General features: G+C 65.2%; 102 protein-coding genes and 2 pseudogenes (1 of these 104 cut by a window edge). 55 read left to right on the forward strand and 49 right to left on the reverse strand.

Annotated features, from left to right (window positions below):
- The first annotated feature begins 263 nt into the window (after nt 1–263).
- The 4 genes from GPL20_RS07000 (at nt 264) to GPL20_RS07015 (ending at nt 6,353) form a co-directional block, all read left to right on the forward strand.
- Nucleotides 264–1,259: an NAD(P)H-dependent flavin oxidoreductase gene (locus GPL20_RS07000; protein WP_157328881.1), complete on the forward strand. Its 996-nt coding sequence runs from the start codon at nt 264–266 to the stop codon at nt 1,257–1,259.
- Nucleotides 1,260–1,284: 25 nt separating this feature from the next.
- Nucleotides 1,285–2,253, forward strand: a complete 969-nt coding sequence (locus tag GPL20_RS07005) for a zinc-binding dehydrogenase (protein WP_157328882.1) — start codon at nt 1,285–1,287, stop codon at nt 2,251–2,253.
- 179 nt (nt 2,254–2,432) lie between these two features.
- On the forward strand, nt 2,433–3,806 hold the full coding sequence (locus GPL20_RS07010; protein WP_157328883.1) for a cation-efflux pump: 1,374 nt from the start codon (nt 2,433–2,435) through the stop codon (nt 3,804–3,806).
- Between the two features lie 216 nt (nt 3,807–4,022).
- Entirely contained in the window at nt 4,023–6,353 is a 2,331-nt protein-coding gene (locus GPL20_RS07015; RefSeq protein WP_157328884.1) for a PAS domain-containing sensor histidine kinase, read from the forward strand.
- A gap of 184 nt (nt 6,354–6,537) precedes the next feature.
- Here GPL20_RS07015 and GPL20_RS07020 read toward each other — a convergent pair whose 3' ends face one another.
- Nucleotides 6,538–7,431, reverse strand: coding sequence for a LysR family transcriptional regulator (locus GPL20_RS07020; RefSeq protein WP_157328885.1), 894 nt, complete (start codon nt 7,429–7,431; stop codon nt 6,538–6,540).
- Nucleotides 7,432–7,655: 224 nt separating this feature from the next.
- Between GPL20_RS07020 and GPL20_RS07025 the strand changes: the two genes are divergently transcribed.
- From GPL20_RS07025 to GPL20_RS07045, 5 genes are read left to right on the forward strand one after another with little or no spacing between them, the layout of a single operon-like run.
- Nucleotides 7,656–8,144: a formate dehydrogenase subunit gamma gene (locus tag GPL20_RS07025; RefSeq protein WP_157328886.1), complete on the forward strand. Its 489-nt coding sequence runs from the start codon at nt 7,656–7,658 to the stop codon at nt 8,142–8,144.
- The gene (locus GPL20_RS07030) at nt 8,141–9,697 is read left to right on the forward strand and encodes a formate dehydrogenase beta subunit (RefSeq protein ID WP_157328887.1); all 1,557 of its coding nucleotides are present in this window, start codon (nt 8,141–8,143) and stop codon (nt 9,695–9,697) included. Before GPL20_RS07025 ends, GPL20_RS07030 begins: the two co-directional genes overlap by 4 nt.
- 10 nt (nt 9,698–9,707) lie before the next feature.
- Nucleotides 9,708–12,581 carry a formate dehydrogenase subunit alpha gene (fdhF, locus tag GPL20_RS07035; protein ID WP_157328888.1) on the forward strand — a complete coding sequence of 958 codons (2,874 nt, stop codon included), beginning with the start codon at nt 9,708–9,710 and terminating at the stop codon, nt 12,579–12,581.
- Nucleotides 12,582–12,585: 4 nt separating this feature from the next.
- Entirely contained in the window at nt 12,586–13,413 is an 828-nt protein-coding gene (fdhD, locus tag GPL20_RS07040; protein ID WP_157328889.1) for a formate dehydrogenase accessory sulfurtransferase FdhD, read from the forward strand.
- Entirely contained in the window at nt 13,403–13,636 is a 234-nt protein-coding gene (locus tag GPL20_RS07045; protein WP_167532930.1) for a formate dehydrogenase subunit delta, read from the forward strand. Before fdhD ends, GPL20_RS07045 begins: the two co-directional genes overlap by 11 nt.
- On the opposite strand, the gene GPL20_RS07050 is transcribed toward GPL20_RS07045, so the two are convergent.
- The 14 genes from GPL20_RS07050 to GPL20_RS38730 all read right to left on the reverse strand — a co-directional run bounded on the left by GPL20_RS07050 (nt 13,611) and on the right by GPL20_RS38730 (nt 30,963).
- Nucleotides 13,611–16,580, reverse strand: coding sequence for a bifunctional [glutamine synthetase] adenylyltransferase/[glutamine synthetase]-adenylyl-L-tyrosine phosphorylase (locus tag GPL20_RS07050; protein ID WP_157328891.1), 2,970 nt, complete (start codon nt 16,578–16,580; stop codon nt 13,611–13,613). The genes GPL20_RS07045 and GPL20_RS07050 overlap by 26 nt on opposite strands.
- Entirely contained in the window at nt 16,577–18,037 is a 1,461-nt protein-coding gene (locus GPL20_RS07055) for a sensor histidine kinase (RefSeq protein WP_254125518.1), read from the reverse strand. Before GPL20_RS07055 ends, GPL20_RS07050 begins: the two co-directional genes overlap by 4 nt.
- Nucleotides 18,021–18,701 carry a response regulator transcription factor gene (locus GPL20_RS07060; protein ID WP_157328892.1) on the reverse strand — a complete coding sequence of 227 codons (681 nt, stop codon included), beginning with the start codon at nt 18,699–18,701 and terminating at the stop codon, nt 18,021–18,023. The genes GPL20_RS07055 and GPL20_RS07060 overlap by 17 nt, the downstream gene beginning before the upstream one ends.
- 296 nt (nt 18,702–18,997) lie before the next feature.
- A complete protein-coding gene (locus tag GPL20_RS07065) occupies nt 18,998–20,578 on the reverse strand; it encodes a Do family serine endopeptidase (protein WP_157328893.1) in 1,581 nt (526 codons plus the stop codon).
- A 221-nt stretch (nt 20,579–20,799) separates the two neighbouring features.
- Nucleotides 20,800–22,143, reverse strand: coding sequence for a methyl-accepting chemotaxis protein (locus GPL20_RS07070; protein WP_157328894.1), 1,344 nt, complete (start codon nt 22,141–22,143; stop codon nt 20,800–20,802).
- 123 nt (nt 22,144–22,266) lie between these two features.
- On the reverse strand, nt 22,267–22,749 hold the full coding sequence (locus GPL20_RS07075; protein WP_157328895.1) for a cytochrome c-type biogenesis protein: 483 nt from the start codon (nt 22,747–22,749) through the stop codon (nt 22,267–22,269).
- A 4-nt stretch (nt 22,750–22,753) separates the two neighbouring features.
- On the reverse strand, nt 22,754–24,736 hold the full coding sequence (locus GPL20_RS07080) for a heme lyase CcmF/NrfE family subunit (protein ID WP_254125516.1): 1,983 nt from the start codon (nt 24,734–24,736) through the stop codon (nt 22,754–22,756).
- Nucleotides 24,733–25,224 carry a cytochrome c maturation protein CcmE gene (gene ccmE / locus GPL20_RS07085; protein ID WP_157328896.1) on the reverse strand — a complete coding sequence of 164 codons (492 nt, stop codon included), beginning with the start codon at nt 25,222–25,224 and terminating at the stop codon, nt 24,733–24,735. The genes GPL20_RS07080 and ccmE overlap by 4 nt, the downstream gene beginning before the upstream one ends.
- A gap of 37 nt (nt 25,225–25,261) precedes the next feature.
- The gene (gene ccmI / locus GPL20_RS07090) at nt 25,262–26,371 is read right to left on the reverse strand and encodes a c-type cytochrome biogenesis protein CcmI (RefSeq protein ID WP_157328897.1); all 1,110 of its coding nucleotides are present in this window, start codon (nt 26,369–26,371) and stop codon (nt 25,262–25,264) included.
- Nucleotides 26,372–26,502: 131 nt separating this feature from the next.
- Nucleotides 26,503–26,772, reverse strand: a complete 270-nt coding sequence (locus tag GPL20_RS07095) for a hypothetical protein (RefSeq protein ID WP_157328898.1) — start codon at nt 26,770–26,772, stop codon at nt 26,503–26,505.
- A 100-nt stretch (nt 26,773–26,872) separates the two neighbouring features.
- Nucleotides 26,873–28,276, reverse strand: coding sequence for a hypothetical protein (locus GPL20_RS07100; protein ID WP_167532931.1), 1,404 nt, complete (start codon nt 28,274–28,276; stop codon nt 26,873–26,875).
- 161 nt (nt 28,277–28,437) lie between these two features.
- Nucleotides 28,438–29,814, reverse strand: coding sequence for a sensor histidine kinase (locus tag GPL20_RS07105; RefSeq protein WP_157328900.1), 1,377 nt, complete (start codon nt 29,812–29,814; stop codon nt 28,438–28,440).
- A 78-nt stretch (nt 29,815–29,892) separates the two neighbouring features.
- Nucleotides 29,893–30,564: a response regulator transcription factor gene (locus GPL20_RS07110; RefSeq protein ID WP_212429787.1), complete on the reverse strand. Its 672-nt coding sequence runs from the start codon at nt 30,562–30,564 to the stop codon at nt 29,893–29,895.
- 243 nt (nt 30,565–30,807) lie between these two features.
- The gene (locus tag GPL20_RS38730; protein ID WP_162832009.1) at nt 30,808–30,963 is read right to left on the reverse strand and encodes a hypothetical protein; all 156 of its coding nucleotides are present in this window, start codon (nt 30,961–30,963) and stop codon (nt 30,808–30,810) included.
- 250 nt (nt 30,964–31,213) lie between these two features.
- On the opposite strand from GPL20_RS38730, the gene ku reads away from it, so the two are divergent.
- From ku to GPL20_RS07145, 7 genes are all read left to right on the forward strand, one after another.
- On the forward strand, nt 31,214–32,212 hold the full coding sequence (gene ku, locus GPL20_RS07115; protein ID WP_157328901.1) for a non-homologous end joining protein Ku: 999 nt from the start codon (nt 31,214–31,216) through the stop codon (nt 32,210–32,212).
- 58 nt (nt 32,213–32,270) lie between these two features.
- Complete coding sequence (locus tag GPL20_RS07120) at nt 32,271–32,507, forward strand: hypothetical protein (RefSeq protein WP_157328902.1); 237 nt, start codon at nt 32,271–32,273, stop codon at nt 32,505–32,507.
- 202 nt (nt 32,508–32,709) lie between these two features.
- Nucleotides 32,710–32,925, forward strand: a complete 216-nt coding sequence (locus tag GPL20_RS07125; RefSeq protein WP_246250145.1) for a hypothetical protein — start codon at nt 32,710–32,712, stop codon at nt 32,923–32,925.
- A gap of 153 nt (nt 32,926–33,078) precedes the next feature.
- Complete coding sequence (locus GPL20_RS07130) at nt 33,079–33,243, forward strand: Flp family type IVb pilin (RefSeq protein ID WP_157328903.1); 165 nt, start codon at nt 33,079–33,081, stop codon at nt 33,241–33,243.
- 217 nt (nt 33,244–33,460) lie between these two features.
- A complete protein-coding gene (locus tag GPL20_RS07135) occupies nt 33,461–35,023 on the forward strand; it encodes a hypothetical protein (protein ID WP_157328904.1) in 1,563 nt (520 codons plus the stop codon).
- 181 nt (nt 35,024–35,204) lie between these two features.
- Nucleotides 35,205–36,200 carry a glycosyltransferase family 2 protein gene (locus GPL20_RS07140; protein WP_157328905.1) on the forward strand — a complete coding sequence of 332 codons (996 nt, stop codon included), beginning with the start codon at nt 35,205–35,207 and terminating at the stop codon, nt 36,198–36,200.
- An 8-nt stretch (nt 36,201–36,208) separates the two neighbouring features.
- On the forward strand, nt 36,209–36,892 hold the full coding sequence (locus GPL20_RS07145; protein ID WP_157328906.1) for a class I SAM-dependent methyltransferase: 684 nt from the start codon (nt 36,209–36,211) through the stop codon (nt 36,890–36,892).
- 1 nt (nt 36,893) lies between these two features.
- Here the strand turns inward: GPL20_RS07145 and GPL20_RS07150 are convergent, their stop codons facing one another.
- The gene (locus GPL20_RS07150; RefSeq protein ID WP_157328907.1) at nt 36,894–38,339 is read right to left on the reverse strand and encodes a hypothetical protein; all 1,446 of its coding nucleotides are present in this window, start codon (nt 38,337–38,339) and stop codon (nt 36,894–36,896) included.
- An 805-nt stretch (nt 38,340–39,144) separates the two neighbouring features.
- Nucleotides 39,145–40,731: a hypothetical protein gene (locus tag GPL20_RS07155; RefSeq protein ID WP_157328908.1), complete on the reverse strand. Its 1,587-nt coding sequence runs from the start codon at nt 40,729–40,731 to the stop codon at nt 39,145–39,147.
- 590 nt (nt 40,732–41,321) lie between these two features.
- Between GPL20_RS07155 and GPL20_RS39315 the strand changes: the two genes are divergently transcribed.
- Nucleotides 41,322–41,738, forward strand: a complete 417-nt coding sequence (locus GPL20_RS39315) for a hypothetical protein (protein ID WP_246250147.1) — start codon at nt 41,322–41,324, stop codon at nt 41,736–41,738.
- 20 nt (nt 41,739–41,758) lie between these two features.
- On the opposite strand, the gene GPL20_RS07160 is transcribed toward GPL20_RS39315, so the two are convergent.
- Genes GPL20_RS07160 through GPL20_RS07170 form a run of 3 tightly spaced genes read right to left on the reverse strand, consistent with a single transcriptional unit; the run spans nt 41,759 to nt 45,118 of the window.
- Nucleotides 41,759–42,391: a hypothetical protein gene (locus GPL20_RS07160; RefSeq protein ID WP_157328909.1), complete on the reverse strand. Its 633-nt coding sequence runs from the start codon at nt 42,389–42,391 to the stop codon at nt 41,759–41,761.
- An 8-nt stretch (nt 42,392–42,399) separates the two neighbouring features.
- Nucleotides 42,400–44,652 carry a xanthine dehydrogenase family protein molybdopterin-binding subunit gene (locus GPL20_RS07165; protein WP_157328910.1) on the reverse strand — a complete coding sequence of 751 codons (2,253 nt, stop codon included), beginning with the start codon at nt 44,650–44,652 and terminating at the stop codon, nt 42,400–42,402.
- Nucleotide 44,653: 1 nt separating this feature from the next.
- A complete protein-coding gene (locus GPL20_RS07170; RefSeq protein WP_157328911.1) occupies nt 44,654–45,118 on the reverse strand; it encodes a (2Fe-2S)-binding protein in 465 nt (154 codons plus the stop codon).
- Between the two features lie 118 nt (nt 45,119–45,236).
- Between GPL20_RS07170 and GPL20_RS07175 the strand changes: the two genes are divergently transcribed.
- The 3 genes from GPL20_RS07175 to GPL20_RS07185 all read left to right on the forward strand — a co-directional run bounded on the left by GPL20_RS07175 (nt 45,237) and on the right by GPL20_RS07185 (nt 51,425).
- The gene (locus tag GPL20_RS07175) at nt 45,237–47,081 is read left to right on the forward strand and encodes a thiamine pyrophosphate-requiring protein (protein ID WP_256557422.1); all 1,845 of its coding nucleotides are present in this window, start codon (nt 45,237–45,239) and stop codon (nt 47,079–47,081) included.
- 105 nt (nt 47,082–47,186) lie between these two features.
- Entirely contained in the window at nt 47,187–49,697 is a 2,511-nt protein-coding gene (locus GPL20_RS07180; protein ID WP_157328913.1) for a GAF domain-containing sensor histidine kinase, read from the forward strand.
- A 21-nt stretch (nt 49,698–49,718) separates the two neighbouring features.
- The gene (locus GPL20_RS07185; RefSeq protein WP_167532932.1) at nt 49,719–51,425 is read left to right on the forward strand and encodes an alpha/beta hydrolase; all 1,707 of its coding nucleotides are present in this window, start codon (nt 49,719–49,721) and stop codon (nt 51,423–51,425) included.
- A 3-nt stretch (nt 51,426–51,428) separates the two neighbouring features.
- On the opposite strand, the gene GPL20_RS07190 is transcribed toward GPL20_RS07185, so the two are convergent.
- Both GPL20_RS07190 and GPL20_RS07195 read right to left on the reverse strand, forming a co-directional pair.
- A complete protein-coding gene (locus tag GPL20_RS07190) occupies nt 51,429–53,006 on the reverse strand; it encodes an MDR family MFS transporter (RefSeq protein ID WP_157328914.1) in 1,578 nt (525 codons plus the stop codon).
- A gap of 162 nt (nt 53,007–53,168) precedes the next feature.
- Nucleotides 53,169–53,684 (reverse strand): YcgN family cysteine cluster protein, encoded by a 516-nt coding sequence (locus tag GPL20_RS07195; RefSeq protein ID WP_157328915.1) that lies wholly within the window; start codon nt 53,682–53,684, stop codon nt 53,169–53,171.
- Between the two features lie 290 nt (nt 53,685–53,974).
- On the opposite strand from GPL20_RS07195, the gene GPL20_RS07200 reads away from it, so the two are divergent.
- The 3 genes from GPL20_RS07200 to GPL20_RS07210 are packed head-to-tail and all read left to right on the forward strand — an operon-like array spanning nt 53,975 to nt 57,429.
- Complete coding sequence (locus tag GPL20_RS07200) at nt 53,975–56,260, forward strand: transglycosylase domain-containing protein (RefSeq protein ID WP_347340022.1); 2,286 nt, start codon at nt 53,975–53,977, stop codon at nt 56,258–56,260.
- Nucleotides 56,261–56,269: 9 nt separating this feature from the next.
- Nucleotides 56,270–56,848 (forward strand): DUF1214 domain-containing protein, encoded by a 579-nt coding sequence (locus GPL20_RS07205; protein WP_212429761.1) that lies wholly within the window; start codon nt 56,270–56,272, stop codon nt 56,846–56,848.
- Entirely contained in the window at nt 56,845–57,429 is a 585-nt protein-coding gene (locus tag GPL20_RS07210) for a DUF1254 domain-containing protein (RefSeq protein WP_157328916.1), read from the forward strand. Before GPL20_RS07205 ends, GPL20_RS07210 begins: the two co-directional genes overlap by 4 nt.
- Before the next feature lie 414 nt (nt 57,430–57,843).
- On the opposite strand, the gene GPL20_RS07215 is transcribed toward GPL20_RS07210, so the two are convergent.
- Complete coding sequence (locus tag GPL20_RS07215; protein ID WP_157328917.1) at nt 57,844–58,506, reverse strand: response regulator; 663 nt, start codon at nt 58,504–58,506, stop codon at nt 57,844–57,846.
- On the reverse strand, nt 58,503–59,945 hold the full coding sequence (locus GPL20_RS07220; RefSeq protein ID WP_157328918.1) for a histidine kinase: 1,443 nt from the start codon (nt 59,943–59,945) through the stop codon (nt 58,503–58,505). Before GPL20_RS07220 ends, GPL20_RS07215 begins: the two co-directional genes overlap by 4 nt.
- Before the next feature lie 225 nt (nt 59,946–60,170).
- Between GPL20_RS07220 and GPL20_RS07225 the strand changes: the two genes are divergently transcribed.
- Nucleotides 60,171–60,452, forward strand: a complete 282-nt coding sequence (locus GPL20_RS07225; RefSeq protein WP_157328919.1) for a hypothetical protein — start codon at nt 60,171–60,173, stop codon at nt 60,450–60,452.
- A gap of 1,691 nt (nt 60,453–62,143) precedes the next feature.
- Here GPL20_RS07225 and GPL20_RS07230 read toward each other — a convergent pair.
- Both GPL20_RS07230 and GPL20_RS07235 read right to left on the reverse strand, forming a co-directional pair.
- Entirely contained in the window at nt 62,144–63,319 is a 1,176-nt protein-coding gene (locus GPL20_RS07230; RefSeq protein WP_246250149.1) for a hypothetical protein, read from the reverse strand.
- A gap of 286 nt (nt 63,320–63,605) precedes the next feature.
- On the reverse strand, nt 63,606–65,789 hold the full coding sequence (locus tag GPL20_RS07235) for a TonB-dependent receptor (RefSeq protein ID WP_254125507.1): 2,184 nt from the start codon (nt 65,787–65,789) through the stop codon (nt 63,606–63,608).
- Nucleotides 65,790–66,070: 281 nt separating this feature from the next.
- On the opposite strand from GPL20_RS07235, the gene GPL20_RS07240 reads away from it, so the two are divergent.
- Complete coding sequence (locus GPL20_RS07240) at nt 66,071–66,475, forward strand: GFA family protein (protein WP_157328920.1); 405 nt, start codon at nt 66,071–66,073, stop codon at nt 66,473–66,475.
- Nucleotides 66,476–66,523: 48 nt separating this feature from the next.
- Here the strand turns inward: GPL20_RS07240 and GPL20_RS07245 are convergent, their stop codons facing one another.
- Genes GPL20_RS07245 through GPL20_RS07260 form a run of 4 tightly spaced genes read right to left on the reverse strand, consistent with a single transcriptional unit; the run spans nt 66,524 to nt 68,635 of the window.
- Nucleotides 66,524–67,213 (reverse strand): hypothetical protein, encoded by a 690-nt coding sequence (locus tag GPL20_RS07245; RefSeq protein WP_157328921.1) that lies wholly within the window; start codon nt 67,211–67,213, stop codon nt 66,524–66,526.
- Nucleotides 67,214–67,237: 24 nt separating this feature from the next.
- Nucleotides 67,238–67,462, reverse strand: coding sequence for a hypothetical protein (locus GPL20_RS07250; RefSeq protein WP_157328922.1), 225 nt, complete (start codon nt 67,460–67,462; stop codon nt 67,238–67,240).
- A 14-nt stretch (nt 67,463–67,476) separates the two neighbouring features.
- Nucleotides 67,477–68,364, reverse strand: coding sequence for a DUF1259 domain-containing protein (locus GPL20_RS07255; RefSeq protein ID WP_157328923.1), 888 nt, complete (start codon nt 68,362–68,364; stop codon nt 67,477–67,479).
- A 37-nt stretch (nt 68,365–68,401) separates the two neighbouring features.
- A complete protein-coding gene (locus tag GPL20_RS07260; protein WP_157328924.1) occupies nt 68,402–68,635 on the reverse strand; it encodes a hypothetical protein in 234 nt (77 codons plus the stop codon).
- Between the two features lie 445 nt (nt 68,636–69,080).
- Between GPL20_RS07260 and GPL20_RS07265 the strand changes: the two genes are divergently transcribed.
- Together GPL20_RS07265 and GPL20_RS07270 are read left to right on the forward strand one after the other, a co-directional pair.
- Nucleotides 69,081–70,157 carry a Cj0069 family protein gene (locus tag GPL20_RS07265; RefSeq protein WP_157328925.1) on the forward strand — a complete coding sequence of 359 codons (1,077 nt, stop codon included), beginning with the start codon at nt 69,081–69,083 and terminating at the stop codon, nt 70,155–70,157.
- A 5-nt stretch (nt 70,158–70,162) separates the two neighbouring features.
- Complete coding sequence (locus GPL20_RS07270; protein WP_157328926.1) at nt 70,163–70,471, forward strand: aromatic-ring hydroxylase C-terminal domain-containing protein; 309 nt, start codon at nt 70,163–70,165, stop codon at nt 70,469–70,471.
- Here the strand turns inward: GPL20_RS07270 and GPL20_RS07275 are convergent.
- Entirely contained in the window at nt 70,441–71,214 is a 774-nt protein-coding gene (locus tag GPL20_RS07275) for a hypothetical protein (protein WP_157328927.1), read from the reverse strand. The genes GPL20_RS07270 and GPL20_RS07275 overlap by 31 nt on opposite strands.
- 16 nt (nt 71,215–71,230) lie before the next feature.
- Complete coding sequence (locus tag GPL20_RS07280; RefSeq protein WP_157328928.1) at nt 71,231–71,419, reverse strand: hypothetical protein; 189 nt, start codon at nt 71,417–71,419, stop codon at nt 71,231–71,233.
- 254 nt (nt 71,420–71,673) lie between these two features.
- Between GPL20_RS07280 and GPL20_RS07285 the strand changes: the two genes are divergently transcribed.
- Nucleotides 71,674–72,648 carry a DUF2336 domain-containing protein gene (locus tag GPL20_RS07285; RefSeq protein ID WP_157328929.1) on the forward strand — a complete coding sequence of 325 codons (975 nt, stop codon included), beginning with the start codon at nt 71,674–71,676 and terminating at the stop codon, nt 72,646–72,648.
- 134 nt (nt 72,649–72,782) lie between these two features.
- Here GPL20_RS07285 and GPL20_RS07290 read toward each other — a convergent pair whose 3' ends face one another.
- From GPL20_RS07290 to GPL20_RS07310, 5 genes and pseudogenes are all read right to left on the reverse strand, one after another.
- On the reverse strand, nt 72,783–73,127 hold the full coding sequence (locus tag GPL20_RS07290) for a DUF1491 family protein (protein ID WP_157328930.1): 345 nt from the start codon (nt 73,125–73,127) through the stop codon (nt 72,783–72,785).
- 3 nt (nt 73,128–73,130) lie between these two features.
- Complete coding sequence (locus GPL20_RS07295) at nt 73,131–73,424, reverse strand: BrnA antitoxin family protein (protein WP_157328931.1); 294 nt, start codon at nt 73,422–73,424, stop codon at nt 73,131–73,133.
- Nucleotides 73,405–73,664: pseudogene (locus GPL20_RS07300) on the reverse strand (BrnT family toxin). The gene GPL20_RS07295 and the pseudogene GPL20_RS07300 overlap by 20 nt, the downstream one beginning before the upstream one ends.
- 106 nt (nt 73,665–73,770) lie before the next feature.
- Entirely contained in the window at nt 73,771–74,475 is a 705-nt protein-coding gene (locus GPL20_RS07305) for a peptidoglycan-binding domain-containing protein (RefSeq protein WP_254125503.1), read from the reverse strand.
- Entirely contained in the window at nt 74,468–76,357 is a 1,890-nt protein-coding gene (locus GPL20_RS07310; protein WP_254125501.1) for a PAS domain-containing sensor histidine kinase, read from the reverse strand. Before GPL20_RS07310 ends, GPL20_RS07305 begins: the two co-directional genes overlap by 8 nt.
- Nucleotides 76,358–76,766: 409 nt before the next feature.
- On the opposite strand from GPL20_RS07310, the gene GPL20_RS07315 reads away from it, so the two are divergent.
- The gene (locus GPL20_RS07315; protein ID WP_157328933.1) at nt 76,767–77,207 is read left to right on the forward strand and encodes a DUF5330 domain-containing protein; all 441 of its coding nucleotides are present in this window, start codon (nt 76,767–76,769) and stop codon (nt 77,205–77,207) included.
- A gap of 69 nt (nt 77,208–77,276) precedes the next feature.
- A complete protein-coding gene (locus GPL20_RS07320) occupies nt 77,277–77,702 on the forward strand; it encodes a SufE family protein (protein WP_157328934.1) in 426 nt (141 codons plus the stop codon).
- A gap of 112 nt (nt 77,703–77,814) precedes the next feature.
- On the opposite strand, the gene GPL20_RS07325 is transcribed toward GPL20_RS07320, so the two are convergent.
- Both GPL20_RS07325 and GPL20_RS07330 read right to left on the reverse strand, forming a co-directional pair.
- Nucleotides 77,815–78,231, reverse strand: a complete 417-nt coding sequence (locus GPL20_RS07325) for a Ros/MucR family transcriptional regulator (protein WP_157328935.1) — start codon at nt 78,229–78,231, stop codon at nt 77,815–77,817.
- 159 nt (nt 78,232–78,390) lie between these two features.
- Nucleotides 78,391–79,242: a DUF308 domain-containing protein gene (locus tag GPL20_RS07330; protein ID WP_167532933.1), complete on the reverse strand. Its 852-nt coding sequence runs from the start codon at nt 79,240–79,242 to the stop codon at nt 78,391–78,393.
- Nucleotides 79,243–79,555: 313 nt separating this feature from the next.
- On the opposite strand from GPL20_RS07330, the gene GPL20_RS07335 reads away from it, so the two are divergent.
- Together GPL20_RS07335 and GPL20_RS07340 are read left to right on the forward strand one after the other, a co-directional pair.
- A complete protein-coding gene (locus GPL20_RS07335) occupies nt 79,556–81,205 on the forward strand; it encodes a glycosyltransferase family 39 protein (protein ID WP_157328937.1) in 1,650 nt (549 codons plus the stop codon).
- A gap of 185 nt (nt 81,206–81,390) precedes the next feature.
- Complete coding sequence (locus tag GPL20_RS07340; RefSeq protein WP_157328938.1) at nt 81,391–82,170, forward strand: class II aldolase/adducin family protein; 780 nt, start codon at nt 81,391–81,393, stop codon at nt 82,168–82,170.
- A gap of 213 nt (nt 82,171–82,383) precedes the next feature.
- Here the strand turns inward: GPL20_RS07340 and GPL20_RS07345 are convergent, their stop codons facing one another.
- The 3 genes from GPL20_RS07345 to GPL20_RS07355 form a co-directional block, all read right to left on the reverse strand.
- Nucleotides 82,384–83,778 (reverse strand): M20/M25/M40 family metallo-hydrolase, encoded by a 1,395-nt coding sequence (locus GPL20_RS07345; protein WP_157328939.1) that lies wholly within the window; start codon nt 83,776–83,778, stop codon nt 82,384–82,386.
- A gap of 24 nt (nt 83,779–83,802) precedes the next feature.
- Nucleotides 83,803–85,131, reverse strand: a complete 1,329-nt coding sequence (locus tag GPL20_RS07350) for a glycosyltransferase family 87 protein (RefSeq protein ID WP_254125499.1) — start codon at nt 85,129–85,131, stop codon at nt 83,803–83,805.
- 158 nt (nt 85,132–85,289) lie between these two features.
- Complete coding sequence (locus GPL20_RS07355; protein WP_157328940.1) at nt 85,290–86,912, reverse strand: helicase HerA-like domain-containing protein; 1,623 nt, start codon at nt 86,910–86,912, stop codon at nt 85,290–85,292.
- Between the two features lie 347 nt (nt 86,913–87,259).
- On the opposite strand from GPL20_RS07355, the gene GPL20_RS07360 reads away from it, so the two are divergent.
- The 11 genes from GPL20_RS07360 to GPL20_RS07410 all read left to right on the forward strand — a co-directional run bounded on the left by GPL20_RS07360 (nt 87,260) and on the right by GPL20_RS07410 (nt 95,386).
- Nucleotides 87,260–87,625, forward strand: coding sequence for a DUF2267 domain-containing protein (locus GPL20_RS07360; protein ID WP_157328941.1), 366 nt, complete (start codon nt 87,260–87,262; stop codon nt 87,623–87,625).
- A gap of 26 nt (nt 87,626–87,651) precedes the next feature.
- Nucleotides 87,652–88,059, forward strand: a complete 408-nt coding sequence (locus GPL20_RS07365; protein ID WP_157328942.1) for a DUF4332 domain-containing protein — start codon at nt 87,652–87,654, stop codon at nt 88,057–88,059.
- Nucleotides 88,060–88,292: 233 nt separating this feature from the next.
- On the forward strand, nt 88,293–89,153 hold the full coding sequence (gene folP / locus GPL20_RS07370; protein WP_157328943.1) for a dihydropteroate synthase: 861 nt from the start codon (nt 88,293–88,295) through the stop codon (nt 89,151–89,153).
- Nucleotides 89,150–89,518, forward strand: coding sequence for a dihydroneopterin aldolase (gene folB / locus GPL20_RS07375; protein ID WP_008553485.1), 369 nt, complete (start codon nt 89,150–89,152; stop codon nt 89,516–89,518). Before folP ends, folB begins: the two co-directional genes overlap by 4 nt.
- A 1-nt stretch (nt 89,519) precedes the next feature.
- Nucleotides 89,520–90,011 carry a 2-amino-4-hydroxy-6-hydroxymethyldihydropteridine diphosphokinase gene (gene folK / locus GPL20_RS07380; protein WP_157328944.1) on the forward strand — a complete coding sequence of 164 codons (492 nt, stop codon included), beginning with the start codon at nt 89,520–89,522 and terminating at the stop codon, nt 90,009–90,011.
- Nucleotides 90,012–90,092: 81 nt separating this feature from the next.
- The gene (locus GPL20_RS07385; protein WP_157328945.1) at nt 90,093–91,964 is read left to right on the forward strand and encodes a methylmalonyl-CoA mutase family protein; all 1,872 of its coding nucleotides are present in this window, start codon (nt 90,093–90,095) and stop codon (nt 91,962–91,964) included.
- The gene (locus tag GPL20_RS07390) at nt 91,961–92,425 is read left to right on the forward strand and encodes a GFA family protein (RefSeq protein WP_157328946.1); all 465 of its coding nucleotides are present in this window, start codon (nt 91,961–91,963) and stop codon (nt 92,423–92,425) included. The genes GPL20_RS07385 and GPL20_RS07390 overlap by 4 nt, the downstream gene beginning before the upstream one ends.
- Nucleotides 92,426–92,451: 26 nt before the next feature.
- Entirely contained in the window at nt 92,452–92,646 is a 195-nt protein-coding gene (locus tag GPL20_RS39145) for a hypothetical protein (RefSeq protein WP_157328947.1), read from the forward strand.
- Nucleotides 92,643–94,799, forward strand: a complete 2,157-nt coding sequence (scpA, locus tag GPL20_RS07400) for a methylmalonyl-CoA mutase (RefSeq protein ID WP_157328948.1) — start codon at nt 92,643–92,645, stop codon at nt 94,797–94,799. Before GPL20_RS39145 ends, scpA begins: the two co-directional genes overlap by 4 nt.
- Nucleotides 94,800–94,836: 37 nt before the next feature.
- A complete protein-coding gene (locus GPL20_RS07405; RefSeq protein WP_157328949.1) occupies nt 94,837–95,133 on the forward strand; it encodes a nucleotidyltransferase family protein in 297 nt (98 codons plus the stop codon).
- A 22-nt stretch (nt 95,134–95,155) separates the two neighbouring features.
- Entirely contained in the window at nt 95,156–95,386 is a 231-nt protein-coding gene (locus tag GPL20_RS07410; protein ID WP_157328950.1) for a hypothetical protein, read from the forward strand.
- A gap of 7 nt (nt 95,387–95,393) precedes the next feature.
- On the opposite strand, the gene GPL20_RS07415 is transcribed toward GPL20_RS07410, so the two are convergent.
- On the reverse strand, nt 95,394–95,885 hold the full coding sequence (locus GPL20_RS07415) for an SRPBCC family protein (RefSeq protein ID WP_157328951.1): 492 nt from the start codon (nt 95,883–95,885) through the stop codon (nt 95,394–95,396).
- A gap of 216 nt (nt 95,886–96,101) precedes the next feature.
- Between GPL20_RS07415 and GPL20_RS07420 the strand changes: the two genes are divergently transcribed.
- The 6 genes from GPL20_RS07420 to GPL20_RS07445 all read left to right on the forward strand — a co-directional run bounded on the left by GPL20_RS07420 (nt 96,102) and on the right by GPL20_RS07445 (nt 102,616).
- Nucleotides 96,102–97,094 carry a tripartite tricarboxylate transporter substrate binding protein gene (locus GPL20_RS07420; RefSeq protein WP_157328952.1) on the forward strand — a complete coding sequence of 331 codons (993 nt, stop codon included), beginning with the start codon at nt 96,102–96,104 and terminating at the stop codon, nt 97,092–97,094.
- A 216-nt stretch (nt 97,095–97,310) separates the two neighbouring features.
- Entirely contained in the window at nt 97,311–97,802 is a 492-nt protein-coding gene (locus GPL20_RS07425) for a tripartite tricarboxylate transporter TctB family protein (RefSeq protein ID WP_157328953.1), read from the forward strand.
- Between the two features lie 4 nt (nt 97,803–97,806).
- Nucleotides 97,807–99,318: a tripartite tricarboxylate transporter permease gene (locus tag GPL20_RS07430; RefSeq protein WP_157328954.1), complete on the forward strand. Its 1,512-nt coding sequence runs from the start codon at nt 97,807–97,809 to the stop codon at nt 99,316–99,318.
- Between the two features lie 51 nt (nt 99,319–99,369).
- Complete coding sequence (gene meaB, locus GPL20_RS07435) at nt 99,370–100,359, forward strand: methylmalonyl Co-A mutase-associated GTPase MeaB (protein WP_157328955.1); 990 nt, start codon at nt 99,370–99,372, stop codon at nt 100,357–100,359.
- Nucleotides 100,356–101,012, forward strand: coding sequence for a pyroglutamyl-peptidase I (locus GPL20_RS07440; protein ID WP_157328956.1), 657 nt, complete (start codon nt 100,356–100,358; stop codon nt 101,010–101,012). Before meaB ends, GPL20_RS07440 begins: the two co-directional genes overlap by 4 nt.
- Before the next feature lie 233 nt (nt 101,013–101,245).
- Entirely contained in the window at nt 101,246–102,616 is a 1,371-nt protein-coding gene (locus tag GPL20_RS07445) for a TIGR03808 family TAT-translocated repetitive protein (RefSeq protein WP_157328957.1), read from the forward strand.
- 121 nt (nt 102,617–102,737) lie between these two features.
- Here GPL20_RS07445 and GPL20_RS07450 read toward each other — a convergent pair whose 3' ends face one another.
- The 4 genes from GPL20_RS07450 to GPL20_RS07465 form a co-directional block, all read right to left on the reverse strand.
- Nucleotides 102,738–103,436: a TIGR03809 family protein gene (locus tag GPL20_RS07450; RefSeq protein ID WP_167532934.1), complete on the reverse strand. Its 699-nt coding sequence runs from the start codon at nt 103,434–103,436 to the stop codon at nt 102,738–102,740.
- A gap of 481 nt (nt 103,437–103,917) precedes the next feature.
- Nucleotides 103,918–105,615 (reverse strand): S8 family serine peptidase, encoded by a 1,698-nt coding sequence (locus GPL20_RS07455; protein ID WP_157328959.1) that lies wholly within the window; start codon nt 105,613–105,615, stop codon nt 103,918–103,920.
- A gap of 15 nt (nt 105,616–105,630) precedes the next feature.
- Nucleotides 105,631–106,326, reverse strand: coding sequence for a hypothetical protein (locus GPL20_RS07460; RefSeq protein WP_157328960.1), 696 nt, complete (start codon nt 106,324–106,326; stop codon nt 105,631–105,633).
- Nucleotides 106,323–106,892, reverse strand: a complete 570-nt coding sequence (locus GPL20_RS07465) for a sigma-70 family RNA polymerase sigma factor (RefSeq protein WP_157328961.1) — start codon at nt 106,890–106,892, stop codon at nt 106,323–106,325. Before GPL20_RS07465 ends, GPL20_RS07460 begins: the two co-directional genes overlap by 4 nt.
- A gap of 438 nt (nt 106,893–107,330) precedes the next feature.
- Between GPL20_RS07465 and GPL20_RS07470 the strand changes: the two genes are divergently transcribed.
- On the forward strand, nt 107,331–108,488 hold the full coding sequence (locus GPL20_RS07470) for a GGDEF domain-containing protein (RefSeq protein ID WP_157328962.1): 1,158 nt from the start codon (nt 107,331–107,333) through the stop codon (nt 108,486–108,488).
- A 62-nt stretch (nt 108,489–108,550) separates the two neighbouring features.
- Entirely contained in the window at nt 108,551–109,651 is a 1,101-nt protein-coding gene (locus GPL20_RS07475; RefSeq protein WP_157328963.1) for a DUF2336 domain-containing protein, read from the forward strand.
- Nucleotides 109,652–109,662: 11 nt separating this feature from the next.
- Here the strand turns inward: GPL20_RS07475 and GPL20_RS07480 are convergent, their stop codons facing one another.
- Nucleotides 109,663–110,301 (reverse strand): NrsF family protein, encoded by a 639-nt coding sequence (locus GPL20_RS07480; protein WP_157328964.1) that lies wholly within the window; start codon nt 110,299–110,301, stop codon nt 109,663–109,665.
- 2 nt (nt 110,302–110,303) lie between these two features.
- Nucleotides 110,304–110,849, reverse strand: coding sequence for a sigma-70 family RNA polymerase sigma factor (locus GPL20_RS07485; RefSeq protein ID WP_254126087.1), 546 nt, complete (start codon nt 110,847–110,849; stop codon nt 110,304–110,306).
- A gap of 289 nt (nt 110,850–111,138) precedes the next feature.
- Here GPL20_RS07485 and GPL20_RS07490 point away from each other — a divergent pair, with 289 nt between their 5' ends.
- The 4 genes and pseudogenes from GPL20_RS07490 to GPL20_RS07505 form a co-directional block, all read left to right on the forward strand.
- Nucleotides 111,139–111,786, forward strand: coding sequence for a hypothetical protein (locus tag GPL20_RS07490; RefSeq protein WP_157328965.1), 648 nt, complete (start codon nt 111,139–111,141; stop codon nt 111,784–111,786).
- Between the two features lie 144 nt (nt 111,787–111,930).
- Nucleotides 111,931–112,710: an enoyl-CoA hydratase gene (locus GPL20_RS07495; protein WP_157328966.1), complete on the forward strand. Its 780-nt coding sequence runs from the start codon at nt 111,931–111,933 to the stop codon at nt 112,708–112,710.
- Nucleotides 112,711–112,897: 187 nt separating this feature from the next.
- Nucleotides 112,898–114,328 (forward strand): TolC family outer membrane protein, encoded by a 1,431-nt coding sequence (locus GPL20_RS07500; RefSeq protein WP_157328967.1) that lies wholly within the window; start codon nt 112,898–112,900, stop codon nt 114,326–114,328.
- Nucleotides 114,329–114,352: 24 nt separating this feature from the next.
- Nucleotides 114,353–114,796, forward strand: a pseudogene (locus GPL20_RS07505) (P-loop NTPase family protein); it runs 113 nt beyond the window's last position.

Consider the following 114,796-nt stretch of genomic DNA (forward strand, 5'->3'; position numbering starts at 1 on the left):
GCGGACCCGAACTGGATTGCTTCGCTACGCGCGCAATGACGATGTGGAGGCAGTGGGGCTCGAAGACGGCTGAGCGTCGTCCCGGCGGTCGCTCCGATGAAGGCCCAGCGCCCGATTATCCGCCCCGCGGAATCCTCCCCCATCTCCCGCATGATCGCCCCGCCGCCACCGCACGGCGGCGCAATAGACTTTTCCCCACCCGGGCGGCATCCTCCCGCCATCAACCGATAACAGAGCGCCACGCGAGGCGGGGGAAACTGATCATGTTGCAGACACGGTTCACCAAGCTCGTCGGCGTCGAGCACCCGATCGTCCAGGGCGGCATGCAATGGGTCGGGCGCGCCGAGCTGGTCGCGGCCGTGGCCAATGCCGGCGCGCTCGGCTTCATCACGGCGCTGACCCAGCCGACGCCGGAGGACCTCACCAGGGAGATCGCGCGCTGCCGCGACCTCACCGACAAGCCCTTCGGCGTCAATCTCACCATCCTGCCCGCGATCAAGCCGCCGCCTTACGCCGAATACCGCGCCGCCATCATCGAGAGCGGCATCAAGGTGGTCGAGACCGCCGGCAACAAGCCGCAGGAGCATGTCGACGAGTTCAAAAGGCACGGCGTCAAGGTCGTGCACAAATGCACCAGCGTCCGCCACGCGCTCTCGGCCGAGCGCATGGGCGTCGACGCGATCTCGATCGACGGGTTCGAATGTGCCGGCCATCCCGGCGAGGACGACACGCCCGGCCTGATCCTGATCCCGGCCGCGGCCAACAAGGTCAATATCCCGATGATCGCCTCCGGCGGCTTTGCCGATGCCCGCGGCCTCGTCGCCGCGCTGGCGCTCGGCGCCGACGGCATCAACATGGGCACGCGCTTCATGGCGACCAGGGAAAGCCCGATCCATCAGCTCATCAAGGAGAGGATCGTCGCCAATGACGAGCGCGAGACCGAGCTGATCTTCCGCACCATGCGTAACACCTCCCGCGTTGCGAAGAATGCGATCTCGACCAAGGTGGTCGCGATGGAGAAGGAAGGCGCCAGGTTCGAGGACATCCGCGAGCTCGTCGCCGGTACCCGCGGCAAGATGGTCTATGCCACCGGCAATTCCGACGAAGGCATCTGGTCGGCCGGCCAGGTGCAGGGCCTGATCCAGGACATCCCGAGCTGCGCCGAGCTGGTCTCGCGCATCGTGCGCGAGGCGGAGGCGATCATCAGAAGCCGGCTCGAAGGCATGATCGTTCATCCGAACGCGCAAGCTGCGGAATAGTCACTTCAAGAAGTGAGAGCAATTGATGAAGGCTTATGTCTACGGCCCTGACGGCGCTAGGATTTCCGACGTCGCTCAACCAAAGCCTAAAGGCACGCAGGTGCTGGTACGCGTCCGCGCCTGCGGGCTGAACCGCGCCGATACCGGCATGCGCAAGGGCCACGCCCATGGCGCGGCCGGCGGTGTCGGCACCGTGCTCGGCATGGAATGGGCCGGCGAGGTCGCCGAGCTCGGACCGGATGCGAAGGGCGTGAAGGTCGGCGACCGCATCATGGGCTCGGGCGGCGCGGCGTTTGCCGAATACACGCTGGCTGACCATGGCCGGCTGTTCCGCACGCCCTCGAACATGAATTTCGAGGAAGCCGCCACCCTGCCCGTCGCGCTCGCGACCATGCACAACGCCGTCGTCACCGTCGGGGGTGTGCAAGCCGGCCAGAGCGTGCTGATCCAGGGCGCGAGCTCCGGGGTCGGCCTGATGGCGATGCAGATCGCCAAGCTCAAGGGCGCAAAGCTCGTGATCGGCTCGTCGACCGACGCCTACCGCCGCGGCCGGCTGACCGAGTATGGCGCCGACCTCGCCGTCGATTCCTCGGATCCCAAATGGGTCGATGAGGTGCTGAAGGCGACGAACGGCGAAGGCGTCGACCTCATCGTCGACCAGGTCTCGGGCAAGGTCGCGAGCCAGAACCTTGCCGCAACGAAGATCAAGGGCCGTATCGTCAATGTCGGCCGGCTCGGCGGCACCCATGCCGACTTCAACTTCGACCTGCATGCCGCGCGCCGCATCGACTATGTCGGCGTCACCTTTCGCACCCGCACCATCGAGGAGATCCGCGAGATTTTTGAAGAGGTTCGCAAGGATATCTGGAGTGCGGTGGAAGCGCGCAGGCTGCAACTGCCGATCGACAAGGTGTTCGCATTCGCCGACATCGACAAGGCGTTCGAGCACATGGAGGCCAACAAGCATCTGGGAAAGATCGTCGTGACGGTGTGAGGCCTCGCTGTCATTCCGGGGCGATGCGAAGCATCGAACCCGGAATCTCGAGATTCCGGGTTCGCCTTCTGCGCCCCGGAATGACTGGTGGTGCGAGGCCCCCGCTCCTGCAAATCACTAGCGACTACAGCTGTGGATCACGGCTTGATGTTCACCCGCGGGCTGCTAAATCCCCGGCCATGACCTCCCAGCACAACAAGACTTCGGTCGCCGCGATCTCGATCTTCGCCAGCGGCGGCATGGCGGCGGCCAAGTTCGTGGTCGGGATCGCGATCGGCTCGCTGGCGCTGATCTCGGAGGCGCTGCATTCCTCGATCGACCTGATCGCGACCATCATCACCTGGGCGGTGGTGCGGGTGTCCGACAAGCCGGCCGACGACGAGCATCATTACGGCCACGGCAAGCTCGAAAGCGTCTCCGCGCTCGGCGTCACCGCCCTGCTCTACGTGCTCGCCGGCGGCATCCTGGTCGAGGCCTATAGCCGCCTGCGCGAGGGAACCCCGCCGCCGACGATTTCGGCCGTGCCGTTCGTGGTGCTGGTGATCGACATCGCCGTCAATCTGTGGCGCGCCCGCGCCCTGCACCGTGCCGCACGGGAGACCAGGAGCCAGGCGCTGGCGGCGGACGCGCTGCATTTCGCCTCCGACGTCATGGGCTCCTGCGCCGTCATCGTGGGCCTGATCCTCGCCGCCCTCGGCTTCTGGTGGGGCGACGCGGCCGCGGCCGCCGCGGTCGCCGTGATGATCGCAGCCCTCGGCCTGCGCATGGCGGGCTCGACGGTGCAGACGCTGGTCGACCGCGCTCCGGAAGGCGCGCTGGAGAAGGCGACCGCGGCGATCCGCAGCGTGCCCGGCGTGATCGACGTCGAGCGACTGCGGGTGCGCATGGTCGGCGCAACCACTTTCATCGACAGCATCGCAAAGGTGCCGCGCACCTATCCGATCGACCGCGTCGAAGACATCAAGCGCAATGCGCAAGCCGCCGTCACGAGAACATTCGGCGATGCCGACCTCACCTTCACGGCCGTCCCCGTGGCGCGCAACAACGAGACCGTGCGCGACCGCATCATGGTGATCGCGCGCAACACCGGCCTCGCCATCCACCACGTCACGGTGCATGACCTCGGCGCCAAGCTGATCGTCGGCATCGACCTCGAGGTCGACGGCGAGATGCAGCTCGAGGCCGCCCATGACATCGCCAACACGCTGGAGCGGAACATCCAGGAGGAGTTCGGCGAGGATGTCGAGGTCGACGTCCATATCGAGCCGCTGGAACCGGAACTGCCGTTCGGGGTCGATGCTCCCCCCGAACGGGTGCAGGCCATCGCCGTTGCACTGGCCGAGTTCGCCGGTGAGGGTGAGATCCACGACATCCATAATGTCCGCGTCCGCAACACCGATGCCGGCGAGATCGTCAACTTCCATTGCCGCGCTGCGCCGTCGATGAGCGTGATCAAGGTGCATGAGCATGTCGACGCGATCGAGCGCGCATTGCGGCGCGCGTTCCCGAGCGTGAAGCGCGTCATCAGCCACGCCGAGCCGCCGCGCGCATGAGACGGAATGTACGAGGAGTCACACGTTCTCGTTTCGGACTCATCGCGGACGTGAGTTTGCGGACGCGCGATGCGCAAACTGCGCGTTGGATAAGAATAATTTCGCGTTAACGATTCGTTGACTCTCGACAGCCCGCGAAAACTGGATTCAAATCGGTGTGATTCGAAAGCGACGTGGGGCTGCTTTCGAAACTCAGGTTTTCAGGGGGCCGAAGGCATGTCGCGTGCAGACGCCGCGAACGCATGCGTCCAATCCGATTCGATCAAGGGATTGGCGCAATCGATCGCGAAACCTGCCTATCATCGGCTTTTGATCGCGGAGCCGGCGCTGCGCCGCGCCGTGCCGACGCTCATCATCGCGTTCCTGATCACGATCTGCCTCGGCGCGTTCGTGCAGGTGGTCGATCAGATGCGCCAGAAGCGGCTGGTGATCCGTCACGACATCTCGGCGCTGGCCGACCTGCTCGCCGAGCGCATCGACCGCCTCACCTCCGTGCGACAGGAGCGGCTCAAGAACATCGAGACCCTGCCGACGCTGCTGCCGGACCTGATCCCGTCCTGGGGCACGGCCACGGGCCGCCACGTCATCGTCACCTCGGCCGGCGTCGACCGCCGCATCCTCGCCCGCATCCCGGTCGACAGCGATCCTTCTGGCAACGACCGCCTGCTCGATGCGATCACCACGGCGCAGCTGGTGGCGTCGCCGCCGCGCGACGGCAACATCTCCGACATGACGCTGCCGAGCGGCAACGCCGCGATGGCGACCTCGCGCCAGATCAAGTCGCTGCCGGGCTTCGTCACCGTGATCCAGGAGCGCAACGAGCCGATCTGGGGCTCGGACGCCGCGCTCTCGGTGACGCTGTCGGCGACTACGGGCTTCGTCGTCCTGATCCTGGGCTTTGCCTTTCACTGGCAGTCGACCCGCGCCCGCGAAGGCGACCTCATCAACGACGCCGTGCGCGGCCGCATCGACACCGCGCTCAACCGCGGCCGCTGCGGGCTGTGGGACTGGGATCTGTCGCGCGGCCGGATCTTCTGGTCCCAATCGATGTTCTCGATGCTCGGCCTCGACGGCCGCAACGAGCTCCTCACCTTCGGCGAGGTCAATGCGCTGGTGAAGTCCGACGACATCGACCTGTTCGCGATCGCCGACCAGCTCATCTCCGAGAAGATCGACCACATCGACCAGACCTTCCGGATGCAGCATGTCGACGGCCACTGGATCTGGCTCCGCGTCCGCTGCGAAAAAACCCGCGGGGCGACCGATTCCAGCGTGCACCTGATCGGCATCGCCGTCGACATCACCGAGCAGAAGAGCCTCGCCGAGAGGACGGTGGAAGCCGACTTGCGCCTGCGCGACGCGATCGAGACGATTCCGGAGGCCTTCGTGCTGTGGGACGCGAGCGACCGCCTCGTGCTCTGCAACTCGCACTTCCAGCGCCTGCACAAGCTGCCCGACACGGCCGTCATCCCCGGCACCTCCTACGAGACCGTGCTGGAAGTCGGCCGCATGCCGGAGGTGCGCACCCGCCACAACGAGACCGCCGCCCAAGGCCCGGGCGCCCGCACCTTCGAGGCACAGCTCGATGACGGCAGCTGGCTGCACATCAGCGAGCGCCGCACCAAGGACGGCGGCTACGTCTCGGTCGGCACCGACATCACCCGCATCAAGGAGCACGAGCAGAAGCTGGTCGACAACGACCTGCGCCTGCGCGCCACCGTCATCGACCTCAAACGCTCGCAGGCAGCCCTGGAGCGCCAGACCAACGAGCTTGCCGATCTCGCCGAGAAATACCAGCGCGAGAAGACCCGCGCCGAGGAAGCCAACCAGACCAAGTCGAAATTCCTCGCCAATATGAGCCACGAGCTGCGCACGCCGCTCAACGCCATCATCGGCTTCTCCGAGATCATGGGAAGCGGCATGTTCGGCGAGCTCGGAAGCGAGAAGTACCAGGAATACTGCCAGGACATCCTGACCAGCGGGCACTACCTGCTCGAGGTCATCAACGACATCCTCGACATGTCCAAGATCGAGGCCGGCCGCATGAAGCTCGACATGGAGGAGCTCGACCTGTCGCGGACGCTGGCCGAATCCTTGCGGGTGGTCTCCGGCCGGGCGCAGGACAAGCATCTGAAGCTCGATGCCGACATCGCGAAATCCATCTCCGTCGTCGCCGACCGCCGCGCGACCAAGCAGATCGTCGTCAACCTGCTCTCCAACGCGGTGAAGTTCACCCCCGACGGCGGACGCATCGTGGTGCGCAGCCGGCAGCTCGACGACCGGATCGTGCTGATGATCGCCGACACCGGCATCGGCATCGCGCCGCATTCGCTGGAGCGGCTCGGCCGCCCGTTCGAGCAGGTCGAGAGCCAGCTCACCAAGACCTATCACGGCTCGGGACTTGGGCTGGCGATCGCGCGCTCGCTGGCACAGCTCCATGGCGGTACGATGCGATTGCGCTCCAAGCTCGAGGTCGGCACCGTCGTCCGCGTGACGCTGCCCCGCGATGCGATCAAGGCGGCGTCTGGGGTCTCGGTCGCGGCGTAGAGCAAGGCGAAGCTCGCCTGCGGCCATCCTTCGAGACGCCCGCCTCCGGCGGGCCCTCAGGATGAGGGCGGAGTACGCGGCAGCCGTTTCAACGAACACCTATACAACGGAGCCTCATCCTGAGGAGCCCGCGAAGCGGGCGTCTCGAAGGACGAGGCGCTTGCTCGGGAAAGCGCTACAGCCCCTACAATTGCAGCGTCGGCGCGACTTCCCTCGCGACATTGACCAGCGCTGCGATCAGCGGCGTCATCGGATCGCGCTGCGGGATCACCATGCCGATGCTGTAGTTGACTTCGGGATCGACGATCGGGATCGAGCGCACCGTATCGGACAGGCCGAGCGTCTCGGCCAGCTTGGCCGGCATCACGCTCGCCCAACGGCCTGTCTTGACGTGCGTGAACAGCACGAGCAGCGAGTTCGAGGTCAGCGTCGGCGTCGCCTCGGCGCCGACCGAGCGCAACGCGCGGTCGATGATGCGGCGGTTCTGCATGTCGGGCGTGAGCAGGCACAGCGGCACCTGCCCGACCTCCTTCCACGTCACCGTCTCGCGGTCGCCGAACATCGCATCGGGCGCGGTCAAGAGGCGATAGCTCTCGTTGTAGAGCGGGATGGTGCGCACCTTGCCGATCGGCTCGTTCTCGATATAGGTCAGCCCGGCATCGACCTCGAGATTTTCGAGCAGCCCCAGCACCTCGGATGACGTGGTGGACTGGATACGGAAGCGCACCTCGGGATGCCTGGCGCGGAACGGCGTCGTCAGCGCGGCGACCATGCCGAGCACGGTCGGGATCGCCGCGATGCGGATCTCGCCTGAGAGCTGATGCTTCAGCCCGTTGATCTCGTCACGCATGGCGCGGGCATCGCCCACGATCCGCCGCGCCCAGTCCAGTGCCCGCTCGCCTTCCGGGGTAAAACCCTGGAAACGGGAGCCGCGCTGGACCAGCATCACGCCGAGGATCTCCTCGAGCTGCTTGAGCCCGGTCGACATCGTCGGTTGCGTCACGCCGCAGGCCTCCGCCGCGCGTCCGAAATGCCGCTCCTTCGCCAGCGCCAGCAGCAGTTCAAGCTTGTCGATCAACCGTGCGTCCCCTCGAATTATGGCTTGGCATGCAAGCTAGCATGCCGGGTCCTCGCCAACACGGAAAAACCGGCAGGCGGAGGCGTCTTTATCGCATTTCCGTATCGCCCGATTGCGCTTCCAAATCGATCTGAATTCGCAATCGCAGCACGGAACAGCTTTATTGATCTTCGAATGATTCCAAATAGTTTGCGAGAAAGAAACGCTCTGGTTGAGAACGACAAATGACAGCGGTTTACGAGCCTCGTTACGAGCCCTGGGACGAAACACGCGGCGCCGAGATCATCGCCGAACACGCTCAGCAGGAAGGCGCGACGCTGGTGATTCTCCACGCGCTCCAGGAGGCGTTCGGCTACGTGCCGGAAGCGGCCGTTCCCATGGTGGCGCAAGCTCTCAACCTGTCACGCGCCGAAGTGCATGGCGTGTTCACGTTCTACCATGATTTCCGCCACAAGCCGGCCGGCCGCCATGTGCTGAAGCTCTGCCGCGCGGAGGCCTGCCAGGCCGCGGGCGGCGATGCGCTGGCTGCGCGCGCCGAGGCCAAGCTCGGCGTCTCGCTCGGTGGCACCACGGCGGACGATCGCGTCACGCTGGAGCCGATCTACTGCCTCGGCCTGTGCGCCACCGCGCCCTCCGCGATGCTCGACGGCCGGCTCATCGGCCGGCTCGATCAGAAGCGCCTCGATGCGCTGGTTGCGGAGGCGCAGCGATGAGCATCCGTCTTTTCGTCTCACGCGATGCGGGCGCGGTCGCCGTCGGCGCCGACGAGGTTGCGCTTGCGCTGGAGCAGGCCGCGGCCAAGCGCGGCGTGGCGGTCGAGATCGTCAGGACCGGCTCGCGCGGCATGTACTGGCTGGAGCCGCTGGTCGAGGTGGCGACGCCCCAGGGCCGGATCGCCTTCGGCCCGGTCACCGAGGCCGATGTGCCCTCCCTGCTCGACGCGCTCGCCAGCAACACGCCGCATCTGCTGCGGCTGGGGGCGACCGACGAGATCCCCTGGCTCAAGCGCCAGACCCGCCTCACCTTCGCCCGCTGCGGCGTGATCGATCCGCGCTCGCTCGACGACTACCGCGCCCATGGCGGCTACAAGGGCCTGGAGCACGCGCTGTCGCTCGGCTCGGATGCGATCCTCAACGAAGTCACGGCGTCCGGCCTGCGCGGACGCGGCGGCGCGGGCTTTCCGACCGGCATCAAGTGGAAGACCGTCGCGCAGGCGAAAGCCGACCGCAAGTTCATCGTCTGCAACGCCGACGAAGGCGACAGCGGCACCTTCGCCGACCGCATGATCATGGAGGGCGATCCCTTCCTGGTGATCGAGGGCATGACGATCGCCGGCATCACCGTCGGCGCGACCAAAGGCTACATCTACATCCGCAGCGAATATCCGCACGCCGTCGAGGCAATGAACGCCGCGATCGCAGCGGCCAAGCGCGGAGGTTATCTCGGCGACAAGATCGGCGGCTCCACCTACGGTTTCGACCTCGAAGTGCGCGTCGGTGCCGGCGCTTACGTTTGCGGCGAGGAGACCTCGCTGCTGGAGAGCCTCGAAGGCCGCCGCGGCCTCGTGCGCGCCAAGCCGCCGCTGCCCGCGCATCACGGCCTGTTCGGCAAGCCGACCGTGATCAACAATGTGCTGTCGTTCGCCGCCATCCCCTTCATCCTCGCCGAAGGCGCCAAGGCCTATGCCGATTTCGGCATGGGCCGCTCGCGCGGCACGATGCCGATCCAGCTCGCCGGCAACATCCGTCACGGCGGCCTGTTCGAGACGGCGTTCGGCGTGACGCTCGGCGAGCTCGTCGACGACGTCGGCGGCGGCACCTTCACGGGCCGTCCGGTCCGCGCGGTGCAGGTCGGCGGCCCGCTCGGCGCCTATTTCCCGCGCGCCTTGTTCGACACGCCGTTCGACTACGAGGCCTTCGCCGCGCGCGACGGCCTGATCGGCCATGGCGGCATCGTCGTGTTCGACGACAGCGTCGACATGCGCCGGCAGGCGCGCTTCGCCATGGAGTTCTGCGCCATCGAATCCTGCGGCAAGTGCACGCCGTGCCGGATCGGCTCGACCCGCGGCGTCGAGACCATCGAGAAGATCATCAATGGCGAGCGCGTGAGCGAAAATCTCGCGCTGGTCGAAGACCTCTGCAACACCATGAAATTCGGCTCGCTCTGCGCACTCGGCGGCTTCACGCCCTACCCCGTGCTCAGCGCGTTGAAGCACTTCCGGGAGGATTTCGTCCCGGCGCCGACCACGCTTCAGGCCGCGGAATAGGAGAACGACAATGTCTCTGATCGAGGAAATCGACTTCGGAACACCGCGCTCGAAATCGGAAACGATGGTGACGCTGACCATCGACGGCAACCAGGTCACGGTGCCCGAGGGCACCTCGATCATGCGCGCCGCGATGGACGCCGGCCACCAGATCCCGAAGCTCTGCGCAACCGACATGGTCGATGCGTTCGGCTCCTGCCGGCTCTGCCTCGTCGAGATCGAGGGCCGCGCCGGCACGCCGGCCTCCTGCACCACGCCGGTGATGAACGGCCTCGTCGTCCACACCCAGACCGAGCGGCTGAAGAAGCTGCGCAAGGGCGTGATGGAGCTCTACATCTCCGACCATCCGCTCGACTGCCTCACCTGCGGCGCGAACGGGGATTGCGAATTGCAGGACATGGCCGGCGCCGTCGGCCTGCGCGACGTGCGCTACGGCTATGAGGGCGAGAACCATGTCTTCGCCAAATCCAACGGCGAGGTGAATCCCGCCTGGATGCCGAAGGACGAGTCCAACCCCTACTTCACCTATGATCCCTCCAAGTGCATCGTCTGCTCGCGCTGCGTCCGCGCCTGCGAGGAGGTGCAAGGCACCTTCGCGCTGACGATCTCCGGCCGCGGCTTCGACAGCCGCGTCTCTCCGGGCATGAGCGAGAGCTTCCTCGGCTCGGAATGCGTCTCCTGCGGCGCCTGCGTGCAGGCCTGCCCGACCGCGACGCTGACGGAAAAGTCGGTGATCGAGATCGGCCAGCCCGAGCACTCCGTCGTCACCACCTGCGCCTATTGCGGCGTCGGCTGCGCCTTCAAGGCCGAGATGCGCGGCGAGGAAGTCGTGCGCATGGTGCCGTACAAGGACGGCAAGGCCAATCGCGGCCATTCCTGCGTCAAGGGCCGCTTCGCCTGGGGCTACACCAACCACAAAGAACGCATCCTCAAGCCGATGATCCGCGAGCGGATCGAGGATCCCTGGCGCGAAGTGTCCTGGGATGAGGCGTTCTCATTCGCCGCGGCGAAGATGCGCGGCATCCAGAAGAAATACGGCCGCGATGCCATCGGCGGCATCACCTCGTCCCGCTGCACCAATGAAGAAACCTATCTGGTGCAGAAGCTGATCCGTGCCGGCTTCGGCAACAACAATGTCGACACCTGCGCCCGCGTCTGCCACTCGCCGACCGGCTATGGCCTCGCCACCACCTTCGGCACCTCCGCCGGCACGCAGGATTTCGACTCGGTCGAGGACACCGATGTCGTCGTCGTGATCGGCGCCAACCCGGCGTCGGCGCATCCGGTGTTCGCCTCGCGGCTGAAGAAGCGGCTGCGCCAGGGCGCAAAACTGATCGTGATCGATCCGCGCCGCACCGAGATGGTGGAATCGCCGCATGTGAAGGCGTTGCATCTGCCCTTGATGCCCGGGACCAACGTCGCGGTCATGACCGCGATTGCGCATGTCATCGTCACCGAAGGCCTCGTCAACGAATCCTTCGTGCGCGAGCGCTGCGACTGGACCGAGTTCGAGGAATGGGCCGCCTTCGTCGCCCAGCCGAACAACAGCCCGGAGGCGACCGCGATCCTGACCGGCGTCAACCCGAAGGATCTGCGCGAAGCCGCCCGCATCTACGCCACCGGCGGCAACGGCGCGATCTATTACGGCCTCGGCGTCACCGAGCACAGCCAGGGCTCGACCACCGTGATCGCGATCGCCAACCTCGCGATGGCGACCGGCAATATCGGCCGCCCCGGCGTCGGCGTGAATCCGCTGCGCGGCCAGAACAACGTGCAGGGCTCCTGCGACATGGGCTCGTTCCCGCACGAGCTGCCCGGCTACCGCCACATCTCCGGCGATGCCGTGCGTGACCAGTTCGAGGCGCTGTGGAACGTCAAGCTCAACCCGGAGCCGGGCCTGCGCATCCCCAACATGTTCGACGCCGCCGTCGAAGGCACCTTCATGGGCATCTACGTGCAGGGTGAGGACATCCTCCAGTCCGATCCCAACACCTCGCACGTGGTGGCGGCACTGTCGGCGATGGAATGCGTCATCGTCCACGATCTCTTCCTGAACGAAACCGCGAACTACGCCCACGTCTTCCTGCCCGGCTCGAGCTTCCTGGAGAAGGACGGCACCTTCACCAACGCCGAGCGCCGCATCCAGCGCGTGCGCAAGGTGATGACGCCGAAGAACGGCCTTGCAGACTGGGAGGTCACCATCGGCCTCGCCAAGGCGATGGGCTTCGAGATGAAGTACAGCCACCCCTCCGAGATCATGGACGAGATCGCGGCACTGACGCCGACCTTCGCCGGCGTCTCCTACGCCAGGCTCGACGAGCTCGGCTCGGTGCAGTGGCCCTGCAACGAGAAGGCGCCGGAGGGCACGCCGGTGATGCATATCGACGGCTTCGTCCGCGGCAAGGGCAAGTTCGTCGTCACCGAATATGTTGCGACCGACGAACGCACCGGGCCGCGCTACCCGCTGCTGCTGACGACGGGGCGCATCCTGAGCCAGTACAATGTCGGCGCGCAGACGCGGCGCACCGAGAACGTGGTGTGGCATGCCGAAGACCGGCTGGAGATCCATCCGCACGATGCCGAGCAGCGCGGCGTGCGCGACGGCGACTGGGTGCGGCTGAAGAGCCGCGCCGGCGAGACCACGCTGCGCGCGGAGATCACCGATCGCGTCGCGCCCGGCGTCGTCTACACCACCTTCCACCACCCGGACACGCAGGCCAACGTCATCACGACGGACTATTCGGACTGGGCGACCAACTGTCCCGAGTACAAGGTCACCGCGGTACAGGTCTCGCCGTCGAACGGCCCGTCGGATTGGCAGAAGGCCTATGACGCGCAGGCGCGGCACTCCCGCCGCATCGCGCCGGCCGAGGCTGCGGAGTAACGGCATGCACGTGGCGGTGCAAGCGATCGACCGCGAGATCTGGCGCGACGGTGTCGCGTCCGAGGGGACGCGGCTGATCCCGGAGGAGACGCCGCTGGCGCTGACCTACAATGGCGGCACCTACGCCGTCATGATGGGAACGCCGCAGAACCTGGAAGATTTTGCCGTCGGCTTCAGCCTGGACGAAGGCATCATCAAATCGGTTGACGACATCAAGTCACTCGAGGTGGTTCGTCTCGACGACGGCATCGAGCTGCGCATGTGGCTTGCACCGGAAGATGCCGCACGCATCAGCGAGCGCCGTCGGCACATCGCCGGTCCCACCGGCTGCGGCCTCTGCGGCGTCGAATCCATCGCCGAAGCCGTACGGCCTGCGGCCCTCGTGCCGCAGGGGCAGACCTTCACGCCCGAACAGATCATGGCGGCGATGCAGGCCATCGCGCCGCTGCAATCCATCAATCTGCAAACCCGCGCAGTTCACGCCGCCGCCTTCTGGTCCCCTGCCGGCAACATCGTCGCCCTGCGCGAGGATGTCGGCCGTCACAACGCGCTCGACAAGCTCGCCGGCGCACTGGCGCGCAGCCGCACGGACGCTCGCAGCGGCATGGTGCTGCTGACGAGCCGTGTCTCGGTCGAGATGGTGCAGAAGACCGCCGCGATCGGCGCGCCGGTGATGGTCGCGGTCTCCGCGCCGACAGCACTTGCAGTACGGACGGCGGAAGCCGCCGGCATCACGCTGATCGCCATTGCCCGCCAGGACGGGTTCGAAGTGTTTTCGCATGGGAGCCGCGTCGTTGCGCGCCATGCCACGGAGGTTGCTCATGTCGCCTGACCGCCTGATCTACATGGCCAACCAGATCGGCAAGTTCTTCCAGAGCCAGGGCCATGACAAGGCCGTGCCGGGGATTGCCGAGCACATCAAGAAGTTCTGGGATCCCCGGATGAAGCGCGCGATCTTCGCCCATCTCGATGCCGGCGGCGCGGGCCTGGAGCCGAACGTGCGCGAGGCGCTCGCTTCGCTGAAGCAGGCTACGTCCGTTCCAGCAGCGTCCTGAACACGCGCCGTACCTCGCTCTGCGTTTCCTTCACACGCGCCTCCAGCGACGAGAAGTCCGGCGTATCGCCGGCGCGCGCCATCACGCGCAGGAGGTCGGTACCCGCGGTCTCAGGCTTGAAGCGGTCGCTGACGCAGAGCCGCAGGATCTGTGTGAGGTCGTGATAGAGCCGCGCCGCGGCGCGCAATATCTCGGTTTCAGATTGCGCGAGCACGCCGAGCCGGCATGCATTGTCCAGCACTACCATCGTGCTGACGTCGAGGATCTCCGGCATGTCATGGGCGTGCACGAGCTGGAGATATTGCGCGATGAAGTCGATGTCGACCATGCCGCCGGCGGCATATTTGAGATCCCAGCAATCGGCCTCGCCCTTCTCCTGGGCGATCGCGCGCCGCATGTCGGCGACGTCGTTGGCGGTGATTGCGGGATCGCGGCGGCGGGTCAGGACCTCGCGGATGACGCGCTCGATCCGTTCGCGGAACTCGGGCGAAGCCGATACCACGCGCGCCCGCGTCAGCGCCATGTGCTCCCAGGTCCAGGCCTCGTTGGCCTGGTAGTCCGCGAACGAAACGAGGCTTGAGGCCACGGGACCAGCGCGCCCCGACGGACGCAGCCGCATGTCGATCTCGTAGAGAACGCCGTAATTGGTGCGCGTCGTGAAGGCGCTGATCAGGCGCTGGGTGAAGCGCGCGAAGTAATGCGCGCCTTGCAGCGACTTCGGCCCGTCCGAGTCCGGATTGTCGCTGTCGAAATCGTAGAGCAGGATCAAATCGAGATCGGACGACGCCGTCATCTCGCGGCTGCCGAGCCGGCCCATGGCGATCACCGCGGTCTCCTGAGCCGTGATCCGGCCGTGCTGGACGGCGAAGCGATCGGCGACGAGGCCGTGCACGGTATGGACGATGCCTTCGGCGACGTCCGCAAAGGCCGTGCTCGCCTGCTGCGCCGAGACCGTCCCGGACAGGATGCGCGTACCGATCAGGAACAGGCTTTCCTGCCCGAACAGACGAAGGCGATCGAGAAATTCCTCATAGGAGTCCGCATCGCGCACGGTGGCCGCGAGGCGAGCCGACAGCTCCTGCCTGTCGGGCATCGCGCCGAAGAAGCGCGGATCGATCAGGCCGTCCATCAGCTGCGGCTGCCGCGCCAGCATCTCGCCGAGCCGCGGCGCCGCGCCGAGCACCAGCGCCACCAGCGCGACGAGATCGCGGTTCTGTCCGAGCAGTGTGATCAGCCGCCCGCCGCGCTGGAGCGCGCGGAGGAAATGGTCGAAGGCCGCGACGGCGCGATCCGGCTCCTCGGCATGCGCAAGCCCGTCGATCAGGGCCGGGACGAACTCGACGAAGGCGCTCCGCGTCGCCTCATTGCGGAACACACGATAGTCGCCGGTGATCCAGTCGCAGACGGTCTGTGCGAGGGCGGCGGGTTTCTTGAAGCCGAGCGTCGCCAGATGCTGCAGCAGGCGCGCGTCTTCGGGGCCGGCACGATAGTCGACCGCCGGCAGGTTTGCCGTGCCGGCCGGATCGTCGCCTTCGAACAGTTTTTCGTAATGCCCCTGCACGATCTCGAGCTGGCGCAGCAGGTCGCGGGCAAAGGCTTCGCGATCCGGGTAGCCGAAGAACCAGGCAAAACGCTCGACCGCCTCCCTGTCCTCGGGCAATGCATGGGTCTGCTCGTCGGCGATCATCTGGAGACGGTGCTCGACCCGGCGCAGGAATTCATAGGCCCGCGTCAGCTCGTCGCGTGCCTCGAAGGTGATCCAGTTGCTGGTGGCGAGCACGTCGAGGGCTTTGAGCGTCGGCCGCACCCGCAATTCCGGATGCCTGCCGCCGGCGATCAGTTGCTGCGTCTGCGCGAAGAACTCGATCTCACGGATGCCACCGCGCCCGACCTTGACGTTGTGGCCCTCGACTGCGATCTCGCTCTGGCCGCGATAGGTCTGCATCTGCCGCTTCATGTCGTGGACGTCGGCAAGCGCGGCGAAGTCGAGATGCTTGCGCCAGACGAAGGGCGCGATCTCGGCAAGCAGCGCCTCGCCCGCCCCGGCATCGCCGGCGCAGGCGCGCGCCTTGATCATCGCGGCGCGCTCCCAGGTGCGCCCTTCCCGCTCGTAATAGTTCAGCGCGGCGTCGCGGGAGATCGCCACCTGCGTCGAGGACGGGTCGGGGCGCAGGCGCAGATCGACGCGGAAGACATAGCCGTCATAGGTGCGCTGCTGGAGGATGCGCGCCATTCCCTGCGTCAGCCGGACGAAGAACGGCTGCGGCTCGATATCCGCCGCCAGCGTCGTGGCGTCGGGATCGAAGAACACGATGAGGTCGATGTCGCTGGAATAGTTCAGCTCGCCCGCACCCATCTTGCCCATCGCGAGCACGATCAGACCGCTGCCCTCCTCCGGAGCTTCGGGATTGGGCGGCGAGAGCTTGCCACGTGCGGCTTCCTGCCGCAGCAGGTACCGGAGCGCCGCCTGCACCGAGGACACTGCGACGTCGGTCAACGCCGCCGTCACCCGCATCACCGGCCAGACCCCGCCGATGTCGCAGAGCGCGGTCAGGAGCGCAGTTTCCGCCTTCATGCGGCGAAGCAGCCGCATCACCTCGGCTTCGTCGGATGCCGCCAGCACCGCGCCTCTCGCCTCTGCGATGAGCGCCGGCAGATGCGCATCCGGATCGCATTCGAGCAGCCGGATCAGGCGCAAGGGATCGGCGCGCACCAGATCGAACAGATAGGGCGAGAACTCCGCGATGCCGGTCAAGATATCCCGCGCGAAGGGATGAACCAGCAGGGCTTCGAGACGGGCCGATTGCGCCGGCTCGAGCTCGGCCAGCCAATTCCCAAAGCGTCTGTCGTCGGTTGTGGAAGCGGCAACACAGGGAGCCTCCGCGAAGCGTGCGGCGAGGCTCTCACCATGCTTGTCCGCGTTTCCCGGCGCGGAGTGGTTCATGCCACCTTCTGTGGCACATCCGGCATTGGAGGAGCAACCCTGTCGCTGGCGCCCGCGCGCGCCGGCAGCACCAGCGTGGCGACGAGACCAGGCTGGGCATCGCTCAGCCGCAATTCGCCGCCATGAAGCGTGGCAACCGCGGAGGCGAGGCTGAGGCCGAGGCCGGAGCCCGGCAGTGTGCGGCTGGCTTCCAGCCGGACGAATCGCTCGACGACGTGCTTGCGATCCGCTTCCGGGATGCCGGGACCGCGGTCGACGACGCTGAGCAGCACCTGGTCGCCCTCGCGCCGCGCCTCGATCGTGATCTGCCGCGCGTCCATGTTGACCACGGTTCCGCCGGTTTGCGCCGCCGGCTTGCCGTACTTGATCGCGTTCTCGACGAGATTGGCGAGCGCCTGGCTGATCAGCTCGCGGTTGGCGTGAACCGGCGTCGGATCGGCCCTGACCTTCAGGGTCATGTCGTCGTCCTCGGCGAGCGGCTCGTAGAGCTCGTGGATGCCCTGGGCGACATCGGCCGCGTCGAAATCGTCCATGTTGCCGCGCGCCTGGCCGGATTCTGCACGCGCGATCATCAGCAGCGCATTGAAGGTGCGGATCAGGCCGTCGGATTCCTCGATGGTCCGCTCCAGCGCGGCGCGGTAATCGGCCTCGGTGCCCGATTTCGCCAGCGCCTCCTCGGCGCGGTTGCGCAGCCGCGTCAGCGGCGTCTTGAGATCGTGGGCGATGTTGTCGGAGACCTCCTTCAGCCCCGCCATCAGCGCCTCGATCCGCTCCAGCATGGCGTTGAGGTTCTCGGCGAGGCGGTCAAGCTCGTCGCCGCTGCGCCCGACCGGCAGGCGCTCGCTGAGGTCGCCGGTCATGATGCGCTGGGTCGTGCCGGTCATGGCGTCGATGCGGGTCAAGACGCGGCGCGCGACGAAGATGCCGCCGCCGAGCCCGAGCACCACCACGATCAGGACCGACCATTGCGCTGCCTTGGCCACGATGCCGAACAGGCGCCGCCGCTCGTCGAGATCGCGGCCGATCAGCAGGCGAAAGCCGTTCTCGAGCTCGGTGACACGGACGAGCGCGCGATGGTCGCGTTCGTCAGCATCCTCGATCCGCCGATAGGCGGTCTCGGACCAGCCGCGCGTCGCCATCACGCCGGGCGCGAGGGAGCCGACATTGCCGGCCACCGCCTGCCCGGTCGGCGTCGTCACAAGATAGAGGTTGGCGCCCGGCCGCAGCGCCCGGTACTCGATCGTTCGCACGAGGCGGACCAAGCCGCCGCGATCATAGATCTCGTTGATCTCCGAGGTCTCGGAATTCACCGTCTGCGTGATTTCCTCGGTGATCAACCGCCGCGTATTCCAGGCGAAATAGGCCAGCAGCGAGGCCGCGAACATCGCGAACAGCAATAGATAGACCAGCGTCAGCCGGAATGCCGTGGTGCGGACGAGTTTACCGAATGCCGTCACGGATCATGTACCCGGCGCCGCGGATCGTGTGCAGCAGCGGCCGCTCGAAACCCTTGTCGATCTTGGAGCGCAGCCGCGAAATGTGCACGTCGATCACGTTGGTCTGCGGATCGAAATGATAGTCCCAGACATTTTCCAGCAGCATGGTGCGGGTCACCACCTGGCCGGCATGCTTCATCAGATATTCGAGCAACCGGAATTCGCGCGGCTGGAGCGTCAGCTCGTCCTTGCCGCGGGCAACGCGGTGCGACAGCCGGTCGAGCTCGAGATCGCCGACGCGGTAGAGCGTGTCCTCGGCAGGTCCCCCGCGGCGACGCGACAGCACCTCGACCCGGGCCAGGAGCTCGGCGAAGGAATAGGGCTTCGGCAGATAGTCGTCGCCGCCGGCCCGCAGGCCCTTGATGCGGTCATCGACCTGTCCGAGCGCGGACAGAATCAGAACCGGCGTCGTCTTGTCCTTGTCGCGCAGCGCGCCGATCAGCGACAGCCCGTCGCGCTTGGGCAGCATCCGGTCCACCACCAGCACATCGTAATCGCCGTTCTCGGCCATGGCGAGGCCTTCCTCGCCGTCGGCGGCGTGGTCGGCAATGTGTCCGACTTCGCGAAACGCCTTCACGAGGTAGTCGGCGGACTCGCGGTCGTCTTCAATGATGAGGAGGCGCATCGTGCGTTCGGCGGCGGTCAAGGAGGTCAACCTTCTCTAAACATGGCGCGAGCGGCAATCGCATGCAAGCCGAGCGGAAGAGTCCCGAAACGAGAAAAAGGCGGGCGGTGAAGCTGGGGGGACTCCACCGCCCTAGGCCTTCCGACGGAGGGGGGCGTAATTCCACCGGAAGGTAGACAGGGGGAGCAAACGTTGCGCTGCTCCCCAGAGGGGCGCCGACGGCGGGGGCGACTGATGCCGGCGACACCCCTCATCTCTCAAGCTCCTGAAGGCCCTAGCCCTTGATTAGCCCTTGATTAGCCCTTGGCGATGGGCACTGCGACGAAGCGCGACTGGCCGCCGCTCTTCACGCGCATCAGGACGCTGTTCTTGTTGTCGGTCCGCGCCGTGTTGATGGCGTCGCGGACTTCGCCGGCGGTGCTGACGCTCTTGCCGCCGACTTCGAGAATCACGTCGCCTTCCTTGAAGCCGCGTTCGGCCGCGGCACTCTTCGGATCGACTTCGGTGACCACGACGCCTTCCTTGCCGGCACCGGCCACGGAATTGGCCGGCGCAACGGTCATGCCGAGCTTGGGCACGTCGGTGCCGCGGGGCGCAGCCTTGCCGCTGTCATTGTCGTTGTCGGCCTTGGCCTGGACCGTGTTCGGCAGCTGGCCGAGGGTGAGGTTCACGACCTTGTCCTGGCCCTTGTGCAGCACGTTGAGCTTCACGGTCGCGCCGGGCGCCATGCCACCGATGGTGCGCGCGAGCTCGCGGGCATCCTTGACGGATTCGCCGTTGACCGCGGTGATCACGTCGCCGGACTCGATGCCGGCCTTGGCCGCCGGACCGTTGGCCTGCGGTTCCGCCACCAGCGCGCCTTCGGCCTTCTTCATGCCGAGGCTGTCGGCGATGTCTGAGGTCACCGGCTGGATCTGCACGCCGATCCAGCCGCGGCTGACCGAGCCCTTGTCCTTGAGCTGGGCCACCACGCTCTTCACGGTGTTGGCCGGAATCGAGAACGCGATGCCGACGCTGCCACCGGAGGGCGAGTAGATCGCGGTGTTGACGCCCATCACCTCGCCTTCGGTGTTGAAGGCCGGACCGCCGGAATTGCCCTTGTTCACGGGCGCGTCGATCTGGATGAAATCGTCATACGGACCGTTGCCGATGTCGCGGCCGCTGGCCGAGACGATGCCCGCGGTCACGGTGCCACCGAGGCCGAACGGGTTGCCGACCGCGAGCACCCAGTCGCCGATCCGCGGCTTGCCGTCGGCAAGCTTGGCGAACGGGAAGTTCGAGCTGCCCTCGACCTTGATCAAAGCGAGGTCGGTGCGCTGGTCGGTGCCGATCACCTTGGCGGTATAGGTCTTGCCGTCGTCGGTCGTGACCTCGACCTTGTCGGCGCCGTCGACCACGTGGTTGTTGGTCACGGCATAGCCGTCAGCCGAGATGAAGAAGCCGGAGCCCTGGCCCTGCACGACGCGGCCACGACCGCCGCCCTTCAGACCGGGAATGCCGTCCGGACCGCCGAAGCGGCGGAAGAAGCGCTCCATCGGCGAGCCCGGCTGGAACGGCGAGGAGGAATCATCGCCGTCATCGTTGCTCGCGGTCTTCTCCTTGATGTTGACCTTCACCGAGATCACCGACGGCTTCACGCGCTCGACGATGTCGGCGAAACCGATCGGACGCTCGACCTTGCGGACCTCGTTGTTCACCTGCGCATGCGCCGGGCTCGAGAACAGGTCGGCCGGCGAGCGCGACGGGCCAAAGCCGTAGGCGGCGGCGCCGAGGCCGGCGACGACCGAGGCCATCAGCGCGATCCTGCGCGCGGAGAACACCGACCGGCGCGGCTGCCGGTAGGACGGAAGGTTCGAGAGGTCGGGACGGTCGGTCATGCAGAGATCTCCAGGGCCTTGAAATCCATTTGGTGCCTGATGGCGGCACGTTACGATCCTGAAGATGGGGGCTCGCGCCTTACCATGCGCTGGCGGCGGGGTTAAACTTTCGTAATGAAGGGTCGCGTCGATGCGGCAGTTTATCGCAGGCCGAAAATGCTGGCCTGACAGGAACTTAGTCGGGTTCCGGTGACGGACGCCCAGAGCGTGTACGGGCGATGCTAGCTCGCCCTGACGCTGACGATGAATTCGTCGACTTCGCGCTTCAGCGTCTCGGCCTGCCGCGACAGATCGACGGCGGAATCGCGGGCCTCGGCGGCCATGCGCCCGGTCTGCGCGGAGGTCGAGGTGATCTGGACGATGTGATTGGAGACGTCGAGCGTGCCGTGCGCGGCATCCTGCGCGCTGCGCGTGATCTCCTGCGTGGCGTTGCGCTGCTGGGCGGTGTCGACCTCGATGCCGGACATGATCGAGGAGATTTCCGACAGCGTCCTGGAGATGCCGTCAATGGCGCCGCGCGTCTCGGCGGTGATGCCCTGGATGCTGGCGACGTGCGAGGTGATCTCCTCCGTCGCCTTGCTGGTCTGGTGCGCCAGATTCTTCACCTCGGAGGCAACCACCGCAAACCCCTTGCCGGCCTCCCCGGCCCGCGCCGCCTCGATGGTGGCGTTGAGCGCGAGCAGATTGGTCTGCGAGGCGATCGCCTGCACGAGCTGCACGACCTCGCCGATCTTGTCGGCGGCATCCGACAGGGTGTGGATGGTGTCGCGGCTCTTCTCGGCCTGCGTCGCGGCCCCCTCGGCGCGCTGGGTCGCATCCGTGACGCGGCGGCTGATCGTGCCGATCGAATTCGTCATCTCCTCGGCCGAGCCCGCGACAGTCTGGACGCTGGTGCTGGCCTGGCTCGCGGCGCTCGCCACCGCATTGGCCTTGGTGCTGGTGTCGTTGGCCGTCCGCGACAGCGTCTCGGCGTTGCTCTTCAGATGCACGGCCGACGATGCCACGCTGTCGACGACGCTGGCGACGAGATCGTTGAAACGCCTGATCCGGTCGTCCAGGAATGTCGACCGCTCGGCCTGGTGCTGCGCTTCGCGGAGTTGCTGTTCGGTGAGGCGCCGCCGCTCGAGGCCGTTGGTCTTGAAGACCTCCAGCGCGCCGGCGAGCAGGCCGATCTCGTTGGTGCCGCCGAGCCCCGGAACCGGCGTCTCGAACTTCTGGTCGGCAACCTCGCGCATGGCATGCACGATCGCCGCCAGGGGATTGAGGATGCCGTTGCGCACGGCGAACCAGGTGGTGAGGCAGATCGCGAAGGCGACAACGGCGATCACGCCGCAGGCGATCAGGAAATACGAGAACGCCGTCTGGGCCTGCTGGTAGATCTGCATCGCGTGCTCGCGCGCGGGCCCACTGAGCGCGGCGAAGTCCGACGACAGGCTGGTGATTTCGTTGTTGAGATAGAGCACCGCGACAAAGCCGGTGCCGCCGCCGATGCCCAGCAAGAACAATAATGCGGCGACGACGGCGCCGACCAGGAAGCGGATCGTCAGATTGCTGTTCGCGAACATCGGGGGACTCAGAGTCTGGAATCGGATCTCGCGACAAGCTTCCAGACAAAGGTCAACATACCATGAAGCGCGCGGCGACCGGCCGCCTACGTATCGTTACGTAGCCACGACGACATCAGGCAGTCAGGAAGATTTGGCGTCGTCCGACATCAATGCCGCGAGCCTCGCCTCTTCATCCGGCGTGAGCGGCGGCGCTGGTAGGTCTGCACCGCTCCGCGAGCGACGCCGGATTTGCAGCCACAGCGCCAGGCCGCCGCCGATCAGCAGCAGCGGTGCGAGCAGCCACAACAGCATGGTCTGGCCCTCGAAGCGCGGCTTGAGCAGCACGAACTCGCCGTAGCGCGCGACCAGGAAGTCGAGCACCTGCGAATTGCTGTCGCCGGCCGCGATCCGTTCGCGCACCAGCAGGCGCAAATCGCGCGCGAGCGGCGCGTCGGAATCGTCGATCGACTGGTTCTGGCAGACCATGCAGCGCAGCTCGCGCGACAGGTCCCGCGCGCGCGCCTCCTTCGCCGGATCCGACATGATCTCGTCGGGCTGCACCGCGTGGGCCGCAGGACATGCCAGCAGCACCAGCGTGACGATCGCGGCCATCATCCGGCGCATCGGATCACTCCGCCGGCTGGAGGCGCGGCTTGGCGCGCGCCGGCTTCGGGGCGCCGACCCGCAGGCGCCGGTCCGACAGCGACAACACGCCGCCGAACGCCATCAGCACCGGTCCCCACCAGATCAGGAGCACCAACGGCTTGTGATAGATGCGCACCGCGATCGCGCCTTCGGCGGTGGCGTCGCCGAGCGAGATGTAGAGCTGGCTTGCGCCGCGCGTCAGCAGCGCGGCCTCGGTCGTCGAAGAGCCGCGGGTGGTGAAGCTGCGCTTGGACGGCGTCATGACGCTGAGCGTCTCGCCGTCGCGGCTGACGTTGAACTCGGCGATCATCTCGCGGTAGTTCGGGCCCTGACGCTGAAACAGCCCGTCGAGCTTCACGTCGTAGCCGGCGATATGGGCGACCTCGCTCTGCTTCATCGTCGCGATATATTCGCTGTTCCAAGTGGTCTCGCAGACGATCCCGATCAGTGCGACGCCGAGGCCCGCGTGCGCAAACGCCGTGCCCCAGGCCGAGCGCGGCAGCCCGCGGGCCCGGTGCAGCACCGTTGCGAACGGCAGCCGCACGAGCCCGGTTCGCTCGACGATGTCGGTGACGGCACCGCCGATGACGAAGACGCCAAGCCCGATCGCGAGCGGCGCCAGCGTGCTGCCGCCAGTCGCCCACCCCCAGGCGATGGCGACGGCGACGAGCCCGGCAACGCCCGCCGCGAGCAGGCGCTGGGTGACGCCGAGCAGATCACCGCGCTTCCACGCCAGCATCGGCCCGAACGGCACAGCGAGCAGCAAGAGGGCAAACAGCGGGGCGAAGGTGAGGTTGTAGAAGGGAGCACCGACCGACATCTTGAAGTCGGCTAGCATCTCCATCGCCAGCGGATAGAGCGTGCCGAACAGCACGACGGCGCAGGCTACCGTGAGCAAGAGATTGTTCAGCACCAGCGCGCCCTCGCGCGAGATCGGCGCGAACAGGCCGCCCTGCTTCAACGAGGTCGCGCGCCCTGCGAACAGCGACAGGCTGCCGCCGATGAACAGGCACAGGATCAGCAGGATGAACACGCCGCGGGTCGGATCGGTGGCGAAGGCGTGCACCGAGGTGATGACACCCGAACGGACCAGGAAGGTGCCGAGCAGCGACAGCGAGAAGGTCAGGATCGACAGAAGGATGGTCCAGACCTTCAGCGCGTTGCGCTTTTCCATCACCAGCGCGGAGTGCAACAGCGCGGTGCCGGCCAGCCACGGCATCAGCGAGGCGTTCTCGACCGGATCCCAGAACCACCAGCCGCCCCAGCCGAGCTCGTAATAGGCCCAGTAGGACCCCATGGCTATGCCGAGCGTCAGGAAGATCCAGGCCATGAGCGTCCACGGCCGCACCCAGCGCGCCCAGGCCGCGTCGATCCGTCCCTCCATCAGCGCGGCGATGGCGAACGAGAACGAGATCGAGAAGCCGACATAGCCGAGATAGAGCATCGGCGGATGCACGGCGAGGCCGATGTCCTGGAGCACCGGATTGAGATCGCGTCCCTCGATCGGCGGGCTCGCGATGCGCAGGAACGGATTCGATGTCACCAGGATGAAGAGATAGAAGGCGCTCGCGATCCAGGCCTGGACGGCGAGCACGTGCGCGCGCAGCGACATCGGCAGATTGTTGCCGAACGCGGCAACCAGCCCGCCGAACAGCGCCAGAATCGATACCCACAGCAGCATCGAGCCTTCATGGTTTCCCCACACGCCGGTGATCTTGTAGAGCAGCGGCTTCATGGAGTGGGAGTTCTCGTAGACGTTGGCCACGGAGAAATCCGAGTTCACATGCAGCATCACGAGCGCAACGAACGACGCACCAACGAACAGCAACTGCGCCAGCGCGGTGGAGCGCGCCACGTTCATCAGCGCGGCATCGCGCAGGCGTGCACCGATCAAGGGCACGACGGACTGGATCAGTGCGAGCGCAAGCGCCAGCACCAGCGCGTAATGTCCGGATTCTGCGATCACCGCACCGCTCCCTGCGGATTGCCCTGCGCGGTCGTGGCCGCAGGCTTTGCCTCGTAATCGTCCTTCCAGTGCCCCTGCTTCTTCAGGGCATCGGCAACGTCCTTCGGCATGTAGGTCTCGTCGTGCTTGGCGAGCACGGTGTCGGCCTTGAACACGCCGTTGGCATCGAGCGCGCCCTCGGCGACGACGCCCTGCCCTTCACGGAACAGGTCGGGCAGGATTCCCTTATAGGCGACCGGGAGCTTGGCGTTGCCGTCGGCGACTTCGAAGGTCACCGCGAGATTGTCGCCGCGCTGGAGCGAGCCGGGCTGCACCAGCCCGCCGAGGCGAAACCGCTTGCCGGGCGCGACATGCTTCTCCGCGACCATGGTCGGGGTCGAGAAGAACACGATGGAGTCGCGCAGTGCGTTGAGCACCAGTCCGGCCGCGAGCGCGAGCACGGCGAGCGAGCCGCCAATGATGGTCATACGTCGCTGCTTGCGCGTCATGGTGTATCCGTTCTCCGCTCGTCTCGTCGCAAGAGCTTCATCCGTCGAGTCCGAGAGTCTTGAGGCCTTCGTTGAGCTGGCGCAGCCGGTCGGCGTCGTTGGCGACGGCCTGGCGGGCATCGCTCGATGCGCCCACCGCCTTGTCGCGATCGCCCATCACGAGATAGGCGCGCACCAGGCGCAGCCAACCCTCGACGTCGTCGCCGTTCTGCTTGAGGCGCGTCGCCAGACGTTCGACCATGCCGCGAACCATCGCGTTGCGATCGCCCTCGGCCATGTCCTTGGACGCTGCGACCGTCTCATCCGACAGCGCCGGCATCGCGCCGCCGCCGACCCGCGCCAGCGAGGACTGCACCAGCGGCCGCCACGGCGCATCGGCGGGCGCCTTCGCAAGCAATGCGCGCCAGATCGAGACCGCGTCGTCCTTGCGCCCGTCCTGCTCGGCGGCAAGACCGAGGAAGTAGTTCGCCTTGGGATCGTCGGCGCTCAGGGCATGCGCGCGTTCGAACTCGGCCTTGGCCTCGGCCGTCACCACGCCGCCGGCGGCGGCCGAAAGCGCCTCGCCGAGATCCGACCGGCGCTCCGCGCTCTCGCCATTGTAGGTGAGCGAGTTCCGGAAGGCGCGCGCGGCGTCGTCGAAGCGGCCGAGCCGCTCCAGCACCGGCGCGAGCACGTTCCAGCCGCGTCCGTCGGTCGGATTCTTTTCCAGATGCTGCTCGACCTGCGCGACGAGGTTCTCGAGCGATTGCGCCATGCCGGACCCGGAGCCGCGCTCCCGCTGCGCCAGCGGGAAGGCCTGAAGCCTCGGCGAGCCGAGCGGCATGTAGACGCCGATGGCAACCAGCGGCAGGCCGACAAGGGCCAGCACGGCCGCGGCGCGGCGCCATTTGAGGCTGGACTTCGGCTCCACGGCGGGCTTGCTGCCGGCGGCCGCGAGCAGCCTGCGGCCGATCTCGACGCGCGCAGCCTCGGCTTCCGGTGCGGCGATCAGTCCGGCACCGAGATCACGCTCGATCTCGGCGAGCTGGTCCTTGTAGACCGCGACCTCGCTGCCCTGATCCTGCACGCGTCCGCTGCGGCCAAGCGGCAGAAGCACGGCGAAAATCGCCGCGACCGTCATCAGCGCGAACACGAACCATAGTGTCATCTGGCAAGCTTCCGGCAGCGCGCAAATCGCGCCCATAGGTGGCTTTACACCACGGCCGGACGATGCGGCAATTGACAATTGTCAATCTGGCGTGACCGCGCGCAGCCCCGAAACGGTTGAAATCCAACGGCTTAGCCGATCTCGAAATCCGTGCTCCGAGCGGCGTCCTCGCCGTGCCCGTTGAAGGCCCTCAGGAAGTATGTTCCCGGCTTGATCGCATCAGGCAATCGGATGCGCAGCGCCCCGACCGGAACCGGAGATGCAACCCTCGTGACTGTCTCGGACAGTTGCCGACCGCTTGCCTTCTCGACCAGCACCACCTTCGCGCCGACCATCAGCCTTTGATATTTGACAACGACGACGCGGTTCTCGATCTCGATGGAGCTGATAACGGGTTTCATGCGCCCACAAATAGAAATTCCCCGGACTTACACGAAGACCGTACGGCTCGTCATCGGCACCGTCAACCACAAATTGTGACTGCGAAAATATGCGCCTGGATCAGCTTGCGCGCGACGATTTGCGCTCGCCGGTGAGCGCATTCTCCGCGGCGCGGCTCATCAGCGAGGCGTAATCGTCGCCGAACAGCACCTGGCAGAAGCGGATCGCGGCCTGCACCTGCTGCTGCCGGTAGGTGCGGACCTTGTGATCGGCGGCGCGCAGCGATTGCACCAGCGATTCGGTCGAGCGCTCCACATATTGCTGGAGGTCGGAATAGGTGCGCAGCGTCACCTCGTTGATCGCAAGCTCGCTGGCGTAGTTGCGGCAGGTCGCGACGAAGTCGATCAGCGCCGCGGATTCCTCCACCTCGGTGCTGTCGATCCGCGCCCCCGGCGGAATGTCCTTCTCGGCACGCTGGCGCAGGATGCGGCGAACGCGGCCGGGCACGCTGTCGATCTCGGATTGCAGCGCATTGGAGATATCGGCCCGGATCGAGGTCAACTGCTTGCCCCAGGCGGAATCGTTGCGCAGATCGAGCTCGGTGCGCAGGCCGCGGACGCCGTCGTGCAACGCCTTGAGATTATCGGCCACATTGTCGAAATGGCCGCGCTTGATATCCATGCGCAGGATCGCGGCTACGCAGGACAGATCGTGCAGGGCGATCGTGACGGCGACGCCATACGGCGTTGCTGCGACGCGGATCTCGTCGTCGGACGCGGCAATCTTGATGGCGAGGCGGATGATCTGCCACGGCGCGGTCATCCGTTGCGCGACCATCGACAGCGCGAAGGGCAGCATCTGCGGCGTCTGGAGCACGGGAATGTTGAGCGCGGCCGAGACCGAAGCGATCTGGGATTCCCCGAAGGCGCGCAGGAAGCGCGGCAGCTTCTCGTTCAGGGTGGCGATGGCTTCCCGGACCTGGAGCACTGCCCCGACCGAATAGAGGTCCTCGATCACATTCGGCGGGCCGACGCGGGCCAGCGCGCGCGATCTGTCGCCGCCGCCGGGGCCCGTCAGCTGGAAGATCGCGTCCGCGGCCACCGCCTGGAGCTTCTGCGCCAGAGCTTCGACCTGCCCGGCATTTTCGGCCGCCGGCATGCGCGCCAGCGCCGCCTCGAATTCATTGACCTTGTCCGGGGCACCATCGCGGCCGAGCCATTGCCAGATCGGATGCAGCGAGGAGCGGCGGATCTGGCCGACCCGGATCGGGGCGCCGGCCTCGACCAGGAACGGTTCCAGGACCTGAAACAGCAACCGCGACAGATCGTCCGTGCGCGGCGGCGGGGCTTCGTCAGCTTCGGTCTTGCGGACGATCTTGCGCAACTGCTCGAGCACGAGGGGCGCCACCGCCGTGTCCTGGCCGCGCTCGAGCGCGCGCTCGAACTCCCGCATCAGCAGTGCCTGCGACTGCGGCGGGAGCTGCGCGAGATATTCCCTCAGCCGCTCGATCGATGTCTGGCTCATGCGCCCGGGTAATGCACGGTGAAGTGGCGGACGTGGGATGCGTCCGAGCGCGATCATAGGTGGATGCGCCTTAAGAAGCGGTTGAGGAAGTTGGATCGAATACTGCCGTTTCCGGGCGGATCGGCCCGATCCGAGGCAAAAAATCCCGTGGAAACAAGGGATTATATTGCGGGGAGCACCAGTTCGGCGCGCAGGCCGCCGATCGGCGCGCTACCGAGCGAAAGGCTGCCGCCATAGAGCGCGGCGAGGTCGGTCACGATCGACAGCCCCAGTCCCGAGCCGGGCTTGGACTCGTCGAGCCGCTGACCCCGTCGCGAGACCTGGGCACGCTCGGCCTCGGACAGGCCGCGTCCGTCATCGTCGACGATGATCCGCAGACGCGGGCCGGAGCCCGCCTTGGGCGGCGCCTCGACCAAAACCTCGATGAAGACCCGCGAGGCCGCCCATTTGCAGGCATTGTCAACGAGATTGCCGACCATTTCCTCCAGATCCTGACGCTCGCCCCGGAACTTTGCCGACTGATTCGCCTTGGCCTCGACCACGATGCCGCGGTCGCGATGGATCTTCTCCATGGTCCGCCGCAACGCCTCGATGGCGGGCGCAACCTCGGTCACGGTCGCAACGACCGAGACCCGCGCCGCGATGCGGGCACGCTCCAGATGATGAGCGACCTGGTCGCGCATCACGTCGGCCTGCTCCATCACCTTCTCGGCGAACGGATCGGCGGCATGGGCGCCGGCCTCGTTGACGATGACCGACAGCGGCGTCTTGATCGCGTGCGCGAGATTGCCGACATGGGTGCGGGCCCGCTCGACGATCTCGCGGTTGGCGTCGATCAGCGCGTTGGTCTCGCGCGCCAGCGGCGCGATCTCGACCGGGAATTCGCCCTCGAGCCGCTCCGCCCGCCCCGAACGGATATCGGCGATGGATTCAGAAATGCGCTTGAGCGGTGCGAGACCGAAGCGGACCTGGAACACCGTGGTCAGCAGCAGCACGATGCCGAGCGCGGTGAAGGTGCCGCCGAGGTAGTAGTCGAAACTGCGCGTCTCGTCGAAGATCTCGGTGTCGTCGCCGGCGACGCTGACGAGATATTTGCCGTCAGCACCGAGATCGACGGGACGCTCGACCATGCGCAGGTTCTGCCCTTCGGGACCGTCGACATAGCCGAGGCGAATTCCGGCGGCGGTGAGCTCGGCGCCCTGCTCCTCCAGTTTCGGCAGCTTCTTGTCCCAGAGCGAGCGCGAGGAGCGCACCTCCGGCTTTTCGGTGTCGGTGCGCGTGATCTGCCAGTACCAGCCGGACAGCGGCAGCTCGAACAGGGGCTCGCCGAGCGACTGGAACTGGCGGTCCGGCGGCTCGTCGGGGGTTGCGACCTCGGCGATCAAGGTGCGCAGATAAAGGTTGAGCCGGCGGTCGAAGGCACGCTCGGAGGCGTTCTTGTAGACCGACGACAGCACGACGCCGGTGATGGCCAGGATCACCACCAGCCAGGCGGTCGCCGACAGGAACAGGCGGTTCGCAAGCGAGCTAGCGGGCATCGGAATGATCCCGGCAGGTGCAGGAGGTCAAGGCGTCGGAGCTCATGTCCCGACCAAGGCCCCTGTCCGGCCGGCCCGTCAAGTCCCTGCGGGCGGCGGGGTCAGGAGATAGCCGAGGCCACGGACGGTCTGGATGATGTCGACGTCGAGCTTCTTGCGGATGCGGCCGACGAAGACCTCGATGGTGTTGGAGTCGCGGTCGAAGTCCTGGTCGTAGAGATGCTCGACGAGCTCGGTACGGGAGACGACGCGCCCCGAATGGTGCATCAGGTAGGCCAGAAGCCGATACTCGTGCGAGGTCATCTTGACGGGATTGCCCGACACGCTGACCCGGCCGGTCCTGGTGTCGAGCGTGACGGGACCGCAGCTGAGCTCGCTCTGGGCGTGGCCGGTCGAGCGGCGCAGCAGCGCGCGGATGCGCGCCAGCACCTCCTCCAGATGGAACGGCTTTGCGACATAGTCGTCGGCGCCGGCATCGAAGCCCTGCACCTTGTCGCTCCAGCGGTCGCGCGCGGTGAGGATCAGGACCGGCATGGTGCGGCCGTTGCGGCGCCAGGCCTCCAGCACCGAGATGCCGTCCTTCTTCGGCAGGCCGATGTCGAGCACGACGGCGTCATAGGGCTCGTTGTCGCCGAGATAATGCCCCTCCTCTCCATCGAAGGCGCGGTCGACGACGTAGCCGGCGTCGGTCAGAGCCTTGGTGAGCTGGCGATTGAGATCGGGGTCGTCCTCAACAACGAGCAGGCGCACGCTTCTCTCCAGGATCGGCTGCAGGAACAGGCTGCATGACTACCGCCAGAGATGATCAAGTCCGGCGTGAACTGAATATGAACGCGGGGAACCCCGACGTTACTTTTTGGTCATATACGACCTATCGGCTGCCGACGCGACTGCGCCCGCCAGGCCAGCGGGCGAGCCGGCGGACTGGCGGGCGCAATGTGCCGCGTTGCGCGGCGAATAGGAAGGCCCGAGGGGCGTCGGGATCCCCGGCGGTCAGGTCCGGAAGAATACGAACCAGACGACGGCGAGGATCAGGATGGCGAGGCCGGTCGAGATGGCGAGCAGCGCTGCCACCGAAGGTCCCGGCTCGCCCTGGCGCGCCTCTGTCGGAGTTTCCACGATCCGGTTTTGCTCTCGCGTGGTTGCCATGGGTGACCTCAATCTGTGGCTGTCGCGTCGGATTGCCGCGACCTCCTCGCGGCCATGAGTGCCGGGCTCGCGGCCATGAGTTGTCGGGGCAACGCCCGATCGCGGGCGATGTTCCGGACCGGCGGCCTGCCCGATCGCGCGCGGAGCGGCGGTTAACGCCGTTGCAAGATTCCGCGCCGGCGGTTGCTATGATTCGCTCCGGGCCGATGTTATCCTTGGGGTTCGTCCCCTGTTGCGTTTGGAGTAGCCCATGGCCCCCCGCGCCAATTGGAAGGGTTTTCTGCGTCTGTCGCTCGTGACCTGCCCGGTCGCGCTCTATCCGGCCACTTCGGATACCGAGAAGGTTTCCTTCAACCAGATCAACCGCAAGACGGGCCACCGGATCAAGTACCTCAAGGTCGACGCCGAGACCGGTGACGAGGTCACCTCCGAGGACATCGTCAAGGGCTACAAGGTCGACACCGACACCTATATCGAGGTCACCAAGGACGAGCTCGACGACATCGCGCTGGACTCGACGCACACGATCGAGATCGACGAGTTCGTGCCGAAGGCCGACATCGACAACCGCTACCTGATCCGCCCCTACTACCTCGTGCCGGACGGCAAGGTCGGTCACGACGCCTATGCGGTGATCCGCGAGACCATCCGCAGCATGGACAAGGTCGCGATCGGCCGCGTGGTGCTGACCAACCGCGAGCACATCATCGCACTGGAGCCGCTCGAGAGCGGCCTGATGGGCACGCTGCTGCGCTACCCCTACGAGGTCCGCAGCGAGACCGAATATTTCGACGACATCCAGGACGTGAAGCTCACCAAGGACATGCTCGACCTCGCCAAGCACATCGTCGAGAAGAAGTCCGGCGCGTTCGACCCCGAGCTGTTCGAGGACCATTACGAGACCGCGCTGATCGATCTCATCAACAAGAAGCGCAGCGGCATGCCGATCACGGCCAAGACGGCGCCGAAGACCGGCGGCAACGTCATCAACCTGATGGACGCGCTGAAGAAGAGCCTCGCGAGCGAGAAGGACGTGGCGCCCGTGGCGAAGGTCGCCAAGGAGACCGTCAAGGGCAAGAAGCCGAAGAAGCGCGTCGAGGGGCAACGCGAGATGCTGCTGCCGATCGCCGGCAAGGGCGGCAAGGAGGCAGCGGCAAAGACTGCGCCCAAGGAAGCCTCGAACAAGGAAGCTGCGAAGAAGGCCGACAAGCCAGTGCGCGCGCCGGCGCGGGCGAAGAAGGCCGGGTAGAAGCTTCGCACCTGCAATCGCGCCGTGATGTCTCCCCTCGCCGATCGGCCGGCCTGACATGCCCTGGTCGACGGCGTTCGACGATCCCGTTCGCGTGGGCGACAAGCGCGAGCTGCTCACGCTTCAACAGGCGGCCGACTACATCATGCAGCTGCCGGAGGACGCCCAGCACGACGTGCATTGGCAGACGGCGATCGAGACCCTGATCAACGCGGCCGAGACCGGCGGCGGCTGGGTGATGTTCGCCCGCATCGCGATGTTGCGGGCGCTGAATGCGGACGGCCGACGCAAGTGAAGCCAGACATCGCAGCGGATCTGGCCTCGGTCCGCCGCTGCCCCGCACAAGAACTGGCTCAACAATCCGTTAAGCTGCGCCATCGCTTGCAGCGCCCGCCTGCGGTCACTGGCGATACGTAATCCTACGGAAGACAAAATTAACCGTCGATTCCCGCTGCCCGTGCATCGTCGCCCTTCGATCGAACGGGGTTTGCGGTCTCGTGCAGCGGCAGAACGCCAAAAAGAACTACATCGGCATCGTGACCGACACGGCCGAGGAAGATCGTCTCGCAGGCAGCTCCGCGCGGGCGCAGCCCCGCGTGGTGAGTTACCTGATCGGGCGCCTTGCAGCGATGCTGAAGCGCCCCGGCAAGGCCGGCGACGCCCGATCTTGTCCCGGGACGAGGCCACGACATCGCCAAATTCGCTGGAATTGAGTGACGAAACCTTAAGTCAGTCGATGACAATATGCGACCGGCAGGCGGGGACCATCCGACCTGCGTTTTGACGCGCCCCCAAGAGTTAGTGAATCAATTTACCATTCCGAAAACGGCACCAGCCTACGTTGGACGGATGAACAGGAGTTGACGATGACTTTGCTCAGGTCATTTCTTGCCGACGAAAATGGTGCCACCGCCATCGAATATTGCCTGATCGCCACCGGCGTCGCGCTCGCGATCATCACCGTCGTGAACAACACGGGCAGCGCACTTCTGAACAACAAGTTCAACTCGATCAGCTCGGCGATGAAGTAATCGGCACGGCCGACGCTCCCAATCTCGTCAGGGCGAGTCCGCGCGCGGCGCGGACCGGTTACAGGCTCCGCGAAGCAGCCTTCCGCGGAGAAAATCCGGACCACTTCGCTGTGCTCGCGGCTGCGCGCTTGTTTTTAACATGTTCGCCTTATGACGCTGTGTCGAGCAATTGCGCCATTGCCGGGCGCGAGCTCAAACTCCCAGCGGCCCGATCAACATGGTTCCTTCCGACCGACCGACACTGACGATCCGGGCTCGTTTTGACTCGGAGCGATCCGTGGCGATCGCCGTTCTTGCAGTGCTGGCGGCCGTCTCGTTTCTTCCGATGCTGCTGACCCCCATTCCCGCGATGGTCGATTATCCCAATCACCTCGCCCGCATGTATATTCTGAGCCAGAACGGCACCCCCAACGCCAATCCGCATTACGAGGTGGCCTGGGCATTCTATCCCAACCTTGCAATGGACTTGCTGGTCCCGCAGATGGCGCGGCTGATGAGCGTCGAGAACGCCACGCGGCTGTTTCTGCTCCTCAGCCAACTGTTGATCGTCGGGGGCGCGCTTCTGCTCGAACGGGTCCGGAAGGGACGGGTCCATCTCGCCGGCTTTGCGGCGCTCGCCTTCCTTTATTGTTTGCCGTTCAGCTGGGGTTTTGTGAATTTCGAGTTCGGACTGGGCCTCGCGCTGTGGGGCATCGCCGTCTATCTGATGCTGGCCGAGGGTCCGTGGCCATTGCGTTTCGTCGTCAATACCGCCTTCGTCGCCGCGCTGTATGCGGCGCATTTCTTTTCGCTCGGCATCTACGGCGCGACGCTTGGCCTTTACGAACTCTGGCGCATCCGCCACCGGCGAGTAACCTGCCGGGTCGCGGCTGCGCGGCTGGGCGCGCTGGCCATGCCGGCGCTCGCTCTGTTCGCCGTCATGCACATGACCGCGGGCTCGATCGGAAGCGAAGGCACGAGCTGGTTTCTCGCATTCAAGCCGATCTGGCCGCTCCGCATCATGAACGGCTACAATCTGACGGTCGCGGCGATGACCGGACTGGCGCTGATGATCGCGCTGCTTTTCGCTGCAAGACGCGGCTTCCTCAAGCTCGAGCCAGCCGGGATCTGGCTCGCGGTCGGCTTTGCGCTGCTGTACGTGGTCATTCCCTCGAAGCTGTTCGGAACCGCGTTCGTCGATCTGCGCGTGATTCCTGCTGCGGCTCTGATCCTGCCGGCCTTCTGCTCGCTGTCGCTGCCGAGCCGGACGTGGAGAATGGCTGCGCTCGCCGCGATCAGTGGCGTCATACTGCTCAATCTCGTCGTCGTCCTCGCTGTGTGGCTGCCTTACCGCGCCGACTATGCGGCCATCATCGAGTCCTTCCACAAGATCGATCGCGGCTCACGCGTCCTCGTCGGCGGCACGGGCGACAATGGAGACCCGCCCTTCGCCGATCTCACCACGTATCCCATGTATTATGCGCCGACGCTGGCCGTGCACTATGCGGGCGCGTTCGTGCCCAATCTCTTCACGGAAGCGGGCAAGCAACCGGTGCGGGCACGCGAGGCCGTGCGCCGTCTCGCCATTCCCTACGGAGGGCCCGTGCCGTCGGACCTGCTTGCCGCGATTGCGGCGGGCCGGCCGCCGGCGGACGTTCCGCCCTTTATCCGCACCTGGTACCAGGATTACGACTATCTCTATGTGCTTGGACCGCCAGCTCCAAACCCGCTGCCGGACCTGCTGGAGATGTTGGACACCTCGGAGCGCTTTGTTCTCTACAAGGTCCGCCGCAGGTCCTAGACCGAAGCTGTGGCTGCACGGCATGGTTAACCGGGCATCACCATCCCGCTCGGCCTCCCGATCGCCCCTTCTGAACCCGCCGCATTGCTCCTGAGCCCTCGATCCTTAGCAGTTGTGGCAAGGCCACCTTAACCAGCATCGACTTAGACTTCCGCTCCTCCAAGGAGTTGAAATCTCTCGCATGGCGGCCAATTTCCGATCGATCCGCTACAGCCTCGTCATCCCCGTGTTCAACGAGGAAGCCGTGCTGCCGATCTTGTTGCGCCGGCTCGAGCTGGTATTGTCCCGGCTCGACGGGCCGGCCGAAGCGATCTTCGTCGACGACGGCAGCAGCGATTCCAGCTCCATCGTGCTACGGGCGCTTGCCACGCGCGACCCGCGCTTTCGCTATATCGGCTTGTCGCGAAATTTCGGCCATCAGGTCGCCATCACCGCCGGCATGGACGCCGCGCAAGGCGAAGCGATCATCGTCATGGACGCGGATCTGCAGGATCCGCCCGAAGTGATCGAGCAATTGATCGCGAAATGGCAGGAAGGCAACGACGTCGTCCACGCCCGTCGCCTGTCGCGCGACGGCGAAAGCCGGTTCAAGCGCGCGACCGCGCATCTCTTCTACCGGATTCTCGGCAGGATGTCCTCGGTCGGCATCCCCGCCGATGTCGGCGACTTCCGTCTGATCGATCGCAAGGTGCTCGACGCGCTTCGGCAGATGCCGGAGCAGGACCGCTTCGTGCGCGGCATGATCGCCTGGCTCGGCTTCCGGCAGACCGAGGTCGCCTTCCACCGCCTCGAGCGCGCTGCGGGCGAAACCAAATACCCGCTATTCAAGATGGTGCGGCTCGCGATGAACGCCGCGCTTGGCTTCTCGGATCTGCCCTTGCGGCTTGCAGTTTGGTGCGGATTGACCGTCTCAGGGCTCGCGCTGCTCTACGGCGGCTGGGTGATCCTGATGTGGCTCAGCAACGACCCTCATCTCGTGACCGGTTGGTCCTCGACGATCCTTGTCGTGTCCCTGCTGTGCGGATTCAACATGGTGATGACGGGCATCGTGGGACTCTATGTCGGCCGCATCCACGCCGAGGTGAAACGCCGCCCGCTCTATGTGGTGCAGACCCAGATTGGCTTTGATCGCAACGAGGCGATGACCGCGCCCGCGATCCACGCCGTCAACGAGTGACGCAGCGCATGACCGAGCTCTTCGACGGCTATCACGACAACTATCGTGACGTGGTCCAATCCTCGATCGACTTCTCCGGCTTGCCGCATCATTTCTTCATGCGCGCGAAGGCCGATCTCCTGCGCGATCTGATCGCCCGGCGGCTGGACACGGAAAGGCCCGAGATGCTTGACGTCGGCTGCGGCGTAGGCAGCCTTCATCCCCTGCTGCACGGCATGGTCGGCCGCCTGAGCGGTATCGACGTTTCGTCGGCCAGCCTGGCGCAGGCGCGCGCCAGCAATGGTGGGGTCGATTATCGCGAGTTTGACGGCCGCACTTTTCCCTTCGACGATGCCAGCTTCGACCTGGTCACGACCGTCTGCGTGATGCACCACGTCGTGCCGACCGAATGGGCGCCATTCATCGCCGAAATGCGGCGCGTGGTGCGGCCCGGGGGGCTCGTCTGCGTGATCGAGCACAATCCGTACAACCCGCTGACTCGCCTTGCCGTTGCGCGCTGCGAGTTCGACCGGGACGCCGTCTTGCTCAGTGCCGGCACGACCCGAAGGTTGATGGCTGCCGGCGGCCTGCGCGAGATCGGCGCGCGCCATTTCCTGCTGCTCCCCTGGGACACCAAACCGGCGCGGCGTCTCGAAGATACCCTGAGCGGCGTGCCGCTCGGCGGCCAATACGTCGTCTTCGGGACCGCTTGACCTATCTTGGCGGCGTATCTCGCCGCTTGTGCACGACCGCCACATCGTCGCTGTAGACGCGCTGCCACTGGGGCAGCCGGTCGAGCATCGCTATCGCCGGCGTGGTCGGCGCGAGCAGCGTCGCGCCGATGTTGTATTCGTCGAGCAATTTGAGAAAGTCGCCGAGGTCGGCCAGCGCGATGGCACGATTGTAGCGGTTGATGAACGGCCCCCCGTACAGTTCGCCGCGACCGTCGATGAAGGTGGGAATGCCGGCAAAGATCAGATAGCCACCGAAGCCATAATCGTTGAGCACGGGCCCCGTCTTGGCGAGGCCGGCATGAGCGATCGCAGCCTGAGGTGTGATGTTCGCAGCCGGTCGCAAGTCACGCGCCAGCGCCGCACCGCTCATCGCGACCAGCATTGCGAGCGCTGCCAGATTGAGGCCGCGCGACGAACCCCGCGCATCGTCCCCGGCCGGTCCGCCGAACGCCCGTCCCAGCGGAGCCGCCAGATAGAGCGGCGCCAGCATGGCCAGCAGATCCGCGTTGCGAACCTGCGCCAGCGCGAAATGAAGCAAGCCGATCACCACCAGTGCCCGCACGACCGGCAGCGTCACACCGCGCGAGAGTGCAAAGATGCCACCCAGCAGCAGCAACTCGAAGACACCGATGTGGCTGAAATCCTGCGGCCGCCATTCCGCGATCCAAGCGAGCGCAGAGCCGAGGCCGAGTGTCGTCAGCGGCATCAGCAGCGATTCCGGCCCGTGCGGCGTCAGGCAGGACGCTGCGACCGCAAGTGCCGTGAATGGCAGCCACCGCAGGAACACGCGCGGCCATTCGCTTGGCTTCTCGCGCAGCAGCGCCTCGAGCCCCGCGGGGCCAATCAGCCCAAGCGCCAGTATCACGCTGCCGTGCAGATTGGCCCACAGGACCAGCAGCGGCAGGGCCCAGTATGGCGGTGGCCCACCGCGATCCATGCGGCGGACCAGGGCAGCTGCCCAGGTCACCATCACCGGCAGCACGAGGACGTGGGGCCGCGCCAGCATATGCGGTGCCGACAAGATGGCGGCCGCGATCACCATGAGCAGCGTATAGGTTGGCGAGAGCTCGCGCAGCAGGAAGAACGTGAACAGGCCAAACGCGAGCGCTATCGCCGCCGCGGCGACGACGACGACGCCTGACCAGCCGGACAGCGCGTAGGCTCCGGCGTAGATGACCTCCGAGAGCCATTCGAAGGGGACCCAGGGCGCCCCGTGCATCGAAAAGGAAAAAGGGTCATTCGCCGGCAGGGTGCCATGCGCGATGATCCAGCGCCCGACCTCGATGTGAGAATAGCTGTCGGGATCACTGAGCAGCCGCTGTCCAAGGATCAGCAGCGTTGCATAGACGCCAAGGCCCACCAGCCAGGGGAGCGCCGCGCGCGCCGAAAACGGTTGAACCTCGCTGTGGACGACCTGCTCAGTCATGGCGGCGCAAGTTAGGACGCAAGCGTTAAATTCTTCTTTGATGTCGACCGCGCCTGGCCGATGGGTAACGTCTTGTGAACCATATTTTCGAGCACATCCCCGCTCGCATCACCGACGGCTGGCGTGCGCTCGCTGTCGAACCAAGCGGGGACGCTGTCAGCGCCGTGTCGTATCGCGCAGTCGGCTGCGGCCACCGCATCCCGGCCAGCGTCTCGTGACGGCCGCGAAACGCCTTGTGGCGGGCCGGGATGTCAAGCGCAACGCTTCTGGTTCGGCCTCCGTTCGGCGCTTACGGGCAGAAGCGGACATCAACCTGCCGACAATCCCTGATGAATCCGTCGAAAATGGCCCGTATGCGACGTCGCTTTCGCTCCGAGCGGGATATCTCGGCAGCTATCGCACCCACAGCTTGAGCGGAACGGCTTGTCGACCGGGGCAGTCGATCGTGCCCATATAAGAGTCTGACAATCGTCCGCCGTAGGTGCATTCGACGCCGGCTAACGAGATTGTCGCGTGCAATTGAGATGACGAGGCTGATATCTGGAGACGCATTTCACCATTCTTCTCCTCTGGACCATCCTGAGTGCACACACCAACGTGCTTCATCGTCAATGGTCCGGAGTATTCCTTTGTATGTCCCGAAGTCGTTTCTGTGACGGTGGCAGTCAACTCCCACTCGCCGAGATAGCCCGAGTATCCGATGACCTGAAGCGACTGGGCGACAGCCGGCGTCGCGAGAGCACTCAGAACGACAGGCAGAACGAACGCTCTCACGACATGCTCCCGCGCCATGGCCGCATGCACCTCAGCGCTTCGTCAGAAACGCGCGCGCGTCGGTCACTTCGGTCCGGGTACTATCCGCAGCATCAGCGATCGCGACGACCTTGCTGTAGTACTCATGAGCTTTGGCGGACTCACCGGACTTTTCGGCGGCCTTCGCCGCACCTACATAGGCGCCGAGCCGGTTTGGCTCCTTTTTCAGCGCCGCTTCAAACGCGACGAACGCGTCCTTGGCGTTACCGCTTTCGAACAGCATGACACCATAGAGCTCGCGTGCGGGTTTGGCTACGCCTGGCGTCACCGGATGCTTCTCGGTCCTGTCCTCGGCGTCGGCCGCTGCGCTCATCAATATCAGGGCTTCGTCGCGCTTGCCCTCGGCATGGAGCATCCAGGCGGTCGCGACCTGTCGCTGAACGTCTACTTGCTCCGACCAATAAGCATCCTTTGCATCTCGCAGTTTGTCGCGCAACTCGGCGAGCTTGGCGATATCAGCCCTGGCGGCTTCGGGATTGCCCGAGCGGGCTGCGCCTAGAGCTCGCGCGAAATAGGTGACCGCCTGCACGTGAGCCAGTGGGCTGGCACGGACTTGAAGCGCCGCTGCAGCCATCCAATCGCCGCGCTCCACCGCGTAGCGTGCCGGCGAAGCCGCCAGCGCATATGGCCCGGCGATGAAAGTCTCGGTGAACCCAGTGACTGCCTTCATCTCGTCGATGACGGTCGCGGCTTTCTCGTCCTGCCCGAGTTGTAGATAGGCGTAGACCAGATAATCCATGGCGTGCAGCTGATCATGGCCTTCTTTGTCAGCCTTCGCGACACGCGCCGACTCGACATTGGACGCAATCGACTCCTTCCAATAGCCAACGCGCGTGAAGATGTGCGATGGCATATGCTGCGCATGCGCTGCCGCTGGCGCGACCTTGGCATAGCGTTGGGCAGCCTGAAGGCCTTTCTCAGCGATCGGCGGATAATCATAGAGGTGGATGAGGTAATGCGCCACGCCGGGATGTTGTGGCTGGCGTATTGCGATCGGCTCTAGGATTGCTGCGCCTTTGAGTTGGCTGGCATAGGTCTTGTCGGCCGGCGAAGCCGAGGTATTTAAGGCGAGCGCATAATAGATCTGCGCTTCGTCGTCATCGGGATAGCGCTGTGCCAGTTGCTCCATGGCCTTTGTGTAAGCCTGCATGCGCGTACGATGATCGACCTTTTCATAGTCGGCGTACATAGCGCCAAGCGCGTTCAGGTAGTCGCGCTCGCGTTGCGTCTTGGTGCCGACGCTCTTCCCCTTTGTGATCGCGTCCGCGCCCTCGGCGAGGTTCTTTGCCGGCGTCGGAACGTGGGGATTCCATAACAGGCTGAGCGCGATGCCCCAGTAGGCGATACCGCACTCAGGATCGGCCTTCAGTGCATCTCCAAACACGTGTTGCGACGCGCGGTACCAGAACGAGTGCTGGTACAGCATCCCCTGGTCGAATAGCTTTTGCGCTTCCGGTTTGCACGATGTCTCGAAATGCACAGTGCCGAGCTGGCTGCCGTCAGATTGTCCTAACGCTGGTTGCGCGAGCGAAAGTCCCGCTGCGGCCGCCGCGGCAATTGCAAATGGCGATTTGATCATGAGCAGGCTCCAGGCAAAAATTTAGATTTCCACCGAGCATTGCGCAGATTAGACCAATTTCTTGAGACCCACCATGCATCGACATTCGCTTTGCGTCTTTTTTGCAGAGGCATGTCAGTTGTGCTGACAATTCATTCACGCTCTAAGTCGGTATCGTGCCTCGGCCGAAGTCCTAATGCCGGCTATGTTCACCGAACCAAGGCATCTCGGCTTCAGTAGCGCCAATCAAGCGCGACGAATGTACGCTTCTGGCCCATCGCGACATTTGCCGCGGTTTCACAAAGGCGGTTGGTGTCGGCGCGAACCGGACATCGACGAAGGGTTATGAGTACGCGCCCCAGCAAAGATCGCGAAGATTCATCTTAGCCAGGATAATTGATCGCAAATCAATCCAAGCTTTGTTGGCTCGCAATCAGCGTTGCGATCCGACGGAACGCATTTTGGATATATGCCCATTGAACTCCCTCTGGAGCGTATTCTACCCGGCCGGGACACTTTGACGGCCATGTGAGTCCTGATACTCTGCACCGCGTCGTGGCTCGGCGGGCCATGCTGTCGATCGTTGAACCAAAGCTGCCGAGAGGATGCGGATGAGAAGCGTGACGCTCTTGGCTTTCAGCCTCATGTTTGTCGGCGCATGGTCGCACGACAGCGCGAGAGGCCAGACTTCGGTCGCGCCGCCGGTCTCGCTGGCTCCGCCCCAGGCATCACCGCCACGCGCGAGCGCCAAGAATTCCCGAACTCCGCCGGCGGCACCCAGTCGAGAGGCTTCGCCACCCGTGATTGGCGGGCTTCCCTCAGCGCCGGCCACGGACTACGATGGCTTCAGCGTAGGCACTGCCGACGATCATGACACCTCAGATCAGGTGGCCCCACCCCTGAGGTCCCGTGCAGCAAAGAGCACCAGGTCCAATCCGGATACAAATGGCCCCGCCGGACAGTCATCGATCGATCAGGAAGATGAGGCGTTGAAGCGCAAGCTGACGATCTGCAAGAACTGCAAATAGGCCGCCATCTGCCGAAGGCGTCAATTCGGACAGGGTTGTCCGGCGGCGCCCCACAAAGCCATGTCCTTGACATGATCCTCGAAGGTGCCCGGCGGCGTCGTGCGGCCTGCTCCGGGCGCCCACCCGCGTGGAATGAAGCCGCTTAACGACGCATCGTGCCGCAAGTGCTCGACGAGACCGGCGGCGTCGCGGCCGCCATTGCGCTTGGGATCCTTCAGTTGCGCGCAGATTTCGGCGCCGCTCTTGCCGAACCAGATGAACGCCACCGGAGCGAGTTGCCAGTCGATGCCGGCGCGCGGCGGCGCCGGTGCCGGCTCGTTGGCCTGGGTGGAGGTTATGTGACAGGTCGAGCACGGGATCGTCTCCGCGCCGATGCGGCTCTCGCCGCCGTGGATGTTCATGCCGTGCACGCGGGGCCTGGTTTCGCCGGCCGGCGTCCAGATCGGGATCGCCTTGGCGTCGACGTGGCAATTGGCACAACGCGGATGCGTCACCACGGCTTCGATCCGCTTCCAGGCCTCCAGCCCCTCGGCGCGGCTGACGCTGCCCGGCGGCAGCACGTCCTTGGCCGCCTCGTCCTTGGCTGCCACAATTCCGGTGAAGGCTGCAATTGCCGAAGCCGCGAAGGCGACCGCGATCAGAGATCTCTTCATGGCGCGCCTCACACGAAATCGATGAACTTGTTGAAGGGCATTTCGCGGATGCGCTGTCCCGTCGCCGCGAAGATCGCATTCGCCAGCGCGGGCGCGGCCGGAGGAACAGGCGGCTCTCCGACGCCTCTCACCTTTGGATCGTTCTCGAGCCCGCGCACCTCGATGACGGGACATTGGTAGATCCGCATCGCTTCGTGGTGGTTGTAGTTGGTCTGCTGCACCGCGCCCTTGGCGTAAGTGAGCTCGCAATTGATGGCATGGCCGAGCCCCCAGACGACGCCGCCCTGCACCTGGTTCTCGAAATTGACGGGATCGACGACCTTGCCGACGTCGACCGCGACCCAGACCTTGTCGATCCTGATGCCTCTGTCCGTCTTCGTGACTTCGACGACCTCCGCTGTCGGCGTGCCGAAGGCCTCCACGAAAGCGACGCCCCGACCCCTGCCGTTGCCGAGCGGTCCCTTCCAGTCCGACATCTCCGCGACCGTCTCCAGCACCTTGCGGTAGGTCGGCACGGTGCACATCTCGATGCGCGCCTTCATGGGATCGAGACCCGCCGCGTGGATCAGCTCGTCGATGAAGCTTTCGGTGAAGAAGCCTGATGTTGAGGCGCCGACCGACCGCCACGTGGTGCACGGCGAAAGTCCCTGCGCCTCGTAGCTCGTGCCCCGGAAATTGGGGATGTCGTAGTAGACATTCCACAGGCCGGCGGCCAATTGGCCATCGGGATCCTTCGAGGGTATGCCCGAACGCTCGAGCAGCCCCTTGAGCGGAGCTGTCGAGGCCAGCTGCAGATCCGCTGCGACGATCTTGCCTTTGTCGACGCTCCCTCTGTGCCGGGCGATCGCAATCTGCCGCGGAATATCCTGGAGAAAGTCCTCCTCGCGCGAGAACACGAGCTTGATCGGCGTCCCGCGCATCTGGTTTGCGATCTCGGCAAGGACACGGACGTTCTCGTATTCGAGACGGTGGCCAAAACTTCCACCGGTCCACTGGTTGTGGAATGTGACCTGTTCCGGCTTGAGGCCGATCGCCGTCGCGGCGACATCCTGCACGAATTGGGGGCTCTGATGGCCCACCCAGATCTCCATCCCCTTGTCGGTGACGAGGCCGATCCCGTTGAGCGGCTCGAGCGGCTGATGCGCCACATAGGGCGCGCGATACTCGGCCTCAAGGCGCGTGCCGGTCTTCAGCCCGGCTTCGACATCACCGATCTTTCGCCACTCCTTGCCCAGGAATTCGGGCGTGAACGAGGATTCCAGAACCTTCCAATGGTCAGCCTGCTCGGCGGGATAGGCCGAGGGCGCCCACTCGCACGTGACGGCATCGGCCGCCTTGATCGCGTACCAGCTGTTGGTGGCGATCACCGCGACGCCATTCTTGATCTCGAGGATCTTCTTGACCCCCGGCATCACGCGCGCCTTGCTCGCGTCGTAGGATTTCAGCGGCTGACCCTTGTTGGGGTTCAGCTTGACGGAGGCGTAGAGCATACCGTCCATCTTCATATCGATGCCGAACTTCAACTCGCCCATGACCTTCGCGCGGACGTCGAGCCGCGTCATCGGCTTGCCAAGCATGCGCCATTGCGACGGGTCGCGCGGCTTCGCATCGAGCACCGGCGGAATCTTTGCAGCGTCCGCCGCGAGCGCGACATAGGCGATTTTCTTCCCGTCGGGCAGGATCACATGGCCGGACTGGGTGCGGAGGTCGGCGACAGCGACACCCGAACGCTTGGCAGCGGCCGCCTTCAACGTTTCGCGCGCGACCGCGCCGGCAACGCGCAGCTTTTCGTAGGTGTCCGGGATCGTGCTCGAGCCGCCGGTCATCTGCAGGCCGGACTTCCTGAGAGATTCGAGCACGGCGGCCCGCGCCTCCTCGGCAGCCGGACTTTGGTCCGCAGCCACGAACGGCGCGAACTCGTCGGCAAAACCGGTGTTGAAGTAAGCGGGGCTCGGCCCTGCGAAGCGGATCTCGAACTGACCGGGATCGAGGTCCATCTCTTCGGCGATCATGATCGGCTGCACCGAGCCGACGCCCTGACCGATGTCGGCGTGCTGCGCGATCAGCGTGATCTTGTCGGGGCTGATCTCGACCCAGGGATTGAAGGCTACGGAGTTCGGCCCGAGGCCGGCGAGCAGTGGATTGTCACCTGCGCTCGCGGCCGCTTCCGCAGGGCCGTAGGAGCCGAAGGCGATACCGCCGGCGACAGCGGCGGAGCCGAAAAGGAAGGCGCGACGGGAAAGACTCTGGATGTGGCCCATCTCACTTCTCCGCCAGCTTCTTTGCGGCAGCCGCATGGATTGCGGTGCGTATGCGCGGATAGGTTCCGCAGCGGCAGAGATTGCCGGACATCACCTCATTGATGTCTTCGTCCGTTGGCTGCGAAATCAGGTCGAGAAGCGAGATGGCCTGCATGATCTGCCCGGTCTGGCAGTAGCCGCATTGCGGGACCTGGTGTTCGATCCAGGCCTGAAGCACCGGGTGCTGGTCCTTGTTGCCCAACCCTTCAAGCGTGACGACCGACTTGCCCGCGACCTCGCCGATATGCGCCTGGCAGGACCGGACCGCCATTCCGTCGATCTGGACAGTGCAGGCGCCACATTGCGCGACCCCGCAGCCGTATTTGGGACTGGTGATGCCGAGTTCGTCGCGCAGGACCCAGAGCAAGGGCATCTCGGGAACGACGTCTACCTGACGCTTGACCCCATTGACGGTGAGCTCGATCATGTCGATGTGCCCCTTTGCGCTGTTGTGTTTCAGCGTGCCCGCGGAGCCTCGATCCTGTCAATTTGAAACCCGGCAGCATCGACGTTCACTTTCAGAATCGCACGATAACAGCAGCGAGATGCGCCTTCTCGTCGCGCGACATTTCGATCCGCACGAGAGCAATTCCGAACTGCGCATATTGTGGGCAAATCAAGCTCGTTGCGCTTGCATCCTGCATGGCAGACCTACCTGCCGGCATGACGGACCGCGCTTTACGCGTCCCGCAATTCCTGATCCTCTCTCCTGCAATCAGCCGGGACCAACCGGCCTCGCCAGGGAGAGAGACGCCATGAAGCTCGGCACCGCGATCGCGGAAATCATGAGGCGCGAGGGCATCGAGATCCTCTGCGGCTACCCCGTCAACCACCTGATCGAGCACGCCGCCAAGGCCGAGATCCGGCCCGTGATGGTGCGGCAGGAGCGCGTCGGACTCCACATGGCGGACGCGATCTCGCGCGTGACGTCGGGGCGCACGATCGGCGCGTTCTGTATGCAGCATGGGCCCGGCGCCGAGAATGCCATGGGCGGCGTCGCGCAATGCTTCGGCGAATCCGTCCCGGTGCTGGTGCTGCCGATGGGCTACCAGCGCAGGCTTTCGCACATCGAGCCGAACTTCAACTCCAGCGAGGCGATGAAGCCGTTCGCGAAATCGTCCGAGCCGATCATCCTCGCCGCGGAAGTCGCCAACATCTTCCGCCGCGCCTTCACCAAGCTGAAGAACGGCCGCGGCGGTCCGGTCATCGTCGAGATTCCCGCCGACATGTGGAACGAGGAGGTGCCGGAGCCGCTCGACTACACGCCGGTGCTGCGCACGCGCTACGGCGCCGATCCCGTGCATGTGAAGGAAGCAGCCAGCCTGCTCGTCAACGCGAAGCGACCGGTGATCTATGCCGGCCAGGGCGTGCATTACGCCCAGGCCTGGGCACTGCTGGAACGGCTCGCGGAACGGCTGGCCATTCCCGTCACCACCAGTCTCGGCGGCAAGTCGGCATTTCCGGAGACGCACCCGCTCTCGCTCGGCTCCGGCGGCCTCGCGGTGCCGCGCGCGGTCCCGAAATTCCTGGCCGAGGCCGACGTCATCTTCGGCATCGGCTGCTCCTTCACCGAGACGAGCTTCGGCATCGCCATGCCGAAGGGCAAGACCATCATCCATTCGACGCTCGATCCGAACCATCTCAACAAGGACGTCGAGGCCAGGATCGGCCTCGTCGGCGACGCCGGGCTCGTGCTCGATGCGCTGCTGGAGGAGATCGGCAAGACGGTCACCGCGGATCGCGATGCTTCCGCGGTCGCGGCCGAGATCGCGGCCTCGCACAGGGAGTGGCTGGCGAAATGGATGCCGAAGCTCACCAGCAATGACGCGCCGCTCAGTCCCTATCGCGTGCTGTGGGACCTGCAACGCACCGTCGACATCCACAACACCATCATCACGCATGATGCCGGCAGCCCGCGCGACCAGCTCTCGCCGTTCTGGAAGGCGGTCGAGCCCCTTTCCTATCTCGGCTGGGGCAAGACGACGCAGCTCGGCTATGGCCTTGGGCTTGCGATGGGGGCCAAGCTCGCAAAACCCGACAAGCTCTGCATCAACGTCTGGGGCGATGCGGCCATTGGTTTTACGGGCATGGATTTCGAGACCGCGGTGCGCGAGCGCATCCCGATCATGTCGATCCTGCTCAACAATTTCTCGATGGCGATCGAGCTGAAGGTGATGCCGGTCTCGACCGAGAAATATCGCTCCACCGACATCTCCGGCGACTACGCCGCCATGGCGCGCGCCTTCGGTGGCTATGGCGAGCGGGTGCTGAAGCCGGAAGACATCGTGCCGGCGATCCGGCGCGGCATCCAGAAGACGCAGGAGGGCGTACCGGTGCTGCTGGAGTTCATCACCAGCAAGGAGACGGAGGTGTCGCGGCCGGGCACGTGAGCGGGGCCGGTTTCGACGGCACGGCGGCGGGCGCTGGCTCCGGCCACTGGTGATGTGATAATCCGGCTAGTGCCGCGCACGTCGCGGCATCAAGCCGGATTAGGAATGACCACCCCCTCCAACGATATCGCCGGGATCGACGAGCTCAAACGGCAGTTGCGGTCGGCCGCAGCCGAGAATGCACGGCTGCGCTCCGAGCTTGCGATTGCGCGCGATCGCCAAAGCGCCAGCGCCGAGATCCTGCGCACCATCGCCGCCTCCCCCTCCGATGCCCGGCCGGTCTTCGCGGCGATCGCCTCCAGCTCAAAGCGCCTGCTCGGCGGCTTCTCCGCCACCGTGCTTCAATTCATCGGCGACGAGCTGCACCTCGTGGCGTTTACGCCGACCAGCCCGGAGGCGGACGCAGGACTCAAGGCCTCGTTTCCGCGCAAGATCGCCGACTTTCCAACCTTTGCCCTCGTGCGCGGCGGCGAGACGATCCAGTTCCCCGACAGCGAGGCCGCCGACGTCCCGGCACTGAATCGGGAGCTGGCGCGGTTGCGCGGCTTCCGCAGCGTGCTGTTCATGCCGCTGATGAACCGGGGCACGCCGGTTGGCATGATCAGTGTCACGCGCGCCGAGCCGGGCGCATTCGCGCCCGATCACGTGCAATTGCTCCAGACCCTTGCCGACCAGGCCGTGATCGCGATCGAGAATACGCGGCTGTTCAACGAGACGCAGGAAACGCTCGAGCGCCAGACCGCCACGGCCGACATCCTGAAGGTGATGGCGGCCTCGCCCTCCGACGTGCAGCCGGTGTTCGACGCCATCGCGGCCAATGCCAACCGGCTGATCGGCGGCTTTTCCACCGCCGTGCTGCGCTATATCGACGGTGCCGCCCACCTTGCGGCATTCACGCCGACCGACCCCGTCGGCGATCGCGTGCTCCAGTCCTCCTTCCCGGTGCCGTTTGCGCAGTTTCCGCCCTATCGGCTCGTGGCCAATGGTGCGGCGGCGCAACTGCCCGACACCGAGCTCGAGCCGGCCGCACGCGACATCGCGCGCGCACGCGGCTATCGCAGCATGCTGTTCGCGCCCTTGATGAGCGAGGGCGAGGCGATCGGCATCATCATCGCGACGCGACGCGCGACCGGCACCTTCGGCGAGCACCATGTCGGGCTGTTGCAGACCTTCGCCGACCAGGCGGTGATCGCGATCAAGAATGTCAGCCTGTTCAACGCGACGAAGGAAGCGCTGGAACGGCAAACCGCGACCGCCGACATCCTCAAGGTGATCGCCGCCTCGCCTGCCGACGTCACACCCGTGTTCCAGGCCATCTCCGACAGCGCCAAGGCGCTGATCGGCGGACACTCGTCCACCGTCACCCGCGTCATCGACGGCATGCTGCACCTGGCCGCCTTCACCACCGATAACGAAGCGGGCAATGCGGATTTGCGCGGCTCCTTCCCGGCACCGCTGTCGGCGTCAGGCATCCACAGCCGGGTGGCGCAAAGCGGAGAGGTCGCCTTCCGCACCGACATGCAGAACGAGCCCGACCTCACGGCGGCAATGCGGGAGCTGGCGCGGACCAGAGGCTATCGCAGCATCCTCGTCGTGCCGATGCTGCGCGACGGCATTGCAATCGGCACCATCGCCGTCACGCGACCGGAGGCCGGTCATTTTCCGGACAAGGCGGTCAACCTGCTCAAGACCTTTGCCGACCAGGCCGTGATCGCCATCGAGAACGCACGCCTGTTCAACGAGGTGCAGGACCGCACGCGGGAGCTCGCCAGATCGCTCGACGATCTGCGCGCAGCGCAAGACCGGTTGATCCAGACCGAGAAGCTTGCATCGCTCGGCCAGCTCACCGCCGGCATCGCCCACGAGATCAAGAACCCGCTCAACTTCGTCAACAATTTCGCCTCGCTCTCCGCCGAGCTGACCGACGAGCTGAACGAGGCGCTTGCGCCCGTCCCACTCGCCGACGATGTCCGCAGCGAGGTCGACGAGCTGACCGCGCTTTTGAAGGACAATCTGCAAAAGGTCGTGCAGCACGGACGGCGCGCCGATTCCATCGTCAAGAACATGCTGCTGCATTCGCGCGAAGGCGGCGGCGAGCACCGGCTGAGCGACATCAACGCGCTGGTCGAGGAGAGCCTCAACCTCGCCTATCACGGCGCGCGTGCCGAGAAGCCGCAATTCGACGTCACCCTCGAACGCGACCTCGATCCGGCGGCCGGCATGGCCGATGTGTTTCCGCAGGAGATCACGCGGGTGCTGCTGAACCTGATCTCGAACGGCTTCTACGCGGCGGCCAAGCGCAAGGCGGACAATGGCGCCGCCGGTTTCAAGCCGGTCGTGGTTGCCGCAACGCGCGACCGCGGCGACCACATCGAGATCCGCATCCGCGACAACGGCACCGGCATTCCCGACGCGGTGAAGGAGAAGATCTTCAATCCGTTCTTCACTACCAAGCCGGCCGGCGAAGGCACCGGCCTCGGGCTGTCGATGAGCCACGACATCGTGGTGAAGCAGCACGGCGGCACGATCGACGTCGAGACGAGGCCCGGCGCGTTCACCGAATTCACGATCCTGCTGCCACGGACAAGCAGCATCCCGGACAAGGGCAGCGGGTAGCGGCGTTCGGAAGGTGCTTTGATGAATCCAGCGAGGCTTATTCGGCGACAATTGCTCTCGCTGTCCGGCGTCGGCCTGATGCTGGGTGCCCTGTTCTTCGCTGCCGCGCTGACGCCGACGCTGGTGCCGCGGAGCTATCTCACCCAAGGCGCCCTCGCCGGTGCCTGCTTTGCGATCGGCTACCTCGCCGGAAACCTCTGGCGCTGGCTGTGGCACTATCTCGAGCTGCCCGAGCCCTCGGCGCGCCTGAGGTCGATCGCCAACGCATTGATCGCGGCCGGCTGCCTGATCGTGGTCATCATTTGCCTGTGGCGGGCTGCCGAATGGCAAAACTCGATCCGCAGCGTGATGGAGATCGCGCCGGTCGAAACCGCGCATCCGCTCAAGGTGAGCGCCGTCGCCCTGGTCACCTTCATCGTTTTCCTGGCCCTGGCGCGGCTGTTCATCGTCATCTCGCGATTCCTCGCCGTGCGCACGATGCGCTTCATCCCGAGAAAAGTCGCCAACGTCATCGGCGTCGTGATTGCAGGCCTGCTGTTCTGGTCGATCGCCAACAATTTCCTGATCCGCACGGCGTTCAACGCGCTCGATTCATCCTTCCGCGAATTCGACGCCTTGTTCGAGCCGGAGCGGCCGCAGCCGACCGATCCCGGTCGAACAGGAAGCGCGGCATCGCTGGTGAAGTGGAAGGAGCTCGGACGCATGGGGCGACGATTCATCGCCTCGGGTCCGCGCGCTGCCGAGATCAGCGCCGTCACGGAACAGGCAGCGCAGGAGCCTGTGCGCGTTTATGTCGGCCTCGGCGGCGCCGACACGGCGCAAGCGCGCGCCAGGCTTGCGCTCGACGAGCTCAAGCGGCAGCACGGTTTCGACCGCGCCATTCTCGTCGTCATCACGCCGACCGGGACCGGCTGGATCGATCCGTCGGCGATGGATGCGGTCGAATATCTGCATCATGGCAATGTGGCCAGCGTCGCGGTGCAGTATTCCTATCTCAACAGCCCGCTGTCACTGCTGTTTCAGCCCGAATACGGCGCGGAGGCGGCGCGCGCTCTGTTCTCCGAGATCTACGGCTACTGGACAACACTGCCGAAGGACCGGCGGCCGAGGCTCTATCTGCACGGGCTCAGCCTCGGCGCTCTGAACTCGGAACAATCCGCGGAGCTGTTCGAGACGATCGGCGATCCGATTGCCGGCGCGCTGTGGAGCGGAGCGCCGTTCGCGAGCCGGATCTGGCGCTCGGTCACAGCGAACCGCAATCAGGGTTCGCCGGCGTGGCTCCCGGAGTTTCGCGACGGCCGCTTCGTGCGCTTCATGAACCAGAACGGAGCGACGGTGCCGCCGGATACGCCCTGGGGCCCGATGCGCGTCGTCTACCTGCAATATGCCAGCGACGCGATCACGTTCTTCGCCTACCGCGACGCCTATCAGGCACCGGCCTGGATGACGAGCCCGCGCGGGCCGGATGTCTCACCGGAGCTGCGATGGTATCCAATCGTGACGATGCTGCAGCTCGCCCTCGACATGGCGGTCGCAACCAACACGCCGATGGGTTTTGGCCATGTCTACGCGCCCGAGCATTACGTCGATGCCTGGGTCGCGGTCACGGATGTCCATGATTGGCCCGCCGAAGCGCTGGCACGGCTCAGGAGCCATCTTGCGACAAGAGCGCGGCAGGCCGCCACGGGCAGTGCCGGCGAAGACGCCTACGCCGATCGCGGCGGCTAGCCGCTACTCCGCCATCTCCACCTGCGGGGTGACGGAGGGGCCGGCCAGAGGCCGCTCCTCCATCGCGATCAGGCAGAGCGCGGCGGCGGTCATCAGCGCGGTGGCCGCGCCGAAGACGTAGCGGAACGCATGCCGCATGTCGTCGGCGGGAATCGCATTGACGACGGCATGATGCTCGCCGAGCGGGATGTCGGCCCCGAGCGCGATCAGCAGGATCGCCGCGAATGCCGCGACCGTGAACGAGGACATCAGCGAACGGAAGAAGTTCAACGCGCCGGTGATGGTGCCGACTTGCGGACGGGCGACCGAATTCTGGAGCGAGACCACGCACACCGGGAAGGTGGTGCCGAGCCCGAGCGCAAACGCGGCCATCAGCGTCAGCAGGCCCCAGAGCGGCAGCGTCGTGAAGGTGAGACCGAGGCCGCAGAGCGCGGCCCAAGACGTCCCGATGATGGCGACGCGCTTGTAGTGCTTGGCCCGCGCCATCGTGCGCCCGGCGATGGCCGCACCGCAGGTCGAGACCGCCGCGAGCGGGATCAGGGCAAGCCCCGCCTCGCTGGCACTGAGGTGATAGACGGACTCATAGTAGAGCGGGAGCTGGACCGTGAGGCCGGTGATCGCGCCGAGCGCGCAACCGCCGGCCGTCAGCCCGAACGGTGCGACGCGTCCGCCGAGCAACGGCAGCGGCAGGAACGGCTCGTCCGCCCGCCGCGCGTGCCAGACGAAGGTGACGGCGAGCGCGACCGCTCCGCCCACCATCGCAAGCACGGTCGGCGAGAGCCACGGATAGCGCGTGCCGCCCCAGGTCAGCACCAGCATGAAGACGACGGCGGAGGCCATCAGCAGCACGCCGCCGAGCCAGTCGACCTTGCGCTTGTGGTGAAACACCGGGATCTTCTTCATCTTCGGCAGCAGCAGCGCGATCGCGGCGGCCGCGAGCGGCAGATTGATCCAGAAGATCATCGACCAGTGCAGATGCTCGGCGAACACGCCGCCAATGACCGGACCGAGGATGCCACCGACCATCCAGACGCTCGAGAAATAGGCCTGGTACTGGCCGCGCTCGCGTGGGCTCACGACGTCCGAGATCACCGTCTGCACCACCGGCATGATGCCGCCGCCGCCGAGGCCCTGAAGGCCGCGCGCGAGAATCAGCATCGGCATGCTCGGCGCGATCGCGCACAGCACGGAGCCTGCGACGAACAGGCTGAGCGAGGTGATGATCATGGCCTTGCGGCCGTAGATGTCGCTGAGCGTGCCGAACACCGGCGCGACGGCGGTCGAGGCGAGCAGATAGGCGGTGATGACCCAGGACAGATTGGAGACGTCCTGGAACTGGCGTCCGATGGTCGGCAGCGCGGTCGCCACGATGGTCTGGTCGAGGGCGGCCAGGAACATCGTCAGCATCAGGCTGATCACGATGGTGCGGACTTCGTCCTGTGACAGCGGCGCCGGCGGCGCGATGGACGGCGCGTCATCGACGCTCAAGACCTCGCTCGGAAGCCGGGACAGCTCCTCGGCGATGTCGTCGGGCAAAGGCTGGATGTCGGCAGAACTGCTCTGCCGGTCGAACTTGTTCATCTCGATCGGACGCCGTGTCGCGGCGCAACGCCGCAAAGGATTCGTTCTATGCGGGCAATGTAGGCAGCAAAGATCTTCTCAGGCAGCCGTCGCGGCGCATGGGTGCATCCCGCGCCAAGGCCATCCCGAAGACGTGATCGGCGCGCGAGCGCGGACGGCGGATCAGTCCTTCGGACGTCGCTTCAGGCGTGCCCGTTTCGGCAGCATCTCGGGCCATCGCACGATGTGGTCCTCGAGCTCCTCGTCCGGGATCTCCTCCTCGCTGGCCTCGACCCGGCCGCGCACGGAGACGCCGGCCTCATGCACGGTGTTGGGATCGCCGGAGACCAGCGGATGCCACCAATAGAGGTCGCGCCCCTCGGCGACGAGCTTGTAGCCGCAGCTCGGCGGCAGCCAGTTCAGGGTGCGGACATTGGCCGGGGTCAGGCGGACGCAGTCCGGAACCTTGTCGGACCGATTCGGGTAGTCTTTGCAGGCGCAGCTCGCCCCATCGAGCAGCTTGCAGCCGACATGGGTGAAATAGATCTGGCCGGTATCCTCGTCCTCGAGCTTGTTCAGGCAGCAGCGCCCGCAGCCGTCGCACAGGCTCTCCCATTCGGGCCCCGACATCTCTTCCAAAGTCTTGGTTTTCCAGAAGAATCCCTCCTGGCCTGAAGGTCGTTTGGGAGCTGCGGTCATGCGCCTCAACTGGATTCGAAAGAGCTACGGCTGATGTCATCTAGGGCGTGCGGCCGTGCTGCTGCAAGCAACGCCCCGTAGTGCCCGCAATGAACCGGGGTCAATTAGGCCTATTGTTCAAAATCGCGAGCGTGACCATTGGTTTATAGGCCCCGCTCGGCTAGAACAACAGCAAGTCCCCTCGGACGCGAACGGGCGCCTTGGGTTTGCCGCAACATTCCCTCAAGACGTCCCGATGCCGCCCCGGCCGGGTGCTTGAACGCTGTCGAACCGAGCCTTGAGGGTTCTAGGTGGTCCAGAACACACCATCCGATTGGAAGAGCCGCATCCGGAACTTCTTTCTGGACCTCGACGCGCGCATCGACTCCTCGCTGTTCTCCTCGGCCAAGGGCATCCGCGAGCTCTATGAGCGCTACTCGACCTTCATGGACCGGTTCTACGTCGGCCGGTGGAAGCGCTGGGTGTTCATCGAGCCGCTGTCGGAGGCCGCGACCCTCGGGCTCGGCGGCCTGGTCGTGATGCTCACGCTCGCCATCCCCGCCTTCCGCGAGACCGCGGACGAGGACTGGCTGAAGAAGTCCGACCTCGCGGTGAGCTTCCTCGACCGCTACGGCAATCCGATCGGCAGCCGCGGCATCAAGCACAACGACTCCATCCCGCTGGAAGACTTTCCGGACGTGCTGATCAAGGCGACGCTGGCGACCGAGGACCGCCGCTTCTACGAGCATTTCGGCATCGACATCGCCGGCACCGCGCGCGCGCTCGTCACCAACGCCCAGGCCGGCGGCGTCCGCCAGGGCGGCTCCTCGATCACCCAGCAGCTTGCCAAGAACCTGTTCCTGAGCAACGAGCGCACCATCGAGCGCAAGGTCAACGAGGCCTTCCTCGCGATCTGGCTGGAATGGCGCCTGACCAAGAACGAGATCCTCAAGCTGTACCTCGACCGCGCCTATATGGGCGGCGGCACCTTCGGCGTCGACGGCGCGGCGCATTTCTACTTCAACAAGTCGGCGCGCGACGTGACGCTGGCGGAAGCCGCGATGCTCGCCGGCCTGTTCAAGGCGCCCACCAAATACGCGCCCCACATCAACCTGCCCGCCGCGCGCGCCCGTGCCAACGTCGTGCTCGACAACCTCGTCGATGCCGGCTTCATGACCGAGGGCCAGGTGTTCGGCGCCCGCCGCAACCCGGCCTTCGCGGTCGACCGCCGCGACGAGGCTTCGCCGAACTACTATCTCGACTACGCCTTCGACGAGATGCGCAAGCTGGTCGACACCTTCCCGAAGTCCTACACCGAGCGCGTCTTCGTGGTGCGCCTTGCGATCGACACCAACGTGCAGAAGGCCGCCGAAGACGCGGTCGAGAACCAGCTGCGCCAGTTCGGCCGCGACTATCACGCGACGCAGGCGGCGACCGTGGTGGCCGACCTCGACGGCGGCATCCGCGCCATGGTCGGCGGCCGCGACTATGGTTCCAGCCAGTTCAATCGCGCCACCGACGCCTATCGCCAGCCCGGCTCCTCGTTCAAGCCTTACGTCTACACCACCGCACTGCTCAACGGCTTCACGCCGAACTCGATCGTGGTCGACGGCCCGGTCTGCATCGGCAATTGGTGCCCGCAGAACTATGGCCATTCCTATTCCGGCTCGGTGACGCTGACCCAGGCGATCACGCGCTCGATCAACGTCGTCCCCGTCAAGCTGTCGATCGCGATCGGACAGAAGGAGCAGCCGAAGGCGCCGAACCCGGCCAAGATCGGCCGCGCCAAGATCGTCGAGGTCGCGCGCCGCTTCGGCCTCAAGGCGCCGCTGCCCGACACGCCGTCGCTGCCGATCGGCTCGGACGAAGTCACCGTGCTCGAGCACGCGGTCGCCTATGCGACCTTCCCGAACCGCGGCAAGGCGGTGACGCCGCATTCCGTGCTGGAGGTGCGCACCGGTGCGGGCGATCTCGTCTGGCGCTGGGACCGTGACGGGCCGAAGCCGCGCCAGGCGATCCCGGCCTCCGTTGCCGCCGACATGGCCGGCATGATGAGCCACGTCGTCAGCGAGGGCACCGCGCGCCGCGCCGCCCTCGACGGCATTCCGACCGCGGGCAAGACCGGCACGACCAATGCGTATCGCGACGCCTGGTTCGTCGGCTACACCGGCAACTTCACCTGCGCGGTCTGGTACGGCAACGACGACTACTCGCCGACCAACCGCATGACCGGCGGCTCGCTGCCGGCGCAGACCTGGCACGACATCATGCTCGCCGCGCATCAGGGCGTCGAGGTCCGGGAAATCCCCGGCATCGGCATGGGCCAGAAGCTGCCGCCGCAGCCGATGGCCGCCCAGGCCAATGCGGCGCCGAAGGTGCTGGAGACCAAGCCCGGTCCGCCGCCGGTGCTGACCAAGCGCGGCGCCGACATCCTGGTGCGCGTCGAGAAGCTGCTCGATGACGCCGCCAAGACCGCGAACAAATCCGCGGCCGACGACAGCGGGCCGGCGAAGCCGGCCTCGTCGACCAGCGCGCTCGCCTTCCCGCAGAACTATGCGGAAGAGAACGTCAACGCATCCGCCCCGCGCAAGAACTGATCGAAACCCGTGCGGCTGATCCTGATCACATTGACGGCCCTCCTGCTCGCGACCGTGGTCGGCGTCGGCGCGACCTGGATGACGACGACGCGCGGCACCGAGATCGGCGCGCTGACCATCGGCGCCTGGACCGCGCGCCCGCGCACCGGCACCGCCGATGTCGATCCCTATTCGCGCGCCACCATCGTGCGCAACGGCGAGCTGCCGATCGGCACCGGCGACGGCGTCGCCTTCACCGCAACCGCCGACGACAAGAAGAAGGCGCTCGACGGCCGCTGCGACGTGATCGTCTCCGGCGTGACGCCGCCGGCGCGGTTTTGGACGCTGACGCTCTACGACCGCAAGGGCCACCTCGTCGCCAATTCGCTGCAGCGCTACGGCTTCACCAGCCAGGAGATCGTGCGGCAATCCGACGGCTCGTTCGAGATCCGCATCGCCTCGCGCTCGCGCGCCGGCAACTGGCTGCCGACCGGCGGCATCGAGCGCTACGCGCTGATGCTGCGCCTCTACGACACCCCGGTCGGAGTCGCGACCCGCACCCAGCGCGATGCGCCGATGCCCAGCATCACGACGGTGGGCTGCTCATGATCCGGCTGCTGTTCACCATCGTTGCCGGCATCGTTCTGGGCCTCGTGGTCCATCTCGTCAGCGTGCTGGCGCTGCCGCGGATCGCGACCCAGGACGCCTATTCGCGGCTGACGCCGATGACCAAGCTGAACGGCGTCACCCAGCTTCCCCTCGCCGATCCCAACACCTCGCCGATGCCGTTCATGGACCCGGCCTTTGCGCTCGCGATCTGCCGCTACGACCTCACGGGCGGGCCGCTGAAGCTGACCGTGCCCGTCAGCCAGGCCTATACCTCGGTGTCGTTCTACACCCGCAACGAGATCGCCTATTACGCCATCAACGACCGCTCCGCGGGCCGCAAGGTGATCGAGCTCGACCTGATGACGGAAGCGCAGCACAACGAGCTGCCCGAGGACGAAGAGATCACCGCGGCCGACCGGCTGATCATCGATTCCCCCAGCACCACCGGCCTGATCGTGATGAAGGCCCTCGCCCCCGAGCCCGGCCTGATGCAGCAGGCGCAGGCAACGCTTTCCGCTGCGACCTGCGCGCCGCAGACCGAGCCGCCCGCCAAGGCCGAGGCGCCGCGCGGCCGGCGCTGATGCGCGCCGCTTCGGCGAGCCGCAACACAAGAACTGCGAAAACAACCCCATGCACAGTAGCAGGGGCATTGAAATCATTAAGTTAAACGCCGCTGCCAACACGATGAGAGAAACCGTCGTTCTTGCGATCTCATCGACCGCTTCGAATAGGTTTGACGCGTCGGGCAAAACACTGGCAGAATGTCAACATCGGAAAAATCGCAACACCCGCGCGGAGCAATCCAGCGCGGGTTTTTTCATGTCGGCGCAAAGACGTTGCTATCGGAAGAAGAAGCGAAAAAAGGGCGTGGCCCTAAAGCGCGATGAGATGCGGCCAACTTGCCTTTTCCGCCTGTGGCCCCATAGCGGACCTTCGCCGTGCCCGCCGTGATGTCAGCTTTTGACCCGCCAGCCGGTAGGCAGATCGGAACTTGTTTAGTGCTTTCGCTCCTCCACTAGCGTTACCAGGCCGCTTCGCAGGCCAAAAAGCACGAGCTCAACGTCGGATGAAACGCCAAGCTTCGATTTGATGGCGTAGTGATAGTTCGAGACCGTCTTCGGGCTGAGATTGAATGCGGCGGCTATCTCTTCGGCCGTCCGGCCATCGAGCAACATTCGCAGTACCTCGAATTCGCGAGGGGAAAGAGTGTCAATGACACTTGCATCTTCCTGTAGTCGGCTCCTTGCGATCGCCTCACTGACCTCGGGGCAAATTGCAACACGGCCGGCAGCCACGTCGCACACCGCACTAACGAGCAATTCGGGCGGGCTACTTTTGGTGACGAAGCCCTTTGCACCCGCCCGGAAGGCCTGCAGAGCGAATGTCGCGCTCAAGTGCATGGTGAAAACCAGCAGGCGCGCGTTTGGATCCCACTGACGTATCTGTCGAATGGCATCTATGCCGCCGCGACCCGGCAATGAAACATCCATCACCACAACATCGGGATTGTTGCTCTTGTAGGCTTGATAGGCGCCGGCCGCATCGGCTGCCTCGGCGACGACAGTAATGCCTTCATGTTTTTCAAGAAGCCGATGGTATCCCTCACGCACAACCGCGTGGTCATCGACAAGCATGACGCTGATATTTCGCGGCCTCATGGCGCTGGACCGGTGGTACTCGTCACGGGAATTCTGACGCTGAGGATGAGGCCTTTTTCTGGCCTCGGCACAACGCTCATCTCCCCACCCAGCGCGAGCGTTCTCTCGCGAATCCCGATCAGTCCGAGGCCAAAACCAACCTCTCCCCTGATCTCGCGCGCCAATCCCGCACCATCGTCCTCAACGGTCGCCTCCACCAAGCCGGCGCCAGACTGTGGCGCAGGGTCGATACGCACCACGGCACGCACGATGGCCGCCTGCGCATGCTTGGCAGCGTTTGTCAGACCTTCCTGAACGATATGAAAGATGTGACAAGTAACCGCCAGGGGGAGCGCGTTCACGTCGCCGTGCGCCTCCAGCAGGAATTGGGTCTTCCCGGAACCGCGGAGATTATGATCGGCGATTAATCCCTCAAGGCTCGTGAGCAGCCCGATATCGTCGATCTCCTGTACTCTCAACTCCTGCACGGTGCTGCGTAGCGCCTTCATGATACGGCCCGCAGTTTCCGTCAGGACCTGAGCTTCGGGAACAAGAGAGGGACAATCAGTCGAGGCGGTGACCTTGATCGAAGCAGCTGTCGCACTCATGGCACTGAGGCTCTGGGCCAGCTCGTCATGAAGCACGCGCGCGAGGTGACGCCTTTCCTGCTCCCGGGCTTCCACCAGACGCCGCGCAAGGTCGGCGCGCTCGGAGGTCGCGACTTCCAGGGTGTTCGCCAGATCGTTGAAGACCTTGCTTATTCTTTGCAACTCGGCAAGCCGGAACGGCGGGAGACGGCACTTCAGATCGCCTGCAGCCAACCGGTTGAGGCCGCTGACGACGTCTCTCGTCGGCCGCAGCGCGCGCTCGACGACAAAATACACGAGGATACCAAGAGCACCGATGGTCGCGGCGGAGAGGCCGAGCATCCGCGAGATTTCAGACCAGGCGCGCGCCGTCACGGCTGATGGGTTCGAGCTGACGACGAGCGTACCAGTTACGGCACCTTGACGCGTGACGGGACGCTCGTAAGTCATCCGACTACCAAACGCCCGCTGATAGAAGGCCGAAAACCATGCTGGTGCCTCGCCCGCCTGAACGTGGAAACCCAGACAGCGCGAGATGGCATCCTTCCCGGCTTCATTGAGCTGCATGCACTGACCCGGGCTCATCAGCTGGTCGAGAAAGCCGTCCATCTGAAGAAAGCGCCTTTGCAGATCAATTTGCAGATCAACCCCCTGTCTGGAGACAGACTGCGGTTCGCGGGACAGAAGCCGCATTTCCAGAAACCTGCCAACAACAACCCCTACGGTCCGGTTGGCCTTCAACGTCTCCTCTGCTGCCTGGTGCACGGAGATCGCCGCTCCACCAAGAAAACAGAGTAGCGCGACGGCTGCTACCTGCTTCAATAGCGACCATTTGAGATCAAACACCGGCCGGCGCCGAAGATGCATGGCCATCGCCCCGCGGATGCTCTCTTCAGACTACAACATACAGCGGCCGCCCGGTACTGCTTGGTTCGACGTCAGGCAAATTTCCCAGGACCTCGGGGGGAGTTCGCTCTTTCGCTGAGTGACGGTGTGCCCGATGCTGGGCCTGCGGCGCACATGGAGCGTCGGCGCACTGAAATAAGGTCAATCTGAAAGTCGTGGCGCGAGTATCTCTGTTTTCTTAGGGAGAATGCCATGTACAGGTTGTTATTGAGTGCAGCACTTGCCGTTTCCTTACAGGGAGCAAATGCGGCAGCTGGAGAGCTGCCAACGTTTGAATTGCTCGGCTTTCCGGTTTCCCGGCATCAGGTGGCGGTGCTCGGATCAGCGAACGTCGAAGAGCAGGCTCCCAATCCTACTCTTACCTGGGACGGCATGCCCGCCTCTCCTCACCAAGTGGCGGTTTTGACGCCGCGGCAACGGGTGGCGGAGGAAACTGCGGCGATGTCAAAGACGGTTGGTCTTTCAGCCAGGTAGATCGGAGTTTCCGGGATGCTGACGGCGCTGGTTCTTATCTGCTCGGCTGCTGCCGCACCCGATCTTCGAGAGTGCACACGGCACAATGCGACAGCTGTCTTTCGGGTCCCGGCTGAGTTCGGAAGTCCGGCAACATGCTTCCTACATGGACAGGCCTACCTGGCTGGAACCTCCATTGGTCGGGACCTCATGCCCGACGAGCGCGTCAAAGTGATTTGTGTGCGGAGCGAAGTATTGGCTGCCTCGATGCAGCGTCGATGAAGGTTGGAGGAGAGAGCTTGTGCAACAGCTCCGGACAGCGTCAGGGTCTGCCGTTTGAGCTAGACGTCGAAGGAGCCAAGGTCGACTAACAGCGAACTCAATTAATATTGACCAGCTGGAACGAGCAGTTCTTGGACCGCAGCGGACAAGGTGTCGGCCTTAGCTGATGTCGGGTCTTGACCCGTAGCTGCCGCTCGACATCGAAAGGCCGAGGTCAGCTCTCCGAGGCCACGCGGTATTGCCACGCCAGGGGTTAACCCAAAGCCGACATGCGGCGCTGTGCTCACCTAGCACGCGCTAGTTTCAGGAGGCCGAGCGCGAGAATTAGGAAGACCGGGACGATAGCCACAAAGGAAAGAATTGCCGTCAGGCTCTTATGCCAAAACAGAAAGTAAGTTGCGCCCGCAACGACGGTCATCGACAGCGTCGAGCCAACTAAAGCCAACGTCTGTTTTGTGCGCTTCACAGCAGCCCCACACAGTCGGACGCGTGCCAGCTTGCAACACCAAGCACCAATGCCAGCTAAACGGCCGGTACGCGCGTTCGCGCTCATGGCCCTTGGCTATCATCTGTCAATCGCCGTGTTGCCGGCTTCTCGGGCCGTGAGCGGACCCAGGTCGGACTGTGCCGGGACAGCCGCTTGTGACCCAAAGGGGACTTCAAGGTCACAATGTCAGCCCATGCCCCAGTAACACTCTTCAGCCAACAATACCGCGTTAACTGAAAGTTGTAAACGCGCTTCGACACTCCCGATGAGATGCTATTCGGGGCTCATTAATGATTCGGGTCTGAAATGAAGCGAGGGTGGGTCTATATCGTCTTCGGCCCGATCTTGGGCGTGATGGGCTCACTTCTTTGGGCAATTGTTCGGGATGGGATGGGCGCCGCACTCCGCGACCCTGCTTACGGCGCGACCTTGGTTTCTTGGCTATCTCTAATAGTCGATGCAGGGCTGGCGCGAGTCGCGCCTATTGTGGTGAGGGCCCCCTTGATGGCGGCAATAGGATCAGCAATCGCTTTCGCTTGTCTGTACGTTGGGCTTCAGGCCCCTCCGCTCCATCAATTCATGCCCGTTTACGTCGTGGCTGCGGGCTCCATAGAGTTGTGTTCGCTGTTGGCCAATGACTATTCAAGGTCCTGATTGAGCAAAGAGTGGCCCAAGGTCCGCTGCTGACCCATCGCGCCATTTCGTTGCTCTGCAACAATACGTCGGCTATCGGGGCACACCGGACTTTGGCGCTTTGTCGGCGTGGCAGATTGATGAGTTCACGGCCTAGAATTTGGCCGCTGAGAGCGCTGAGAGTCTGCTTCCCGGAGGTGACCCGAACAGGGCCGTGCAAGCTGGCAAAGGCAGCTTTTGACCCTTCGCAGACATATCGAAATCAAAAAAGACCAAAAGAGAGGCCGAGACGAGAAGCATCGCGGCTCAACTACGGAAGTCCTTTTGTCACCGTAAAGGGATTGAACCCACGTTCCGCGAGGGCAGCCCACGAAGCTGCGCCAAGATGTGACAATCGGAAATAGAGTCGCGGCTTGGTCGGATCGGTGTCCAACACGAACCCGGTCGGTAACTCGCGGACAGTTGTGGCATAGAACCCACCGTCGGGCGACCTCTGGGATTCGATTACAGCGATCAACGAATCTGCCCTCTCAGTCCGGCCGAGCAATTTCATCAAGAGAGCCATTTGGCCCGTCCCTTCGGTCCACACACCGTCCCGGTCTTCACCGTAAGAAAAGCCCCCGCCGACACTCATTCGCTGTTCGGCGGTCGTCATTGCTGATGCAAATTTCCCGGCCGCTCCGTGAAGCGCTGTTAAAGGCCAGATCTGAGCATCCAGAGCCAAAATCGGATTGTGCGTGACGCCGTCTTCAGCGGTCCCTGCGGCGAAACAGGCGCATACCGGATCCCACATCGTATTTACGAAGTGCTCAGCAGCCGTTGCCTTATCACGCCAACGCGAATCGCCTGTACGGATCGCAAGAAGGCCAAACGCGGCGGCGAGGTCAGTATTATGTTCAGTCGATTTCCACGTCCGCACTTCCGGCGTCGGTTCGTGCCCAAACGTACCACCCGTGAAACCGCCAGTGCCGCGCTTATCGGCCCATTGCGCGACCCAGGCGCCAAGCCGTGCTGCGCCATCGCGGAACCGAGAGCCGGTGTTCACATCATCAATCGACAGCAACGCCAACATGGCCCATGCCATGTTACCAACATCGCTGCCCACCTGATATCGATCCTCTAACCATTTGTTCTGAGTATTGTCCCACCACCCTGGAAGTTTAACGGGGCCATTCGCCACCACACCCGCGGCGTAGGCGTTCCTGAGCCGTCCATCATGCCAGGTGCGGTCGTTGTCGATGGCCCAGAGAATCGCCGAGCCAATCCGATGCGCTTTGTCTTGCTCACCGCAACCGACCAATGCGATGGCGGCTACCGCATTGTCATAGAGGTAGGCGGCGCCATGCAGAGGCCCCGATTCGACGGTCGGATAGCTGGGCAGGAACAACGGCCCTGATGGCGGTGCCTTATCAATTAGATCAGCGAGGTATCCGCACGCTGACATTTTTGGTGCTGTTGAAGCCTGCAGTGGAGCGGAGGCCATCATGATTGCGAAAGTCGCGACGACCCAAGTGTGAGGGCAGAGCCCGCGACAACGGGAGAAGCAATAAGTGATTGGAGCCGGTAGCATTTCGCTGCCTCTCGTGTCCTTTCAACCAAGATAGACTTTGCGACATCGGGAAGAAAGCAGGTCAGGATAGAATCGTGCCTTCATCTTCAATGGCAGTTTATGGCCCATCGCGCCATTACCCTGCTCTGCAGCAATACGTCGGCTATCGGGGCACACCGGACATTGGCGCTTTGTCAGCGTGGCAGATTGATGAGATCACGTCCTAGAATTTGGCCGCCGCAGTGAGGCGCACGGCGAGCGGCTCGGCCGAGTGAACGTGCCGGTCGGCAACGCCTTCGATCGGCTCGCCCGGCAAACGCGACAGATAATAATACTCGATCTGGTTTGTTCGCGTGTCGAAGAGGTTGAGCACGTCGAGTTGAAGTCTAAGCCCGTTGTCAAAATTGTACCCGACACGCGCATTCACAATGAACGACGAGAGAGAGCGCACGCTGTCGTCCTCGACGAGCGGGCGCGGGCCGAAATAGCGGGCCTTCAAAGTGCCGAACCAGCCCGTCTCCGTGCCGAAAGTGACGGCGCCGCTGGCAACCCAGGCTGGAGCGCCCGGGATGTGGTCGCCCACCACATCATAGTCGGTAAATCGCGCCTTGGTGTATGCAACGTCGAGATCGAAACCGAGCCAGGGGAGAGGCTTGTAATGATTGGTCCATTCCGCGCCGACGCGTCGGCTCGGCCGGCTCGGCTCCGTCGTGCCGGCATCACCGACAAACAGCAGTTCAGAGTCGAAATCGAGAACAAAAACGGCGAGCGAACTGGTGAGATCGGGGATTGCCTTCGTCCGGATACCAAGTTCGGCGCCGCGCGAGCGCACGAGCAGAGGCACCCGGTCAAGCGGGGTTACCTTGTCGTTGGGATCGACCGTGATCGTGGCGCCACGAATGTCGTTGCTATGCAGGCCGTAACCGGCATTTCCGTAGAATTCGGTCTTGAACCACGGACCGAGAACAATCCCCGCCTTCGGGCTCATCATCGAGGCCTGTGCATTGCCTGAATTCTCCGGCGTGTCGCTGAAGACGTGGCCGGCAAAAAAGTCCTCGCGCAGCCCGACCGTGGTTCGCAACCAGCCAGTCCAGCGCGTCGTGCTATCCGTCCAGATGCCGACGTTACCTTCTTGAACACGATCCTCTCGCACCGTGGACAGCAAGTTGCGCTGAGCGGTCTTGAACAGGCCGACATGAATGTCGTCATAGCGCGTTTGCACGCCTACGCGCGTCTGAGTTTCCAGCCCGGCGAAGCGCCAGTCGAATGTGTGACGCGCATCGATCCCGCCAAGCGTCCGACCATCGAGTTGGCTGAACTGATCGCCATTGACGGGGTCGTCCAGATAGTACGTGAAGTCGTTGAAGAGCCGCAGGTCGGATCGAATGACATAGGCACTGACGTCGGTTTGACCGTACACGCTGGACTGCGACCATTTGCCGGATACGCTGAAACGGCTCGAGGTGCCGCCGTCCGTTGGATCAAGTGTCCCCCACCGACTGATGATACCCTGGTCAATCGCGCGTTGCGCCACCTGATCGGTCGAATTCCAGCCGTTCGAGTAGGCCATTGCGGTGAGCGAGAAGCCGTCGGTGACGGTACCTTGGCTATAGCGCAGGACGCCGTTCAATTTGCGCACGTCGTCGCCGACGTCCCAGGGACCGTTGTACTTGGTCGCGTCGAAGGCCGCGAGCAATGTACCAGCACCCACATCATAAGATCCCGCAGCGAGACTACGGGCATAGCCAAAGCTGCCGTAAGTCACCTCCGCGAGATTCTTCGGAAGGCGCTTGACGTAGTCGATGTCGACCGCGCCGGCCGAACCGAAGTCGCCGACATCGGCGAAATAGGGTCCTTTCCGGACATTCACCGAACGGATCAATTCGGGAATGAGAAAATTGATATCTGCATATCCCTGACCATGGCCATGCGTCGGCATGTTGACCGGCATGCCGTCAACGGAGATTGCGAGATCCGTGCCATGATCGAGATTGAAGCCGCGCAGAAAGTACTGATTGGCTTTCCCTTCACCCGAATGCTGAGTGACAATCAAACCCGGAACGATCTCGAGCGCCTCTCCCGGACGGGAAAAAGGTATTGCGTTCACTTGTTGGCCGGTGAACGTGACGGCGCTGGCGGCCGTCGGCTGCATGGCTGCGGCCCTTTCGGCGGCTGCGTCTGTCGCCGAACCGCTGCCGCTGAGGGATGACCGGTCCGAGGCGGGATTCGCACGGCTTGCGCCTCGCGTTACATGCGGCTTGGATCGTTCAATGCGCTTGCGCGGCTGCTTCTCGGCAGCGACCGTTACAGGCGACAGTTCGGTGAGAGGGTCGTGCGCTTCAGCCGGGATCGTCAAAAAAGCCGACGACGACACAACGGAAAGAATCCGTAAGACGGCCTTACGCACAGCGATGCCTCTGCACTCAACCACGGCCACCAAGTGCCGCCTTATTCCGCCAAGATATGCCGTGCCAGAATAACCGACGCAGTATGATGTTTCAATGACATCCTCATACCGAGATTGGGCCCGAACCTCGCCTGGCCTGCATCAAAGCAATCTAACCGCGGCCGCAATGGCAGGAGCTGTCAGGCGACAGCAGGACGCAGTCGCAAATCGATTTGCGACGTTGAAGCCACAAATCCACGGCGTTATCGGTCTGCAAGACCACCTTCAATCGGGAGGAACGCATGAGCGCCATCACCGGCGGTTGTCACTGCGGTGCAATCCGTTATGAAATTGAGGGCGACGTGATCATGCACGCGCTGTGCCACTGCCGCGATTGCAGACTTCACGCCGGCGCGCCGGTGGTCGGCTGGACGATGTACGCGGAGGATGCCGTCAAGCTGACCAAGGGTGAGCCCAAGGTGTATCGCTCGTCGGAACATGGCCGGCGGCACTTCTGCGGCGACTGCGGAACCGGTCTGTTCTACGTCACCAGCATGCAGCCCGGCGTCATCGACGTCCAGAGCGCGACCTACGACGATCCCGATGCCGTCCCGCCGACGATGCACATGCAGGTCGCCGAGCGCCTGCGCTGGATGGAGCATGCGCACGAACTGCCGACATTCGACCGCTTTCCGCCGCAGCCGTAGGCAGGCATCGAACGTTCATGGCTAACTCCGGCAAAGCTGGACAGACGTCTATTTCGTCTCACCATATGCCAGATCATCGAACAGGGTCACGCTATCCGCCTTGGTCCACAGGCCGATCATGCCGGCATTCATGATGGTGGCGTCCTCCACCTCGAATAACGGCTGTCCGTCATAGGTCACCTTGAACCGGCTTCCCGCGAAATCGCAACGCAGCGCGTGCCATTGCCCGGACGGCACCGGCCTGCTGACGCCATAGCCGCCTTTGCGACCGACGATGTCCAACGACGTTCGAATGCCGTTGATCGTCTTGTAGAGCACAACGTTATCCTCCAGCGCGTTGGCCCGGACGACGTAGTAATTGTCGGCATCCTTGGCGCGCCAGATGATTCCCGCGGCGCGATCCTCGGAGCCGGCGACGGCCTTGAATTTCACCTCGACGAAGCCATCGCGAATGGCGGTATCGCTTTTGATGGCCACCGGAAAAGTCGCCTGTCCGGATTGCTTGAGAACGTTCGGCTTGCTTGGCGCCGAGGGCTCGGCCTCGACAGTCCATTTCGGTTTCCCCTTTCCCGTCATCGTCAAAGTCCAGCCTTCGGGCGGCATTCCGGCGGGCACGTTGTCGAAATTCAAGGTCTGGGCCACGGTATTCCCTCCCACTAACAGAGCCGGCATGGATGCCAGGGCGAGCCTCGCCCATGCAGAAGGTCGCCACGGAAACGTCAAGACGGTGCAGTTCATCGGCTGTCCTGATCCCCGAACTGGTCAGTTGTTCGTCCAGTCGATCAGCAGCAGATCGTCTCGGACCTCCAGTGCGCCAAGGGCGAGCGCGAAGCCGGATCGGACCTGCTCCGCATCGCCGCAAAAGACGATCGTGTCGAATGGCCTCACGGCCGGTTGCTTCGCCTGTGGTCCGCCCGAAGTGGGCGGATCGGTGGGCGCGGCGACTTCATCGCGGCACTCTGCGGCGGCTCGCTTCTCTTCGCTCATTGTCTTCAATCCTTTCAGCTCTTCGTGCTGGCGGTCTTGTCCAGTGCCGCCCGCAGGCCCTCGGCCAGCTTGATCGCATCATCGTTGGCCCAGAAATGCATGAAGAAGAGCCGCGGCTGCTCGTTCAGCATGTGGCTGTGCAGCGCCGTGACCTCGATGCCGTGCGTCCGCAGCGCCGCGACGACCGGGTTCACCTCGTCGCTGGTCAGCACGAAGTCGCCGGTGATGGCCGCCCTGCCGCCGCCGGTCGGCTGGAAATTGATGGCGATCGCAACGCCCATCGCACCGACGGGGGTCAACAGCATGCCGTCGTCCGTGATCGGGTCCCGCCGCTTCACGTTGAACTGGTAGACGCTGCCATTGCCCTGCCCTTTGACGCCGATGATCTGGTCGAGTTTCGCCGTATCGAGGTCGATGGCGGGCGCCTGGCTCGCCGGCGCCGCTGAAGTCAGCGGGGTCTTGCTTTCGGCGAGCGCATCGTGAATTGCGGAGGCCAGCTTGACCGGATCCCCGTGACCGGCGATGTGCATGTAGAACGTCGCCGGGTTTGCGCGGAGGAGATGATTATGCACGGCGGTGATCTCGAGACCGCTCGCGATCATCTTCGCCATGACGGGATTGACTTCGGTCTCGAGGAGCACGAGGTCGCCCATGACCATGGCCCCGCCATGTGCGGGCTTGAACGCGACCCAGCCGCCAAGTGCGAGCGCCGGCTTGATCGTCACCCCGTCCAAGGTCACCGAGAGATCGGTGCGCGGGAAGCCATAGCGGTGAACATCGTCCGCGACGGAGGGCTTCCGGCCCAGCGTTTCGTCGACCTTCTGCCAGTCGATGCCCTGCGCGTGGGCGCTGGCGAAGCAGCAGGCGCCGATAGCCAACAGCGCCGAGATTGTCTTACGCATTGGTCTACTCCCTCAAGCTCAATCCGGTTTCCAAAGCCTAGTTCTGCTCTTTGATCTGGCCGCCGCTGTCGACGACGAGCCGCACCGGCTTGCCGTTCTTGATGGCCTTGGCGGTGATTCCCTCCGCGGTCGACTTGATGTCGCTGACTTGCGTGTATCCGGCCGCCTGGATCCTGGCGATCAGCTCATCTTGGGTCAGCGCATGTGCTGTCGACACGCTCCCCATGATCGCCAGAAACAGCAGAGAGTGAAGAAGTGTCGGTGTTTGCATGCTCATTCTCCTGGTGGTCGTCCCCGCCACAGGTGAAGTCCGCAGCCCGCCTCGAATCCAAGCGAGGGTCCGAGCCCAAGTCGACACGCGCGCCGACGAGTGCCGGCGTGATGCGCAGGACCGATATGATAAGTGGGATGGAATCGAGATGCTGGATGACATGCTGCGTCCTTGGCGAAAAGCAGGACGCGATTCTTGGGCATGTCGCCTCACGGGGAGATCGCATATCCCCGTCGCACCGAATAGAAACCCGCAGAGCCGGGCTGTCAACGGGCGATGTCCGAGGACACCTCACGAAGAGTTCACAGTTGGGATGGAACTGAGCCAAGGACGACTTGAAATCCGAGGACCATCTCACGTAAGGTGACCCCTACGGGGACAAAGCAGACTCCCCGCGAGACCTCGGTCCAAGCTCTGCGCAGCACGCCACTCGTGGAGCTTGCGCATGGACACCGAACGACACCCTTCTCACCGACATACCGTCGCCATCCTCTCACGCGGAGACGCTGCCGCGCGCCGGGAGGCGACCGCGCAGAACAGCCGCTTCGTGCGCGTCTTCGAAGCATTCGCCGCTGCCGGCATCGAGGCCCGACCTGTGATCTACGACGAAAGCGTCGCCGACGCGGTCCGCGATCAATTGCTCGCAGCCGACGGCGTGCTCGTCTGGGTCGATCCGATCCACCAGGGCAAGACACGCGCTCATCTCGATGACCTGCTGCGCGACGTTGCCGCGCAGGGACCATGGGTCAGCGCACATCCGGACGTGATCCTGAAGATGGGCGTCAAGGACGTGCTCTATCGAACGCGCCGTCTGGGTTGGGGCGCCGATACGCATCGCTATGAGGACGCCGCGGCGTTCCGCGCCGAATTTCCGTCACGTCTTCGCGCGAACGGCCCCCGCGTGCTGAAGCAAAATCGCGGCAATGGAGGCCAGGGCGTCTGGAAGGTCGAAGCGCTGCCAGACACGGAGTCCGTCGTGCGGGTGCTCCATGCGCAACGCGGCAGCATGCCCGAAGATGTTCCGCTCGAGGCCTTCATCGCGCGATGCGAACCGTATTTCGGCTGGGGCGGCTGCATCATCGACCAGATTTTCCAGCCGCGCCTGCCCGATGGCATGATCCGCTGCTACATGAGCGGCTCCAAGGTCGCAGGCTTCGGGCACCAGCGGATCAAGGCCTTGATCCCGCCGCCGCCCGAAGGCCCGGACTCGCCCGAAGCGCAACCAGGCCCGCGGGTCATGCACGGGCCCGATGCGCCGCAATTCGGGGCGCTCCGCAGGTCGATGGAGAACGAATGGACGCCGGGCATGATGGAGTTGCTGGACATCGACGAGGCGTCGCTACCGGTCATCTGGGACGCGGACTTCCTCTACGGCCCGAAAGACGCGGCCGGCGCCGACACGTACGTGCTGTGCGAGATCAACGCGAGTTCCTGCTTCGCCATCCCCGAGGAGGCCCCGGCTGCCATAGCGCGAACAGTCGGCCGGCGTCTTCGGCTCGCTCAAGGGGCGCACGCCGGCTGATCGCCGTGGTTCAGCTTCAACGCGCGCGGCGGAGGCTGCTCAGGACGGGCCGCGGCGTACTGCTGGAGTTCGCTTCATGTGCATCCGTTCGCGCCCTTGCACGCCGCTGGGGCGACCGCATCATTCATGTCGCAAACGATGCCAGGGATCGGCTCGGCTTGAGCGCCGTGCTGCTGCGTCCCGATGGCATCGTCGCCTGGGCCGGCGAAGGGGACGGCATCGACGGGCTGGAGGATGCGCTCCAGCGCTGGTTCACGCCGCCGCAGGACGTGGCGTTGCGGCCTCAGCCCTTCGAGATGACCGCGCGGCCGTAGGGCGGCTGGCCTGCGACCGGCGGGTTGGCGGTCTGGGCGGCGAGCTCGCCGATCAGGCGGTCGGCATCGGCGGCCATGCCGTCGGGCGCCTGGATCACCAGGCGCTCCAGTGCCCAGCGATAGGACGAGACGCGCTGCTCCAGGCATTGCTGCACCCACTGCACGATCAGCGAGTTCTCCTGCATGCGCGCGACCGCGTCGTCCCTCTCCCGCGGCGAGAGCGCGGAGACGCGCGTCATGCTGGCATCGCGCTTCCTGTCGAGATCGATGACGCGGATCGCGGAGGCGAAGAACGGCTCGAAACGGGTGATGTCGTTGCGCACATCCTCGATGAGCTGCGCATAGCGCGAGGAATGCGAACGGTGCGGCTCGTCGATCAGCGTGCGGCCGTACATGGTGCGGTCGAACACGATCTTCTGCCGCCAGGGCGAGGGCAGCGCCTTGTAGTCGCCGAACACGCTCTTCCATGCGGGGCGCGACAGCGGCGGCTCGATCATGGGATAGGCGAGGTCGCGAAGCTGGCGCTCCTCGTCGGTGAGCTGGAATTGCGAGGGCCTCAGGCCGACGCTGGAGGTGGCCTCGGCCCCGAGCCAGCGATGCATGTCGTCGCTGCGCATGTCGGCGCGGGTGCGGCCGAAATCGCCGCCGCTACAGGCGCCGAGAGCAAGGGCAAGAACAAGACCAAGCGTCGCGCCGATCAGCGCGCGCAGGATGGACCGGATATGACGGTTGGCTTCCGGCATTGCACGAAGCCGGATCTCAGCGACGGCGACGACGGCGCCCCGGCGCTGTGCCCTGCTCCGGTCCGCGATCGCCGCTGGTTTCGTCGGTTTCACGCTCGATGCGGATCACGGGGAGGATCACGATCGTTCCCGTTTCCGTGCGCGGTGTGACTTCCCCCGACGAGCCCACCCGGCGACCGGCCGGAAATTCGATGATGGTCCCCATGTCAGCTCTCTTCAATTGCCGCGCGACCAAACGCGCCCCTGCAACATCGGGATCATTAAGATCAGCTCATGGTTAACGGGGTGTAAACACGGCCGTTGGACCGTAACCGCACGGGCCGGCTGCGGCGTCCCGTTGCGGCACGGAACCGCTTAAATTGCAGGGCCACCTTCACGGCTCATTTTCCTTAACGAGGCTTTAAAGGACCCTGCGATAGGCTCGCCCGCAAGTATCTCTTCCGAGTTGCGTACGCCTCCATGACCAAGTCGCTGTTTCCCGGATTCGACGGGCTGATGAACCTGTCCCGTCGCGAAGGCGTCGATGTCCGCCCGACGCTGCTGCGCGTGCTGACCGACCTCTATGTCCAGACGCGCGTCCACAGCGAGGACGAGCAGCGGCAATTCGTCGAACTCGCCACCCGATTGATCGACCAGGTCGACGATGCGACGCGCGCCGCCGTCAAGGCGCGGCTTGCGACCTATCCGTCGACGCCCGTCCCGGTCCTGCAGAAGCTCGGGCTGGTCGCCGCGCAGGAAGGCCGCAGGGTTCCGCTGGCGCGAGAGATTCCCACTTCGGCGCCGGCATCAACCCCGGTCCACACCCCCACCGACGCCGAGCAGCGCATGGCCGCGAACATGGCGATGCAGCCGAAGGATGCCGCCGAGATCCACGACATGTTCTTCCGCGCCGGCACATCCGAGCGCGCGCTGATGCTGCACAATCTGGCGCAGACGCCGCTGAAGGCCGCGCCGCGGATTCCGACCGTGCGCGCCAGGCGCGCGATCCAGATCCTGGAAATGGCGGCGATCGCCGGCGACGTCGAGAATTTCATCTACGAGCTCGGCGACAGCCTGATCCTGCCCTCGCGCGTCGCAGCAGAGATCGTCGACGATCCCGGCGGCGAGGCGATCGCTGTCGCCGCGCGCGCGCTCGACATGCCGAGCCCGAACTTCCAGCGCATCCTGCTGTTCTTCAAGCCGGAGATCGGCACCTCCGTGAACGAGGTGTACCGGCTGTCCCGGCTCTACGACCGCCTCAGCGACCGCTCGGCGCTGGTGATGCTGGCGGCCTGGCGCGGCTCGACGCTCGCGGTCACGCGCGCAAAGTACCAGTCCTCGCTGCACGACGGCGAACGCCAGCGCGCCCGTGCGGGCGCAAGCCAGACGCGGCCCGGCGTGCAGCCCGGCTCCGCGCCTGCGGTACGGACGGGCTCCGGCGGATCGGACCGCTAGTTCGCCAACGCTCGCCTTCAGTACGGGGCGCACCCAATCTCGTCATTGCGAGCGCAGCGAAGCAATCCAGAGTCCCTCCGCGGAAAGATTCTGGATTGCTTCGCCTACGCTCGCAATGACGACGAGGGCACCAATCACGTCTTCGCCAATTCGAGGAAATGCCGCCCCGCGCGATCTTCGGTCTCGACGATCCAGGCGTCCGGATCGAAGCGGATTTCCCTGGTCAGCCGCTCCTCGATGGTATGGTCCGGCAAGGGCTGCGGCGCGACCGGCACGAAGAAGCGATCGACCGGACGGCCGTCGTCATAGACGGTCTGCGGCGCCGGCACGTACAGCATCGCATTGCCGTCGAGCAGCGACACCTTGACGAACACCGCGCCCGCCTCCTCGGCCCCGCGGCGGCGCACGGCGCCGAACACGCCGTCGGTCTGGCAGCGGCGCAGGTAAGCCGCCACCCAGATATTTGATTTCAAACGCATCGACTAACCCGTGGCAGAATTGCGCTTGCGCTTCACCACCTTGATGAGAGCTTCATCAATTCGGCTCTGCCAACCCGGGCCTTCCGCCTTGAAATAGTCGACCACATCGGGGCTGAGACGCAAGGTCACCTGTCGTTTTGTTGGGGCTCTATTGGGCCCCCGGCCCTTCCGCATCGCCGGAAAGACCTCGTCGAATGACTTGGCCCTGGCAAAGTCATCCTTGGTCCATTCCGGATTATCGCTCACCGCGCGCATGTCCCGCGCAGAGTAGCCTTTCTTAGCGGCGGTTCCCTTCATAGAGCTCCCTTTCCTTCTTGCTGGCAGGGCGCATGCTGATGATGCTGACGCCCTCGGCTCCAAGGGTCGCGACGATGACCGAGATGACGCCACGAATGCTGAGGCCGATCGCTCGCCAACGGTTGCGATACGAGGCCAAGACCAGAGCATGCCGAAGAAAGCCTCGTTGAGATCAGCGAAATCCATCCCGTGCTTGTCGAGATTGGCTCGGCGCTTTGGCTCGTCCCAAACGATCTTCAAGGCTTATTTTGTAACTACAAAATAAACCGAAGTCAATCATGAGAGGACCTTCGCCGCGCAATGCAGCGAGGACGATTGGGATTTTGGATGCGCGCTAACCTAACGGTTATTCGACGGGATGGCCGATCGCGGCCGCAAGCTCGCGCAGGAGACGATCGGACACCTGGCCGGTGACCTGCATCTTGTGCTCGCGTTCGAACTTCTGGATCGCGGACTGGGTCTCGCCGCTCATCGTGCCCGTGATCTTCAGATTGCCGTAGCCGTATTCGGCCAGCGCGCGCTGCACGCCGGCGACACGCTTTGCGGCCGGGCTCTGCACCGGAATCGGCGCCGGAGGACGCGCGACGGAGGGCGACGTCGAGGTCGTCGCCTTGACGAGATTGGTCATCGGATCGCCCGAGCGCGGCGTCGATGCGGTCGCCTCGACCGGCTTCTCCGCGGCCTTCTCGGCGGCTCTTTCGGCAGGTTTGGGCTCGGCGCGGAACTCCGTCGCGCGCGGCTCGAGCGGCGAGGTATCGGCGCCGACGGGGCGCGGACGCGGCAAGGGATTGGACAGAGACACGGACGACGGCGCGGGAAGATTGATCACGGTGCCGAACATCGGCGCCGGATGCCGGCCGGTCTGGAGGAACAGCGCATTGGCGACGATCGCACCGATTGCGGCGACAGCGACGAGGCCGGCCAGCGTGTCCTTGGGACTATGCAGGAGAACGCGCATCACGAGATTGCGCTCGGTCTCGACATCGATGACCGCGGCCTTGGCACCGCGGCGACGCGGAGCGGCATCGTCCTTTGCAGACTTCTTAGGCACTTTTCTTCACCAGAGCGGGTTGGTTCTGAAGTTGATCTTGATGCAAGTCTTGAGGTTTGTCTTGTGGTTTGTCTTGTGGTTTGTCTTGGGTTTCCTGGCGCGGCATCGGCGTCAAGGTCGCGATCTTGCTCTCGGCCGGCTTGACTTGCGGCGGCGTGTAGACGAGCGGCAGCTTGATGGTGACGGCGGTACCCTCCCCTAACCTGCTTTGCACCGTCAATTCGCCGAGATGCAACGCCACGAGGCTCTTCACGATCGAAAGACCAAGACCGGTGCCTTCGTGACGGCGCTGATAGGTCTTGCCGGCCTGGAAGAACGGCGCGCCGATGCGCTTGAGATCGTCAGGGGCGATACCGACGCCGGTGTCGCTGATACGCAGGGTGAGCTGCGAGCTGGACGCCGACGCTGACACGGTGACCTGGCCGCCGCGCTCGGTGAACTTGATGGCGTTGGCGACGAGGTTGAGCAGGATCTGCTTGAAGGCGCGCGGATCGCCGGTCATGACAGGCAGGTCCTGCGGCGCATCGGTAATGAGATCGATGCCGTTCTCGCGTGCCTTCAGCGCCAGCAGATTGCAGCAATGCATCAGCGAGGCGCGCGGCGAGAAGGGTTCGGAGGCAATCTCGAAATTGCCCGATTCCATCTTCGACATGTCGAGGATGCCGTTGACCACCGACAGCAAATGCTGACCGGAATCGTTGATGAGCTGGGCGTATTCCTTGCGCTGCGCCGCCCCCAGCATCAAGGTCTGCTCCTGCGCGATCATCTCGGAGAAGCCGATGATGGCGTTGAGCGGCGTGCGGAGCTCGTGGCTCATGGTGGCGAGAAAGCGCGTCTTGGCGGCATCGGCCGCCTCGGCCGCGCTACGCGCCTGATCCAGCGCCTGCTCGGAAAGCTTGCGGTCGGTGACGTCGCGCATCACGGCGACGACTTCCGCCTCGCGCGTGGACTCGCGGCCCATGTCCTGATCGAGCGGGCGGCAGCGCATCTCGACCCAGATGAAGTCGACATGGCCGCGTTCGGAGCCGACGGGCTCCCGCCGCAGCCGGAACTCGACGCTGCGCACGTCGCCACGTGCGGCATCGGACAAGGCGGTGAGATAGGCCGGGCGATCGGCGACATGAACGCGGTCGAACAGGCCGTGGCCGTGCAGTTGTGCGACGGGCATGCCGAGCATGGCCTCGGCCGCCGACGAGATGAACTGCACCGCGCCGTTGCGCTGATGCCGGGAGATGACGTCGCTCATGTTGCGCGCGAGCAGGCGATAGCGCTCTTCCTCGCGCGACAGCAGCGCCACGCTGGTGCGCGCGAGCGACTCCGCGCCGAAGGCAAGGCCCGCGGCATAGAGCGTCGCCGAGCCGACGCCGAACGCCATCAGCACGCCGCGTTCTGCGGCGCTGGCCTCTCCAGCCGCCAGCCAGCCGAACTGGCCGGCAAGGATCAGGATCCCTGCGCAAGACAGCGCAAGCAGTGACGCAAAGGTTGCGACGCGGCGTGAGGCCGAGAGCGCAGCTTCGAGGGGAACCACGACCAGCCAGATCGCGGCGAATGATTCGATGCCGCCGGTGGTGCCGGCAATCGCCATGATCAGGCCGGCGAGCGCCAGCGACGACAGCACATGCGCGCCTTCGTAGCGGCCGGTGCGCGACAGGAACCAGGACAACAGGATCGGCGCGATCAGCCACGCGAAGGCCGCAGCCTCGATAGCGCTCGGCGCACCGCGCATGGCGAGATAGACCGGGAATACGGCAAAGGCCGCCAGGCTGCCGAGCAGCCGCGGCGCCATGAAGGCACGATGGCGCGCTCGCGTCAGCGCATCGTAACGCGCGGAGGGATGCAGCAGCGCATCGAGACAATCGCGGATGATACTCAAAACGGTCACGGGTCTCGCGCTTCGGCTCAATCGTCTTAGAAGACGCGCCGGAACGCCTCCTTGTCGTTGAGCCACCGTGTCAGAGCGACCTTAAACGAGTGCTAAGGCGGCGCGGCCGGGCGCCGGACACCGCGTCATCGCGGAGCTTTTTAGACGATTTGGCGACGTCTTCGGTGGGGATGGTGAACACAGGGTTTCACCCGTCCGCTCATGGTTTCGAAATGGTGGATGGGCGATCCCGGCAGAATCACAACATCGCCGTCAATCGAAAATTTACGAGAACGTCGACGGCAAAGATTCTTGCGTAAATTTTCCGCGAATTAAGCTCAAGGCAATCACTTGCGATCTATCGAGGATTGCTAGGTCGAATGCGCGCGGGCCAATGCCGCGGGCGGGATCTAACATACAGGTCGATCAGATGCGCTTTCTGCTCCGCATCACATTCTGGCTCGGGCTGGTGCTGGTGCTCCTGCCGCGGGACAAGACGCCCGAATCGGAGAAGCTGCCGCAGATCGGCGCTGCCGACGCGGTGCAGGCTGCGACCGCGGCCGTCTCCGACATGACCCAGTTCTGCAAGCGCCAGCCGACGGCCTGCGAGGTCGGCGGACAGGCCGCGACCATCATCGGCCAGCGGGCGCAGGACGGCGCGCGCAAGCTCTACCAGATCATCAACGACAAGAAAGACCAGATCACCAACGAGAAGAACGACAAGAGCGACAAGAGCGACAAGAAGGCGCCCGACCACACCGGCTCGATCGCGATGGCCGGCGAAGGCGGCATTGCCGCGAGCGAGGCGCCGCGCGACACGCTGACCCAGGACGACCTCGCGCTGGAATGGCGCGGTCCGGCGGCGAATTAGCCCCCAAACCCTATCGATTTCGCGGCTTCGCATCCCTATATTGTGGGGAACGGGGAACAATGGGCCGATATGACGACAATCGACGAAATCAGGGATAATTTCGAGGTTCTGGACGAGTGGGACGACCGCTACCGGTACGTCATCGAGCTCGGCCGCACCCTGGAGCCGATGCCCGAGGCGGAACATTCGGCCGAGAACAAGGTGCAGGGCTGCGTCAGCCAGGTCTGGCTCCAGAAGCTGGTCGATCGCAGCAATGGCGCGCCGATCCTGAAATATCGCGGCGACAGCGATGCGCACATCGTGCGCGGGCTGGTCGCAATCGTGCTCTCGCTCTATTCGGGCCGCACGCCGCAGGAGATTCTCGCCACCGACGCGATCGCGGTGTTCGACGAGTTCGGCTTCCGCGATCACCTGACGCCGCAGCGCTCCAACGGCCTGCGCTCGATGGTCGAGCGGATCAAGACCGACGCCAAAGAGGCTCTCGCGGAAGCGTAAGGTGGGCACGGCGCAAGAGCGCCTTTTGCGGCCCCTACGAAATCTCGCCCGCGGCCATCCTTCGAGACGCCCGCGTTGCGGGCTCCTCAGGATGAGGGCGGAATGAGTGGCGCTACTTCCGCTTCCGCTGCTGCTGTCCGAGCCCCATCTGCTTCGCCAGCTGCGAGCGCGCCACCGCATAGTTCGGCGCGACCATGGGGTAATCGGCCGGCAGGCCCCATTTCTCCCGATATTGCTCCGGCGTCATGTTGTACTGGGTGCGCAGATGGCGCTTCAGCGACTTGAAGCGCTTGCCGTCTTCGAGGCACACCAGATAGTCGGGCGCGATCGACTTCTTCAGCGAGACCGCCGGCTTTGCCGGCTCGAGCGCTGCCGTCTCGGGGCGGCCTGACGAGACCCGCACCAGGGCGCCGTGAACCTGGCTGATGAGGTTGGGAATCTCGGCAGCCGGCGTCGGATTGTTGCCGACATAGGCCGACACGATGCTTGCCGTCAGCTCAATGAAATTCTTAGCCCCCGCATCCGACATGCGCCCGACCTCTCTCCACCTTGCATCCTCACGGGATTGACGACACCGAAGTATTCCGTGTCAACAATACGTTCGGCTGAAATGTGACGACTGACGACTATGCGCTGATTACTGGCGAAGCGACAGGAATGGTGGCGCTTTACTTGTGCGCCGCAAGCATCAGGACCGCTGGTCGAGGTGGGTGCGCAACTCGTCGATCGAGGCAAAGCGCATCATGCCCTCCGGCATCTGCGCTTCGATCGAGCCGTCGGAATAGAGCGAATAGGCCATGCCGTCGACGATGCCGGATTTGAGCACGGTCACGGGTGCCGGCTCGGCGGGTGTGGCAGGCTCCGGTGCGGGCGGCGGCGCGGCCTCCGCAAAGCTCGACGGCGAGCGCGGCGGCGGGCGGCGGGACGCGGCGGGCGGCTCCGGCGGCCGCATGCGGTCCGGCTTCGGCCAGGCATCCTCGAAGCTCGCAGGCGGAGCCTCCGGTGCGGCAGGCGCAGCGGGCTCCTGCGGCGGCGGCCCCTCCTCGGCGGCCTTGGCCTGCGCGCGTTCGCGCTCCCTGCGCGAGGTCGAGGCGAACAGCAGGTTGCGCTTGCGCGGCGCTTCCGGAACCGGCGGCGGCGCTGCAGCTTCCGGCTCCGGCGGCACCTCGAGGCGCGGACGCTCGCGCGCGGCAGCTTCGCTCTGCCATGGCGGCGGCCCTGCGGCTGGCGATGTCGGCTCCGCCTTCATTGCAGGTGCAGGCACAGGCTCGGGCGCGCCCGGCGTCGCGAGTCCCGGCAGCACGGGCCTGACCCGAACCTCGGAGGGCGCGACCGCACCAGCCAGTCGGCGAGCGATGCCCTTCAGCTCCACGACCGCGAGATAGAGGCCGGACAGTAACATTCCGGAGCAGACGCCGATGGTTCCGCAGATTATGAGGGTGCTGCCGACGCTGAATTCCCTGACGGTGAAGCCAAACAGGATCGCAACGAGGCCCGCCAGAATGGCGAAAATCCCCGCGATCAACAATGCCAAGGTCATCGAACTCACCCCCGGCCGCGAATCCACACGCGACATCCGTCACGCCACGATACCGTCATACTGCGTTCCACGCCAACGGCCAATTGTAGCTGGCGTTCCTAAAGGAAAGGAAATCAGGGACTTATTCACATTCCCTTCAGCTACGGCTCGCTACTTCTGAGCTGCTCCCAAGCTGGTCGGATTTGCTGCGTCGCATCAGGAATTTAGCCATAATGCCCAATTACTTGGTAATGGAACTGCGCTATAGGGAATTCGGGGAACAGGCCCGCGCGCACCAGCAGGGCCAAGAGGGGATTCCGGGTCACCAATAGCCATGACATCCATCACGACTTCGGCGATCGACACGCCAGCGCGGCGCTCGATCGAACGGTCTTGCGACGATCTCGCCATGCTGGTGCTGGCCGCGGTCGCCGTCATTGCAGGCTTGACCTTCCGCGATTACGGGCTCGGCTGGGACGACTACACTCACGCTGAATATGCCGACCTGCTGCTGCGCATGTTCGGTTCCGGTTTCAAGGATACCGCCGCGCTCTCCTTCGCCAACCTCTACATGTATGGCGGCGGCTTCGACATGGTCGCAGCCCTCCTGCACAAGGTCATTCCGCTCGAACTGTTCGAGACGCGCCGCCTGGTCGGCGCCATCGTCGGCGTGGTCGGCCTTGCGGTGACATGGCGGCTCGGCCGCCGCATCGGCGGACCGCTTGCCGGCCTTGCCGCGCTGTTGCTGCTCGCGCTCTGCCCGATCTTCTACGGCCACATGTTCATGAACCCGAAGGATGCGCCCTTCGCGGTGGCCATGATCATCCTGATGCTCGGCCTCGTCCGGCTCGCCGAGGAATATCCGCAGCCCTCGCCGCGCACGATCCTGATCGTCGGTCTCGGCGCCGGTCTTTCGCTCGGCTGCCGCGTTCTCGGCGGGCTCGCGCTGGTCTACGCCCTGTTCGGCTTCATGCCGCTGCTCCTGGAGGAGCTGCGCACCGAGGGCGCGCGCGAGGCGATCCGCCGCTTCGCCCATGTCGTCTACGTGCTGCTGCCCGGCCTCGTGTTCGGCTATCTCGTCATGGGCATGATCTGGCCGTGGTCGATCATGGAGCCCGGCAATCCCTTCGAGGCGCTGACCTATTTCTCGCACTTCTTCGAGAAGCCCTGGAAGGAGATGTTCGACGGCGCGATCGTCTCCGTACCCGACATGCCCTGGTCCTATCTGCCGACGCTGTTCGCGCTCCAGCTCCCCGAGGTGATGCTGGTGCTGACGGGCGGCGCCGTGTTCAGCACCTTCGCGCTGCTGCCGCGCCGCGGGGTTCCGGCGCGCCGCAAGACCATCCTCTTGATGCTGACGCTCGCCGCCACGCTGCCGCTCGCGATCGCAATGGTGAAGCGGCCGGCGCTCTACAACGGCATCCGCCATTTCGTCTTCGTGATCCCGCCGATGGCGGTGCTCGGCGGCGTCGCCTTCGCCTGGACGATGGAGCGCCTGCGCACCAACCATCGCACCTGGCAGCCGGTGGTGCTCGCCACCTTCTGCTTCGGCCTGGCGCTCTCGCTCGCCGAGATGATCCGGCTGCATCCCTACCAGTACACCCACTTCAACCACATCGCCGGCACCGTGCGCGGCGCCGACGACCGCTTCATGCTGGACTATTGGGGCCTCGCTCTGAAGCAGGCCTCCGACGAACTGCGCGAGCAGCTCGTCGAGCGCCAGGAAGTGCCGCCGAGCAATCGCAAGTGGAAGGTCGCGGTGTGCGGTCCGCAGCGCCCCGCGCAGGTCGCGCTCGGCCCCGACTTCACCATCGGCTGGGACTCCAACGCCGCCGATTTCGCGATGACGCTGGGCGAGTTCTACTGCAAGGGCCTGACCGCGCCCGTCATGGTCGAGATCAAGCGCGACGACGTGGTGTTCGCCCGCGTCTACGACATCCGCGGCCGCAGCATTTCCAGCCTGCTGTCGATCCCGGCGCCGTAATCATTTTCTCCTGAACCGTAGCCCGGATGAGCGAAAGCGACATCCGGGACCTCTTTGAGCGGCCCGCATATCGCTTTCGCTCATGCGGGCTACGCTGAACTGCCGCGCTCTTGACGCGCCTTGCCGCCAGCTTCCACCGCGACTACGCTCCCCCTCCGCAACAACGAGGTTCGGAGAAATTTGCCATGTCGCCAGCGGAAGCACGCTTGAAGGAAGTGCCGTCGAACATGACGGAGGCCGAGTGGCAGCAACGGATCAATCTCGCCGCCTGCTATCGCCTCGTCGCGCTCTACGGCTGGGACGACCTGGTCGACACCCACATCTCCGCCCGCGTGCCCGGCCCGGACCATCATTTCCTCATCAATCCCTACGGGCTGATGTTCGACGAGATCACGGCCTCGAGCCTCGTCAAGGTCGACCTGCACGGCAACCAGCTCTCCGAGAGCGAGTACAGCATCAACCCGGCCGGCTTCACCATCCATTCGGCGATCCACGAGGTGCGCGAGGATGCGATCTGCGTGCTGCACCTCCACACCCTCGACGGCACCGCGGTGTCGAGCAGCGCGGAAGGGCTGTTGCCGCTGAACCAGACCGCCCAGCTCGTCACCCACGATCTCGCCTATCACGACTATGAAGGCATCGCGCTCGACCATGACGAGCGGCCGCGGCTCCAGAAGGATCTCGGCGACCACAACCACATGCTGTTGCGCAATCACGGCACGCTGACGGTCGGCCGCTCCGTGGCCTCCGCCTTCGAGCGCATGTACCACCTCGAACGCGCCTGCTCGATGCAGGTGCGCACGCGCGCGCTGGGCACGCCGGTCTACCCGGTGGAGGAGATCGCGATCGAGAAGAACACCGAGCTGCTCGCCAACCGCGACCGCGCCGAGCTGCGCGCCACCAACCTCGTGTGGCCGCCCTTGCTGCGCAAGCTCGACCGCGAGCTTCCGGGCTACCGGTCTTGAGATTTTCCGGATTCCGTGTAAGGTAGACGTCACCTACCTCTGCACGTTTTGGAATGAAACGCCGCCCAATTCCGGGCGGCGTTTTTATTTGGGGCAGCCGCATCCTCCGCTCGTCATTGCGAGGAGCTCTTGCGACGAAGCAATCCAGACTGTTTTCCGCGGAGGGATTCTGGATTGCTTCGCTTCGCTCGCAATGACGAGGATGGAGCGCCCTTATTTCACCTCCGCGAGCGCCGCGAGGATGCGGGCCCAGGAACGGATGCCCTTCTGGAAGCTGCGGAGGTCGTACTTCTCGTTCGGCGAATGGATGTTGTCGTCGTCGAGGCCAAAGCCGACCAGCAGCGAGTCCAGCCCGAGCGTGCGCTTGAAGTCGGCGACGATCGGGATCGAAGCGCCCGAGCCCATCAGCACGGTCTCCTTGCCCCATTCCTCCGTCAGCGCCTTCTTGGCGGCGGCGAGCGGCTTCATGTTCCAGTCGAGCGCAACCGCGGGCGCGGCGGAATGATCGCCGAACTCGACCTTGCAATCTCCGGGAATGCGCGCGGACACGTAGTCGCGGAACGCCTTGCGGATCTTTGCGGGGTCCTGCCCCTCGACCAGGCGGAACGAAACCTTCGCCGAGGCGTGCGACGGGATCACCGTCTTGGAGCCCTCGCCGATATAGCCGCCCCAGATGCCGTTGACGTCGCAGGTCGGACGCGAGGACGCCTGCTCGATCAGCAGCCGTCCCTTCTCGCCCGCCGGGATCGACAGGCCGATCGGCTTGAGGAACATCTCGGGCGTGAGGTTGAGGTTCTTCCACTGCGCGAGGATGTCGGGCGGAAGGTCTTTCACGCCGTCATAGAAACCGGGAATGGTGATGCGGTTGTCATCGTCGAAAAGGCTGCCCAGAATCTTGGTCAGCACCCGGATCGGGTTCATCGCGCTGCCGCCGAACACGCCGGAATGCAGGTCGCGATTGGCGGCGGTGATCTTCACCTCTTCATAGAGCAGGCCGCGCAGTGACGTCGTGATCGCCGGCGTGTTGCGGTCCCACATGCCGGTGTCGCAGACCAGCACGTAGTCCGCTTTGAACTCGTCCTTGTTGGCCTCGATGAAGGGCACGAAGTTCTTCGAGCCGACCTCCTCCTCGCCCTCGATCAGGAAGGTGACGTCGACCGGCAGCGAGCCCGTTACTTTCTTCCAGGCCCGGCAAGCCTCGACGAAGGTCATCACCTGGCCCTTATCGTCCTCGGCGCCGCGCGCGACGATGATCTTGCGGCCGTCGGCATGGTCGGTGACCACGGGCTCGAACGGCGGGCGGTGCCAGAGATCGAGCGGATCGACCGGCTGCACGTCGTAATGGCCGTAGAACAGCACATGAGGCCGTCCGCCCGCCTTGGCCTTGCCGACCACGGCGGGATGCCCGGCGGTCGGCCGCACCTCGGTCGCGACGCCGAGGCTCGCGATGTCCTTGGCAAGATGCTCGGCCGCCGCCTTGCAATCCTCGGCAAAGGCCGGATCCGCGGAGATCGACTTGATCCGCAACAGCGAGAACAGACGCTCCAGGCTGTTGTCGAAATCCTTGTCGATGTGATCGAGCACGGATTGAAGCTGCGCGTTGGACATGGTCGTGTTCCTGGCTTGTGAATCTCAAGGCGTCTGCGCTTTTAACCCTGCCGCGGCGTCGGAGCCAGCCGCAACCGGCGGATGCCGGATGTGCCATGCGAGACTACCGGCGAGAATGGCGGTAGCGATGAGGTTGTTGCCCCAGGCCTGGATGACGTTGGGAAACCACGGCAGCGACAGCAGCATGAGGATGCCGGCCGCGCCCAGCGCGAGCCAGGTCCCCAGCCGCACATTCGCGCGTTCGTCGAAGGCGGCGCGATGCATCAGCACCGTCATCGGAAAGAACAGCCACATGAAGTAGTATTGCCGCGCCAGCGGCGATGCGACCGTCATCAGGCAGAACAGGATGCCGAGCTCCTCCGCATCCGAGCGCGCGGTTCGCCGCTCTTGTCGTGGCATCACCGCGACGAAGCCGAGCCCCAGCAACGCCGACAGCACCAGCACGATCCAGTTCGCCGTCCTGTAGTCGACGTCGATGATGTTCATCGTGCGCGGCGGCTTGCTCGGATCCTCCTGATTGTAGTTGATCGGCCGCACCAGCCGGTGCGTCACGGCGATCAGCGACTGGTTGACCCACGACCAGTTCTGCTCGTCGCGCTGGCCAAAGCCCTTTTCCGAGCTCGACCCGACCATGCCCCGATACCAGGTCGCAAGTTCGGCAGCGTTGCGCTCGAAGCCGCGGAACGGCGCCGGCGCAACGTACAGAAGAATGCCGATGAAGGCGGTCGTGCTGACGACGGCCGCCCACTTCCGCCGCCAGATCAGATAAGGCAGCACCGCGACAGGAAACACCTTGATGGCGGTGGCGAGCGCGAACATGAAGCCTGCAAGCCAGGGGCGCTGATGCCGCAGGCTCCAGAAACCGTAGAGCATCATCGCCAGCAGGACGAGGTTCGGCTGCCCGAGGTCGAACATGTCGAACGCGAAGCTCACGGTGACGACGACAGGCAGCGCGTCCAGCCAGGGGCCGGGCCTGCGGCCTGAGCCGGTCATGACGTTGGAGAACACCCCCGTGCAGGTCCATGCCACCGCATTCAGGATCGACAGGACGATGTAGAGCGGGATCTTGCCGAACCAGCTCGGGATCGCCAGCAGGATTGCCGGCAAGGGTGGATAGAGGAATTCAAACGACTGATGAATGTCGCTGGGATAGAGCGGCCCGCCATCGAGCACCTGCTGACCGGCCCAGTACCACAGCGGATAGTCCTTGGTCTTACCCTGCCCGAATATCTCGGGGACGAGCACGTCGGCGGTCAGGAGGACGCAGCAGAACAGGAACAACAGGTCCAGCGGCGCACGCAGCGACAGGCGTCTCGGCGCATCAGGTTTGGCTAACGGTTGGGTCGAGGTCACGGTGAGGTCCAGTCGGCAACGCACTAGCACGTAGCAGACGGACCGACGCTTGGAGAGTCCATCACCCGAATTTGTACCCGTCGCGCAGGCGTCTCCACCCCGGAACTGGTCGAGGCGCCGCTGCCCGCGGACGAATCGCCCTAAATAGGGCTCGCTGCCTACCTTCGCAGCAACCCGCCGAGCGCGCCGCGGACCAGGGTGCGGCCGATCGAGCCACCGAGCTGGCCGCCGACCGACTTGCCGATATTGGCGGCCATGCCCCCGATCACCTGGTTGGTGACCGAGCGCGTCACGTCGCGTGCAATCACCTGCCCGGTCGACAGGCGGCCGCGCTTGACATTGGTGCCGAAGATGGTGCCGACGATCGAGCCGATCTGGCCGAGGATGCCGCCGCCTCCACCCGCCGCGCCGGCGTCGGCCGTCGCAGCCGTGCCGGCGATGCGTTTCTGGATCATCTCGTAGGCAGACTCTTCATCGACAGCGGTGTCGTATTTGCCCTTGACCGGGCTCGCATCCATGATCGCCTTGCGCTCCTCCGGCGTAATGGCACCAATGCGGGCCGATGGCGGCCGGATCATCACGCGCTCGACCATCGTCGGCGTGCCGTTTCCTTCGAGGAAGGACACCAGCGCCTCGCCCTTGCCGAGCTCCATGATCACCTTGGCGGTATCGAGCTTCGGGTTCGGCCGGAAAGTCTGGGCTGCGGCAGCGACCGCCTTCTGGTCGCGCGGGGTGAAAGCCCGCAGCGCATGCTGCACCCGGTTGCCGAGCTGCCCGAGCACACGGTCGGGCACATCGATCGGGTTCTGCGTCACGAAATAGACGCCGACGCCCTTGGAGCGGATCAGGCGCACCACCTGCTCGATCTTGTCCATCAGCGCCTTGGGCGCGTCGTTGAACAACAGATGCGCCTCGTCGAAGAAGAACACGAGCTTGGGCTTGGGCAGATCGCCGGCCTCCGGCAGCTCCTCGAACAGTTCCGACAGCATCCACAGCAGGAAGGTCGCGTAGAGCCGCGGGCTCTGGAGCAGCTTGTCGGCGACGAGGATGTTGACCATGCCGCGTCCGTCGCGGTCGGTCTTCATGAAGTCCTTCAACGTCAGGGCCGGCTCGCCGAAGAATTTGGTGCCGCCCTGGTTCTCCAGCACCAGAAGCTGGCGCTGGATGGTGCCGACAGTGGCCTTGGTGACGTTGCCAAAGCCCTGGGCGGCCTTTCGAATGTCGGCAAGCGGGTCCTCGGCCGCATCCGCGCCCTTCTTGCCGCTGTCGGGCACGATGGCATCCAGCAGCGCGCGGAGGTCCTTCATGTCGATCAGGACAAGGCCGTTGTCGTCGGCGACGCGGAAGGCGACGTTGAGCACGCCTTCCTGCACATCGTTCAGGTCAAGCATGCGCGCAAGCAGCAGCGGCCCCATTTCCGTGACGGTCGCCCGCACCGGATGGCCCTGCTCGCCGAACACATCCCAGAACACCGTCGAGAACTGATCGGGCTGGAACGTCAACCCCATGCCGGTGGCGCGTTTGACGATGAAGTCCTTGGCTTCGCCGACCTCGGAGATGCCGGAGAGATCGCCCTTGATGTCAGCCGCGAAGACCGGAACACCGGCGCGCGCAAATCCTTCCGCCATCACTTGCAGCGATACCGTCTTGCCGGTTCCGGTTGCGCCGGTGACGAGGCCGTGGCGATTGGCGAGCGCCAGCGTCAGCCATGCTTGCTCGTCTCCCTTGCCGACGAAGATCTTGTCGTCGGTGTCGCCGAGCTTGCTGTCCTGTGCCGTCATTATTTTCTCTGATCTCGCTGCCATGTTTCGCGCATCGAAAGCCGAATGCACCTGTTCGGTAGTTTAGCGCATGTCGCGCGCCGATTAAAACCATTCAAGACGCCCCCGACATGCGACATTGTCGGACACACTTGGACGACATCAGCCGAAAGTAGGAACGGCGCGTTCGCACCGCGGTATTTTTGCGCCGATTCCATCTCCGCTCTTGCATCGCTGCAACACTTTTCGCGCGTTCGAGGCTGAATCGCGATGAGGCGTGCGTTCATCGCTTGTATTTCACATCGCCCGGGCTCAAGATCATTTTGAAACAATACTCCGGCATGTGAACCGGCTGAGGGGCAGGCCATATGGACGAGCTGATCGGACGGCTGGCGACAAACGCCAGCATAGATAGTGCTGTCGCGGAAAAGACCGTCGGCATTATCCTGGGCTTCCTCCGCAGCGAGGGCCCATCCGACAGCGTGCAGGCCCTGATCGACAAGATCCCCGGTGCGGAAGCCGCGATCGAGGCGTCCAGGAGCGGCGGCGGACTGTCGCGGCTGATGGGCGGCGGCCTGATGGCCGTCGGCACGCGGCTGATGGGCCTGGGACTTGGCATGTCCGAGATTCAAAACATCGCCCGTGAACTTTTTCGCTTCGGTCGAGACAAAATCGGAGCGGATCAGATGGGCAAGATCATTGCGGGGACGCCGGGCCTCAGTCAGTTCGCCTGAGGCTTCGCATTTTTATATCGAGTATCATGACATATCCCATCTCCGACATTGAGGGCCTGTCGGCCTTTGCCGCCAACAAATTGAAGGCGCAAGGTATCCGCACCACCGACGCGCTGCTCGAGGCGGCCTCGACTGTGAAGGGCCGCAAGGCGCTCTCCGCCAAGACCGGAATCAGCGAGCAGCTGCTGCTGGAATGGGCCAATGTCTCCGACTACATGCGCATTCCCGGAATGGGGCGGGCCAAGGTCGGCCTGGTCCGCGCCGCCGGCGTCACCACCGTGCGCGAACTTGCCTATCGCAATCCGGCAAGGCTTGCCCAGAGCATGCGTGAGGCCAACGAGAAGAAGAAGCTCGTCCGCATCCTCCCTTCCGAGAAGTCGGTCGGCGACATCATCGCCAAGGCCAAGAAGCTGCCGCCGAAGATCACGTATTAGGAACTGGCGCCTCTTCCGCGAGCTACGACCCTGCATCATTGCCGGGACGCGGAAGGGGTGATGGCACACCGCTGCTTCAACGTCGTCATTGCGAGCTCAGCGAACCAATCCAGAATCCCACTGCGGGGACAGTCTGGATTGCTTCGCTGCGCTCGCAATGACGGCGCCTGGACACGGCGGGACCGGCCAATCCCGTCTTGACTCCCCCTCCCCGACCGCGCAAAGCGAGCCGCATGAATGCCTCGCCCTCCCCATCGGTCCCGCCGGCCGGCTCGGCCGGGCCTGACGCGCTGCGGACGCTGCTGGAACGGCCGCTTCCGGCGGTGATGGGGGTGCTCAACATCACCCCGGATTCCTTCTCGGACGGCGGCGAGTTCATCGCACCCGAACAGGCGCTGGAGCGGGCACGGGCGATGGTCGATGCCGGCGTCGACATCATCGATATCGGCGCAGAGTCCACCCGGCCCTACAAGGGCGCCCGGCCGGTCACCGCAGCGGACGAGCTTGACCGGCTGAAGCCGGTGCTGGCCGGCGTGGTGGCGCTCGGCGTGCCCGTGTCGATCGACAGCATGAAGGCCGAGGTGGTGGCCTACGCGCTCGACCAGGGGGCTGCGATCGCCAACGACGTCTGGGGCCTGCAGCGCGACGCCGGCATGGCGGCGCTGGTTGCCGCGCGAGGCGTCCCCGTCATCGTCATGCACAACCGCGACAGCGTCGATTCCGCCATCGACATCATGGCGGACATGAAGGCGTTCTTCCTGCGCTCGCTGGACATCGCCGCCAAGGCCGGCATTGCACGCGAGAAGATCGTGCTCGATCCCGGCATCGGCTTCGGCAAGACTGCCGAGCAGAGCATCATCGCGCTGGCGCGGCTGCGGGAGTTCGACATGTTCGGCCTGCCGATCCTGGTCGGCGCCTCGCGCAAGCGCTTCATCGCCTCGGTATCGCCGTCGGAGCCGAAGGAGCGCCTCGCCGGCTCGATTGCCGCACATCTGATCGCCGCGCAGATGGGCGCAAGGATCATCCGGACCCATGACGTCGCCGAGACCTTGCAGGCCCTGCGGGTCGCAAACGCAATCGAGAGCAAGCAATGACCGATACGATCTTCGTGACCGGCCTGTCGATCCATGCCCGCCACGGCGTGATGGATCATGAAACCGAAGTCGGCCAGCGCTTCGTGATCGATCTCGAGCTCTACACCGACCTGTCGGAGCCTTCGCGCAGCGACCGGCTGGCCGATACGGTGTCCTACGCCGAAGTCGTGGCGACCACGACAGCGGCGTTCAAGAACACCAATTACAAGCTGCTGGAGCGCGCGGCCGGCGCGGTGGCCGATGCCATCCTGTCGCACTTCCCGCGCATCCGCGCGGTGAAGATCACGGTGCACAAGCCACATGCGCCGATCGCCGCGATCTTCGACGACGTCGGCATCATGCTGACGCGCTCGCGGCACCCCTAACATGGCAAGCGTGCTGATCGCACTCGGCGGCAATGTCGGCGACGTCCGCGCGACATTCGGCAAGGCGATCGCGCACATCTGCGGCATGGCGCAAGGCGTGCTGATCGCGCGCTCGTCGGACTATGCGACGCCGCCCTGGGGCGACGAGGACCAGGATCCCTTCATGAATGCCTGCATCGAGATCGAGACCAGCCTCGATCCGCATGCCCTGCTGTTCGTGCTCCAGAAGGTCGAGCAGAAGTTCGGCCGCACGCGGACCAAGGAGCGGCGCTGGGGCCCGCGCACGCTCGATCTCGACATGATCGCCTATGACGATGTCAGCTTGCAGAAGCCCGACCTGACCTTGCCGCATCCGCGCCTGTTCGAACGGGCCTTCGTGCTGGTGCCGCTGGCCGAAATCGCGCCCGACCGCGTGATCTCAGGCATTCGTGTGCGTGACGGCCTCGCCAGCGTCTCGACGCAAGGCATTGAGCGGCTTCCGGATACCGGTTAACCAAAAACAACCGTTTGCAGGGACGGTCCGCCGTGGCAATTTCGCCTGCGAATAACAAGATGTTCGGGAGCCCCGCGCCGCATGACCTCCGTGACTGACGACCTGCCGCTGGCGGCGGATTTTCCCAAGGCGACGGCCGAAGACTGGCGCAAGCTGGTCGACGGCGTGCTGAAGGGCGCGCCGTTCGAGAAGCTGGTCGGCAAGACCTATGACGGGCTGAAGATCGATCCGCTCTATCCGCGCGCCAAGGGCGTTGCGCCCGTGATGGGACGGCCGGCGGCGGCGCCGTGGCAGATCATGCAGCGGGTCGACCATCCCGATGCAGCTGCGGCAAATGCGCAGGCACTGACCGATCTCGAGAATGGCGCGACGGGGCTTGCGCTGGTGTTCGCCGGCGGCAGTGGCGCTCACGGCTTCGGCCTGGAACCTTCCGCCGATGCGGTCGCCAAAGTCCTGAAGGACGTCCATCTCGATGCCGGTATCGGCCTCGAGCTCCAGATCGGGCCGCAATCGCGGATGGCGGCGATCCATGTCGCGGAATATGTGAAGGGCAAGGGCATCGATCCCGCGGCCTGCGACATCCGCTTCGGGCTCGACCCGCTCGCGGCCGGCGCGGTGTGGGGGCACAGCCCGTATACCTGGGACGAGATCGTTCCCGCGGTGACCGGCGCGATCAAGGGCCTCGCCGCGCTCGGATTCAAGGGACCGTTCGCGTCCGCCGACGGACGCGTGATCCACGATGCCGGTGGATCGGAGGCGCAGGAGCTCGCCTTCGTTCTCGCCTGCAGCGTCGCCTATCTGCGCGCGATCGAAAGCACCGGCATTCCGCTGGAAGCCGCGCAAGGCATGGTCTATGCGCGGCTCGCCGCAGATGCCGACCAGTTCCTGACCATGGCGAAATTCCGCGCATTGCGGCTGCTGTGGGCGCGCATCGAAACGGCCTGCGGGCTCGCGCCAAAACCGTTGTTCATCGCTGCCGATACGGCCTGGCGCATGCTGACGCAGCGCGACCCTTACGTGAACATGCTGCGCGCGACCATGGCGACGTTCGCGGCCGGGCTCGCCGGCGCCAATGCGATCACCGTGCTGCCGCATACGCTCGCGCTCGGCCTGCCCGATCCGTTCGCGCGGCGCGTGGCGCGCAACACGCAACTCCTGCTGCTGGAAGAGAGCAACCTCGCCAAGGTCAGCGATCCCGCCGCCGGTGCAGGCGGCATCGAGACGCTGACGGCGCAGCTTTGCGACGCGGCCTGGACGCTGTTCCAGGAGAGCGAGAAAGCCGGCGGCGCCTTCGCCGCGCTTCAGCAGGGCCTGTTCCAGAGCAAGGTCGCGGCTGCGCGCAAGGCGCGCGAGGCCAACATCGCAAAGCGCCGCGACGTGCTGACCGGCGCCAGCGAGTTTCCGAATCTGCATGAGAGCGAAACGGCGGTGCTGAAGGCAACGCCGGTCGCGCTCGCGCCTTACGGCGAGCAGAAATACAAGTTCGACGCGCTGCCGCCGATCCGGCTGGCGGAACCCTTCGAGGCGCTGCGCGACAAATCCGATGCGGCGTTGAAGGCGCGCGGCGCGCGGCCAAAAGTGTTCCTGGCCAATCTCGGCACGCCGGCCGATTTCACGGCGCGGGCAACCTTCGCCAAGAGCTTCTTCGAGGCCGGCGGCATTCAGGCCCTCGACAGCGAGGGTTTTGCCGATCCGGCCCAGCTGGCCGCGGCGTTCAAGGCCTCCGGCGCCGAGCTTGCCTGCCTTTGTTCCAGCGACAAGGTCTATGCGGAACAGGCCGAAGCCGCAGCGAAGGCCCTGCAAACGGCAGGCAGCAGACATATCTATCTGGCAGGCCGCCCGACCGAAGCCGAGGCGGCCCTGCGCACGGCCGGCGTCGCCGGTTTCGTCTTCGCCGGCGGTGACGCGCTTGCGACACTGCAGGACGCCTATCGGCGGATGGAGCTGCCATGACCGACACCAGCAAACCCGTTCTCACCGGCGGCTGCCAATGCGGCGCGGTGCGCTTTGCGGTCATGACGGCGCCGAACCGGGTCTCGATCTGCCACTGCCGGATGTGCCAGAAGGCGACCGGCGCGCCGTTCGCATCCTTCGCCGACATCATCAAGACGGATCTTGCCTGGACCAAGGGCAAGCCGTCGTTCTTCCGTTCATCCACCATCGCCGAGCGCGGCTATTGCGCGGCCTGCGGCACGCCCCTGAGCTTCGGACGCATCGACGGCGACCGGATCGAGATCATGACCGGCAGTTTCGACCGCCCCGACCACGTCGTGCCGACGCGGCAGTTCGGCACCGAATCCCGCCTCGGCTGGGTGGTCGGCATCTCCAACCTGCCGAGCCAGACCACGCAGCAGAATTACGGACCGGAGAAGATGGCGACCATCGTCAGCCATCAGCATCCGGATCATGATTGAGGAACGCCGCATCGAGGCAGCAACTCATGATGAGATATGACAGGCTGTGGAAGCTCGGAAGACTGTTACGGGTCTTGATAGAGTGGGACATCGAAGTCGCCCGGCTGATCTGGGCCGGGACTGGTGCAATGACTGAGAAGCGGTTCGACGATCCGGTCTACAAGAAGAATGTTCAGAGACTGATCGAACGAAACTGCAGGTTTGAGGAATCCAAGGGATGAGCCGCATTCCCAATTTCGCCGATGTCGCCTTCGCGCGAGCCACAACCGCCGCGCCAGCCGGCAGCGCCGAGCCGTGGCTGACGCCCGAGGGCATCCTGGTGAAGCCCGCTTATGGCGAGGCCGATCTTGCCGGGCTTGATTTCCTCGAGACCTATCCGGGCATCACGCCGTACCTGCGCGGCCCTTACCCGACGATGTATGTCAACCAGCCCTGGACGGTGCGGCAATATGCCGGCTTCTCCACGGCGGAGGATTCCAACGCGTTCTACCGCCGCAATCTCGCGGCCGGACAGAAGGGCCTTTCGGTCGCCTTCGATCTCGCCACCCATCGCGGCTATGACTCAGATCATCCGCGCGTCGGCGGCGACGTCGGCATGGCCGGTGTGGCGATCGATTCCATCTACGACATGCGCACGCTGTTCGCGGGGATTCCGCTCGACCAGATGAGCGTGTCCATGACCATGAACGGCGCGGTGCTACCGATCCTCGCGCTCTACGTCGCCGCCGCCGAGGAACAGGGCGTGCCGCCGGAAAAGCTCTCGGGAACGATTCAGAACGACATTCTGAAAGAGTTCATGGTGCGCAACACCTATATCTATCCGCCGGCGCCCTCGATGCGGATCATCTCGGACATCTTCGCCTACACCTCCACGAGGATGCCGAAGTACAACTCGATCTCGATCTCCGGCTATCACATGCAGGAGGCCGGCGCGACGCAGGACCTCGAGCTCGCCTACACGCTCGCCGACGGCGTCGAATATCTTCGCGCCGGCCTTGCCGCAGGCCTCGATGTCGACCGCTTCGCGCCGCGCCTGTCGTTCTTCTGGGCGATCGGCATGAACTTCTTCATGGAAGTCGCCAAGATGCGCGCCGCGCGGCTGCTCTGGGCGAAGCTGCTGAAGCCCTTCAACCCGAAGGACCCGCGCTCGCTGTCGCTGCGCACGCATTGCCAGACCTCGGGCTGGTCGCTCACCGCGCAGGACGTCTTCAACAATGTGATGCGCACGACCGTGGAGGCGATGGCGGCCACGCAAGGCCACACCCAGTCGCTGCACACCAACGCGCTCGACGAAGCGCTGGCCTTGCCGACCGATTTCTCGGCGCGTATCGCCCGCAACACCCAGCTCTTCCTGCAGCAGGAGAGCGGCACCACTCGCATCATCGATCCCTGGGGCGGCTCGTACTATGTCGAGCGGCTGACGCGCGACCTCGCGGCCAAAGCCTGGAGCCACATCCAGGAGGTCGAGGAGCTCGGCGGCATGGCGAAGGCGATCGAAGCCGGCGTGCCCAAGCTGCGCATCGAGGAGGCCTCGGCCAAGACCCAGGCTCGGATCGATGCCGGCAAGCAGGCGGTGATCGGCGTCAACAAGTACAAGCCGACCGATGAGGCGCCGATCGAGATCCTTAAAGTGGACAACACCAATGTCCGGCGCTTGCAGATCGACAAGCTGACGCGGCTGAAATCCGAGCGCAGCCAGAAGGACGTCGATGCCGCGCTTGCCGCGCTGACGCGCTCGGCCGGCGAAGGCAACGGCAATCTGCTCGCGCTCGCCATCGACGCAGCGCGGGCCAAGGCGACCGTCGGCGAAATCTCTGACGCAATGGAGAAAGTGTTCGGCCGGCATCGCGCCGAGATCAAATCCATCACCGGCGTCTACAAGCGGGAGGCGTCCAGCATGGGCAGCCAGGTCGAGAAGGTTCAGGCGCTGATCGATGCCTTCGAGGAGGCGGAAGGCCGCCGCCCGCGCATTCTGGTCGCCAAGATCGGCCAGGACGGCCATGACCGCGGCCAGAAGGTGATTGCCTCGGCGTTCGCCGATATCGGCTTCGACGTCGACATCGGGCCGCTGTTCGCCACCGCCGACGAAGCCGCGCGGCAGGCGGTCGAGAACGACGTGCATATCCTCGGTGTCTCCTCGCTCGCCGCCGCGCATCTGACTGCAGTGCCGGAGCTGAAGGCCGCGCTGAAGAAGCAGGGCCGCGACGACATCATGATCATCGTCGGCGGCGTGGTGCCGCCGCAGGATTACGATGCGCTCTACGCCGCCGGTGCCGAGGCGATCTTCCCGCCGGGCACCGTGATCGCAGAGGCCGCCGAGGAGCTGATCCGCAAGCTGAACGCGCGGCTCGGGCATAGCGAGGCGGCGGAGTAGATGATAGACTGGCCGCGTAGCCGGCCAGGGTCTGTCCATGACACGTGACGAAATCGTCGCTGCGATACGACAGAACGCGGATGCCATCAAAGGCAAAGGCGTGTCGAAGCTCGCCATCCTCGGCTCGCGGGCCGGCGAAGACTACCGCGCCGACAGCGACATCGACATCCTGGTCGAGGTCGAACCGGAGACCACCTTCTCGCTGCTCAACCTGATCGACGTCGAACACATCATCGAGGATGCGACCGGCTTGCAGACGCAGGCAACCGTTCGCCGCTCGATGTCCCCGCGCTTTGCGCCGCACAGCGCTGACGACATTGTTGAAATATTCTGACGCTCACGCAGGGGCACCATCCTTGAAGTTCATGACCGGTTTGAGCGTCGCCCTGGCGCTGAGCGCAACGTGCGTGTTTTCCGCCCTCGCCGCCGACCCCAAGCCTGACGCCGTGGTCATGAGCAAGAGCATCGAGGCGCGCGTCTTTCTCGACGACAGGATCAAAGCCGATGCGGCGCTCGCCTATCTGACTGCGGAAGGCACCCGCATCTTCGGCGGCGCGCGGCCGAAGGGCGACGCGGACGGGCCGTGAGCGGCCGCTAGCTGGATCGCGGACGGGTCCGCGCCAGTGTCCGCGCAAGTGAATCCGTCCAGTCGGGGATCCAGGAGCCAAACAGGGCTTGCCAGCGATCGGCGTCCGCAGGTTCCGTATCGAGGGCGACCGACCATTCGATGAGGGTGCGGTTGCCCTCGATGATCGGGCGCAGATGCATGGTGCCCTGGTAGCGCGTCGGCCCTGGCGCTTGGTCCCCCGCTTGGCTTCCGGCATCCTGCGGATACGGCAGCGCTTCGAGACCGGCATAGGTCAACGTGTGCTGCCGATCCGAGTGATCGACCAGGCGCTGGCGGATCCAGTTTCCGAGGTAGCAGAAGCGCCTGATGGCGCCGACTTCATCGCCGCGCTTGTCGTCTTCGATCAGGCTCTCGCTCACCCCATCGATATAAGCGGGGTAGTTGTTGAAATCGCGGATCAGCGACCAGACGTCGTCCAGCGGACGGTCCAACACGGCGCTGTAATAGGCTTGGGTCATCGGAGGCGTCCCTTTGGTTTTCGCTACGCACTCAGGTTGGTGACTTGCGCCGGCAAAACCCACCCGATTTCCGACTGCCCATCCCGACCGGCGTCCGGCTTCACACAACGCAGCGATCTCGTTGGTAGCGCTACCTTGCAGCGGCGCCGCAAAGCCGACTAGAATGCCGCCATTGACAAGAGCGCCCAACGTCACGGGCGCCGCTGGGAGGCATTCATGTCCAAGATCTCGCGCCGCGCCTTTGCGGCTTCATCTGCCGCAGTCGCCGCATCCGCCGCCTTCGGCTTCAAGCCCGCCCTCGCGCAAGCCTATCCGGCGCGCCCGGTCACCGTGATCGTGCCCTGGGGCGCCGGTGGCGGCACCGATGCGACTGCGCGCATTGTTGCAGCGCTGCTGGAGAAAGATCACGGCCAGCCTTTCAACGTGGTCAATCGCACCGGCGGCTCCGGCGTGGTCGGCCATAGCGCGATCGCGACCGCGCAGCCCGACGGCTACACCATCGGCATGCTCACGGTCGAAATCTCGATGATGCACTGGCAGGGTCTCACCGACCTGACGCCGAAGAGCTACACACCCCTCGCTTTGATGAATGAAGATCCGCCGGGCATCCAGGTCTCCTCCTCTTCGCCCTACAAGACGGTCAAGGAGCTCGCCGAAGCGATCAAGGCGGCGCCTCCGGGCAAGTTCAAGGCCTCGGGCACCGGCCAGGGCGGCATCTGGCATCTGGCGCTGGTCGGCTGGATGCAGGCGATGGGCCTGCCCGCCAACCAGGTCGCGTGGGTGCCGTCGAACGGCGCAGCGCCGGCGATGCAGGACCTCGCCGCCGGCGGCCTCGACCTCACCACCTGCTCGGTGCCGGAGGCGCGCGCCATCATCGAGGCCGGTAAGGCCAGGAGCCTTGCCATCATGGCGCCCGCGCGCAATCCGGTATTCAAGGACGTGCCGACGCTGAAAGAGGCGATGGGCATCGACTATGCGACCGGCGCCTGGCGCGGCATCGGCGCGCCGAAGAACCTGCCGCCGGAGATCGCTACGAAGCTCACCGCGGCCCTGAAGAAGGTCTATGAGTCCGCCGAGTTCAAGGACTTCATGAGCAATCGCGGCTTCGGCACGGTGTGGGGCGATGCCGGGCAGTTCGCCAGCTTCATGGACAAGGGCGACGCCCAGATGGGCGAGGCGATGAAGGCCGCGGGTCTGAGCAAGGCGTGACGTTTCGCAGCTTTCGCGTGAGATGATGCTGGCCGCAGCGTCGAGCACTTCTTCACCTCTCCCCGCGTGCGGGGAGAGGTCGGATTCGAGCAAAGCTCGAATTCGGGTGAGGGGAGCTCTCCGCGAATGCAACTCTCTCCGTCCCTGCGGAGACTTCCCCTCACCCCGACCCTCTCCCCGCAAGCGGGGCGAGGGAGAAGACTAGGACCCTTCCCCATGCGTCTTCCCGACTCCGTCACGGGATCGTTTCTCGTCGCACTTGGCGCTGCGGCCGCCTATGGCGGCTGGATCTTGCCGCCGGTGCCGGGGCAGCCGGTCGGCCCCAACGTGTTTCCGCTCGTGATCGGCTGCGGCCTTGCATTGTGCGGGCTCGCGATCGTGTTCGGCATCGGCCATTCCTTCGAGGAGGAGGAAGAGCTCATCCCGTTCGAGGACGGCCAGGCAGCCAGCCCGCCGCCGCAGAGCAAGCTCTACGGCCTGCGCGCCTTGCTGCCGCCGGCGCTGCTGCTGTTCTACGTCCTCGCGGCGGATCGCCTCGGCTTCATCATCACCGCGGCGATCATGGTCTACGTCACCTCGACCGCGCTAGGCGCGAAGTGGAAGCTGGCGCTGCCGCTTGCGGCACTCTCGCCCTTCGCCATCCACCTCATCTTCGGCAAGCTGCTGCGCGTGCCGCTGCCTGTCGGCCTGTTGCCGACGCCCTGGTGATCCCATGCTGAAGACCCTGATCGATGCTTTCGCGCTGATCTCCACCTGGGAGGTCATCATCGCGATGTTCGCAGCCTCCGTGTACGGGCTCGTCATCGGCTCGCTGCCCGGCCTGTCGGCGACGATGGCCACCGCCCTGCTCGTTCCCGTCACCTTCTATCTTTCGCCGATCGCGGCGATCGCGACCATCGTCGCGGCCTCCTCGATGGCGATCTTCTCCGGCGACATTCCCGGCGCGTTGCTGCGCATTCCCGGCACGCCCGCATCCGCCGCCTATGCCGACGAGGCCTACGCCATGACGCGCAAGGGCCAGGCCGAGCTCGCGCTCGGGGCCGGCGTCTGGTTCTCGGCGGTCGGCGGCATCGCCGGCGTGCTGTCGCTGATGATCCTGGCGCCGCCGCTCGCCGAGATCGCGCTGTCGTTCTCGACCTTCGAATATTTCTGGCTGGCGCTGCTCGGCCTGATGTGCGCCACTTTGGTGGCGCGCTCCTCGCCGGTGAAGGCGATCGCGGGCATGTTCATCGGCCTCCTGGTCTCCTGCGTCGGCATCGAGAATCCCGGCGGCATCCCGCGCTTCACCTTCGGCATCACCGACCTGTTCGGCGGCATCGAGCCGATCCCGGCGCTGGTCGGCGTGTTCGCGGTGGCGCAGGTGATGCGCGCGATGCTGACGCCCGAGCCGCCGCCGCTGCCGCGGCGCAAGTTCGGAAGCATCATGGCGGGCCAGTGGAAGCTGACGAAGCTGTATCACTGGCAGATGACGCGCGGGAACATCGTCGGCATCATCATCGGCGTGCTGCCCGGCGCCGGCGCCGACATGGCGGCGTGGGTCTCCTACGCGATGTCGAAACGCTTCTCCAAGGAACCCGAAAAGTTCGGCACCGGCCATGTCGAGGGCCTGGTGGAGGCCGGCGCCAGCAACAATGCCAGCATCGCCTCGGGCTGGGTGCCCTCGCTGCTGTTCGGCATTCCCGGCGACACCATCGCCGCGATCGCGATCGGCGTGCTCTACATGAAGGGCCTCAACCCGGGTCCGACGCTGTTCACCGAGAAGGCGTCGAGCATGTACGCGATCTACCTGATGTTCATCATCGCGAACATCCTGATGATCCCGCTCGGGATCGCCATGATCCGCGTCGCCGCCTACATCCTGCTGGCGCCGCGCTCCACCGTGATGCCGATCATCATGCTGTGCTGCGCGGTCGGCTCGTTCGCGATCGGCAACAACATGTTCGGCGTCGTCACCGTCGCAGCCTTCGGCGTGATCGGCTACGTCATGGAGGCGAACGGCTACCCCGTGGCCGCGATGGTGCTCGGCATCGTCATGGGCACCATGGTCGAGCAGGCCTTCGTCACCTCGCTGATCAAATCGGACGGCAGTGTCCTGCCGTTCTTCGAGCGCCCGGTCGCCGCCATCCTCGCCGCCATGGCGATCGGCGCGCTGCTCTGGCCAGTGATGGTGTGGATCTGGCGGAAAGTGAAACCGGTACAGACGGCGGCGGCAACATCCCGGTGATATCGAGCGAGCGGCCCTCGCCTGCCCTGCCGGGGCGTTGTAAAGCAGGGCATGATTGAGAAGAAGGCCTCGCTGGACATCAAATCCCTCGCCCGCGACCTCCGTTCCGGCAGCCGCGCGGCGCTGGCGCGGGCCATCACGCTGGTGGAAAGCCGGCGCGGCGACCACCAGGCGCTGGCGCGCGAGCTGGTGCAGGTGCTGCTGCCCGACACCGGCAAGGCGTTTCGCGTCGGCATCACCGGCTCGCCCGGCGTCGGCAAGTCCACCACCATCGACGCGCTGGGCACCTATCTGATCGAACAGGGCCACAAGGTCGCGGTGCTCGCGGTCGATCCATCCTCGGCGCGCAGCGGCGGCTCGATCCTCGGCGACAAGACGCGGATGGCGCGGCTGTCAGCCTCCGACCGCGCGTTCATCCGCCCCTCGCCGTCCTCGGGCACGCTCGGCGGCGTCGCCGCAAAAACGCGCGAGGCGATGCTGCTGTGCGAGGCGGCCGGCTTCGGTGTCGTGCTGGTCGAGACCGTCGGCATCGGCCAGTCCGAGACGGCGGTCTGCGACATGACCGACTTCTTCCTCGCCCTGATGCTGCCGGGCGGCGGCGACGAATTGCAGGGCATCAAGAAGGGCCTGGTCGAGCTCGCCGACATGATCGCGATCAACAAGGCCGATGGCGACAATCTCAAGCGCGCCAACATCACCGCCGCCGACTATCGCAGCGCGCTGCATATTCTCAGCCCCCGGTCCGAACACTGGCACCCGCCGGTCGTCACCTATTCGGCACTGGCCGGCACCGGCATCGCCGAGCTCTGGCAGAAAGTCTTGGATCACCGCAAGGCGATGAACGCGTCCGGCGAATTCGCCACGCGGCGACGCGAGCAGCAGGTGAAATGGATGTGGTCGATGCTGGAGCAGCGCATGCTGGCGCGATTGCGGAGCGAGGCGTCGGTGCGGACCAAGGTCCGGAAGATCGAGGCCGAAGTCGCCGACGGCCATCTCACGCCGGCGCTCGCCGCCGAGCAGATCCTGGAGTTGCTGCAATGAGCGACAAGCTCCGCATTCTCCTCACCGGCTTCGGGCCGTTTCCCGGCGCGCCGCATAATCCGACGCAGCCGCTGGTCGCGCGGCTGGCGCAGCTGCGCCGGCCGGCACTCGACGGTGTCGCGATATCGAGCCACATCTTCCCGGTGACTTACGCGGCGGTCGACCGGCAGTTGCCGGAGGTGCTCGCGGCGCAAAAGCCCGACGCGCTGCTGATGTTCGGTCTTGCCGCGCGCACGCCCTATCTGCGCATCGAGACCCGCGCGCGCAATGCCGTCACCATGCTCTGGCCCGATGCCGCCAACACCCGCTCGAGCAAGCGCGGTATCGCCGGCCATGCGGACGCGATGATGTTCGGTCCGCACACGGCGAGGCTGTTGCGCGCCGCGCGCCTCACCGGCATCGACGCCCGCGCTTCGCGCGATGCCGGTGCCTATCTCTGCAATTACCTAAGCTGGCGCGCGATCGAGAACGTGAAGGCCGGCAGGCCGCCGCTTGCGGCGTTCATCCACATCCCCCTGCTCGCGCGTAGCGGTGCCGTGCGCCGCAAGGGCGCGCCGCGGATCACGCTGGAGGAACTGGTGGATGCGGGGGAAGCGATGCTGATGGAGATGGTGCAGCTGGCGCGGAAGGCGCGGAACACGCCGGCTTCGTAGGGTGGGCAAAGGCGCGCTTGCGCCGTGCCCACCATGCATCTGCATTGGTAGCGACGATGGTGGGCACGCTTCCGCCTTCGCTCTGCGAGCTACGGCGGACGAGTCGCTTTGCCCACCCTGCGGCACCTCCCCTTGCATAAACATTTAACCCTACCGCGAACAATCCCAACGATCCCCATCGCCCTGCGCTACCTAGTCGGTCGCGGACCCCCGCGTCCGCCGGAGGACGCGTCATGGACCTCAATCGCCGTCACCTCATTGGAGCTACCACCGCAGGCATCGCGGGCGCGCTTGCCATGCCGGCCGACGCTGCGCGCGCGGCGCCGCTGACGTCGCTGCTCGGACGCGACGCAACCCAATACGGCGTGCGACCCGGCAGCAGCGAGGATCAGACGCGAGCGCTCCAGCGCGCGATCGACGAGGCCGCGCGGGTGCAGGCGCCGCTGGCACTACCACCCGGGATCTACCGCAGCGGGTTGCTGCGGCTTCCGAACGGCGCACAACTGGTCGGCGTGCGCGGCGCGACAAAACTCGTTCTCACCGGCGGAGCCTCGGCGGTTCAGAGCGACGGCTCGGATGCGATCGGCCTCACCGGCATCACCTTCGACGGCGGAAACATTGCGCTGCCGACGCGACGCGGATTGATCCATGTCCTCGGCGGGCGCGACGTCCGTATCACCGATTGCGAGGTCACCGGCTCGGGCGGCAGCGGCATCTGGCTCGAGCAGGTGTCCGGCGACATCTCCGGCAACATCTTCAACAACATCGCGGTGACGGCGGTGGTCTCGTTCGACGCCAGGGGACTCAGCGTCTGCCGCAACACCATCATCGGCACCAATGACAACGGCATCGAGATCCTGCGCACCGCGATCGGCGACGACGGCACGCTGGTCGCCGATAACCGCATCGAGGACATCAAGGCCGGCCCCGGCGGCTCCGGCCAGTATGGCAACGCCATCAACGCCTTCCGCGCCGGCAATGTGATCGTGCGCGGCAACCGCATCAAGAACTGCGACTATTCGGCGGTGCGCGGCAATTCGGCCTCGAACATCCACATCACCGGCAACAGCGTCAGCGACGTGCGCGAGGTCGCGCTCTATTCAGAGTTTGCGTTCGAGGCCGCGGTGATCGCCAACAACACGGTGGACGGCGCCGCCGTCGGCGTCTCCGTCTGCAATTTCAACGAGGGCGGCCGCATCGCGGTGGTCCAGGGCAACATCATCCGCAATCTGATCCCGAAGCGCCCCATAGGCACCGCGCCGGATGACGATGCCGGCGTCGGCATCTACATCGAGGCGGACACCTCGGTGACCGGCAATGTGATCGAGAACGCGCCGTCCTACGGCATCGTCGCCGGCTGGGGCAAATATCTGCGCGACGTCGCGATCACGGGCAACGTGATCCGCAAGGCGCTGGCCGGTGTCGGCGTCTCCGTGGTGCCGGGCGCCGGCACCGCGCTGGTCAACAACAACATGATCTCCGAGACCCCGCGCGGCGCCGTGGTCGGGCTCGATCACGCGCGGGCCGTGACGTCGGACCTCTCGGCCGACGGCGCGCAACGCTTTGCGCAGGTGGTGGTCGGCGGGAACGCGGTGCGGCGGTAGCTGCGGGGCTGGCAGCCGGGCCGTGCATCCTTCGAGGCTCCCCACGTGGCGCGTTGCGCCACGTGTCTCGCGCCTCGGGATGACGGAGCGAGAGAGTGTGCCGGGTCTCCCCCCTTGGAGATTAGAACGCGTTCCTCAGCAGGGGGTACTTCGCTTCCAGGCCGTCGAGGCTGAGGGTGAATTCGACGACGCGCTCGGGGGCTGCGACGATTTCGGCGGCGGGCGGAGCAAACTGCGGCAGGAGCGCTGCCATGGCAGCGGGCGTGGCGACCGGCGGCCTCACGGCAGGCGCGGTGAGCGGCGCCCTCGCAGCGGGAGCCTTGAGCGGTGGCATCTCGGCAGGCGCGGCGAACGACGCCATTGCAGCAGGCGCCGTGGGCGGCGCCACCGCAGCGGACGGCAAGAGCGGCGCGATCGGGGCTTCGGTGATCTCGGCGAGAACGTCCGGCTTGGGATCGAGCCTGACCGGCACGGCGGTCTCGGCCGCGATGTGGACGGCCTTCGGCTGCACGGTCTGCGCCTGTTGCTCGCGCGGAAGCACGCGGGGCATGGTCGCAGGCGACCAGCCGAATGCAGGTGTCACGCTCGCGGCCGCCGCAGCGACATCCGCACCGGTTGCGAGCGCGCGCCAGGTCTGGACGGCGCGCTTGGCTTCCTGGATGTTTTCGAGGAATGCGATCTCGGAGTGATAGCGGCGCCAGCGCCCGGTTTCGAACATTTCGGAGAGATGTTCCAGCCGCTGCTCGGCGAGAGCGCACCAGCGCGCCGCGATGTCGCGGCTGACAGCCACGTCGCGGACGATCCCTTGGCGATGAGTCATGAACCAGCCCGTCATGAGAAAAATACGGACGCGACGCAACGCACACGAATCAATTTAGACGCGACGTGAATATTTTGTGGAAAAGTTTTGACTTGTCCAGCAACGACACGGCGTTCGTCACGAAAGACCGTAGTCGTGCGGAGATTTGCTGTGTTTTCGAGTCAAGCTTCGCGCAAGCATGACCGGCTTGCGGTGCGCCGCCCGGGCGTTTCGCCGTAAGCGCACACGTCATCGCTCAACCGGAAGCTGATCTGGCGCACTGGTTCAGGAAATCAGACCCCGAAAAGAAAAGACCCGTCCGGGGGGACAACCGGACGGGTCGAGCCATATGGGCGCTTGGGGTGGATGGGCGCTCGCGCCTGATATGACCGATGGGGAGGGATGACCGCTCCCACATATTTTGGTCGTGGCAGCAGGCTGAACGTTCAATGCGGCGTTCGATTTTTTGACCTTCGCGACACGCGCAAAGTTGTCGCAGCCGCTATCGCGTCGCCGGCCTATCCACCTGAGAAATCGTGCCTTTATCGTCCGTGCTCGACAGCGAGGGTTGCTCGATGGCGCGGATGCCGGGCTCTTCGCGACGCCTCTCGGCATCTTCACGTTTTGTTGTACCGGGCGCAGCCGCAACCGGCGTCGCGCCGTCGGCGGGAACGGCCATGACAGCGGCGAAAGCATCGGCCTCGCCGTCACCGAAGAGATCATCCCGCCCGGGTGAACCGAGGTCGCGCGCGGTCTTCGCCAGCGTCATCCGCAGCGCTTCCGGCTTCAAGGCGGAATTGCGCTCGAGCAGCAGCGCGGCGACGCCCGAGACATAGGCGGCCGAGAACGAGGTGCCCGACGTCATCTGGTATTTGCCGTCAGGCGCCGGCAGGAAGATGTCGACCCCGGGCGCGGCAAGCGCGATGTAATTGCCCCGGTTGGAGGCGGAGAACAGCTTGTCCTGCTGATCGGTCGCGCTGACCGCGATCACGTTGGGATTGGCGGCCGGGTAAAGCGGCGGCGATTTGGCGCCCGCGTTGCCGGCGGCGGCGATCAGCACCAATCCGCGCGCGGCGGTTGCCGCGATGGCACGCTCGATCACGGCGTCCTTCGGGCCGGCAAAGCTCATATTGACGATCTGCGCGCCGTGCTCGGCGGCGTAGTTCAGCGAGCGCAGGATGATGTAGGACGAGCTCTCGGCAGCGCCCGCGCTGCCGCCGAAAGCGCGGATGGCGATGATGCGGGCTTCGGGCGCGCTGCCCATCAGCCGCGCATGCGCCACGATCACACCGGCGATGCCGGTGCCATGGACGTGCGGCCCCTCGGCGCTGCCGAGCGCATCGAAATTGTCGGCGACGGAATGGGCGAGCTCGGGATGCCTGGCGTCGATGCCGGAATCGATCACCGCGACCGTGACATTGGCGCCATGCGCCAGCGTGTGCGCCTGCGGCAGGCGAAGCTTGGCCAGTGCGTATTGGGCGGGATCGCCCTCCGCCGGCACGGACGCTTTCTGGTCCTGGAGCACGTAGCGGAAGTTCGGCTGCACCGAGCGCACGCTGCCGTCGGCGGCGAACTCGCGCCGTACCGTTTCGGACGGGCGGCCATCGGTGATGCGGAACAGGCCGAACGTGGCCCCGATCAGCGGGAAATTCTCGGATGCGACGCGCGTGAGGCCGTGGCGGCGGGCGAGCTCGTCGGCCTCGGTCGGCGAGAGCGCGCCGTCGATCTCCGCCACGAATTCGTTGGCGAAGGCGCGCACATTGGCGGCGACAGGCGTGGCGTTGCCGCGGCCCTTGCCGACGCTCTTCTTGGCCACCTTGCCGGAACCGCCGCCGCCTGCGTTCGGCCGCGCCAGGCATTCGCCGTCGGCGTCGCGATTGCAGGCCGGATAGAGGTTCGGCGAATAGCGTGCATAGGGCAGCACCGGCGTCGGCCCCAGCCGTGCGGAGATCCTGGGAATGGTTGTGATGGGCCCCGGACCGCGGGCAACACCCACCGCCCTCGCCGCCACGCCGGGGCTGACGCGCGCGGCGACGCTCGGATTGATGGTCGGCGTGCGCGAGGGAACGCTGATCGTGGGCGTCCGCATGATCGCCTGGGCCTGGGCAGCCTCGACGCCGAGGCAGGCCGCCAGCAGCAGCGCGGCTCCCACCGAAGCATAGGCCCCGGCCCGCACCCTGCTCTCGGATTTGCGCGTCATCGGTTCAGAGACGCCTTACGGCGTCGCCACGGCGAGGTTGACGAACTTCTCGCGCTGCATCTTGCCGAGCAGCGAGGCAAGCTCGTCCTGGCTCATCGCCTTGTCGAACTGGAGGCGGAACATGCCGCCCCTGGCGCCGTCGATGATCGAAGCGTGGTAGCTGTCGAGCAGCGCGGTGATGTCGGCGATGCGCGCCTCGGGCGTGAAGCGCACCAGCGCGCGTGCCGGCGTAGCGGAGGTACCGAGTTCGCGCGTGATCGGAGCGCTGGTCGAGAGCGATGCGGTCTGGAAGGTCGCGGTCTGGTTCTTCATCAGCACGGCGCCGATGATGCCGGCCTGAAGCAGCAGAGCGATCGCGCCGAGGCTCGCCGACCAGGCCAGCGTGCGTGGCGACAGGCTCGCAAAGAAGGTCGAGATGCGCGCCGACAGCGGCAACGAAGCGGTCGCCTGCGCAGGCTCGGCGTCGATCGCGGCGAACAGCTTCTGCATCGCGCGCCCTGACGGCGCACCCAGGCTCTCGTTCAGATGGATGGTCTCTTCGTACTCGCCGCGGATCGCGGCATATTGCCTGGCCAGCTCCGGATCGCGCAGCAGCGCTTCCTCGACGCGGCGTGCATCGCGCGCGTTCAGCGTGCCGGCGGCGTGCCACGGCAGCAGCATCTCGATTTCACTGGGCTCTTGCTCCAGCATCTTCTTGCTCAAAGCCATCATGGCCAGCCTCGCTCAACGCCGGCTGCCTTCAGCAGTTCGGCCAGTTTCTTGCGCGCATAGAACAAGCGCGTCTTCACAGTGTTCTCCGGTATCCCGACGATTTCGGCCACCTCTTCCACGGACTTCTCGTGGTAGTAGACGAGATCGACGATCTCCCGGTGTTCCGGCGAGAGGCCCGTCAGGCACTCCCGCAACGCTTCACTGGTATCCTTCTTCTGCACCACCGTTTCCGGATCGTCGGACGTATCCTCGATCGCGTTCGCGGCGTCTTCGTCCAACTCGAAATCCTTCCTGCGCCGCAGCGCAGACAGGGCCTTGAATCGGGTGATTGCCAGCAGCCACGTGGAAACGGCGGATCGGCCCTCGAACTTGCCGGCTTGACGCCAAACGTCGAGAAACACCTCGCTGATGAGGTCTTCCGCCGCCTGCTCGTCCCGCACGAGCCGGAGGCCGAACCGATACACCCTGACATGGTGCCGCCCGTACAGCACCTGCATGGCAAGCCGGTCGCCTTGAGCGATCCTGGCGATCAGGACCTCGTCCGAAGCCGCCTGGGTCACGCTCAAAGGCCGTCTCGCAAGATTGGTCGGGTCGATATGGCGGACGGTTCGACGGGAGGTGCGAAATTCTTCAATTTACCGCACTCATACGGGAGCCTGTGTGATCCACCCCACATACACGCTTTTTTTCTGACCCGCCCGTGGCGGTCCGCCCTCTCGATCCAGATAGGTAACATAATACTTAGAAACTTCCCTGCGGAATGCCTGTCCGGCACAGGCGGCCCGGTCAAGTCTGGATCCATAGCAGTCCTGCACGACGTATGTCTCACGACCCCCCGCTTTGGCTCGACCGCATTGCACACGATGCCTAATCGCCGGCAAAGATTATCGCCGGCCGGTCTCCCGCGCTCCCTGGATGCACGGTGTGGATTCGGTTGCAAAGGATACCAAACCTAAAGGCTTGCTACGTAGATTTTTGGGCTGACATCCACCACTGGCGAGACCATGAGCACGGCCGCGACGTCCCTTCCGGACCGGAAAGCCGCAGAAGCCGCGGAACTCGCATTGGCGAGCGATGCGTCCTCGCTGGAGGTTCGCGCGCGCCGCATGCGCCAGCGCCGCCAGATGTATATCGGCCAGGTGGTCAGCTACTCGCTCGGTGCATCGGTCCTGCTGCTCTACGCCTACGACGGCACGGTCTCGATGGCCGTTCCATCGATGTTCTGGTTCGGCGGCCTCATGATCATCGGCACGTTCAGCGTGCTGTCGGAGTCCGGCTTCGGCGACCAGTTCGAGGACCACTACCTCACGGTCTTCCAGATCTCGGCGCACACGGCGCTGCAACTGGCGTTTCTGCTCGCGGTGCCGACGGTCGGGGTGGCCTTCATCAGCGTGCTGTTCCTGATCTTCGCCTTCGGCTCGCTGCGCATGACGTCGGGCCAGGCGATGATCACCTGGAGCCTCGCCACCGCCGGGCTCGCATTCGTATTCCTGGCGTCGGACCTTCCGATCGGGCTGCCGGTTGCAACGCGCCTCGAGCGGACCGCCTCGATGCTTTGCTTCGTGCTGGTGATCGGCCAGTGCGCATTCCTCGGGCTGTTCGGCAGCACCCTGCGCAAGATCCTGTACCGGCGCAGCATCGAGTTGAAGGCCGCCTATCAGCGCATCGAGGAGCTCGCCGAGCTCGACGAGCTCACCGGCTCCTACAACCGCCGCTGCATCATGCGGCTTCTCGACACCGAGATCGAGATGTCGCGGCAGGCATCGATGCCCTGCGCGATCGCGCTGATCGATCTCGACTGGTTCAAGCGCATCAACGACGCCTACGGCCACCCGATCGGCGACGAGGTGCTGCGCACCTTCGCGATCACCATTTTCGCCAACATCCGCCCGACCGACTGCTTCGGCCGCTACGGCGGCGAGGAATTCCTGCTGCTGCTGCCGGGCACCGATGGCGAGGCGGCCTCGCGCATGCTCGAGCGCTTGCGCGGAATTGTTGCCGATCTCGACTGGAGCGCATTCTCCCCCGGCATGCGCGTGACGATTTCCGCGGGCGTCGTGACGCTGCGCGACATTGATACTGCCGACACATTTCTCGCGCGCGCCGATAGCGCGCTCTATTCCGCCAAGGCGCACGGGCGCAACCGCATCGCAACGGGCTGACCAATCCATTTTTCCCGGTGCGCGAGAATCCGCCGCCGGACCCAACGCTCCAGGACAGGGCCATGAGATCAAGATCCGCCGAACCAGCCGAGAACCTGCTCGAGGAATTGCAGGCTGCGCTCTCGCACGGCACCGTTGCGCGCCGGGTGGAGACGCTGCGCCGCGTCACCGATCTCTTCGTCGGCAACGTCATGGATTATTCCGACGACCACGTCCGCGTGTTCGACGACGTGTTCCAGTGCCTGATCGAGCAGATCGAGATTTCGGCCAAGGCCCTGCTTGCCGACCGCCTCGCGCCGATCGCGGCCGCACCGCCGAAGATCATCCGCACGCTCGCGCTCGACGAGGTGATCGAGGTCTCCGGCCCCGTGCTGTCGAAATCGGAACGGCTGGACGAGGCGACGCTGATGGAGATCGCGCGCACCAGGGGCCAGGCGCACCTCAAGGCGATCTCGCTGCGGCGGGTGCTCTCGGAAGCGCTGACCGACGTGCTGGTGACGCGCGGCAACGAGGACGTGGTGCAATCGACCGTGAACAATCCGGGCGCGCAGCTCTCCGAGGGGAGCCTCGCCGATCTCGTCACGCGCGCCGAACGCGACGACGGCCTCGCCACCTGCATCGGCCTGCGGCCCGACCTGCCGCGCCATCACTACCTGAGGCTGGTTGCGAAGGCGTCGCTGAGCGTTCGCAGGAAGCTCGAAGCCGCCCATCCGGATCTCGCCGACGAGGTCTCGAGCGTGGTCCAGGAAGCGGCCCAGCGGGTCCGCGCCGCCGCCATGACCAGACAGACCGAGATGGCACGGGCGCTGGTGAAGTCGCTGCACGAGGACGGCCGTCTCAACGAGCTCCAGGTCACCACCTTCGCCGAACAGGGCAAGTTCGACGAGACCAATGCGGGACTCGCGGCGCTCGCGGGCATCCCGGTCGAGACTGCCGAGACCATGATGATCGAGAGCCGCACCGAGGGCGTGATGATCCTCGGCAAGGTCGCGGGGATGTCATGGTCGAGCGTCCGCGCGATCATCGCCATGCGCGAAAGGCTCTCCGGCGGCTCGCAGACCGACATGCTGACGCTGCGCGACACCTACGAGGCCCTGCGCTCATCGACCGCACAGCAGGTGCTGCGCTTCCACCGCATGCAGAGCACGATTCCGGCGGCCTGAGGCGGGATCAGCTAGTACCGTAACACCCTGGAGCCCACCGCGGCGCCGATCGCGGTCACGACCGCAGTCGCGATCGTGTACCAGGTCGCGACGAACAGCGGCGAGTCGTCGGTGCAGTGCGAGGCGTACAGCGTCGCGGCAAGGCCGGCGGACACCAGGCCGGCGAGCGCACCGGCAAGCGCGGGGCGCGACGGCGCGCCGTGGCGCAGGCCGAACAGCGCCCCCGCCAGCAGCGGCAGCGACATCGCGGGAATCGCGAGCAGGCAGACCCTGGAGTTCTTGCCCATCATGCGCATCGTCATCGGCATGGCCGGCGCCATCATCGCCTCGCCGCCGATCGCGACCGCGAGCAGGCCGACCGGCAGCAGCAGCAGCCAGCCCCAGCCGCGCAGCAGGGCTTCGGGCCGCGACAGATGCAGGCTGACGATGATCGCGGGAATCGCGAGCGACAGCGTCACCGCGAACTTCATGTCGAAGAACGGGTTACCCATCGCGCTCATCGCGTCCGGCCGCACGCCGAGGAACGTCGCGAAGATCAGGATCGACAGCGGCGCAGCCACAAGCAGCGCCATGGTCAGCACGGCGCCGACGCGCGGCGCGCGATGGGCGTTGTCGGCTGCGAGCGAGCGGATGAGTTGATCGGTATCCATGACTATTGGTCCCGCAGTTTTGCGGTCAGCGCCGCCAGGCCCCGATGCAGCGCCACGCGCACCGCACCTTCGCTCATCGAGAATTTCGCCGCCGTGTCCTTGATCGAGGCGCTGTCGACCGCGATCGACTGCAGCACGTCGCGCTGGCGCTGCGGCAGGGTGCCCAGCTGCGCAGCAACCTCGCCGGCCGAGGCCGTCTCCTCCCGCGCCTCGCCCGGCAGCGTCTCGGCAAAGTCGTCGATGTTGACGAAGACGCGCCTGCCGCGCCGCCGCAGCGCGTCGATCAGCTTGTTGCGGGCGATCGCGAACAGCCAGGGCGCGAAGGGGGCTTCGCTGTCCCAGGTGTGCCGCTTCAGATGCACCGCCAACAAAATCTCCTGCACGATATCCTCGGCCTGGTCGGGAGGCTGCCCGGCACGTGCCAGGCCGCGCCTCGCAGCAGCGCGCAGCACCGGCGTGACCGCCTTCAACAGGCGATGATACGCCGCATCATCGCCCGCCATGGCCGACCGCATCAGGCCGGTCCACTCGTCCTCACGTCCGCGCACGCGCGCCCCTCACCAAGCAATTCGGCCGCTTGTTCAATTTGTTACGCCGGCCTCCGCGCAATCACGAATTCGTGATTGAAGCCGGAAACCTCGCTCCGATGACGGCCATAGAACCCGCGACGGCTCATAACACCGATCGGTCCGATCCGCACCCGGCCTGCGGCCGCGGCAGGGGTTTGCCGCTTTTTTGCCCGGTGGAGCGCGAAGATTCCCATTTTTTGCCCCGCTGTGGTCACGCCCCGGCGTCTCTGTTCGGTCCCGGGATGGGTGGATTGGGGAGATCGTCAACATGATGAAAGCCAGCGGACACGCCGCCCTGATTCTTCTGGCCGGCCTTTTCTTGCTGTTCGGAGCCAGCGTACAGGCGGCGCCGAACACAGCCGCAAGCGACAAATCGGACAGCGCGGGCAAACAGGCCGACACGGTCAAGCCGAGCAAGCACCGGCGCAACGAGTCGCGCCGGACCGGCAGCAGCAAGACGGTGCAGAAGTCCGACGACAAGGCCGACAAGAAGGCCGACGAGGCGAAGGCCGACAACGGCGTTCCGGCCTCGAGCCAAATGCCGCCGGACGTCGCCAACGCCAATGCGCAGCTCGCCGCCGCTGATACGCCGACCGCGGCCGCGGCATCCGCGATGACGGACCGCGCCAACGGCAATGTCCAGGCCGCGGCCGATAATACCGCCGCCCCGAACGCCGAGAGCCAGATCGTCGCACCCGATCAGCTCAACGATGTCGATCGCGCCCTGCAGCAGGACAACCCGCCGGCGCAGAAGGCGGTGATTGCCGCGACCGACGCGCAGCCGCGCCCCTCGCCGGTGCTGGCAAGCAGTCAGCAGAGCTCGGCCTGGGACCAGAGCTCCCTGATCGGCAAGATCTTCATCGGCGTCGGCACGCTGCTGACGCTGGCCTCCGCCGCACGCATGTTCATGGCGTGATTGCCGGCGGCTGGATCCTGGCCTGACCTCGTCCGGAACGCGCTTCCCGCCGCGCGTTCCGGCTGCCGTGCCCCTTCCCGATCCCCTTGAAGCCCACCGCGCCAGCGGGCACATTGTCCGCCCAATCAAAAGCGTGGGTGGAGCATGAGCACGTTCGAACACATCATCGTCGAAAGCAAAGGCGCGGTCGGCATCGTCAAGCTGAACCGGCCGAAAATGCTCAACGCGCTCTCCTTCGGCGTCTTTCGGGAGATCGCTGCGGCCGTCGACGATCTCGAGGCCGATGACGCCATCGGCTGCATCGTCGTGACCGGCAGCGAGAAGGCCTTCGCCGCCGGCGCCGACATCAAGGAGATGCAGCCGAAAGGCTTCATCGACATGTTCTCCGAGGACTTTGCCGCGATCGGCGGCGACCGCGTCGCGCGCTGCCGCAAGCCGACCATCGCCGCGGTCGCCGGTTACGCACTCGGCGGCGGCTGCGAGCTCGCCATGATGTGCGACATCATCATCGCCGCCGACACCGCCAAGTTCGGCCAGCCCGAGATCACGCTTGGAACCATTCCCGGCATCGGCGGCACCCAGCGCCTGACGCGCGCGATCGGCAAGTCGAAGGCGATGGACCTCTGCCTGACCGGCCGCATGATGGATGCAGCCGAAGCCGAGCGCAGCGGGCTCGTCAGCCGCATCGTGCCCGCCGACAAGCTGATGGACGAGGTGATGGCGGCAGCCGAGAAGATCGCCGCGATGTCGCGTCCCGCGGCCGCGATGGCCAAGGAAGCGGTCAATCGCGCCTTCGAGACCACGCTCGCCGAAGGCATGAGCGTCGAGCGCAACCTGTTCCACGCGACCTTCGCGCTGGAGGACCGCTCCGAGGGCATGGCGGCGTTCATCGAGAAGCGCAAGCCGGTGAACAAGAACCGGTAGGCCGAACGGTCAGGCTGGCGTAAGGCGCTGACGCGCTTCCGCGGGAAAATCCTGTGACGAAGCTGCAACAAGCACGGATTTCATGGGGGTTTTCCCCGCGGCAGTTTGCCTGCGGGACCTCGGCTGGTTAAACAGGTAAGAGGGCCGCCGTCGGCGGGGGCGGACAGCCGGGGTTTAGCGGGATTACATGATTGGGCGTGCCGCCAGAGCTGGTCGCGTGATGACGCGGCATCTATCGGGCGTGGGTCCTGTACTTGCGACATGGACCACGTTGGCGCTCGCGTGCGCCCTTTCCTCCACAGCATCGGCCGAAGCCCTGCCCGAGGCGCTTGCCAAGGCCTACCAGACCAATCCGCAGCTCAATGCCGAGCGCGCGCGCCAGCGCGCCACCGACGAGAACGTGCCGCAGGCGCTCTCCGGCTACCGGCCGCAGATCGTGGCCAGCCTCAGCGCCGGCCTGCAATCGGTGCGCAATTTGCTGCCCGACAACACCGTCCAGACCGGCAATCTGAAGCCATGGATCATCGGCGTCACGGTGACGCAGACCCTGTTCAACGGCTTCCGCACCGCCAACAGCGTGCGCGCCGCGGAACTCCAGGTGCAGTCGGGCCGCGAGGCACTGCGCAATGTCGGCCAGGGCGTGCTGCTCGATGCGGTGACCGCCTACACCAACGTGCTCGCCAACCAGTCGCTGGTCGAGGCGCAACGATCCAACGTCGCCTTCCTGCGCGAAACGCTCGCCGTCACCCAGCGCCGCCTCAACGCCGGCGATGTCACCCCCACCGACACGGCGCAGGCCGAAGCGCGCCTCAACCGCGGCCTTGCCGATCTCAACGCCGCCGAAGTCGCGCTCGCAGTGAGCCAGGCGACCTATGCGCAGGTGATCGGCAATGCGCCCTCGCAGCTTCGTCCGGCCGAAGTGGTCGACCGCTATCTGCCGAAGAGCCGCGAGGACGCGATGACGATGGCGATCCGCCAGCATCCGGCGGTGATGGCCGCGAGCTTCGACGTCGACGTCGCCTCCACCAACATCCGCATCGCCGAAGGCACGCTGCTGCCGAGCGCCACCATCCAGGGCAGCGCCAGCAAGAGCCGCAACAACGACCCGACGCTCAGCACCCTCGCCGAGGACCAGGCCTCGATCGTCGCCAATGTCACCGCGCCGATCTACGACGGCGGTCAGGCCGCCGCGCAGACCCGGCAGGCCAAGGAGATCACGGCGCAGAGCCGGCTCGTGCTCGACCAGGTGCGCAACCAGGCGCGCACGGCGGTGGTCAGCGCCTGGGTTGCCAATGAGGGCGCCAAGATCACGGTCTCGGCCTCGGAGTCCGAGGTGAAGGCCGCGACCGTCGCGCTTCAGGGCGTGCAGCGCGAGGCCGCCGGCGGACAGCGCACGACGGTGGACGTGCTGAATTCGCAGGCCGACCTGATCCAGGCCAAGGCCCGCCTGATCGGCGCGCTGCGCGACCGCGTGATCGCCTCCTACACGCTGCTCAGCGCCGTCGGCCATCTCGACGTCAAGACGCTCAACCTGAACACGCCGGACTATCTGCCCGAAGTGCACTACCAGCAGGTCCGCGACGCCTGGCACGGCCTGCGCACGCCGTCGGGGCAGTAGTTTCACATCCTTGGCCCGGTGCCGATGAAGAGCCGCCGCATCCATCTGATGGGAGCTTCGGGCTCCGGCGTAACGACGCTCGGCCGCGCAGTGGCGACCGGCTTGCGCTTCCGCATCACGACAGCGACGATTATTTCTGGCTGCCGACCGTGCCGCCCTACCAGACGACACGCCCGGCTTCCGAGCGCCTGCGCTTGATGCGCGAAATGTTCCTGCCGCGTCTCGACTGGGTGCTGAGCGGATCCGTCACCGGCTGGGGCGAGGAACTCGTTCCGTTCTTCGATCTCGTCGTCTTCGTGACCGCGCCGCGCGAACTCCGGATGAGACGCTTGCAAGCCCGCGAAGCCACGCATTTCGGCACGGAGGCCGTGGCACCGGGCGGCTGGCGCCACGAGGAGACCCAATCCTTCGTGGAATGGGCCTCACATTATGAAGCCGGCGATCGCGAAGGTCGCAGTCTCGCAAAGC

The sequence above is a fragment of the Bradyrhizobium cajani genome, assembly GCF_009759665.1.
In the GTDB taxonomy this organism is placed as follows: domain Bacteria; phylum Pseudomonadota; class Alphaproteobacteria; order Rhizobiales; family Xanthobacteraceae; genus Bradyrhizobium; species Bradyrhizobium cajani.

Coding starts and splice junctions, on each gene's coding strand:
- GPL20_RS07000 (WP_157328881.1), top strand. CDS start 264: ATGTTGCAGACACGGTTCACCAAGCTCGTCGGCGTCGAGCACCCGATC.
- GPL20_RS07005 (WP_157328882.1), top strand. CDS start 1,285: ATGAAGGCTTATGTCTACGGCCCTGACGGCGCTAGGATTTCCGACGTC.
- GPL20_RS07010 (WP_157328883.1), top strand. CDS start 2,433: ATGACCTCCCAGCACAACAAGACTTCGGTCGCCGCGATCTCGATCTTC.
- GPL20_RS07015 (WP_157328884.1), top strand. CDS start 4,023: ATGTCGCGTGCAGACGCCGCGAACGCATGCGTCCAATCCGATTCGATC.
- GPL20_RS07025 (WP_157328886.1), top strand. CDS start 7,656: ATGACAGCGGTTTACGAGCCTCGTTACGAGCCCTGGGACGAAACACGC.
- GPL20_RS07030 (WP_157328887.1), top strand. CDS start 8,141: ATGAGCATCCGTCTTTTCGTCTCACGCGATGCGGGCGCGGTCGCCGTC.
- fdhF (WP_157328888.1), top strand. CDS start 9,708: ATGTCTCTGATCGAGGAAATCGACTTCGGAACACCGCGCTCGAAATCG.
- fdhD (WP_157328889.1), top strand. CDS start 12,586: ATGCACGTGGCGGTGCAAGCGATCGACCGCGAGATCTGGCGCGACGGT.
- GPL20_RS07045 (WP_167532930.1), top strand. CDS start 13,403: ATGTCGCCTGACCGCCTGATCTACATGGCCAACCAGATCGGCAAGTTC.
- GPL20_RS07050 (WP_157328891.1), bottom strand. CDS start 16,580: ATGAACCACTCCGCGCCGGGAAACGCGGACAAGCATGGTGAGAGCCTC.
- GPL20_RS07060 (WP_157328892.1), bottom strand. CDS start 18,701: ATGCGCCTCCTCATCATTGAAGACGACCGCGAGTCCGCCGACTACCTC.
- GPL20_RS07065 (WP_157328893.1), bottom strand. CDS start 20,578: ATGACCGACCGTCCCGACCTCTCGAACCTTCCGTCCTACCGGCAGCCG.
- GPL20_RS07070 (WP_157328894.1), bottom strand. CDS start 22,143: ATGTTCGCGAACAGCAATCTGACGATCCGCTTCCTGGTCGGCGCCGTC.
- GPL20_RS07075 (WP_157328895.1), bottom strand. CDS start 22,749: ATGCGCCGGATGATGGCCGCGATCGTCACGCTGGTGCTGCTGGCATGT.
- ccmE (WP_157328896.1), bottom strand. CDS start 25,224: ATGACGCGCAAGCAGCGACGTATGACCATCATTGGCGGCTCGCTCGCC.
- ccmI (WP_157328897.1), bottom strand. CDS start 26,371: ATGACACTATGGTTCGTGTTCGCGCTGATGACGGTCGCGGCGATTTTC.
- GPL20_RS07095 (WP_157328898.1), bottom strand. CDS start 26,772: ATGAAACCCGTTATCAGCTCCATCGAGATCGAGAACCGCGTCGTCGTT.
- GPL20_RS07100 (WP_167532931.1), bottom strand. CDS start 28,276: ATGAGCCAGACATCGATCGAGCGGCTGAGGGAATATCTCGCGCAGCTC.
- GPL20_RS07105 (WP_157328900.1), bottom strand. CDS start 29,814: ATGCCCGCTAGCTCGCTTGCGAACCGCCTGTTCCTGTCGGCGACCGCC.
- GPL20_RS38730 (WP_162832009.1), bottom strand. CDS start 30,963: ATGGCAACCACGCGAGAGCAAAACCGGATCGTGGAAACTCCGACAGAG.
- ku (WP_157328901.1), top strand. CDS start 31,214: ATGGCCCCCCGCGCCAATTGGAAGGGTTTTCTGCGTCTGTCGCTCGTG.
- GPL20_RS07120 (WP_157328902.1), top strand. CDS start 32,271: ATGCCCTGGTCGACGGCGTTCGACGATCCCGTTCGCGTGGGCGACAAG.
- GPL20_RS07130 (WP_157328903.1), top strand. CDS start 33,079: ATGACTTTGCTCAGGTCATTTCTTGCCGACGAAAATGGTGCCACCGCC.
- GPL20_RS07135 (WP_157328904.1), top strand. CDS start 33,461: ATGGTTCCTTCCGACCGACCGACACTGACGATCCGGGCTCGTTTTGAC.
- GPL20_RS07140 (WP_157328905.1), top strand. CDS start 35,205: ATGGCGGCCAATTTCCGATCGATCCGCTACAGCCTCGTCATCCCCGTG.
- GPL20_RS07145 (WP_157328906.1), top strand. CDS start 36,209: ATGACCGAGCTCTTCGACGGCTATCACGACAACTATCGTGACGTGGTC.
- GPL20_RS07150 (WP_157328907.1), bottom strand. CDS start 38,339: ATGACTGAGCAGGTCGTCCACAGCGAGGTTCAACCGTTTTCGGCGCGC.
- GPL20_RS07155 (WP_157328908.1), bottom strand. CDS start 40,731: ATGATCAAATCGCCATTTGCAATTGCCGCGGCGGCCGCAGCGGGACTT.
- GPL20_RS39315 (WP_246250147.1), top strand. CDS start 41,322: ATGAGAAGCGTGACGCTCTTGGCTTTCAGCCTCATGTTTGTCGGCGCA.
- GPL20_RS07160 (WP_157328909.1), bottom strand. CDS start 42,391: ATGAAGAGATCTCTGATCGCGGTCGCCTTCGCGGCTTCGGCAATTGCA.
- GPL20_RS07165 (WP_157328910.1), bottom strand. CDS start 44,652: ATGGGCCACATCCAGAGTCTTTCCCGTCGCGCCTTCCTTTTCGGCTCC.
- GPL20_RS07170 (WP_157328911.1), bottom strand. CDS start 45,118: ATGATCGAGCTCACCGTCAATGGGGTCAAGCGTCAGGTAGACGTCGTT.
- GPL20_RS07175 (WP_256557422.1), top strand. CDS start 45,237: ATGCGCCTTCTCGTCGCGCGACATTTCGATCCGCACGAGAGCAATTCC.
- GPL20_RS07180 (WP_157328913.1), top strand. CDS start 47,187: ATGACCACCCCCTCCAACGATATCGCCGGGATCGACGAGCTCAAACGG.
- GPL20_RS07185 (WP_167532932.1), top strand. CDS start 49,719: ATGAATCCAGCGAGGCTTATTCGGCGACAATTGCTCTCGCTGTCCGGC.
- GPL20_RS07190 (WP_157328914.1), bottom strand. CDS start 53,006: ATGAACAAGTTCGACCGGCAGAGCAGTTCTGCCGACATCCAGCCTTTG.
- GPL20_RS07195 (WP_157328915.1), bottom strand. CDS start 53,684: ATGACCGCAGCTCCCAAACGACCTTCAGGCCAGGAGGGATTCTTCTGG.
- GPL20_RS07210 (WP_157328916.1), top strand. CDS start 56,845: ATGATCCGGCTGCTGTTCACCATCGTTGCCGGCATCGTTCTGGGCCTC.
- GPL20_RS07215 (WP_157328917.1), bottom strand. CDS start 58,506: ATGAGGCCGCGAAATATCAGCGTCATGCTTGTCGATGACCACGCGGTT.
- GPL20_RS07220 (WP_157328918.1), bottom strand. CDS start 59,945: ATGGCCATGCATCTTCGGCGCCGGCCGGTGTTTGATCTCAAATGGTCG.
- GPL20_RS07225 (WP_157328919.1), top strand. CDS start 60,171: ATGTACAGGTTGTTATTGAGTGCAGCACTTGCCGTTTCCTTACAGGGA.
- GPL20_RS07230 (WP_246250149.1), bottom strand. CDS start 63,319: ATGATGGCCTCCGCTCCACTGCAGGCTTCAACAGCACCAAAAATGTCA.
- GPL20_RS07240 (WP_157328920.1), top strand. CDS start 66,071: ATGAGCGCCATCACCGGCGGTTGTCACTGCGGTGCAATCCGTTATGAA.
- GPL20_RS07245 (WP_157328921.1), bottom strand. CDS start 67,213: ATGAACTGCACCGTCTTGACGTTTCCGTGGCGACCTTCTGCATGGGCG.
- GPL20_RS07250 (WP_157328922.1), bottom strand. CDS start 67,462: ATGAGCGAAGAGAAGCGAGCCGCCGCAGAGTGCCGCGATGAAGTCGCC.
- GPL20_RS07255 (WP_157328923.1), bottom strand. CDS start 68,364: ATGCGTAAGACAATCTCGGCGCTGTTGGCTATCGGCGCCTGCTGCTTC.
- GPL20_RS07260 (WP_157328924.1), bottom strand. CDS start 68,635: ATGCAAACACCGACACTTCTTCACTCTCTGCTGTTTCTGGCGATCATG.
- GPL20_RS07265 (WP_157328925.1), top strand. CDS start 69,081: ATGGACACCGAACGACACCCTTCTCACCGACATACCGTCGCCATCCTC.
- GPL20_RS07275 (WP_157328927.1), bottom strand. CDS start 71,214: ATGCCGGAAGCCAACCGTCATATCCGGTCCATCCTGCGCGCGCTGATC.
- GPL20_RS07280 (WP_157328928.1), bottom strand. CDS start 71,419: ATGGGGACCATCATCGAATTTCCGGCCGGTCGCCGGGTGGGCTCGTCG.
- GPL20_RS07285 (WP_157328929.1), top strand. CDS start 71,674: ATGACCAAGTCGCTGTTTCCCGGATTCGACGGGCTGATGAACCTGTCC.
- GPL20_RS07290 (WP_157328930.1), bottom strand. CDS start 73,127: ATGCGTTTGAAATCAAATATCTGGGTGGCGGCTTACCTGCGCCGCTGC.
- GPL20_RS07295 (WP_157328931.1), bottom strand. CDS start 73,424: ATGAAGGGAACCGCCGCTAAGAAAGGCTACTCTGCGCGGGACATGCGC.
- GPL20_RS07315 (WP_157328933.1), top strand. CDS start 76,767: ATGCGCTTTCTGCTCCGCATCACATTCTGGCTCGGGCTGGTGCTGGTG.
- GPL20_RS07320 (WP_157328934.1), top strand. CDS start 77,277: ATGACGACAATCGACGAAATCAGGGATAATTTCGAGGTTCTGGACGAG.
- GPL20_RS07325 (WP_157328935.1), bottom strand. CDS start 78,231: ATGTCGGATGCGGGGGCTAAGAATTTCATTGAGCTGACGGCAAGCATC.
- GPL20_RS07330 (WP_167532933.1), bottom strand. CDS start 79,242: ATGACCTTGGCATTGTTGATCGCGGGGATTTTCGCCATTCTGGCGGGC.
- GPL20_RS07335 (WP_157328937.1), top strand. CDS start 79,556: ATGACATCCATCACGACTTCGGCGATCGACACGCCAGCGCGGCGCTCG.
- GPL20_RS07340 (WP_157328938.1), top strand. CDS start 81,391: ATGTCGCCAGCGGAAGCACGCTTGAAGGAAGTGCCGTCGAACATGACG.
- GPL20_RS07345 (WP_157328939.1), bottom strand. CDS start 83,778: ATGTCCAACGCGCAGCTTCAATCCGTGCTCGATCACATCGACAAGGAT.
- GPL20_RS07355 (WP_157328940.1), bottom strand. CDS start 86,912: ATGACGGCACAGGACAGCAAGCTCGGCGACACCGACGACAAGATCTTC.
- GPL20_RS07360 (WP_157328941.1), top strand. CDS start 87,260: ATGGACGAGCTGATCGGACGGCTGGCGACAAACGCCAGCATAGATAGT.
- GPL20_RS07365 (WP_157328942.1), top strand. CDS start 87,652: ATGACATATCCCATCTCCGACATTGAGGGCCTGTCGGCCTTTGCCGCC.
- folP (WP_157328943.1), top strand. CDS start 88,293: ATGAATGCCTCGCCCTCCCCATCGGTCCCGCCGGCCGGCTCGGCCGGG.
- folB (WP_008553485.1), top strand. CDS start 89,150: ATGACCGATACGATCTTCGTGACCGGCCTGTCGATCCATGCCCGCCAC.
- folK (WP_157328944.1), top strand. CDS start 89,520: ATGGCAAGCGTGCTGATCGCACTCGGCGGCAATGTCGGCGACGTCCGC.
- GPL20_RS07385 (WP_157328945.1), top strand. CDS start 90,093: ATGACCTCCGTGACTGACGACCTGCCGCTGGCGGCGGATTTTCCCAAG.
- GPL20_RS07390 (WP_157328946.1), top strand. CDS start 91,961: ATGACCGACACCAGCAAACCCGTTCTCACCGGCGGCTGCCAATGCGGC.
- GPL20_RS39145 (WP_157328947.1), top strand. CDS start 92,452: ATGATGAGATATGACAGGCTGTGGAAGCTCGGAAGACTGTTACGGGTC.
- scpA (WP_157328948.1), top strand. CDS start 92,643: ATGAGCCGCATTCCCAATTTCGCCGATGTCGCCTTCGCGCGAGCCACA.
- GPL20_RS07405 (WP_157328949.1), top strand. CDS start 94,837: ATGACACGTGACGAAATCGTCGCTGCGATACGACAGAACGCGGATGCC.
- GPL20_RS07415 (WP_157328951.1), bottom strand. CDS start 95,885: ATGACCCAAGCCTATTACAGCGCCGTGTTGGACCGTCCGCTGGACGAC.
- GPL20_RS07420 (WP_157328952.1), top strand. CDS start 96,102: ATGTCCAAGATCTCGCGCCGCGCCTTTGCGGCTTCATCTGCCGCAGTC.
- GPL20_RS07425 (WP_157328953.1), top strand. CDS start 97,311: ATGCGTCTTCCCGACTCCGTCACGGGATCGTTTCTCGTCGCACTTGGC.
- GPL20_RS07430 (WP_157328954.1), top strand. CDS start 97,807: ATGCTGAAGACCCTGATCGATGCTTTCGCGCTGATCTCCACCTGGGAG.
- meaB (WP_157328955.1), top strand. CDS start 99,370: ATGATTGAGAAGAAGGCCTCGCTGGACATCAAATCCCTCGCCCGCGAC.
- GPL20_RS07440 (WP_157328956.1), top strand. CDS start 100,356: ATGAGCGACAAGCTCCGCATTCTCCTCACCGGCTTCGGGCCGTTTCCC.
- GPL20_RS07445 (WP_157328957.1), top strand. CDS start 101,246: ATGGACCTCAATCGCCGTCACCTCATTGGAGCTACCACCGCAGGCATC.
- GPL20_RS07450 (WP_167532934.1), bottom strand. CDS start 103,436: ATGACTCATCGCCAAGGGATCGTCCGCGACGTGGCTGTCAGCCGCGAC.
- GPL20_RS07455 (WP_157328959.1), bottom strand. CDS start 105,615: ATGACGCGCAAATCCGAGAGCAGGGTGCGGGCCGGGGCCTATGCTTCG.
- GPL20_RS07460 (WP_157328960.1), bottom strand. CDS start 106,326: ATGATGGCTTTGAGCAAGAAGATGCTGGAGCAAGAGCCCAGTGAAATC.
- GPL20_RS07470 (WP_157328962.1), top strand. CDS start 107,331: ATGAGCACGGCCGCGACGTCCCTTCCGGACCGGAAAGCCGCAGAAGCC.
- GPL20_RS07475 (WP_157328963.1), top strand. CDS start 108,551: ATGAGATCAAGATCCGCCGAACCAGCCGAGAACCTGCTCGAGGAATTG.
- GPL20_RS07480 (WP_157328964.1), bottom strand. CDS start 110,301: ATGGATACCGATCAACTCATCCGCTCGCTCGCAGCCGACAACGCCCAT.
- GPL20_RS07490 (WP_157328965.1), top strand. CDS start 111,139: ATGATGAAAGCCAGCGGACACGCCGCCCTGATTCTTCTGGCCGGCCTT.
- GPL20_RS07495 (WP_157328966.1), top strand. CDS start 111,931: ATGAGCACGTTCGAACACATCATCGTCGAAAGCAAAGGCGCGGTCGGC.
- GPL20_RS07500 (WP_157328967.1), top strand. CDS start 112,898: ATGATTGGGCGTGCCGCCAGAGCTGGTCGCGTGATGACGCGGCATCTA.